The organism is Hymenobacter artigasi (assembly GCF_012275535.1).
Taxonomy (GTDB): domain Bacteria; phylum Bacteroidota; class Bacteroidia; order Cytophagales; family Hymenobacteraceae; genus Hymenobacter; species Hymenobacter artigasi.
This window is the reverse complement of sequence record NZ_JAAVTK010000005.1, coordinates 1-112,162: the sequence shown is the minus strand read 5'-3', so window position 1 is coordinate 112,162 and position 112,162 is coordinate 1. Positions and strand designations below refer to the sequence as shown.

105 protein-coding genes and 3 pseudogenes (1 of these 108 cut by a window edge) are annotated in these 112,162 nt (G+C 59.2%); 54 read left to right on the top strand and 54 right to left on the bottom strand.

Annotation, left to right across the window (positions count from 1 at the left end; translation table 11 throughout):
- Together HBN54_RS10335 and HBN54_RS10330 are read right to left on the bottom strand one after the other, a co-directional pair.
- Positions 1-1,214: the 5' portion of a Y-family DNA polymerase gene (locus HBN54_RS10335; RefSeq protein WP_168673121.1), read on the bottom strand. Its footprint begins 109 nt before the window's first position; the window shows 1,214 of its 1,323 coding nt (coding positions 1-1,214); the start codon lies at positions 1,212-1,214; its stop codon lies beyond the left edge, outside the window.
- Positions 1,215-1,373: 159 nt separating this feature from the next.
- Positions 1,374-1,850, bottom strand: a complete 477-nt coding sequence (locus tag HBN54_RS10330) for a LexA family protein (protein WP_168673120.1) — start codon at positions 1,848-1,850, stop codon at positions 1,374-1,376.
- Between the two features lie 227 nt (positions 1,851-2,077).
- Between HBN54_RS10330 and HBN54_RS10325 the strand changes: the two genes are divergently transcribed.
- Positions 2,078-2,371, top strand: a complete 294-nt coding sequence (locus HBN54_RS10325) for a hypothetical protein (protein WP_168673119.1) — start codon at positions 2,078-2,080, stop codon at positions 2,369-2,371.
- Between the two features lie 280 nt (positions 2,372-2,651).
- Here the strand turns inward: HBN54_RS10325 and HBN54_RS10320 are convergent, their stop codons facing one another.
- The gene (locus HBN54_RS10320; RefSeq protein ID WP_168673118.1) at positions 2,652-3,977 is read right to left on the bottom strand and encodes a lipase family protein; all 1,326 of its coding nucleotides are present in this window, start codon (positions 3,975-3,977) and stop codon (positions 2,652-2,654) included.
- 61 nt (positions 3,978-4,038) lie between these two features.
- Positions 4,039-5,352, bottom strand: a complete 1,314-nt coding sequence (locus tag HBN54_RS10315) for a hypothetical protein (RefSeq protein ID WP_168673117.1) — start codon at positions 5,350-5,352, stop codon at positions 4,039-4,041.
- Positions 5,353-5,594: 242 nt separating this feature from the next.
- Here HBN54_RS10315 and HBN54_RS10310 point away from each other — a divergent pair, with 242 nt between their 5' ends.
- The 3 genes from HBN54_RS10310 (at position 5,595) to HBN54_RS10300 (ending at position 12,316) form a co-directional block, all read left to right on the top strand.
- Entirely contained in the window at positions 5,595-7,739 is a 2,145-nt protein-coding gene (locus HBN54_RS10310; RefSeq protein WP_168673116.1) for a class I SAM-dependent DNA methyltransferase, read from the top strand.
- A complete protein-coding gene (locus HBN54_RS10305; RefSeq protein ID WP_168673115.1) occupies positions 7,739-8,881 on the top strand; it encodes a restriction endonuclease subunit S in 1,143 nt (380 codons plus the stop codon). The genes HBN54_RS10310 and HBN54_RS10305 overlap by 1 nt, the downstream gene beginning before the upstream one ends.
- 150 nt (positions 8,882-9,031) lie before the next feature.
- Complete coding sequence (locus HBN54_RS10300) at positions 9,032-12,316, top strand: type I restriction endonuclease subunit R (protein ID WP_168673114.1); 3,285 nt, start codon at positions 9,032-9,034, stop codon at positions 12,314-12,316.
- Between the two features lie 131 nt (positions 12,317-12,447).
- Here the strand turns inward: HBN54_RS10300 and HBN54_RS10295 are convergent, their stop codons facing one another.
- Positions 12,448-13,629, bottom strand: a complete 1,182-nt coding sequence (locus HBN54_RS10295; protein WP_168673113.1) for a hypothetical protein — start codon at positions 13,627-13,629, stop codon at positions 12,448-12,450.
- Positions 13,622-16,192 (bottom strand): N-6 DNA methylase, encoded by a 2,571-nt coding sequence (locus tag HBN54_RS10290; protein ID WP_168673112.1) that lies wholly within the window; start codon positions 16,190-16,192, stop codon positions 13,622-13,624. Before HBN54_RS10290 ends, HBN54_RS10295 begins: the two co-directional genes overlap by 8 nt.
- Positions 16,193-16,269: 77 nt before the next feature.
- On the opposite strand from HBN54_RS10290, the gene HBN54_RS10285 reads away from it, so the two are divergent.
- A complete protein-coding gene (locus tag HBN54_RS10285; protein WP_210428018.1) occupies positions 16,270-17,358 on the top strand; it encodes a helix-turn-helix transcriptional regulator in 1,089 nt (362 codons plus the stop codon).
- Here HBN54_RS10285 and HBN54_RS10280 read toward each other — a convergent pair.
- The 8 genes from HBN54_RS10280 to HBN54_RS10245 are packed head-to-tail and all read right to left on the bottom strand — an operon-like array spanning position 17,355 to position 21,776.
- The gene (locus HBN54_RS10280) at positions 17,355-17,747 is read right to left on the bottom strand and encodes a VRR-NUC domain-containing protein (RefSeq protein ID WP_168673110.1); all 393 of its coding nucleotides are present in this window, start codon (positions 17,745-17,747) and stop codon (positions 17,355-17,357) included. The two genes, HBN54_RS10285 and HBN54_RS10280, sit on opposite strands and share 4 nt — an antisense overlap.
- Positions 17,738-17,923 carry a hypothetical protein gene (locus HBN54_RS10275; protein ID WP_168673109.1) on the bottom strand — a complete coding sequence of 62 codons (186 nt, stop codon included), beginning with the start codon at positions 17,921-17,923 and terminating at the stop codon, positions 17,738-17,740. The genes HBN54_RS10280 and HBN54_RS10275 overlap by 10 nt, the downstream gene beginning before the upstream one ends.
- Positions 17,920-18,657: a hypothetical protein gene (locus HBN54_RS10270; RefSeq protein WP_168673108.1), complete on the bottom strand. Its 738-nt coding sequence runs from the start codon at positions 18,655-18,657 to the stop codon at positions 17,920-17,922. Before HBN54_RS10270 ends, HBN54_RS10275 begins: the two co-directional genes overlap by 4 nt.
- Positions 18,650-19,696: a hypothetical protein gene (locus tag HBN54_RS10265; RefSeq protein ID WP_168673107.1), complete on the bottom strand. Its 1,047-nt coding sequence runs from the start codon at positions 19,694-19,696 to the stop codon at positions 18,650-18,652. The genes HBN54_RS10270 and HBN54_RS10265 overlap by 8 nt, the downstream gene beginning before the upstream one ends.
- Positions 19,697-19,705: 9 nt before the next feature.
- Complete coding sequence (locus tag HBN54_RS10260) at positions 19,706-20,293, bottom strand: hypothetical protein (protein ID WP_168673106.1); 588 nt, start codon at positions 20,291-20,293, stop codon at positions 19,706-19,708.
- Positions 20,294-20,295: 2 nt separating this feature from the next.
- Entirely contained in the window at positions 20,296-21,207 is a 912-nt protein-coding gene (locus HBN54_RS10255; protein WP_168673105.1) for a DNA cytosine methyltransferase, read from the bottom strand.
- A gap of 4 nt (positions 21,208-21,211) precedes the next feature.
- On the bottom strand, positions 21,212-21,496 hold the full coding sequence (locus HBN54_RS10250) for a helix-turn-helix domain-containing protein (RefSeq protein WP_168673104.1): 285 nt from the start codon (positions 21,494-21,496) through the stop codon (positions 21,212-21,214).
- 4 nt (positions 21,497-21,500) lie between these two features.
- Positions 21,501-21,776 carry a hypothetical protein gene (locus HBN54_RS10245; RefSeq protein WP_168673103.1) on the bottom strand — a complete coding sequence of 92 codons (276 nt, stop codon included), beginning with the start codon at positions 21,774-21,776 and terminating at the stop codon, positions 21,501-21,503.
- Between the two features lie 218 nt (positions 21,777-21,994).
- Between HBN54_RS10245 and HBN54_RS10240 the strand changes: the two genes are divergently transcribed.
- A complete protein-coding gene (locus tag HBN54_RS10240; RefSeq protein WP_168673102.1) occupies positions 21,995-22,765 on the top strand; it encodes a S24 family peptidase in 771 nt (256 codons plus the stop codon).
- An 80-nt stretch (positions 22,766-22,845) separates the two neighbouring features.
- On the opposite strand, the gene HBN54_RS10235 is transcribed toward HBN54_RS10240, so the two are convergent.
- The 4 genes from HBN54_RS10235 to HBN54_RS10220 form a co-directional block, all read right to left on the bottom strand.
- Positions 22,846-23,181: a helix-turn-helix domain-containing protein gene (locus HBN54_RS10235; protein ID WP_168673101.1), complete on the bottom strand. Its 336-nt coding sequence runs from the start codon at positions 23,179-23,181 to the stop codon at positions 22,846-22,848.
- Positions 23,182-23,445: 264 nt separating this feature from the next.
- Entirely contained in the window at positions 23,446-24,690 is a 1,245-nt protein-coding gene (locus tag HBN54_RS10230) for a site-specific integrase (protein ID WP_168673100.1), read from the bottom strand.
- A gap of 216 nt (positions 24,691-24,906) precedes the next feature.
- Entirely contained in the window at positions 24,907-25,203 is a 297-nt protein-coding gene (locus HBN54_RS10225; RefSeq protein ID WP_168673099.1) for a recombinase family protein, read from the bottom strand.
- A 72-nt stretch (positions 25,204-25,275) separates the two neighbouring features.
- Positions 25,276-25,884, bottom strand: coding sequence for a hypothetical protein (locus HBN54_RS10220; protein WP_168673098.1), 609 nt, complete (start codon positions 25,882-25,884; stop codon positions 25,276-25,278).
- Positions 25,885-26,314: 430 nt separating this feature from the next.
- Here HBN54_RS10220 and HBN54_RS10215 point away from each other — a divergent pair, with 430 nt between their 5' ends.
- A complete protein-coding gene (locus HBN54_RS10215) occupies positions 26,315-27,175 on the top strand; it encodes a fumarylacetoacetate hydrolase family protein (RefSeq protein ID WP_168673097.1) in 861 nt (286 codons plus the stop codon).
- Positions 27,176-27,218: 43 nt separating this feature from the next.
- Here the strand turns inward: HBN54_RS10215 and kduD are convergent, their stop codons facing one another.
- Positions 27,219-27,989: a 2-dehydro-3-deoxy-D-gluconate 5-dehydrogenase KduD gene (kduD, locus tag HBN54_RS10210; protein WP_210428017.1), complete on the bottom strand. Its 771-nt coding sequence runs from the start codon at positions 27,987-27,989 to the stop codon at positions 27,219-27,221.
- Between the two features lie 265 nt (positions 27,990-28,254).
- Here kduD and HBN54_RS10205 point away from each other — a divergent pair, with 265 nt between their 5' ends.
- Positions 28,255-28,713: a VOC family protein gene (locus HBN54_RS10205; protein ID WP_210428016.1), complete on the top strand. Its 459-nt coding sequence runs from the start codon at positions 28,255-28,257 to the stop codon at positions 28,711-28,713.
- A gap of 126 nt (positions 28,714-28,839) precedes the next feature.
- Here the strand turns inward: HBN54_RS10205 and HBN54_RS10200 are convergent.
- Positions 28,840-30,301, bottom strand: a pseudogene (locus HBN54_RS10200) (Gfo/Idh/MocA family protein).
- Between the two features lie 324 nt (positions 30,302-30,625).
- Between HBN54_RS10200 and HBN54_RS10195 the strand changes: the two are divergent.
- The 8 genes from HBN54_RS10195 to HBN54_RS10160 all read left to right on the top strand — a co-directional run bounded on the left by HBN54_RS10195 (position 30,626) and on the right by HBN54_RS10160 (position 39,007).
- A complete protein-coding gene (locus HBN54_RS10195; RefSeq protein WP_168673096.1) occupies positions 30,626-32,302 on the top strand; it encodes a GMC oxidoreductase in 1,677 nt (558 codons plus the stop codon).
- A gap of 12 nt (positions 32,303-32,314) precedes the next feature.
- Positions 32,315-32,926, top strand: coding sequence for a gluconate 2-dehydrogenase subunit 3 family protein (locus tag HBN54_RS10190; protein ID WP_168673095.1), 612 nt, complete (start codon positions 32,315-32,317; stop codon positions 32,924-32,926).
- Positions 32,927-33,081: 155 nt separating this feature from the next.
- Positions 33,082-34,332, top strand: a complete 1,251-nt coding sequence (locus HBN54_RS10185) for a nucleoside permease (protein ID WP_168673094.1) — start codon at positions 33,082-33,084, stop codon at positions 34,330-34,332.
- A gap of 112 nt (positions 34,333-34,444) precedes the next feature.
- Positions 34,445-35,596 (top strand): Gfo/Idh/MocA family protein, encoded by a 1,152-nt coding sequence (locus HBN54_RS10180; protein WP_210428015.1) that lies wholly within the window; start codon positions 34,445-34,447, stop codon positions 35,594-35,596.
- 7 nt (positions 35,597-35,603) lie between these two features.
- Positions 35,604-36,656, top strand: a complete 1,053-nt coding sequence (locus tag HBN54_RS10175) for a sugar phosphate isomerase/epimerase family protein (protein WP_168673093.1) — start codon at positions 35,604-35,606, stop codon at positions 36,654-36,656.
- Between the two features lie 13 nt (positions 36,657-36,669).
- Positions 36,670-37,143 carry a c-type cytochrome gene (locus HBN54_RS10170; protein ID WP_168673092.1) on the top strand — a complete coding sequence of 158 codons (474 nt, stop codon included), beginning with the start codon at positions 36,670-36,672 and terminating at the stop codon, positions 37,141-37,143.
- Between the two features lie 147 nt (positions 37,144-37,290).
- Positions 37,291-38,178, top strand: coding sequence for a hydroxypyruvate isomerase family protein (locus tag HBN54_RS10165; RefSeq protein ID WP_168673091.1), 888 nt, complete (start codon positions 37,291-37,293; stop codon positions 38,176-38,178).
- 43 nt (positions 38,179-38,221) lie between these two features.
- Positions 38,222-39,007: a 3-keto-disaccharide hydrolase gene (locus HBN54_RS10160; protein WP_168673090.1), complete on the top strand. Its 786-nt coding sequence runs from the start codon at positions 38,222-38,224 to the stop codon at positions 39,005-39,007.
- A 235-nt stretch (positions 39,008-39,242) separates the two neighbouring features.
- On the opposite strand, the gene HBN54_RS10155 is transcribed toward HBN54_RS10160, so the two are convergent.
- Positions 39,243-39,686, bottom strand: a complete 444-nt coding sequence (locus HBN54_RS10155) for a hypothetical protein (protein WP_168673089.1) — start codon at positions 39,684-39,686, stop codon at positions 39,243-39,245.
- A gap of 486 nt (positions 39,687-40,172) precedes the next feature.
- Between HBN54_RS10155 and HBN54_RS10150 the strand changes: the two genes are divergently transcribed.
- Entirely contained in the window at positions 40,173-40,586 is a 414-nt protein-coding gene (locus HBN54_RS10150; protein WP_168673088.1) for a hypothetical protein, read from the top strand.
- Positions 40,587-40,742: 156 nt separating this feature from the next.
- Here HBN54_RS10150 and HBN54_RS10145 read toward each other — a convergent pair whose 3' ends face one another.
- Positions 40,743-41,636 (bottom strand): sugar phosphate isomerase/epimerase family protein, encoded by an 894-nt coding sequence (locus HBN54_RS10145; RefSeq protein WP_168673087.1) that lies wholly within the window; start codon positions 41,634-41,636, stop codon positions 40,743-40,745.
- A gap of 210 nt (positions 41,637-41,846) precedes the next feature.
- On the opposite strand from HBN54_RS10145, the gene HBN54_RS10140 reads away from it, so the two are divergent.
- Positions 41,847-42,734 (top strand): 3-keto-disaccharide hydrolase, encoded by an 888-nt coding sequence (locus HBN54_RS10140; RefSeq protein WP_168673086.1) that lies wholly within the window; start codon positions 41,847-41,849, stop codon positions 42,732-42,734.
- Positions 42,735-43,225: 491 nt separating this feature from the next.
- Here the strand turns inward: HBN54_RS10140 and HBN54_RS10135 are convergent, their stop codons facing one another.
- The 5 genes from HBN54_RS10135 to HBN54_RS10115 all read right to left on the bottom strand — a co-directional run bounded on the left by HBN54_RS10135 (position 43,226) and on the right by HBN54_RS10115 (position 51,490).
- Positions 43,226-44,551: a gluconate:H+ symporter gene (locus HBN54_RS10135; RefSeq protein WP_168673085.1), complete on the bottom strand. Its 1,326-nt coding sequence runs from the start codon at positions 44,549-44,551 to the stop codon at positions 43,226-43,228.
- A gap of 48 nt (positions 44,552-44,599) precedes the next feature.
- Positions 44,600-47,788, bottom strand: coding sequence for a cyclic nucleotide-binding domain-containing protein (locus tag HBN54_RS10130; protein ID WP_168673084.1), 3,189 nt, complete (start codon positions 47,786-47,788; stop codon positions 44,600-44,602).
- 59 nt (positions 47,789-47,847) lie between these two features.
- Positions 47,848-48,828, bottom strand: coding sequence for a YitT family protein (locus HBN54_RS10125; protein WP_235955475.1), 981 nt, complete (start codon positions 48,826-48,828; stop codon positions 47,848-47,850).
- A 181-nt stretch (positions 48,829-49,009) separates the two neighbouring features.
- Complete coding sequence (locus HBN54_RS10120; protein ID WP_168673083.1) at positions 49,010-51,184, bottom strand: ATP-binding protein; 2,175 nt, start codon at positions 51,182-51,184, stop codon at positions 49,010-49,012.
- 75 nt (positions 51,185-51,259) lie between these two features.
- The gene (locus HBN54_RS10115; RefSeq protein ID WP_168673082.1) at positions 51,260-51,490 is read right to left on the bottom strand and encodes a hypothetical protein; all 231 of its coding nucleotides are present in this window, start codon (positions 51,488-51,490) and stop codon (positions 51,260-51,262) included.
- 271 nt (positions 51,491-51,761) lie between these two features.
- Here HBN54_RS10115 and HBN54_RS10110 point away from each other — a divergent pair, with 271 nt between their 5' ends.
- Positions 51,762-52,241 carry a hypothetical protein gene (locus HBN54_RS10110; RefSeq protein ID WP_168673081.1) on the top strand — a complete coding sequence of 160 codons (480 nt, stop codon included), beginning with the start codon at positions 51,762-51,764 and terminating at the stop codon, positions 52,239-52,241.
- A 175-nt stretch (positions 52,242-52,416) separates the two neighbouring features.
- Here HBN54_RS10110 and HBN54_RS10105 read toward each other — a convergent pair whose 3' ends face one another.
- From HBN54_RS10105 to HBN54_RS10080, 6 genes are all read right to left on the bottom strand, one after another.
- Positions 52,417-52,977: a protein-tyrosine phosphatase family protein gene (locus HBN54_RS10105; protein ID WP_168673080.1), complete on the bottom strand. Its 561-nt coding sequence runs from the start codon at positions 52,975-52,977 to the stop codon at positions 52,417-52,419.
- 30 nt (positions 52,978-53,007) lie between these two features.
- Positions 53,008-53,988 carry an ADP-ribosylglycohydrolase family protein gene (locus HBN54_RS10100; RefSeq protein WP_210428014.1) on the bottom strand — a complete coding sequence of 327 codons (981 nt, stop codon included), beginning with the start codon at positions 53,986-53,988 and terminating at the stop codon, positions 53,008-53,010.
- A gap of 52 nt (positions 53,989-54,040) precedes the next feature.
- A complete protein-coding gene (locus HBN54_RS10095) occupies positions 54,041-54,574 on the bottom strand; it encodes a GbsR/MarR family transcriptional regulator (protein ID WP_235955474.1) in 534 nt (177 codons plus the stop codon).
- 12 nt (positions 54,575-54,586) lie between these two features.
- Positions 54,587-55,504, bottom strand: a complete 918-nt coding sequence (locus HBN54_RS10090; protein ID WP_168673079.1) for a TIGR01777 family oxidoreductase — start codon at positions 55,502-55,504, stop codon at positions 54,587-54,589.
- Between the two features lie 125 nt (positions 55,505-55,629).
- Positions 55,630-56,715, bottom strand: a complete 1,086-nt coding sequence (locus HBN54_RS10085; RefSeq protein ID WP_168673078.1) for a DNA polymerase beta superfamily protein — start codon at positions 56,713-56,715, stop codon at positions 55,630-55,632.
- A 127-nt stretch (positions 56,716-56,842) separates the two neighbouring features.
- Entirely contained in the window at positions 56,843-57,604 is a 762-nt protein-coding gene (locus HBN54_RS10080; protein ID WP_168673077.1) for a nucleotidyltransferase domain-containing protein, read from the bottom strand.
- Between the two features lie 127 nt (positions 57,605-57,731).
- On the opposite strand from HBN54_RS10080, the gene HBN54_RS10075 reads away from it, so the two are divergent.
- From HBN54_RS10075 to HBN54_RS10055, 4 genes are all read left to right on the top strand, one after another.
- Positions 57,732-58,319 carry a TMEM175 family protein gene (locus HBN54_RS10075; protein WP_168673076.1) on the top strand — a complete coding sequence of 196 codons (588 nt, stop codon included), beginning with the start codon at positions 57,732-57,734 and terminating at the stop codon, positions 58,317-58,319.
- 85 nt (positions 58,320-58,404) lie between these two features.
- The gene (locus tag HBN54_RS10070) at positions 58,405-58,857 is read left to right on the top strand and encodes a DUF6934 family protein (RefSeq protein WP_168673075.1); all 453 of its coding nucleotides are present in this window, start codon (positions 58,405-58,407) and stop codon (positions 58,855-58,857) included.
- Positions 58,858-58,864: 7 nt separating this feature from the next.
- The gene (locus tag HBN54_RS10065; RefSeq protein ID WP_168673074.1) at positions 58,865-59,023 is read left to right on the top strand and encodes a hypothetical protein; all 159 of its coding nucleotides are present in this window, start codon (positions 58,865-58,867) and stop codon (positions 59,021-59,023) included.
- Between the two features lie 345 nt (positions 59,024-59,368).
- Positions 59,369-60,304 carry a DUF6602 domain-containing protein gene (locus tag HBN54_RS10055; RefSeq protein WP_168673073.1) on the top strand — a complete coding sequence of 312 codons (936 nt, stop codon included), beginning with the start codon at positions 59,369-59,371 and terminating at the stop codon, positions 60,302-60,304.
- 3 nt (positions 60,305-60,307) lie between these two features.
- On the opposite strand, the gene HBN54_RS10050 is transcribed toward HBN54_RS10055, so the two are convergent.
- Entirely contained in the window at positions 60,308-63,124 is a 2,817-nt protein-coding gene (locus HBN54_RS10050) for a polynucleotide kinase-phosphatase (RefSeq protein ID WP_168673072.1), read from the bottom strand.
- Between the two features lie 69 nt (positions 63,125-63,193).
- Here HBN54_RS10050 and HBN54_RS10045 point away from each other — a divergent pair, with 69 nt between their 5' ends.
- Both HBN54_RS10045 and HBN54_RS10040 read left to right on the top strand, forming a co-directional pair.
- Positions 63,194-63,748 (top strand): hypothetical protein, encoded by a 555-nt coding sequence (locus HBN54_RS10045; protein WP_168673071.1) that lies wholly within the window; start codon positions 63,194-63,196, stop codon positions 63,746-63,748.
- 8 nt (positions 63,749-63,756) lie between these two features.
- Complete coding sequence (locus HBN54_RS10040) at positions 63,757-64,203, top strand: Fic/DOC family protein (protein ID WP_210428013.1); 447 nt, start codon at positions 63,757-63,759, stop codon at positions 64,201-64,203.
- A 112-nt stretch (positions 64,204-64,315) separates the two neighbouring features.
- Here the strand turns inward: HBN54_RS10040 and HBN54_RS10035 are convergent, their stop codons facing one another.
- Together HBN54_RS10035 and HBN54_RS10030 are read right to left on the bottom strand one after the other, a co-directional pair.
- Positions 64,316-64,477, bottom strand: coding sequence for a hypothetical protein (locus HBN54_RS10035; RefSeq protein ID WP_168673070.1), 162 nt, complete (start codon positions 64,475-64,477; stop codon positions 64,316-64,318).
- A gap of 11 nt (positions 64,478-64,488) precedes the next feature.
- Complete coding sequence (locus HBN54_RS10030; protein WP_168673069.1) at positions 64,489-64,680, bottom strand: AAA family ATPase; 192 nt, start codon at positions 64,678-64,680, stop codon at positions 64,489-64,491.
- A gap of 44 nt (positions 64,681-64,724) precedes the next feature.
- Here HBN54_RS10030 and HBN54_RS10025 point away from each other — a divergent pair, with 44 nt between their 5' ends.
- The 3 genes from HBN54_RS10025 to HBN54_RS10015 are packed head-to-tail and all read left to right on the top strand — an operon-like array spanning position 64,725 to position 65,830.
- The gene (locus HBN54_RS10025) at positions 64,725-65,078 is read left to right on the top strand and encodes a type II toxin-antitoxin system RelE/ParE family toxin (RefSeq protein WP_168673068.1); all 354 of its coding nucleotides are present in this window, start codon (positions 64,725-64,727) and stop codon (positions 65,076-65,078) included.
- A complete protein-coding gene (locus HBN54_RS10020) occupies positions 65,059-65,364 on the top strand; it encodes a helix-turn-helix domain-containing protein (RefSeq protein ID WP_168673067.1) in 306 nt (101 codons plus the stop codon). The genes HBN54_RS10025 and HBN54_RS10020 overlap by 20 nt, the downstream gene beginning before the upstream one ends.
- A gap of 10 nt (positions 65,365-65,374) precedes the next feature.
- Positions 65,375-65,830, top strand: coding sequence for a tetratricopeptide repeat protein (locus tag HBN54_RS10015; RefSeq protein ID WP_168673066.1), 456 nt, complete (start codon positions 65,375-65,377; stop codon positions 65,828-65,830).
- A gap of 214 nt (positions 65,831-66,044) precedes the next feature.
- On the opposite strand, the gene HBN54_RS10010 is transcribed toward HBN54_RS10015, so the two are convergent.
- Positions 66,045-67,544 (bottom strand): 3' terminal RNA ribose 2'-O-methyltransferase Hen1, encoded by a 1,500-nt coding sequence (locus HBN54_RS10010; protein WP_168673065.1) that lies wholly within the window; start codon positions 67,542-67,544, stop codon positions 66,045-66,047.
- A gap of 137 nt (positions 67,545-67,681) precedes the next feature.
- Between HBN54_RS10010 and HBN54_RS10005 the strand changes: the two genes are divergently transcribed.
- Positions 67,682-68,314, top strand: coding sequence for a hypothetical protein (locus HBN54_RS10005; protein ID WP_168673064.1), 633 nt, complete (start codon positions 67,682-67,684; stop codon positions 68,312-68,314).
- A gap of 37 nt (positions 68,315-68,351) precedes the next feature.
- Here HBN54_RS10005 and HBN54_RS10000 read toward each other — a convergent pair whose 3' ends face one another.
- The 4 genes from HBN54_RS10000 to HBN54_RS09985 all read right to left on the bottom strand — a co-directional run bounded on the left by HBN54_RS10000 (position 68,352) and on the right by HBN54_RS09985 (position 72,328).
- Positions 68,352-69,821, bottom strand: coding sequence for a GH1 family beta-glucosidase (locus HBN54_RS10000; RefSeq protein ID WP_168673264.1), 1,470 nt, complete (start codon positions 69,819-69,821; stop codon positions 68,352-68,354).
- Positions 69,822-69,978: 157 nt separating this feature from the next.
- Positions 69,979-71,007 carry a glycosyltransferase family protein gene (locus HBN54_RS09995; RefSeq protein ID WP_168673063.1) on the bottom strand — a complete coding sequence of 343 codons (1,029 nt, stop codon included), beginning with the start codon at positions 71,005-71,007 and terminating at the stop codon, positions 69,979-69,981.
- A gap of 164 nt (positions 71,008-71,171) precedes the next feature.
- Positions 71,172-72,050: a UDP-2,3-diacylglucosamine diphosphatase gene (locus HBN54_RS09990; protein ID WP_317170204.1), complete on the bottom strand. Its 879-nt coding sequence runs from the start codon at positions 72,048-72,050 to the stop codon at positions 71,172-71,174.
- A 50-nt stretch (positions 72,051-72,100) separates the two neighbouring features.
- The gene (locus tag HBN54_RS09985; RefSeq protein WP_168673062.1) at positions 72,101-72,328 is read right to left on the bottom strand and encodes a hypothetical protein; all 228 of its coding nucleotides are present in this window, start codon (positions 72,326-72,328) and stop codon (positions 72,101-72,103) included.
- A gap of 226 nt (positions 72,329-72,554) precedes the next feature.
- Between HBN54_RS09985 and HBN54_RS09980 the strand changes: the two genes are divergently transcribed.
- The 4 genes from HBN54_RS09980 (at position 72,555) to HBN54_RS09965 (ending at position 75,095) form a co-directional block, all read left to right on the top strand.
- A complete protein-coding gene (locus tag HBN54_RS09980) occupies positions 72,555-73,145 on the top strand; it encodes a hypothetical protein (RefSeq protein ID WP_168673061.1) in 591 nt (196 codons plus the stop codon).
- Between the two features lie 277 nt (positions 73,146-73,422).
- Entirely contained in the window at positions 73,423-73,707 is a 285-nt protein-coding gene (locus HBN54_RS09975) for a type II toxin-antitoxin system HigB family toxin (RefSeq protein WP_168673060.1), read from the top strand.
- A 30-nt stretch (positions 73,708-73,737) separates the two neighbouring features.
- Positions 73,738-74,094 carry a helix-turn-helix domain-containing protein gene (locus HBN54_RS09970; protein WP_168673059.1) on the top strand — a complete coding sequence of 119 codons (357 nt, stop codon included), beginning with the start codon at positions 73,738-73,740 and terminating at the stop codon, positions 74,092-74,094.
- A 290-nt stretch (positions 74,095-74,384) separates the two neighbouring features.
- Positions 74,385-75,095: a hypothetical protein gene (locus HBN54_RS09965; RefSeq protein ID WP_168673058.1), complete on the top strand. Its 711-nt coding sequence runs from the start codon at positions 74,385-74,387 to the stop codon at positions 75,093-75,095.
- A gap of 60 nt (positions 75,096-75,155) precedes the next feature.
- On the opposite strand, the gene HBN54_RS09960 is transcribed toward HBN54_RS09965, so the two are convergent.
- Together HBN54_RS09960 and HBN54_RS09955 are read right to left on the bottom strand one after the other, a co-directional pair.
- A complete protein-coding gene (locus HBN54_RS09960; RefSeq protein ID WP_168673057.1) occupies positions 75,156-75,668 on the bottom strand; it encodes an NUDIX domain-containing protein in 513 nt (170 codons plus the stop codon).
- A 77-nt stretch (positions 75,669-75,745) separates the two neighbouring features.
- A complete protein-coding gene (locus tag HBN54_RS09955; RefSeq protein WP_168673056.1) occupies positions 75,746-76,489 on the bottom strand; it encodes an HAD family hydrolase in 744 nt (247 codons plus the stop codon).
- Between the two features lie 516 nt (positions 76,490-77,005).
- On the opposite strand from HBN54_RS09955, the gene HBN54_RS09950 reads away from it, so the two are divergent.
- Positions 77,006-78,493, top strand: a complete 1,488-nt coding sequence (locus tag HBN54_RS09950; protein ID WP_168673055.1) for a DEAD/DEAH box helicase — start codon at positions 77,006-77,008, stop codon at positions 78,491-78,493.
- Positions 78,494-78,732: 239 nt separating this feature from the next.
- Positions 78,733-79,221, top strand: coding sequence for a hypothetical protein (locus HBN54_RS09945; RefSeq protein ID WP_168673054.1), 489 nt, complete (start codon positions 78,733-78,735; stop codon positions 79,219-79,221).
- A 114-nt stretch (positions 79,222-79,335) separates the two neighbouring features.
- On the opposite strand, the gene HBN54_RS09940 is transcribed toward HBN54_RS09945, so the two are convergent.
- The 4 genes and pseudogenes from HBN54_RS09940 to HBN54_RS09930 all read right to left on the bottom strand — a co-directional run bounded on the left by HBN54_RS09940 (position 79,336) and on the right by HBN54_RS09930 (position 83,484).
- Positions 79,336-79,521 carry a hypothetical protein gene (locus HBN54_RS09940; protein ID WP_168673053.1) on the bottom strand — a complete coding sequence of 62 codons (186 nt, stop codon included), beginning with the start codon at positions 79,519-79,521 and terminating at the stop codon, positions 79,336-79,338.
- A gap of 977 nt (positions 79,522-80,498) precedes the next feature.
- Positions 80,499-80,741, bottom strand: a complete 243-nt coding sequence (locus HBN54_RS23495) for a hypothetical protein (RefSeq protein ID WP_235955473.1) — start codon at positions 80,739-80,741, stop codon at positions 80,499-80,501.
- A gap of 444 nt (positions 80,742-81,185) precedes the next feature.
- Positions 81,186-81,281: pseudogene (locus tag HBN54_RS24120) on the bottom strand (hypothetical protein); the annotation flags it as partial.
- A gap of 448 nt (positions 81,282-81,729) precedes the next feature.
- Positions 81,730-83,484, bottom strand: coding sequence for a L,D-transpeptidase family protein (locus HBN54_RS09930; RefSeq protein WP_168673051.1), 1,755 nt, complete (start codon positions 83,482-83,484; stop codon positions 81,730-81,732).
- A 392-nt stretch (positions 83,485-83,876) separates the two neighbouring features.
- On the opposite strand from HBN54_RS09930, the gene HBN54_RS09925 reads away from it, so the two are divergent.
- The 3 genes from HBN54_RS09925 to HBN54_RS09915 all read left to right on the top strand — a co-directional run bounded on the left by HBN54_RS09925 (position 83,877) and on the right by HBN54_RS09915 (position 87,874).
- A complete protein-coding gene (locus HBN54_RS09925; RefSeq protein WP_168673050.1) occupies positions 83,877-85,715 on the top strand; it encodes a M1 family metallopeptidase in 1,839 nt (612 codons plus the stop codon).
- 96 nt (positions 85,716-85,811) lie between these two features.
- A complete protein-coding gene (locus HBN54_RS09920; RefSeq protein WP_168673049.1) occupies positions 85,812-86,732 on the top strand; it encodes a cyanophycinase in 921 nt (306 codons plus the stop codon).
- A 155-nt stretch (positions 86,733-86,887) separates the two neighbouring features.
- Positions 86,888-87,874: an aldo/keto reductase gene (locus HBN54_RS09915; protein ID WP_168673048.1), complete on the top strand. Its 987-nt coding sequence runs from the start codon at positions 86,888-86,890 to the stop codon at positions 87,872-87,874.
- 93 nt (positions 87,875-87,967) lie between these two features.
- On the opposite strand, the gene HBN54_RS09910 is transcribed toward HBN54_RS09915, so the two are convergent.
- Positions 87,968-88,891: an isoaspartyl peptidase/L-asparaginase family protein gene (locus tag HBN54_RS09910; RefSeq protein ID WP_168673047.1), complete on the bottom strand. Its 924-nt coding sequence runs from the start codon at positions 88,889-88,891 to the stop codon at positions 87,968-87,970.
- A 143-nt stretch (positions 88,892-89,034) separates the two neighbouring features.
- On the opposite strand from HBN54_RS09910, the gene HBN54_RS09905 reads away from it, so the two are divergent.
- On the top strand, positions 89,035-89,454 hold the full coding sequence (locus HBN54_RS09905; protein ID WP_168673046.1) for a DUF3127 domain-containing protein: 420 nt from the start codon (positions 89,035-89,037) through the stop codon (positions 89,452-89,454).
- 82 nt (positions 89,455-89,536) lie between these two features.
- Complete coding sequence (locus HBN54_RS09900) at positions 89,537-90,163, top strand: AlbA family DNA-binding domain-containing protein (protein WP_168673045.1); 627 nt, start codon at positions 89,537-89,539, stop codon at positions 90,161-90,163.
- A gap of 447 nt (positions 90,164-90,610) precedes the next feature.
- On the opposite strand, the gene HBN54_RS23490 is transcribed toward HBN54_RS09900, so the two are convergent.
- A complete protein-coding gene (locus tag HBN54_RS23490; protein WP_235955472.1) occupies positions 90,611-92,143 on the bottom strand; it encodes an alpha/beta hydrolase-fold protein in 1,533 nt (510 codons plus the stop codon).
- 164 nt (positions 92,144-92,307) lie between these two features.
- On the opposite strand from HBN54_RS23490, the gene HBN54_RS09885 reads away from it, so the two are divergent.
- The 8 genes and pseudogenes from HBN54_RS09885 to HBN54_RS09850 all read left to right on the top strand — a co-directional run bounded on the left by HBN54_RS09885 (position 92,308) and on the right by HBN54_RS09850 (position 99,628).
- Positions 92,308-93,015 carry an esterase family protein gene (locus HBN54_RS09885; RefSeq protein ID WP_168673044.1) on the top strand — a complete coding sequence of 236 codons (708 nt, stop codon included), beginning with the start codon at positions 92,308-92,310 and terminating at the stop codon, positions 93,013-93,015.
- 51 nt (positions 93,016-93,066) lie between these two features.
- Positions 93,067-94,263 (top strand): ATP-grasp domain-containing protein, encoded by a 1,197-nt coding sequence (locus HBN54_RS09880; protein WP_168673043.1) that lies wholly within the window; start codon positions 93,067-93,069, stop codon positions 94,261-94,263.
- A gap of 89 nt (positions 94,264-94,352) precedes the next feature.
- Positions 94,353-95,456 carry a carboxylate-amine ligase gene (locus HBN54_RS09875; protein WP_168673042.1) on the top strand — a complete coding sequence of 368 codons (1,104 nt, stop codon included), beginning with the start codon at positions 94,353-94,355 and terminating at the stop codon, positions 95,454-95,456.
- Between the two features lie 119 nt (positions 95,457-95,575).
- Positions 95,576-96,400: a type 1 glutamine amidotransferase gene (locus tag HBN54_RS09870; protein ID WP_168673041.1), complete on the top strand. Its 825-nt coding sequence runs from the start codon at positions 95,576-95,578 to the stop codon at positions 96,398-96,400.
- Between the two features lie 31 nt (positions 96,401-96,431).
- The gene (locus HBN54_RS09865; RefSeq protein WP_168673040.1) at positions 96,432-97,622 is read left to right on the top strand and encodes a hypothetical protein; all 1,191 of its coding nucleotides are present in this window, start codon (positions 96,432-96,434) and stop codon (positions 97,620-97,622) included.
- A gap of 323 nt (positions 97,623-97,945) precedes the next feature.
- A pseudogene (locus HBN54_RS23485) lies at positions 97,946-98,068 on the top strand (YkvA family protein); the annotation flags it as partial.
- A 331-nt stretch (positions 98,069-98,399) separates the two neighbouring features.
- Positions 98,400-98,699, top strand: coding sequence for a hypothetical protein (locus tag HBN54_RS09855; RefSeq protein ID WP_168673038.1), 300 nt, complete (start codon positions 98,400-98,402; stop codon positions 98,697-98,699).
- A gap of 56 nt (positions 98,700-98,755) precedes the next feature.
- Positions 98,756-99,628: a DUF1571 domain-containing protein gene (locus tag HBN54_RS09850; RefSeq protein ID WP_168673037.1), complete on the top strand. Its 873-nt coding sequence runs from the start codon at positions 98,756-98,758 to the stop codon at positions 99,626-99,628.
- Positions 99,629-99,821: 193 nt separating this feature from the next.
- Here HBN54_RS09850 and HBN54_RS09845 read toward each other — a convergent pair whose 3' ends face one another.
- The gene (locus tag HBN54_RS09845; RefSeq protein ID WP_168673036.1) at positions 99,822-100,694 is read right to left on the bottom strand and encodes an SDR family oxidoreductase; all 873 of its coding nucleotides are present in this window, start codon (positions 100,692-100,694) and stop codon (positions 99,822-99,824) included.
- Between the two features lie 186 nt (positions 100,695-100,880).
- On the opposite strand from HBN54_RS09845, the gene HBN54_RS09840 reads away from it, so the two are divergent.
- The 3 genes from HBN54_RS09840 (at position 100,881) to HBN54_RS09830 (ending at position 103,653) form a co-directional block, all read left to right on the top strand.
- The gene (locus HBN54_RS09840; protein ID WP_168673035.1) at positions 100,881-101,759 is read left to right on the top strand and encodes a Rossmann-fold NAD(P)-binding domain-containing protein; all 879 of its coding nucleotides are present in this window, start codon (positions 100,881-100,883) and stop codon (positions 101,757-101,759) included.
- 98 nt (positions 101,760-101,857) lie between these two features.
- Entirely contained in the window at positions 101,858-103,132 is a 1,275-nt protein-coding gene (locus HBN54_RS09835; RefSeq protein ID WP_317170203.1) for a BaiN/RdsA family NAD(P)/FAD-dependent oxidoreductase, read from the top strand.
- Between the two features lie 62 nt (positions 103,133-103,194).
- On the top strand, positions 103,195-103,653 hold the full coding sequence (locus tag HBN54_RS09830; RefSeq protein ID WP_168673034.1) for a PA2169 family four-helix-bundle protein: 459 nt from the start codon (positions 103,195-103,197) through the stop codon (positions 103,651-103,653).
- A gap of 277 nt (positions 103,654-103,930) precedes the next feature.
- Here HBN54_RS09830 and HBN54_RS09825 read toward each other — a convergent pair whose 3' ends face one another.
- From HBN54_RS09825 to HBN54_RS09815, 3 genes are all read right to left on the bottom strand, one after another.
- Positions 103,931-105,976 (bottom strand): DEAD/DEAH box helicase, encoded by a 2,046-nt coding sequence (locus tag HBN54_RS09825; protein WP_168673033.1) that lies wholly within the window; start codon positions 105,974-105,976, stop codon positions 103,931-103,933.
- A gap of 450 nt (positions 105,977-106,426) precedes the next feature.
- The gene (locus HBN54_RS23980; RefSeq protein WP_317170202.1) at positions 106,427-106,549 is read right to left on the bottom strand and encodes a GIY-YIG nuclease family protein; all 123 of its coding nucleotides are present in this window, start codon (positions 106,547-106,549) and stop codon (positions 106,427-106,429) included.
- Positions 106,550-106,760: 211 nt separating this feature from the next.
- The gene (locus HBN54_RS09815) at positions 106,761-106,955 is read right to left on the bottom strand and encodes a cold-shock protein (protein ID WP_168673032.1); all 195 of its coding nucleotides are present in this window, start codon (positions 106,953-106,955) and stop codon (positions 106,761-106,763) included.
- A gap of 158 nt (positions 106,956-107,113) precedes the next feature.
- On the opposite strand from HBN54_RS09815, the gene HBN54_RS09810 reads away from it, so the two are divergent.
- From HBN54_RS09810 to HBN54_RS09800, 3 genes are read left to right on the top strand one after another with little or no spacing between them, the layout of a single operon-like run.
- Entirely contained in the window at positions 107,114-107,524 is a 411-nt protein-coding gene (locus tag HBN54_RS09810; RefSeq protein ID WP_168673031.1) for an acyl-CoA thioesterase, read from the top strand.
- A gap of 56 nt (positions 107,525-107,580) precedes the next feature.
- Positions 107,581-107,979: a hypothetical protein gene (locus HBN54_RS09805; RefSeq protein WP_168673030.1), complete on the top strand. Its 399-nt coding sequence runs from the start codon at positions 107,581-107,583 to the stop codon at positions 107,977-107,979.
- 54 nt (positions 107,980-108,033) lie between these two features.
- A complete protein-coding gene (locus tag HBN54_RS09800; protein WP_168673029.1) occupies positions 108,034-111,558 on the top strand; it encodes a UvrD-helicase domain-containing protein in 3,525 nt (1,174 codons plus the stop codon).
- Positions 111,559-111,573: 15 nt separating this feature from the next.
- Here the strand turns inward: HBN54_RS09800 and HBN54_RS09795 are convergent, their stop codons facing one another.
- Positions 111,574-112,005: a hypothetical protein gene (locus HBN54_RS09795; RefSeq protein ID WP_168673028.1), complete on the bottom strand. Its 432-nt coding sequence runs from the start codon at positions 112,003-112,005 to the stop codon at positions 111,574-111,576.
- Between the last annotated feature and the right edge of the window lie 157 nt (positions 112,006-112,162).

The following is a 112,162-nucleotide window of genomic DNA, read 5'->3' as shown; positions in this document are numbered from 1 at the left end:
GGTTGGGATGGCAGGGCGGCGGCAACCTGGACAGCGGCGCGGCCGAAGCGGGCGTTGAGCTGGTCGAGGCGCTGCATGAGGGCGCTGGCCTGGGGGTGGGTGAGTTCGGGCGCTTTCTCGAACAAGCTAAGCTGGGGCTGGCCGGCGGCTTCGAAACCGTCGAGTATGACGCCGGCTTTGACGTAGGTCTGGCCGGGCTGCCAAATGCGGTTCAGGATGGCGGTGGCGTAGCTCACCAGGTCAAGGGTGCTGCTGGTGGCGGTGGGTAGGGTGAGCTGCGCGGAACGGGTGTGCGGCGGGGGTGCGGGACCGAAGCGGTTCTGGCTAATGAAGACGGTGAGGACGTGGGCCACGGAGCCCTGGCGGCGTAGCTTCTCAGCGGCGCGGGAAGCGAAGGCGGCCACGGCCCCGCAGATGTCGGCCAGCTCGTTGAGGGGGCGGCCAAAGGTGCGGGTACAGGCAATGCTTTGGCGGCTCAGGGCGCCATCTTCGCTGGGGGCTAAATTGTGGCAGGGGAAGCCCTGCAGCTCACGCACCAGCCTCGCTCCTACCACGCCGCCGAGGTGCTTGCGGGCGTAGGCATCGGAGCAGCGGGCCAGGTCGGCGGCGGTGGCGATGCCCTGGGCGTGTAGCTTAATGGCGTACTGGCGGCCGATGCCCCACACGTCTTGGACGGGCACTTTGGCTAAGGCCCATTGGCGGGCTTCGGGGGTTTCGAGGCTTAGAACACCGTCAAGTGTGGGGTCTTTCTTGGCGACGCGGTTGGCGAGCTTGGCCAAGGTTTTGGTGGGGGCGATGCCTACGCAGGTAGGTATGTGGGTACGCTGGCGGACTTCGGCGCGGATGCGGCGGGCGTAGGTTTCGAGCGAGCCGAGGTAGCGGGCCATGCCATGCAGGCCGAGGAAGGCTTCATCAGCGGAGTAGATTTCAACTTCGGGGGCTGCTTCGGTCAGGTAGTTCATGACGCGGCTGCTCATGTCGCCGTAGAGGGCGTAGTTGCTGCTAAACACCTTCACCCGATGCTGCTCGATGAGGGGGCGGACCTGGAAGAGGGGCTCCCCCATTTTGATACCGAGGGCCTTAGCTTCGGCGGAGCGGGAAACGATGCAGCCGTCATTATTACTTAGGACGACAACAGGCACACCGTTGAGGGCGGGCTGGAAAGCGCGCTCGCAGCTGACGTAAAAGTTGTTGCAGTCGACTAAGGCGAACATGGGGCGGGGAACCTCACCCCCGGCCCCTCTCCAAAAGCGAGGGGAGCCTGACGAGTGCGAGTGCGGCTAGTTTCTTGTGTTAATTTGATTACTTACGCGGTAGAGATGCTTCGGCTTCGCTCAGCCTGACGTTCTATTGTTGAGCGATTGGAAAAGGAGCTACTGTAAGCGGCGGGTGCGGACGTGCTCCTTGAGCTTGCCGTTGATGAATTCGGTGACGGCGTGGGTGACGACGCCCCATACTTCGAAGCTGTCGCCGAGCAGGCTGATGTCGATGGAATGGTGGGTGGGGTTGTCGGGAACCAGCCAGTAGGCGGAACCGCGCTTTTCGAGGCGCTTGACGGTGAACTGGCCTTCGACGGCGGCCACGACGATGTGGCCGGGCTCGGGCTTTATGGAGCAGTCGACGGTGATGAGGGCCCCGTCGGTGATGTGGGCGGGGGCCCCGTCCATGCTGGTGCCTTTAACGCGGGCCATATAGGTGCAGTCGGGATGGGGCAGCAGAATGGCGTTAAGGTCCACTTTGGTGCCCCGGTAGTCCTCGGCGGGGCTGGGAAAGCCGGCAGGAATGGGCGTTTCGCACTCAATTATCCAGATGGGTTCCCGAATAATCTGTAGAATTTCGACGGTCGTCATAAAAATAATTGGGTTTGGAATGAGGACTAGCAACGAAATAGTTACTAATATTGTTGGCAAATCTGTCACTAATTAAATTAGTTTGCAAGACGCGACTAATAATTAAGGGCTTTCGGGCTATCAACAATCAGATTATCAGTCAGGTAATTTTCTTGCTGATATTATCAGTGTTTCCTCTTTTCCATTTTCCCCTATCTATGGCCAGTCGCTTTTTTCCAGCCCATTTGATGGGCCCTCTCACTAAAATATCGGTGAAGCGCGGCGTGACGCGGCGCTTACACAACCGACGGGTCAGTATGGTCGTGACGCCCGAAGGAGCGTATCAGCTGCACATTGCCAAGGCCCTGGAGCCGGGAGAAGCGGCCGAGCTGCGGGAGCAGGGCCACCGGGACTCGCTGGAGGACTACATATTGCGGGACCGGGTGCGGTACTCGCTGGTCACGCTGACAGCGGAGGCGTTTGAGGCGGCGTTTTGGTGCTACGAGAAGCTGAAGGGCCGGCAGCAGCGCAAGCGGTCGTGAGACTAGCTGAGCTTTTGATATAAAGCAGTAGTGCCCGCCGACCAGGTTGTGAGACTGGTTGGCGGGCACCAATGGAGTTATTCGGATAGTAGTGATGCGGGCCTCAATGGCCTGTTGGCACTTTGGGGGATACAGCATCGATGCTATCGACGCTGTTGTAATATCTCAATTGATGGGCCGTAAGCGTTTGTTAGCGGTCCATTATGCTTAGTCGTTTTGGCCTAATTGTTTCCAACTATACGCTGTTGTCGGCTTTTCTCAGGGCTTTCTCCCTGACCATCTAACGCGGGCAGGGTGAGAGCACCTGCGGGGACGTATCGCCGAGCAGCGTTTCCAGAAAATACGGCATCTGTGCCGAGTTCGAGTAGCCAATCAGGCCGTGGTTAAATTTTCCTTTCTCGCGGCAGCCGTAAAACGGAATCTGGTAGCTGTGGCCATCGTGACTTCTGGTGTTCACGGCATCGGCGACGAAGCCGTAGGCGCTGTTGCTGCGGCCCAACTGGGTATAGCCCAAGTACCAGTTGAGGGGGGCGAGTAGCCAGAACTTGTTCAGCACCTTATCGGTGGGATTGTAGGTGATGACGACACGGCGGTAAATACTGCTCTTGGGGTCCGTCAGAAGAGGGGTGCGGTCAGTATAGTCGGTGTAGGTGGCACCGGGGGTGGCTGCCGCGATGCTGCCCAAGCGCAGGTCGGGGGTAGTGGGCGTGCGGTAGTTCGCGTTGTCGTGGCAGGCTTGCTGGTAAAAAAACCGGGATGTTTGTTTGCCGTTGCCGGCAGGCTCGGTAAGCATTTGCCAAAAACTAAGGTTGCTGTCCGCTGCGCTGACGACCTGTTTCCCTCCCATCGAAGTAGTTACGTTCCAAAGCGCGTTGCATCCTACTAAGGTACCAAGGCTGTGGGTAATTATTCGGACCGGGTATTGGGGAGCGAGTTGATTGAGTACCCCACGCAGGGCCAGGCCGGCGAACTGTGCGTTGGGTTGGGAATAGCGAAAAAAGTAGGGAGCGGCCCCCCGTCGCCCGTCCCAATACACCTCCAGCAGTTGATGGGGGCCGCGGGGGAGCCCCTCGCGCCGCATTCGAGCCGCCACGGCATCATAGGAAGCTTCGGCTTCGCCGGCGGTGTTGTTGAAGCCGTGAATAAGAACGACGAGCGTTGCTTGCGGACCCACGGCGGCCAGGCGGGCATTGATAGCGGCGGCGGCTTCGCGGCGCAGCGCGGCCTGGAAAGCAGGCCAGCCTTCGGCGGGGGCGCTGGTAATGGCGGCGGCCGTCGTATCGATGCCGTGCAGGGCGTAAAATTTACGGAGCGTGTGGGGGTGCCCCTTGGCCAAATTCTCCAGTAAGTAGCCCTCGTACTGGTCGCGCAGCTCTTCTTCGCTAATGAATACGTCGTCGGGAGGGTACAGGCTACCGTCGCGGTCGATGAATAGTCGCAAGGGTTTAGTGGGTGTAGTGTTCAGCGCGTAGCTGCGGGACATGCCCACTAAGGTGGTGGGCCGGCCCGTGAATACCCGGCACCCGCTCAACAAGCCGACGATAAGACCCACCTGCCCGCCGACGAGCAAGAAGCGTCGCAACACGCTCACAAAAGCATTTGTCATGACTGATGAATTTAACAGCATTGGAATCAGGACACCGCCTTTCGGCTCGAAGTCCCACGTATTACCGGAGTGCATTTAGCTCAGCACGGGCTTTCAGCTCATCTTTTTCTTTGGGGCGGTCGTCGGTGAGGATATAGATTAGCTTGAGGCCCACGCTTAGCACGGTGCGGGACACGAAATAGGTGTCGTCGCTGGGATTGAGGGAAGTGAGGAAGGTATTGGTTTTATAGTCCGGCACGGGCGCATTCATGAATTGCAGGTAATAATCCCGCACGAAGCGTTGGCTGGTGGCTTCAAGCAAGATGCCTAATTGGAAATGCTCATCGAACCGAATACCAAGGCCCATTCCTAAATCCAGCTTGCGGTTGAAACCGGAACCAGCGGCGGTAAAATCAACCAGATTTAATGCCAGCAGAACCGATAAGGGATAGGGGCTCGGCTCGGCTTCACCGACCGGATTACCATCATTATCAAAGTGTTTGTAATAATACACGGTCTTGTTGTAGGCTACGATGCCCGATACCACGCCGGAGTAGGGAGTTAGTCGCTCGCGGGTGAGGGCGTAGTTGCTAGCCGCGTTTGAGGAAGCCCCCAACGAGTAGCTATAGGTATGGTTCAGGTTGTAGCCGCCCCCAAAACCCACCCCAAACTTGATATTGCGGCTACCGATTAGCTTGCCATCCGTTGGGCTGTTGGTGGGGGTTTGGGGGCTGTCGGCAATGGTGGTGGCAGCTCCCGCCGCAGCCGTTGCCACCTTATTGACGGCCTGCCCGTCGGTTATTATTTTTTCGGATGCAGTGACCGCCAGTCCCATTTCTGTTTTCCGTTCGGTGGCATCGGTGGCCACGGCCACGGCTTCGAGGTGCTGCACTACTTGCTGGGCCTGGGCGACGATGTTGTCGCTTTGCAGCACTGCTTGCGCAGTTTTTAGCTGGGCTTGACTGGCGGCCTGCTGGCTGCTGGCGGCAATACGCTGGACGGCTTCCTGGCGGATTTTCTCGATGGGGTCGGTTGCGGTTGCGGGGCTGGCCACCGCGCCTTTCACTTTATCGTAGGCCTCGGCCGCCGCCCGGAAGGCGGCTACCGCCGCCACGTTGGCTTCGCGGGCGGCGGCCAGGGCAGTTTTGGCTTGGTCGGTCGCCTCCTTTAAGTCGTCCTTATCCTTATTTCTCAATAGGCCGTTCAGGGTAAGCGAATTAGGCAGGGCCTTTAGGGTTTTGCCGGCAGCTTGAACGGCTGCCAACGCTTTGGCGCTTTTGCCGGCGGCCTGCGTGGTGGCTTCGGCAGCAGCGGTCAGGGCCTCGCGGGTGGTCTGGGCCACTCCGAAGAGCGGTAGGGCGAGGGCTAGCAGGATGGTTAGAAGAGGTGTTTTCATGCGAGGCTCACGCTTTGATACTGGATAAAGGCAAATATATAGTTCAATAATTAAAACAATGTCTGTCTAGCTTAGCGTTTGGGGGTGGGGTGGCGGGTGCCTACTTTCGCGCAAGGGCGCGGCCCGCTGGTAAATGCTACCACCCGGCTGGTAGTTTATTACATTTACAGGCTTGCTTCCAGCCACTGTGTTTGTCTGAACGGAAAGCGCTGGATTGGCCCCATCTACTGGACTATTTGATTTTGAGCACACTACTATTTGACCGGGTGCCCCGGCCGCAGGTTTTTGAGGACAATTTGTGGGAGGCGGCCGACCGGCTGCGGGCGAAGAGCAACCTGAAGGCCAGTGAGTACGCAGCCCCGCTGCTGGGGCTGTTCTTTTTGCGGTATGCCACCAACCGGTTTGAGGCGCTGAAACCGGCGGCACAGGCGGCCTGGGAGGCGCAGAAAGACAGCCGCAACTCGGAGGAGCTGGCGGAAACCTACGTGCGGCTGATTGGCTTCGTGGTGCCGGCGGCGGCGCACTACGACCAGACCCTGCTGCTGCTGAGCGGGACGGATAATGCCCCGGAGGCAGTGATTGCGGCGATGGAAGCCTTTGAGGAGGCCAACAACGCGGGGGTGCCGGAGAAGTCGAAGATTGTGCTGCCGAAGGCGGACTACCGGAAGATACCGGATGACGTGCTGCGCGACATTCTGGCGAAGGTGGCGGACTTGCGGGTGGCGGAGGGCGACGTGTTCGGGAAGATTTATGAATACTTCCTGGGCAAGTTTGCGCTGAGCGAGGGGCAGAAGGGCGGCGAGTTCTACACGCCCACTTCCGTGGTGCGGCTGATTGTGGAAATAATGGAGCCGCACACGGGGCGCATTCTGGACCCGGCTTGTGGGACGGGGGGCATGTTTGTGCAGTCGGCTAAGTTTGTGCGGAGCCACGAGCAGGCGGGGCAGCTGTCGATATATGGGCAGGAACAGAAGGCGGAAACCACGATGCTGGCGCGGCTGAACCTGTTTGTGAACGGGTTGAAGAGCGACGTGCGGAACATCAACTCCTCGTTGGCGGCGGGGGCGTATGCCGACCCGGACTATGCCGACACGCTGGGCAAGTTTGATTTCGTGATGGCCAACCCGCCGTTCAACGTGGATGGGGTGAGCGCGGCCGACATCAGCCAGCACCCGCTGTTTACGACTTACGGGCCGACGCTGGCGGTGAAGGGCAAGGGCAAAACGGCGGAGACGTACGGCAATGCCAACTACCTGTGGATTTCGCTGTTTGCGACGGCGCTGAACGAGAAAGGGCGGGCGGGGTTTGTGATGGCCAACTCGGCGAGTGATGCGCGGGGAGCGGAGGCGGAAGCCCGCGCCAAGCTGGTGCAGGCGGGCATGGTGGACGTGATGGTGACCATTGCGTCGAACTTCTTTTACACGGTGACGCTGCCGGTGACGCTGTGGTTTCTGGACCGGGCCAAGACGGCGGCCGGCCACGAGCGCCACGACCAGGTGCTGTTCATTGATGCGCGGCGGGTGTATAACCAGGTGTCGCGTAAGCTGCGGGAGTTTACGCAGGCGCAGCAGCAGAACCTGACGGCCATCGTGTGGCTGTACCGGGGGGAAACGGCCAAGTTTGCGGCGCTGCGGGCAAGCTACCTAACGGCGCTGGCGACCTGGCGCGACACGGAAGTGACGGACCCGGACTACGTGCCGGTGCGGGCATACCGGGGGCTGGCGGCGCACCGCACAGCCTATGCGGCGGCGCTGGTGGCGCTGGCCGGGCGGGTGGTGGACTGGCGCGAGGGGGTGCGGCTGCTGCTGAGTACGGACGCGGAAGCGGCCCTGGCCGCGCACCCGAGCTGGGCCGATGACCTGGCGGCGCTGGCCGGGCTGACGGCCGACACGCTGCCCGCCGACAAGGCGGGGCTAATGGCGCTGAGCCAGCGGGCGGAGGGACTGGTGAACTTCGCGGATAAGACGCTGCGGCCGGCCAAGGATAAAAGCTGGAGCGGGGCCAACCTGCGCGGGGCACTGCGGCTGGTGGGCGACGAGCGCGACGGGCTGCTGTTCGTGCTGGAGCGGGTGGGCTACTTTGAAACGCAGCTGGCCTGGCTGGATGGGCACTTCCCCGATGGGACGTACCGCGACGTGGAGGGCTTGTGCTACCGGGCGAGCCGGGCAGACGTGGCGGCGCAGCAGTTTTCGCTGAACCCCGGCCGCTACGTGGGCGTGGCTCTGGACGATGACGGGCGCAGCCCGGAGGAGTTCCGGGAGTTTGTGGCCGCGCAGGCGGCCGAGCTGGCGCGGCTGCACACGGAGGCCGACGCGCTGCAAGGGGCTATTGCGCGGGACGTGGCGGTGTTGTTTATGGACGTGACGCGGGAGGAGGTGGTAGCGTAATGTGGGAAGAGACAGAGCTTGACAATCTGATAACGCGGCTGGTTGATTATCGGGGTAAAACACCGACTAAAACTGATTCTGGCGTTAAGTTGATAACTGCAAAAGTTATCAAGGGTGGACGTATAGTTGAAGATGCCGAACATGAGTACATTGACCCAATGGACTACGACGCAACGATGCGCCGAGGCATTCCGAAAATTGATGATATTATCATAACAACAGAAGCACCACTTGGCGAGGTAGCCCTCATCAAAACAAACGAGAGAATAGCAATTGCTCAGCGAGTTATTTTATTTTCACCCAATATTCAAAAAGTAGTCCCCCAATTCCTATACTACTCTTTTCTAACTCAACTTGTACAGGAAAGACTCTATGCAAAAGCCACTGGAACTACTGTTGTTGGGATTTCAAACCCTGGTCTGAAAAGTATAAAAATCCCCCTCCCTCCCCTACCCCTGCAACGGCAGATAGCGGCGGTGCTGGGGCGCTACGATGCGCTGCTGGAGAATTACCAGGGGCAGGTGGCGGCGCTGGAAGGGCTGGCGCTGGAGCTGTACCGGGAGTGGTTTGTGCGTGGGCGCTGCCCTGGGGCGGCCGTGGGGAGTGCGGGGGAGCTGCCGGCGGGGTGGGAAGTACGGCGCTTAGGCGATGTAATAGAGTTAAAGTATGGTAAGGCTCTAATTGCCGAAGACCGAGTACCTGGCGAATTTCCAGTTGTTGGCTCTAGCGGCATTGTCGATTTCCATGATGAGCCACTGATTAACCGTCCTGGAATTGTGGTTGGCAGAAAGGGCAACGTAGGTAGCGTAATCTGGCTTGACAAACCGTTTTATCCGATTGATACTGTGTTTTATGTCGAATCAGAGTTGAGTTCCTATTACCTCTTTTACGACTTGCAAATGCAAAACTTCATCAGTGGCGACGCGGCGGTTCCGGGCCTCAATAGAGAACAAGCGCTTGGCAATAAAGTAGTTGTGCCCGATGCAAATTCACTAGCTGAATTTGACCGGATTGTTGGGCCAATCTTCAAAAAACGTCTTAATCTTAACAACCAAATAGACTTGCTCCGCGCCACCCGCGACGCGCTGTTGCCGCGGCTGCTGAGTGGGCAACTCGTGCCGGCAGCGGCTCCGGTTGCTTAGTTTCTGTTTGGTCGTCGCGGCAACTAAGCGGTAGAGATGCTTAGCTCCGCTGACCTTCGGTTCGGCTGCGCTCAGCATGACATTCTTTCAATCTGATTTCCTGACGTTCTAAATTCACCTCCCCTCTTCACTTAACGCTTCTACCCGGCTATGGCCTTTATTTCGGAAAATGACATCGAGGAGGCCTGCGTGAAGGTGCTGCTCAACGAGCTGCACTACGACCAGCACATCAACCTGTGGAAACTGGAGGAGGCTGCGGCCAACGCCAAGTTTGGGCGGGCGGATACGCAGGGCGTGGTGATGCTGGGGCAACTGGCCAAGAGCCTGCGGAAGCTGAACCCGGCCGCGCCGCCGGCGGTGCTGGACGAGGCGCTGAAGGTGCTGACGCAGCGCCGGGGGCACCTGACGCTGTTTGAGGCCAACCGGGAGGTGACGCGGCTGCTGCAAAAGGGCCTGAACGTGTCGGGCATTGCCAAAAACGCGCAGGGCGTGGCGGTGGATGTGCGGGTGCGGTTCGTGGATTTCGTAGCGCCGGCCAACAACCACTTCGCGGTGGTGCAGCAGCTCACGATACGCGGCAAGGGCAACCGACGGCCCGACCTGCTGGTGTTCGTGAACGGACTACCGCTGGTGTTTGTGGAGCTGAAAAACGCCACCGAGGACACGCGGCAGGCGTACGACAAGAACCTGACCGACTACCGGCGCGACATCGCGCAGCTGTTCGACTACAACCTGGTGGTGGTGCTCAGCAACGGGCTGGTGACGAAGGTGGGCAGCCACACGGCCGACTGGGAGCAGTTTTTCAACTGGGAGAAGGTGGCCAGCGAGGACGAGAAGCCGGTGCCGGAGAAGTCCATTGACCTGGTGCGGGTGATGCAGGCCCTGTTTCGGAAGGAAACCCTGCTGGACCTGCTGGAAAACTTCGTGCTGTTTTATGCCGACCGGGCCAAGATTGTGGCCAAGAACCACCAGTTTTTGGGGGTGAACAACGCATTGGCCGCGTTTGAAAACCGGGAGGCGTTGGCGGGGAAGCTGGGGGTGTTCTGGCACACGCAGGGCTCGGGCAAGAGCTTTTCGATGGCATTTTTCGTGCAGAAGGTGCGCCACAAGGTGCGCGGCGGGGCCAGCCTGAAGTTTGTGCTGGTGACGGACCGCGAGGATTTGGAGGGGCAGCTGTGGAAGACGTTTACGCGCAGCGGGCTACTGGAGCCGAAGCCGTCGGCGCGGGCCAGGGACGGCAAGCAGCTGGCGGAGATGGTGCGGGCCGGCGCACCGGTGGTGTTCACGCTGATTCAGAAATTTAAGTCGCCGGGCGGCAAGGGCGGGGTATTTAAACCGCTGACCGAGCGGGGGCAGGACTATGTGGTGCTGGTGGACGAGGCGCACCGGAGCCAATACAACGACCTGGGCGAGAACCTGCGGCGGGCGTTTCCGGGGGCCAGCTACCTGGCCTTCACGGGCACGCCGCTGCTGGACACGGTGGAAACGACCAAGGAATGGTTTGGGGGCTACGTGAGCCGCTACGACTACCTGATGAGCGTAGCGGATGGCTCAACGGTGCCCATCTTCTACCACAACCGGGTGCCCAAGATGCAGCTGCAAAACGACGCGCTGAACGACGAGTACGCCGAGATAGTGGCCGACGAGGAGCTGAGCACGGAGCAGCAGGAGCGCCTGACGCGGGAGTACGCCAACATCACGACGGTGATAACCGACAACGACCGGCTCGATACGCTGGCGCAGGACATTGTGGCGCACTTTCCGGGTCGGGGCTACCTGGGCAAGGGCATGGTGATTAGCATTGATAAGGAAACGGCGGTGCGGATGCACGACAAGGTGCTGGCGCGCTGGGACCTGAAGATAAAGGAGCTGCAAGGGCAGCTAAACCCGCTGCCGGCGGGCAGCCCGGAGCGGCTGGCGCTGGAGCGAACGCGCAAGTGGATGCGGGAGACGGAGATGCTGGTGATTGTGAGCGAAGAGGCCGACGAAAACAGCAAGTTTGACAAGCTGGGGCTGAACCTGCGCCCGCACCGGGCGCGGATGAACAAGACCTACGGCGACGACCACGACACAATAGAGGACCGGTTCCGCAACCCGGCCGACAAGTTTCGGCTGGCGTTTGTGTGCGCCAAGTGGCTGACGGGGTTCGACGCGCAAACCGTCTCGACGCTGTACCTGGACAAGCCGATGCAGAACCACACGCTGATGCAGACCATTGCGCGGGCCAACCGGGTGGCGGTGGCGCTGGACGCGGCGGGGCAGGTGGCCACGGCCGATACGCTGCACCCGATTGGGAAAACGTCGGGGCTGGTGGTGGACTACCTGGGGGTGTTTACGCGGCTGGAAAAGGCGCTCGCGAAGTACGCGCAGCCCAAGGGCGGCGGGAAAACGACGTACCCGGCGGAGGTATTTGAAGACTTGCTCCGGTACCTGGAAGCGGCCATCGTGGAAGCGGTGGGCTTCCTGACGCGGCAGGGGCTGGACCTGGGCGAAGTGCTGAACAGCCCGGCCACGTTTGACAAGCTGACGCAGTTCGACGCCTTCGCCGATGCGCTGTCACGGACGGAGGAGCTGAAAAAGGAGTTTTCGGTGTACCAGACGGCGGTAACGTCGTTTTACGAAGCATGCAAGCCGGATATTCTGACGGAAGAGCTGCTGCCGGCGGGGCCGTACCGGGGGCGGTACCGGCGCACGAAGGACGCGCTGGAATACCTGCGGCGCATCATCGGGCGGCAGCAGGACGGCGAAGGGGGCGACTACGAGGAGGCGCGGGTGAAGGCCACCGCGCTGATTGACGAGGCCATCGTGGCGCAGGGCTACACGATTACGTCGCTGGCAGAAATTGACCTGACCAGCATCGACATGGACAAGCTACAGGAGCGGTTTAAGGCGGCCCCGTTTAAGCACCTGGCCATTTCGGACATGGTGAACTTCCTGCAGGAGCGGCTACAATCTTTGCTGGACCGTAACGTGACGCGGGTGGATTTGCGGGAGAAGCTCCAGACGATTATTCAGCAGTACAACAGCGTGAGTAGCGACGTGGAGGCCTTTTTTAAGGCCCTGAAAGAGTACGCGGAGAAGCTACAAACAGAAGAGAAGCGGGCGGCGGCCGAGGGGTTGAGCGAGGAGGAGCTGGAGCTGTTCGACCTGCTGTTTCAGGAGAAGCTGAGTGAGCCTCAGAAAGTGGAGGTGAAGAATGCCGCGAAGCATTTGTTGGAAACCCTGCAGGCGAACGAGACGCGCCGGACGCTGCTAACTCCAGACTGGCACAAGAACCCGCAGCTGCAACTACAGGTGCGGGACATGCTGGGCGCGGTGATGCTGGGGGATTTGTCGGAAGCGGCGTACCCAAAGGAGGTTTTCAAGGAGAAGCGGCAGGCAGTGTACCAGCACGTGTACGACCAGGCGGCGCGGGGGGCGCGGTACTGGGCGTGATAAAACTGGACAGAAGGCTACTGCCAATGATATGAGCAGTAGCCTTCTGTTTTCTTCCTGGTTAAGCCAGAAACTCTGCCTGGGTTAGCGCAATCCAAAATCGCCTTTTTAAACAGTTTCGTTAGTTAATATCAAACTAGTAACCGGACTGTTTTTACCTCCTTGCGGGTCGCGTCACGGTTATTAGCTTTTAGCACGGCCTCAATTTTCATACCCTCGTTTAGTCCGTGTGCATCAATCTGGGATTTATGAATGTGGGCTTGCTCATTGGTGTCTGTAGCCACAAATACAGCGGCAGTATGCCGCACATTCGTGACAGTACCATGCACATAGGTTTCTGGGGTAATGGTAGTGGGCAGGGTCCAGGCATTCCGATGAGTGGACAAAGCGTTTGGGTCAGATACAAAGTCCTTAAACCAAACCAATAAATCCATAACCTGGTAGGTTAAGGCCGCTAGTAGATATGGCGTTTTTACTCTCTGACGCAATTCAAGGAGGTTGGATGAAGTAGCAGGGCCATCCTCGTGTGAGCCGCTGCTGGTCAGGTCTAGAAAAACTCGAGTTGCTTGCCCTAATAGCTTAGGCATAAGAGCCGACCGAGGCACTGCATAGAGTTGGCTCGATACCTGAATTCTTTTTCCGCTGAGAAACTCGGTGCAGTTTGCCAGATTCACTTCACCGCGTGGGATGCACTCAGCTGGGAGGATGCCAAAGCGCTGGGCGGCATGAAACACTCCTTCCACAATTTTACGCAGGTTATTGAACTGTGTATCATCATCGTGGTTAGACTGAGGTTTTTCTACCACTGCAAGCACTTTCGCCAGCAGACGGCCAGCCTTTTCACTAACAAACTGGTCGGTACAGGCAGCAAAGGCGGGCTGGTAGCGGCTGCGTAACTGAGACTCGGGCTGCTCGTCTACGGCCGTCTTGATGGCAGCAAACAATGCTTCGGTTTCGGCCAGTGAGCCTTTCCTAAAGAAGGTGTACTGCTGACCAAAAGTCTCGTCATCCTGTAACCCTTTTTGACCGGTAAGCACGAAGTAGGGAAAGTATTTCTCGTACCTAAGCGCGTTGATTTGGTCGCGTGCTTCGCTTAGGGCCCGAATGCTTTCAGTACCAGATTGCTGGCCTTTTTTTTCGAAGGATTTTGCGTCCAGCAGAATAGCGTCGTAACGCGACAGGTTTTGCCGAAGGTGTTCAAAACCAGCCTCCACAGAGCTAAATCCGACAAGGGTAATGTCGTTGTCTATGGCATGGCCAACCAACTCGGTGAGTTTATCAAACTCGTCATCAATCCAGAGAACTCTATACATCTTCGACATCAGGGTCAGCGGTTTCGGCTGCCGAAAGTGGCAGCGTTATGGTGTAAACTACAGCAGAATCAGGGTACTTGGTCGAGCTAGACGCCTTGACCTCACCACCAAAGTAGCGGACAATTTCTTGAACTTCATAGCCCCCGATTCCGGTGTTACCGGTTTCGCCGGCAGGCTCCCCTTTGCGAAAAAGTTGGCTGGGGTCAAAGTTGAGAGGAAACGGCTCACCGTTGTTGCTCACTCTGATTTGAAGCTTGGGGCTCACTGTGTCGTCAAAATATGTATAAGCAGCGTGTATAGCGACTTTGTTGTCTGCATTACGGGTACCCTTGAAGCCATGCCGGTCGGCATTGTCCAAAATGTTACCAAAAAGCAAGTCAAGCAAATGTTCATTGGCTTGAACATATATCTCTGATTGCTTGGACTTATCAAAAACTTCAAGCAGTAAAAGTTCCTGCGAACCTTTGAAAGAAGTCGAGAAGCTGCGCGCCGTAGCATTGGTACGCATGACCAAGCGGCGCAAATAGCCAATCATTTCAACCGCATCTAGTGGGTAGTTCTCCAATACTAGCTCATGCTCGTTGCGGTTAAGAGTTCTGTAAATAAAGTCAACGGCTCGCTTGAGAGCGTCAATTGTATTTTGCACCGTAGTTGTTTCGGCAGCACTCATGGGGCTATCGAGCGTTAGCACAGTATTGGCGCTGCCGTAGCGACGGATAACGTGCTCAAGTCTTGCAACGCCTGATGCAAGGTTTTGCTGTGGTTGACCGAGCGAGTGCTTCAGAGCTGCGAACTGTTGAAAGGTTTCAGCTTTGCGGGTCCGCGAATCCCGCAGGGCGTCAACTTCCTTTTGCTTTTGCTTTATCATCTGTTCCCACAGACTCGATACAACAGCCTCTTGCTGGGCAAGACTTTTGGGCAGTCGGAGGCGCAAGCTTAGTAAATCCTTGCGTGAAAGGTTAGAAATCGTCGAGCCGATTTGGCGCGCTTTAACCTGCTTCATCACGTAATCAGAGTTCAATTCAGTGACCAAATATGCTACGTTGACCTTTGTGGCATCTAGGCGAAGCGCAGCTATTTCAGATGAAACAACGGCTTGGTCATCAGAATTATAAGTATACCAAGTTGGCTTAAGTGTATTTCCACGCAGGGCAACAAGTAACACATCTTCAGTGAGCAAAGTGACAGCCTTGTTGATGTACTCAACTGACTGGTCCACAATATCCAGTTGAAATTGCAGGTCGTCGTTTTTAAGGCTACGAATAGATACTAATCGTCCTGTCATCGGCGCGTTATTACGGCCATTTGTCCGAACAGGGGTAGCTATTTCACTCAATAGTGTATCGTCTGGGTGGGTCTCCTCAGGTGAGAGGTAGCGACGCGGGCTTAGATTGTAATCATTAGCAACCAGTGTTTCGCGGGTGACGCTAACGGCACTTTCACTGGGGTGGTAACCTTTAATTACGCCTAATAGCGCTTCAGCATCAAGAACCTTTTGACGGCCCTGGGCAGTAGTAAATGACCCCGCGTCAATAAACCGAGGCCGATTATCCTCGCGGTAGTTTTTACCCAATACCAATAAAGAAAAAATCACACCCGTAGATGTAAGAATTCCTGATGGAAACTCTACAACAGCTTGGAGCCATCCAGCCTCAACCAGATTTTTGCGCAGTTCATATGTTGCAGAGCTACCGCGAAACAAGAAGCCTGCTGCAACAGGCACTACAGCCCGTCCACCCGAATTTAAATTCTTTATAATGAGTTGAATAAGCGCCACATCACGTTGCAACAGCGCTGGGTATTCGCCTGAGGGCATCTCCACAGGGCGTGAGTCAAATACCAAATTAGACACTAGCACCAAATCCCAACTGATACCATTTGGCCAAATAACAATTGGGTCACCAATTTCAATACTACTGTGATGAAACCGGTGCGCCGCAAGGTGCAATGTCCCCAAAGCAGCTATAGTAGAATTTGGTTCTATCCCGAGAAGAGGAGTCTGCTTATCAATATAATTGACAAATTGAGCTACTCCAGCGTAAGGAATTAATATTCGCTCAGCTTGACTGGCAGGGAATATTTGTGTGATTACCTTAATTAATTCTTGCGGCAAAACCCACTCGTTGCTATAAGCACGATTGCTACGCGAAGGATACTCAATAGCAAAATCAAAAATCATTGCGTACTCCTCTTGTTCCATTGATGGCAAGCGAAGCGAAGCCAATAAGTCTAATAGGCGGTTTAAAATGGGTTGCTCCAACTTCAATGTTTCAGCTATGAGCATCTCATAAGCACGGTGCAACGTGCTTCCGTTAGACGGCATTTCTGTGGGCTTGCCAGAATATGACCAATTCGCCAGAGCAGAGGCCCACTGCGATGACGACACAGAGTGAGGGCTACTAGTAAATATTTCAAAAGGCAGGCCAGCACGCATGTGAGCTAGCATATAGCAGATGGCTATTTGACCAATGCTTTGCTGCTGGTACCCTCCAATGTGAATAATATTGAAGGCTTCCTCTATTACTAGCTGATGCCGACTGCTGATTTGACCGTTGTTTTGCATACTTATTGCTTGCCTTGTGATGAAATAGCCGGCTTGACTTCAGAATCCAGTGAAAAATCGCGGGGTGTTGCTGAGCGATGGAACAAAGCAACTACACTGGTGTGCAGCCAAACTGCACAGCCAGATTTTTTTTTAAAAAAAGCATGCCTACAAGTAAGAATGCGCTGTTGCGCTACGCAGTCATTGACGCTTGTCTCCGGCGCAAAGCGCACAGATGGACCTTTGAAAAGCTACGCCGCGAGGTGTCAACGGTGGTTGGCGAGCAATCAGGCGAAGGGGGGGACATCAGCATACGGACGCTTCGGGAAGATTTAAAGAACATGCGCAGTGGGGGCGCAACTGGGTACGATGCCCCTATAGCATGGGACGCTGAAAATGGCTATCATTACAGTGAAGAGGAGTACTCAATATTCAACAATCCGCTTACGATTGATGACTTGGTAGTATTGCAGCAGGCGTTAGGTGCTCTCGAACAACTGCAGGGACTAGGCATATCAGAGGAATTGCACGGTGTGGTACAACGCCTTGAAATGCGGCTCAGCTACCAAGACGGACTGAATGAGCGGGTAGTACTGCAGTTTGAGCAACCGGCAAATGTTCAGGGGCAGCAATGGCTCAGCCAATTGTACACGGCAATAAAGAATCAGCAAACACAGTGGCTAACCTATCAACCATTTCATGCTCCAGAAGCGCGACGCGAAGTCGTTCACTTACACCTATTGAAGCAATATAATGGGCGCTGGTTTGTGATAGGACAGCGGCATGGGCGGCTACCGGGAGCATCTGTCTTTGCCCTTGACCGAATACAGGGCGTCGCACCTAGCGAGGAGAGATATCAACAAAGTGAGGATGACCCTACCACCTTTTTTGCAAATCTTATCGGCATGTCAGTGCTTCCGCGGGCTGCACTACTGGACATCAAACTGCGTTTTTCAGCAAACCGCCTGCCCTACATCCTTACTAAGCCACTGCACTCATCTCAGCAGGTGGACATAGCTGAAGGTGAGGAGATTGTGCGATTAAAAGTGGTGCCAACGCGAGAATTAATAACACTGCTATTAGGGTATGGTGCTGATGTGGAGGTTATTGAGCCTGTGGAATTACGAAACCAGATACAAATGGAATTAGCGCGGGCTCTGGAAAACTACCAACTGACAACACGTTAAAACTCTTTCAGCAGAACTAACCCCCTAAGCACAAATGACCGTTGAAATCGGGCGAGGTCGTGAGCCACGAATGCCAGGCCACCAGCACCTTTCAACTCATCAAGAAACTGCTTTTGGTGGAGACGCAACTGGTCGCGGCCGGCTTTGACTTCGACGCCGATGAATAGGCCGTCGCGGTTGCGGAAGCCGATGATGTCGGGGACGCCTCGTATGCCCTGAGGGTTGACGCGCCAGCATTGGGCGTCGGGGTCGTATATGTAGGTGGTGTTTTGGCTCCAGACGGTGTAGCCTTGGGTGATGAGGTATTTTAAGATGGCCCCGGTGATTTCGCCGGCCGTCATGGTACCGAAATCAAGTGGGGTCTGCTGGTGCTCGGCGGCTATGGGCATAGGGCTGGAACGAAGTAACCGATGGCAACTAGGCGGGCTACCTCGTCAGGGTGAGTGGCGTACTCGGGACTGAAATTGGAGGCGTGGGTGCGGCGGCGGGCTTGCAGGGTGCGGACGCGGTAGAGGCTGCCGCAGCTAGCGCGGTAGTAAGCGGTATTGGAGTTATCGGGATTCATGAGCGGACGTAGTATTTGTCGGCCAGGGCCTGGTCTTCCTGGCGGTGGCGGGCGTTGATAGCAGCCTGGGCTTCGGGGCTAGCCTGCCAGGAGTTGCGGGGCTTGCGCTCGGTAGCCTGGCGAACCTCGGCGCGCTGCTGCTCGGCTTCCAGGGGGGTGATGAGGCCGCGGCGGGCTTTTTGGTTGGTGATGGTGAGCTTCTGGCGCAAGGCCTCGGCGTTGGGGTGGTCGGCGGGAATCTGCTGGGCCACATTTTCGAGCAGCTTGGGGGCCGCATCGCCGAGTAGCTTCACGTCGGCGGCTTGGGTACTAGCCCCGTTGGCTTTCTGGTCGAGGTGGCGGTTTTCGAGGTAGGCCGCCTTGCGGGTGAAATACTCGGCGATAAGCCGGTAGAGGGTGCTCACGTCGAGCGACTGGTAGAACTTGGTGCCATGGGTGCGGGCCTCTTTCAAAGCCAGAATGATGTCCTTCAGGCTGTCGTGGGTGTAGGTATGGGCCAGCGTGTCGGCCAGTTCCAGGATATCGGCCGCGTCGGGTTTGTCGGGCACGCGTAGCGAGTCCATAAAGGCCCGCAGCACGACTACCAGTAGCTTTACCAGCACGGTTTCGCCCAGGCGGTGGCGCAGTTGGAATAGCTTGGGCGCGGCGGCGGCCTGGGCTACGGTGAGGCCCACCGAAACCTCGGCCAGCAGGGCGCGGGCTTCGGGGTTGGGGGTGCTGGCCAACTCACGCATCGTACTTGGAGCGGTAGCCAGTTGAAGCAGGCCGTGTTCCGGGGTTGGGGCTGTGCTGGCCAGGCGGGTGCTGGTGGGTTCCGGGGGCGAGTTTAAGGCGGTTGTCAGCTGCATCATTGAGCATGAATTTTTTGGAGGTAGCGACCCAATCGCGGCGCAGGGGCGGCAGCCCGGTTTTTTTGTCGCGCCAGTTATCGATGAGCTGGTGGTAGTGGCGCAGGTCAGCCAGGGCGTAATCGGTGCCGGTGAAGGCCGCGGTAAAGGCCTCGAACTCGTAAAGCGCCGACTGTCGGAAAAGCACCTCGGGGAGCGGGGCACGCCGGAGCGGCTCGTTGGGGCCGGTGGAGGCTGCTGCGCGGATGGTGTCGACGCGTACCCCTTTTTTCTTTGGCGCAACTTTCTTTTTTGGGGCTGCGCCTGGGTCGTCGGCCGGTAAGTCGGGGTTGAAAACCTCCGCTTCTGAAAGCCCTTCGTCGGGGAGCGCCGCAGGCCCCTTCTTTTTTTTTGCAGTGGCGGCGTCGCCGTTTACTACTACACTGTTTAAGACTATTGTTTTACTTACTATAGTGTCTTGGGCCACTTCTGGCCCACATGGACCCTTCATCAGGACCACTTCTGACCTAAGTGCTTGGGCCACTTCTGGCTCCGATGCGGCAGTTTTATGTGGGCCAGAAGTGGCCTCGGTGCGGGGGGGCATCGGGGCTACTTCTGGCCCCGATGCAGCGGGGCTTGGTGGCACCATGTCGGGACCGGACAGGTCGCGCAGGAGGCAGCGGCTGTGGTCGTAGCGGGACTGGCTGGGGTGGTAGGAGAGCAGGTTCCAGGCGTCGAGGTCGCGCAGGGTAGCGCGGTAGGTGTGACGGCTGCCGATGCGGGCGGCCTGCATGGTGACGGCGTGGTCGAGGTCGAGGGCCGTGGGAAAGCGGGCGGCGTTCCACTGAAAAAACAGGGCCCAATACAGGCTGACGTGGTGCGGGGTGGCCCCAGCCTGGGCGCGTAGCCGCTCGTGAGCGGCGCGGGTGTGCTGCACATAATTCACGACGGCAGACTACTGGGGCCCACCTAGCTGCGCGGCGGCCGGCTGCTCGAACAAATCGAGCTGGCGGAAGTCGGTGCATTTACCGCGTAGGGCGGCTTCGACTTCGGTCAGGGCCTCCAGTAGCTCCGTCTCGAGCAGGGGCGCGTAGGGGTAGCTGCCCTGCTCGTCGTCGAAGCATTGGTAGGGCGTGGTGAGGTTGAGCACCCGGCCGCCGGTGAGCTCGCGCTGGCCGATGAGCGTGACGCCGCTTTGGTTGCGGCCCATCGAGAAGCCGGTGACGGTGAATTGCTCGAATAGGGCGGGCAGTTCTTCGGACTCGTCGGGCCAGTAGTCGGGGCCCTCGGTCAGCTGCTCGGTGAGCAGGCACAGGTGCGGGACCAGGCGGCTGAGGCGGTGGGGCAGGTCGGGGTGAACCTGCTCGGCACAGGTGAGTGCGAAGCTGCGCGGGGGGGCATCCTGGGTGCGCTGCTCGGTGAATTCGCACGTCAGGTGCTGGTCTTTGAGCTTGGCCTTCTGGATGCTGATGATGGACGTGGTGGCCTCGGGACTATCCGGGTCCGACCCGGCAGGGCCGACAATGGGAAGCAGCTGCGACATGGTTAGGGAAGAATTAGGCCGGCTTCGTGGTCGGCGATGAATTGAAAAAACAGGGCGGGAATCTGCGGAACTAGCGCGTTGCCGACGGCGCGGAGCGCGTGGCGGCGCCAGTGGCGCGGGTCAGGCGGCGGACCTGCTGCATCTCCGGTTCCGTCAGGTCGCACCAGGTGGGCGGGAAGCCCATCAGCTCGAGGACGAAGCGGGGGTTCAGATAGAGGCCAGCCGTTTCCGGGTTCTGCTGGGCCAGTGCTGCCGCCAGGCCCCGGAACTCGCTGGGGCGCTTCCGGCTCGTCCGTGATGGGTAGGCCTGGGGGTTGGCCGCGTCGTTGGCTATCGGGGTGGGCAGCAGCTTGAAATAGAGCGCCAGGGTCGGGCGCGGAGTGGCATTGGGGCTCGGACTGCGGTTGATGCGGCCGGTGCCGGCGTCGGTCGTCGTGGGCGTGGGCAATAATCCAGACCCGGTCGCGGCGGTGCGGGGCGTCGAGGGCGCAAGCCGGAATAACAACCGGCCAGACTTCGTAGCCTGCGGCTTCCAGGTCAGAAAGCACGCCGTCGAGGCCCATTGTGACGTGGCCAGCAACATTTTCACCAAGGAACCAGCCGGGCCGGCATTGGGCAACAAGGCGCAGCACTTCCGGCCAGAGCCAGCGGTCATCTGCCGCGCCTGCGCGGTGCCCGGCCAGGCTAACTGGCTGGCAAGGGTAGCCGGCGGAAATAATGTCGGGGCGGGGCGGGTGGTGGACATCGTAGATGGTGCCGTATTGATGGGCACTGGGGAAGTGGCGGCGGCTGACGGCGTTGCAAAACGGGTCCGTTTCGCAAGTCCAGATGGTGCGGATGCCGGCTTTGCGGGCAGCCAGCGCGAAGCCGCCGATGCCGTTGCAAAGGGCACCGTGGGTGAGGGCGTGAGACATTGGCTTACTGGCCCTGGCGGTGGTAGCGGCGAGGAAACTGCTCGATGACGGAGCGGTGGAAACCCCACTCCTTTTCGTTGCGGCGGATGCCTTTGAGGCGGCCCTCGCGGCGGGCGCGGCGGACAGCTTCGGGGGTAAGGCCGAGGGCTTCGGCGGCCTGGGGCACGGTCAGGATGTCGTCGGGCGCGGGCGCGGCAGCCAGGGCGGCGGCGTGCGCTTCCTCCAACTTGCTGACGGTGCTGAGCAAGGTGCGCCACTCGTTTTCGGGGACCAGAAGGGCTACCTGCATGGCGTTAGTCGGCGAGGGCTTTGGTACGGGCGACGATGTCAGCCCGGCGCTGCTTCTCGGCGGCTACCACCGTCAGGAAGGCTTCCGTAACTGCGGCGTGGCTGGAGCGGCCGTAGATGACGTTGAACACCGTGCTCACGGCCACGCTGACTCCTTCGGCGGCCAGTTGCGCTACCACGCGGCCGGCGATGCCGTTTCGAGGGCCCATGCGGTCGTAGAGGTCGCGCAAGGTGGGCTCCTTGTCAGAACTTATAGGGGATTTTGTCGTAAGGTCTTGCATACTCTTGGTAATTTGTTACATTTGTTTGTAAGAAGTGATGCTCTTCGTACAAACTAACGAATAAATCTTCCGAAAAGAGACAATAAATTACGAGAGGCATGGAAAATCCAACTGGCGTTAGTGACAGAATAAAGCAGATTCTGGCTCACTATCAATTGAATGCAAACCAAGCCAGCCAAAAACTGGGGCACACGAATGCCTCAAAAGTTTATAAGTTCTTGGCAGGTGACTTCAAGCCAGGGTATGATTCGCTGGTGGAATTGCTGGCAACCTTCCCCGAGATTTCCGGCGACTGGCTGCTGATGGGCCGCGGCCCGATGCTGCGGCCGGGCGTTGAGGCTCCTCACCTATCGGGAAACATCATGACGCCGAGGCCGACAATGCCCTACCGGGGCTTAACCAGCGGCCAAGTGCTGACTGTGACGGTAGACCGGACGGGTAAGGAAAACACGGTGTTTGTGCCCGTACAGGCACAGGCGGGCTATTCGCACTCCTTTAACCAGGAACAGTACGTGGGTGACCTGAAGCCTTTCCACATCCCGGGCTTCTCGGGCGCCCACCGGGCCTTTGAGGTAGCGGGCGACAGTATGTACCCGAGTTTCAAGCACCACGATATTGTAATTTGCTCTTTCGTGGACCGCTGGGACCAGCTGCGTCCTGATGAAAGTTACGTGCTGGTGACGGCCGAAAATGTGCTGCTGAAGCGGCTGGTAGCGCCTATCACGGACCGGCGGGGCACCATTGAACTTCACTCGGACAATACGGGGCAGTACCAGGTACACACCATGCCGGTAAGCGACTTGCTGGAGCTGTGGATGGTGCGGGGCATCGTCTGCACCAATGCACCTGGGCGGCCGGATAGTGCGCTGGTACGGCTTCGGGAAGCCATCGAGGAGATGGGCCACAACTACCTGGAAGTAATGCGTTTCCTGAACAACAGTGCGCGGGGCTCGGTGGAGCTGCGCGGGCCGATGTTGGAGGTTTCGTAGGAAGTGTTGGGTAGCAGAGTTGTAGTTTATGACAAAGGCTTGCTCCTACCCTACCTACAGGTGGAAATGTTGAAAGCAGCTTATGCAGCGGCTCGGAGCTTCGGTTTCGGGCCGCGCTTGTTACCGGGCACCGTGTAGCGGTTGGTAGGAATAAGGGCGGCAATGAGCTCGGTGCGCTTGTAGAGCACCCGCGAGCCCACCCGGTAGGCGACAAACTCGCCGCTCTGGGTGCGTTTGGCCAGCGTCTGGTAGCTGATGTGGAGCAGGTCGGCAGCCTCTTCGCGGCTAATTAGGCCATCGGGAGAGTCGCCGGTTCTACTGGCTGACGTTGCGGCTAGGCATTCGGAGACAGCATCGTGAATCAGCGTTTTTAATTCGCTCAGGGGGACCGGAAATAAAATATAGGGCTCGCTCATTTCGCTGGATTTTCAGGCGTTTTGAATAATTATATCCAAACTTAAGGCGTCGAAAATCATCAACAAAATCCTTGTTATCAGCTCTTTGTAATTACATGCACGCGGCTGGTAACGGCATATTATTAACGAAGCAGCTTGTGTAATTTAGACGAGTATAACACTATTCGTCAGTCAATTAGCGGAAGCAGAAAAAATAACGACTATTCACAAAAAAAGTGGTCCGTTGGAGCGGGCCACTTTCAGGGTATTATTGGTGGTATTTTATTATCCGGCCGGAGTATTTCGAAAAAAAGCGTGCGTCAGTAATTGCGTGGCGTTTTCTTCGGCGGTGATGCGGATGTACGACATGAAGGTTTGGGTTTTGGAATGGCCCGACAGCGCCATGATGGCCGGCAATGGGATATTAGCCAAGTAGGCATTGGTGCAAAAGGAGCGGCGGGCGGTATGCGTGGTGACCAGCTCCCACTTTTGCTTGACTGCTTTGCCGGTGGCAGTGCTTACTTCTACCGGGTCCGTAAAGCCGGCTTTCTGGGCCAGCTCCTTTAGCAGCCGGTTGGTGGCGGGGTTGCTGTAGGCTCTGGGCGGGTAGCCTTCGTTGCGGGAGAGGATGAGTTCGGCCAGCGGGTGCAGGGGGATGACGACAACCTTGTCGGTTTTCTGGGTGCGCACCTTCAGCACCTTCTGCCCTTCCTTGCCACTGACGGCGACTTTGGATAGCTGGGCCAGGTCGGAGAAACGCAGGCCGGTGAAGGCCCCAAATACGAAGATGTCGCGGACGTTGGCCAGGGAGGAGCCGACGGATAGTTCGAGGTGGGCCAGCGTGGTGAGTTCGGGGACGGTAAGGTAGATAGCTTCGGTTTCCTCCTTCTCAACCTTGAACCGCTTGCTCTTGTAATCGAGATTGGTGTGCAGCTTCCGTTCGACGGCTTCGGTCAGAAACGACTTGAGCGTCTTGATAATTTTGCCCACCGTGTTGGGGGTGTGGCCTTTCTTGGTGCTGAGGTAATCGGTGAATTTGTTGTAGAACTCCAGATTGATGGCCGTGAAATCGTAGCGCCGGCGGCTGTGCTTCTCAAAGTCGCGCAGGTGCTGGATGCTGGAGCGGTACACCTGCAGGGTGTTGGCGGCCCGGCTGCCGGCCAGTTCCTCGGTGAGGCGCTCGGCGAAATCGGCCAGCATAATAGGCCGGGCCGATAGACGCTCTGCTCCTAGCTCGATTTCCAGCTCGGCTTTCAGCGTCTCCGGGGTGATGGGCTCATCGAGGGTTTGCAAGCGGAGGAAGGCCTGGTTTACACCTGCGTGGATTTGGTTGAGTCGAAGGTTCAGGTCGGCGTTGTGGGGGTACTTCTTACCGGCGACGGCCCGCTGCTTCTCGGGCAGCCACTGCGCCGGCGGGATGCTTAGTTTGGTACTCATCTTCAACCGCTGCTGGTTGAAATTATAGAAGAGGTAGATGAGGGTGGACCCGGAAGCGCCGGGCTCTTTTAGTACAAATTTGGCTTCGGGCATTTTGTGAGGCGTTAAGAGTCCGGGGGACAGCAGAGGGGACAAATTTAACAAACCTTACGGTATTTCCCTAATTCTTATCATACCAAATAATGCCTTTTCAGCCCATTTAAGGCACTTTTTAAATGCAATGAGGTATGCTGAAATACCAGGATTTTAGTCCCGTCCAGACCGCCAGTTTGCTAGAAAGGCCATTTCCTCATCGGAAATGGCCTTTTTTTATTGCCCAAACATAAAAGGGTGGCATATGGCTGGGTACTTGAGCGTGGGCAGCGCCCCTTCGCGGCTAAAGCGGTCCAACCGCCAGAACACGACCCGGGCAAGCTTCTTCTGGTAGGCTTCGAGCTGCAGTTGCTTGAACTGGGCGCGGTCGAACTTACCACCCGACACCTCTTCGGTGAACACCTTATAAATGCTGCCGTGCTTCTCGGCAAACTCGCGTAACTGGTGAACCTGATTCCCCGGGTCCTGTCCCTTTTCTTTCGTCGATACACGGGCATAGATGGCTACTCTCATACCCAAAAATTACCCGTGCAACCTCGTAGATTTATTCTACCGTTAAATTGAACAAGTAACTGGCTTGCTGGGCTACGGAATGGTGGAATAGCCGCAAAACTTGTAGCCCTGCTTGGTTTTTACAAAAGCGAATGCTTTTTGCATTCCTTCCCCCTGTCCAGAAGGATAGGGCTCGATGTAGGTTAGGAGCACTTCGTCGACATGAGACGAGGCCGCTTGCGCGGGCAAAATCAAACAAGGTGCTACATACCCCGCTTTGTTGTGGTCGTTCGCTGCGAACCGCAGCTTGGCCGGATTCAGTAGACGCGACTTGGTTTTTGCGTCAAAAATCAGGGGACCGTCCTTGCGCCAGAAGGCATCGGCGGGGATAAAGCTAAAAGAATCGAACAGCTCGTCGTACCACGTATTGGGGTTTTGGTCCTTGTAGGTTTCGAAGGCCGTTTCTTCGGCTGCGGTATTCGTCACGCAATCGGTGCACTGAATGCACGCCGCCGACAATTGTCGCAGGGCGGGCAGGTCATTCGCTCGCACCGCTTGGGCAAATTGCGTCCACGCGCGGTGTAGTTCCGGGTTGAGTGTCGATTCGGCCGGTGGTCGCGTGCTCAACTTCTTGGGATGACCGGGGCCATTACCCAGCAGGACCATGACGACAGCGGGTAGTAAGTGGAGGGAGCGCAGCATCGAGCGAAAGTAGAACGGAGGGCTGTTAACGCCCCAATGCAAAAGCAATTGTTTTAAATGTATCCTCGGTTTCCTAAACTGCTACTTCGGCTCACTTGCGGAGAGGCTAAACTAGCCTAGCTGCCCAGTTGGAGTTTACGAAACTCAAATTAGAGATGAGTTTCGTAAACTCCGAGCCCTCCAATAAACGGTGCAAAAAAACGGCCCAGAAAACCTGCGTTTATGGCCGTTTATGCACTTGATAAGACCATCCAGAATGCGCCCGTCAGCTAAGGAGTTGGGGCTGTCGGCTTACGTAGCGTAGCGTGCCGCGCACAGTTGCAGCATCTCCACCGGGCGGGAAATTCGATTATTATTGAGTGTAAATGCTTCGATAACACTCAGCCTGACGTTCTTTTAGTATTCATTTCCAGACATACACTGCCCTACAATGAAATTAATCCGTTACGGCCAGCCTGGCTACGAGAAGCCGGGCGTCATCATCCAGGACCAGCAATTTGACGTTTCGGCCTTCGGCGAAGAGTATAATGAGGCATTTTTCGCCTCCAACGGCCTGCAGCGGCTCGCAGAATTCCTGCTGGCCAACGAAGGCCAACTAGCTCCCATCGCCACCGGCGAGCGCCTCGGGCCGCCGGTGGCTCGGCCCTCCAAAATCCTGTGCATCGGCCTGAACTACGCCGACCACGCCCGCGAAACCGGGGCCACGCCCCCACCCGAACCGGTGCTGTTCATGAAGTCGACCACGGCCTATGTGGGGCCGAACGACGACCTCATCATCCCCAAAAACTCGGTGAAAACCGACTGGGAAGTGGAGCTGGCCGTGGTTATCGGCAAGCGGGCTTCTTACGTGGAAGAGGCCGATGCGCACCAATATATCGCCGGCTACACGCTGCACAACGACGTGTCGGAGCGTGCGTTTCAGCTGGAGCGCAGCGGCACCTGGGACAAGGGCAAGGGCTGCGACACCTTTGCGCCCGTGGGCCCGTTTCTGGCTACGCCCGATGAAATCGGAGACGTAAACAACCTGCGCCTCTGGCTCTCGGTGAACGGCCGGATGATGCAGGACGGCACTACCGCCAACCTCATCTTCAAAATTCCTTTTCTGATTTCCTACCTCAGCCAGTTCATGACGCTTCTGCCCGGCGACATTATCTCGACCGGCACGCCCGCCGGCGTGGGCCTGGGCCTGAAGCCGCCCGTGTACCTCCAGCCCGGCGATGTAGTGGAGCTGGGCATCGACGGGTTGGGCACCTCCCGCCAGGAGGTGAAAGCCTATTCAGCAACCTCCTGAGCCACAACAAGCCTGGCTTATTGCGTTAAAATTGACCCTCCTGCTACCGCCCCATCCAGCCGCCGTCCACGGTGAGGATGGTGCCGTGCACGTAGTCGGAAGCAGCCGAGGCCAGAAATACGGTGGGGCCCTTGAAATCATCCGGGGTGCCCCAGCGGCCGGCCGGAATACGGCCCAGAATGGTCTGGCTACGCTCCTCGTCCTGGCGCAGGGCGGTGGTGTTGTCGGTGGCAATATAGCCGGGCGCGATGGCATTCACGTTCACCCCCCGGCCGGCCCACTCGTTGGCCAGCGCCTTCACCAGGCTGCCGATGGCGCCCTTGCTGGCCGCGTAGCCGGGCACGTTGATGCCGCCCTGGAAAGTGAGCAGGGAGGCCGTGAAGATGATTTTGCCACTCCCCTGCCGCAGCATCTGGCTGCCCACCGCGCGGGCCAGCCGGAACGGCACATCGAGGTTGATGGCCAGCACATCGTCCCAATCCTCGTCGGAATGCGCGGCGGCGGGGGCGCGGCGAATGGTGCCGGCATTGTTGATGAGAATGTCGATGCGCGGAAAATCCTGCTGCACCTGCGCGATGAAGGCATCGGTGGCGGCGCGCTGGCTGAAATCGGCTTGATAGGCGTGGAAATCGCGGCCCAGGGCTCGCACCAGGCGGCCAGTGTCGCCACCATCGGCCGCCAGCGTGGCCGATACGCCGATTATGTCGGCCCCGGCCTCGGCCAGCCCCAGGGCCATGGCCTGGCCAATGCCTTTGTTACAGCCGGTTACCAGCGCAATTTTACCGGTCAGGCGGAAGGCGGAATCGATGCTCATGCGGAGGAGAATGGGGGGCTGAAAAACGCGACTGCCCAAAAGTAACGCCGCTCGCCCGGGGCTCGCTTCCACACGCTACCGGGCATGGTCGGTGCTTATGCTACACGCATGAGCAGCGCGAACATATTCAGCCGCTCTAACAATGCGCTTTCAATAGCTCAATCTGCTGCAAATCAGAAAGCTGAAGCACTGCGACCCGAAAAATAATTGCACCTTGCCGCCGTTTTCACCGGTCGGTTCGCACGGCCAAGCCACTTCCTCAACCATGAAGAAAACGCTTTTTAAGGGTGCATTAGGCCTGCTGATGGCGCTGAGTAGCACGGCACCAGCTGCGGCCCAAAGCCAACCGGCGGTCAGCCACGTCGCGCTCTACGTCTTCGACCTGCAGAAAAGCGTGGATTTCTACGGCAAAGTGCTCGAATTGCAGCAGATTCCGGAGCCGTTCAAGGACGGCCGGCACGTCTGGTTTCGGATGGGGCCGCACAGCCAGCTGCACATCATTCAGGGCGCGGCCAAAGTGGAGCCGCACGATAAAAACATGCACCTGGCTTTCAGCGTGAAAGACCTGAAAAAATTCACCGCTCACCTCGACCAGCTCGCCACCACCTACGGCAGCTGGGCCGGGCTCGCCAAAGAATCGACGGCCCGGCCCGATGGGGTGAAGCAGGTGTATTTGCAGGACCCGGATAATTACTGGGTGGAGGTGAACGACGACCCGTTTTAGAATATAAATTGACCGTCATGCAGAGCGCGGCGAAGCATCTTTACCGCTCAACGCAATCAATTACTATTGCGGTAAAGATGCTTCGCTGCGCTCTGCATGACGGCTTTCCGCCCGCTTGCCCCGCTCCTACCAGCCCGGCCGGTAGGTGCGCTTCACAAACTGGTTGGCGTCCTCGAAGTTGGTGACGCGCAGCTGCTGCGGGTCCCATAGCAGCTCAATGCCGCGGCCGGGGTAGTCGAAGCCCGCGCCGGTGGTTTTTGGGCGCTGAATATCGTAGCCGCGAATGGCGAGGTTGGCCATGAGCAGGGCTTCGGTGAGCGGGCCGGCCAGCTCGAAGGGCGAGCTGACGGCCTTGTTGCCGTAGCCGGCCAGGCAGGCCTCCACCCACTGGGCGTAGTGGCCGTTGGCCCCGTCGGGCACGCGGGCCAGGGTGGGTTTTACGTGCACTTCGTTGGTGCGGGAGGTGGGCAAGGCGTGGGTCGGCGGCGTAGGTGCTGGCCATCATTTTGCCTTTTTTGCCAATGAACAGGATGCCGTTGCCGCCGTCGCCGAACTTCTCGTTGGGGCCTAATTCCTCGGGGCGCTCGGGCTGAATGCCGCCGTCCATCCAGTGCATCGTGACCTCGTGCTTGGTCTTATTGGTTTTGGGAAACGTGAGCGTGACGTGGCTGGAGGGCGGGCAGCTGTCGGGGAAATAGCCGCGCTTAAACTCATCCACATACACGCTGCCCACGCTGGCCTGCACCGCCGTGGCATAGCCCAGATTCAGCACCCGGAACGGCGCTTCCATCAGGTGGCAGCCCATGTCGCCGAGCGCGCCGGTGCCGTACTCCCACCACCCGCGCCAGTTGAAGGGCACCAGCTTATCGACGTAGGGCCGCTGGGGCGCGGTGCCCAGCCACAGGTCCCAGTCCAGCTCTTTGGGCACGCCGGACGCCGGCGCGGGCCAGGGAATGCCTTGCGGCCATACCGGCCGGTCGGTCCAGCAATACACGGTGTGCACCTCGCCGATGAGGCGGGCATCGTACCATTCCTGAAGCTGGCGCACGCCGTCGCCGGATGCGCCCTGGTTGCCCATCTGGGTCACCACTTTGTAGCGTTTGGCGGCCTCGGTGAGGGCGCGGGCTTCGTAGATATCGTGGGTGAGGGGCTTTTGCACGTAGACGTGCTTGCCCAGCTGCATGGCGGCCAGGGTAATCACGGCGTGGTTGTGGTCGGGCGTGGCCACCGATACGGCATCGAAATTCTTGCCCTCCTTATCGAGCAGCTGCCGCCAGTCCTTATAGTACCTGGCCTGCGGAAATGCCTGCACCGAGCGGGCGGCGCGGCGGTCGTCCACGTCGCATAGATAGCCGATGCGGACTTTGCCGGTTTTGGCGAAGGCGGCCAGGTCGCTTTCGCCCTTGCCGCCCACGCCCACGCCAGCCACCACCAGCTGGTCGCTGGGCGCGGTGTAGCCCCGGCCGCCCAGCACGAAGCGCGGCACAATCATGAACACGGCCGCAGCGGCGGCCCCCTGCTTCAGGAACTCGCGCCGCGATGGCGCTTCGGGCGGGTTGCTCAGCGGCAATTCAGGAAGTTTGCTCATGGGTAGTTAGTGGAATTGTTGAGCCAGGAAAGAAAGTCAAAAGTCAACCGGCGAAACGGCATAAACATTTGACAATAAATTATTTGCGATATCCAAAACCCTTATTAGTCAGCAGGCAGCGCAGCAGGTTGATTAGCAAGGTAAGTGCGTGCACACTCATCAGTAACAATATTATGTAAATTATTGGCCACGTTGTGGTTGGGCGGCAACAAATTATTTTATATTTGCTTGCAACGCGTGGCCCATACTGCTTGCCAGCCCATGCCCTGCCCTGACGGCTCAATTGATTCCTTTCTCAAATTCCACATCACTTGTTAGCGTAACATGGAAAAAAATACATATGACGCCATCGTCATCGGGTCGGGTATCTCGGGGGGCTGGGCGGCGAAGGAATTGACCGAGAAAGGCCTCAAAACCATTATGTTGGAGCGGGGCCGCAACGTGGAGCACATCAAGGACTACGTGAACGCCAACAAGGCCCCGTGGGAATACGAGCATCGCGGCGGCAAAACCCAGGAGATGATTGCCAACTACCCGGTGCTGAAGCGCGACTACACCCTAAACGAAACCAACCTGAGCTACTGGGCCAGCGACAAGGACAGCCCCTACGTGGAAATTAAGCCCTTCGACTGGTTCCGGGGCTACCAGGTGGGCGGCCGCTCGCTGATGTGGGGCCGGCAGTCGTACCGCCTGAGCGACTTCGACTTTGAGGCCAACGCCAAGGACGGCATTGCCGTGGACTGGCCCGTGCGCTACAAGGAAATGGCTCCGTGGTACAGCTACGTGGAGAAATTTGCCGGCATCAGCGGCTCCAAAGAGGGGCTGCCGCAGCTGCCCGACGGCGAGTTTATGCCGCCCATGGAGATGAACGTGGTGGAAAAGGACGTGGCCGCCCGCATCAAGAAGAACTACGCGCACCGGCGCATGGTCATCGGCCGCACGGCCAACATCACGATGCCGCACCACAACCGCGTGAACTGCCAGTACCGCAACAAATGCTGGCTGGGCTGCCCGTTCGGGTCGTATTTCAGCACGCAGTCGGCCACGCTGCCGGCGGCCGTGGCCACCGGCAACCTCACGCTGCGCCCGTTTTCCATCGTCACCCGCATTCTCTACGACAAGGACACCAAGCGGGCCAAGGGCGTGGAAGTGCTTGATGCCGAAACCAACCAGACCATCGAATATTTTGCTAAGGTCATCTTCCTCAATGCGTCCACGCTCAATTCAACCTGGATACTGATGAACTCGGCCACCGACGTGTGGCCCGGCGGCCTGGGCAGCAGCAGCGGCGAGCTGGGCCACAACCTGATGGACCACCACTTCCGGGCCGGCGCGCACGGCGACGTAGAGGGTTTCGAGGACAAATACGTGTATGGCCGCCGCGCCAACGGCATTTACATCCCGCGCTTCCGCAACCTCTTCGGCGATAAGCGCGACTACATTCGCGGCTTTGGCTACCAGGGCAGTGCCGGGCGCGAGGGCTGGAGCCGCGACATCCCGGAAATGAGCATCGGCGGCGACTTCAAGGACGCCCTCACCGAGCCCGGCAAGTGGACGATGGGCATCACCGGCTTCGGCGAAACCCTGCCCTACCACGACAACCAGGTAACCATCGACAAAACCAAAAAGGATAAGTGGGGCCTGCCCGTGCTGGCCTTCGATGCCAGCATTCGCGACAACGAGCAGAAAATGCGCATCGACATGATGCAGGACGGGCTGGAAATGCTGGAAAAAGCGGGCCTGAAGAACGTAAGGACTTATAATAACGGCTACACGCTGGGCGGCGGCATCCACGAGATGGGCACTGCCCGCATGGGCCGCGACCCCAAAACATCGGTGCTCAATGGCCACAACCAAGTGTGGGACGCCCCCAACGTGTACGTGACCGATGGCGCGGCCATGACCTCGGCCGCCTGCCAGAACCCCTCGCTCACCTACATGGCCCTCACGGCCCGCGCCGTAGACCACGCCGTGAGCGAGCTCAAAAAGCAAAACATCTAACCGCCCCCCATCATGAACAGAAGAGACGCCCTCGCCCGCGTGGCCATCATCATGGGTGGCACCGTTATCGGCGCTGACTTTTTCCTGACCAGCTGCTCCTCGCCCGCTAAAAAGGACGAGAAAACCGCCGCTGGCGATACGCCGGTGGCCAAAGAAGCGAAGCCGTTTCTGGATGCCAACCAAGTGGGCCTGCTCGATGAAGTGGGCGAAACCATTCTGCCCGCCACCCAGACGCCGGGGGCCAAAGCCGCCCAGGTGGGCAGCTTTATGAGCGTGATGGTGCGCGACTGCTACACGCCCGCCGACCAGAAAACCTTCCTCAACGGCCTCACCAAAATCGACCAGGACTGCAAGGCGAAGACCGGCAAAGGCTTCCTCGCCTGCGACCCCGCCCAGCGCACCACCTTCCTCACTTCGCTCGATGCCGAGCAGAAAGCCTTCACCCAAAACAAGCAGAAAGACGACCCCGCCCACTACTTCCGCATGATGAAGGAGCTTACGCTGCTGGGCTTCTTCACCTCGGAAGTAGGCGCGACGAAGGCCCTGCGCTACCTACCCATCCCCGGCCGCTACGACGGCAACGTGCCCTATAAAAAGGGCGACCGGGCCTGGGCCACTACCTGAGACGACCCGCTCGCGGGGAAACCTCGCCCCTGCCGGGGCCGTGCCCGGCAGGGGCGAGGTTTTGGCGTCAGGCGAAGCGCTAAAGATGCTTCGCTGCGCTCTGCATGACGTTCTATTTCTCATTCGAATTCCTTTCTCACGCAACCTTCCTGCCCATGACGCCTGCCATCCGCTTTAAGCTGTCCCTGATGATGTTCCTGGAGTTCTTCATCTGGGGGGCCTGGTTTGTGACGTTGGGCACCTACCTGCTGCAGAACCTGCACACCACGGGCACGCAGGTGGGCAGCGCGTTTCTCACGCAGTCGGTGGGGGCCATCGTGGCCCCGTTCATCATCGGGCTGATTGCCGACCGGTACTTTTCGGCCCAGAAAATCCTGGGCGTGCTGCACCTGACGGGCGCGGTGCTGCTGTGGCTGGCATCGCGGGCGGGCGACTTTTCAGCCTTCTACCCCTACGTGCTCATGTACATGATTGTGTACATGCCCACGCTGGCGCTGGTGAACTCCATCTCATTCAGGCAGATGCAGAATCCGCAGAAGGAATTTGCCAACATCCGGGTGCTGGGCACGCTGGGCTGGATTATCGCCGGCATCACCATCGGCTGGCTGAACTGGGAGCAGCGCGGCAACCTCGGCCTTACGTTTCAGATGGCAGCTGGGGCCTCGGCCCTGCTGGGGGTGTTCAGCTTCACGCTGCCGCCCACGCCGCCCATCAAAAAGGCCGGCCCCGCCACCATGGGCGAGATAATGGGCCTGGAAGCCATCGGGCTGCTGAAGAACCGCTCGTACCTGATTTTCTTCCTGTCGTCGGTGGCCATCTGCATTCCACTATCGTTTTACTACGGCTTCACCAACCCGTTTCTGAATGAAACGGGCATGAAATCGGCCGCCGGGGTTCAGAGCCTCGGGCAGGTTTCGGAAGTGCTGTTTATGCTGCTGATTCCGGTGTTTTTTGTGCGACTGGGCGTAAAGAAGATGCTGGCCATCGGCATGTTGGCCTGGGTGGTGCGGTACATCTTTTTTGCCTACGGCAACGGCGATTCGGCCTACTGGATGCTGATTGCGGGCATTGTGCTGCACGGCATCTGCTACGACTTCTTCTTCGTAACGGGCCAGATTTACACCGACAATCTCGCTGGCGAGCAGTCGAAAAGCGCGGCGCAGGGCTTCATCACTCTGGCCACCTACGGGGTGGGCATGCTCATCGGCTCCCTGCTGTCGGGGCAGATTGTGGACGCCCACAAAACCACCGGCGACCTGCACGACTGGCACACCATCTGGCTGATTCCGGCCGGCATTGCGGCCGTGGTGCTGGCCGTGTTTGTGCTGCTTTTTAAAGACCAGAATGCGCCCGTGCCAGCGGAGGTAATTGACTACGCCGAGGCCAATGCGCGGCTGGAGGTGTAGAGACGCATCTTTGCGTCTCGTCTTTGAACGGCTTGCGGCAGCGCTGTTCAACGGTTCCGTTCAACGATGAGACGCAAAAATGCGTCTCTACTTCTCGCACTACACTTTTCCCATGAAACTACGACTGGGCATGATTGGCGGCGGACAGGGCGCATTCATCGGCGGCATCCACCGCATGGCCGCCGCCCTCGATGGCCTGTATGAGCTCACGGCTGGCGCGTTCAGCAGCGACGCGGAGAAGTCGCGGGCCACGGGCGTACTCCTGAACCTGGCCCCCGGCCGCGTGTATGCCTCCTTTGAGGAAATGATTACGCAGGAAAAACTGCGGCCCGAAGCCGAGCGGGTGCAGGTTATATCTATCGTTACGCCCAACCACCTACATTTTGCGCCGGCCAAAATGGCGCTGCAAAACGGCTTCCACGTCATCCTCGATAAGCCGATGACTTTCTCGCTGGCCGAGGCGAAACAGCTAAAGGAAATTGCCACCGCCAGCGGCCGTAAACTCTGCCTCACCCACACCTACACCGGCTACCCGATGGTGAAGGAAGCCCGCCAGCTCATTGCTAATAATATCTTTGGCCCCATCCGCAAGGCCTACGTGGAGTATCCGCAGGGCTGGCTCAGCGCCTTCGAGGAAGGCACCGATAACAAGCAGGCAGCCTGGCGCACCGACCCCGCCCGCAGCGGCATTGCCGGGGCCATGGGCGACATCGGCACCCACGCGTTCAACCTGTTGGAATACGTGACCGGCCTTCAGGTCGAGAGGCTTTGCGCCGACATCAACACTGTGGTGCCGGGCCGGCGGCTCGATGATGACGGCGCGGTGCTGCTCCGGCTGACGGGTGGCGCAAGCGGCGTGCTGGTGGCCACGCAGGTGGCGGCCGGCGAAGAAAACAACGTCCGCATTCGGGCCTACGGCGACAAGGGCGGGCTGGAATGGCAGCAGGCCGACGCTAACACGCTGCAAGTGAAGTGGCTGGACAAACCCACGGAAATACACCGCGCCGGCACGGGCTACGTTAGCTCTTTTGCGCAGCACAACAGCCGCACCCCCGCCGGCCACCCCGAGGGCTACCTCGAAGCCTTCGCCAACATCTACCGCAATTTTGCCCTGACTTTGCAAGCGGAAATGGCTGGCCAAACGGCCTCGTCCGAAGCCCTGGACTTTCCAGGGTTGGAAGAAGGCATCCGGGGCATGGCCTTTATTGAAAACGTTATTGCCTCGGGCCAGGCCGATACCAAATGGACCGAATTTACCGTGTGACCTACCCATGACGACCATCCAGGGACCCGCTATTTTTCTGGCCCAATTTATTGGCAATGAAGCCCCGTTCAACAGCTTGGTCGGCATTTGCGCCTGGGCCAAGGGCCTGGGCTACCAGGGCGTGCAGCTGCCCACCAGCGACCCGCGCTTCATCGACCTGCAAAAAGCTGCCGAAAGCCAGACCTACGCCGACGAAATTCGGGGCATCGTGAACGCCGCTGGACTGGAAATCACCGAATTATCGACCCACCTGCAGGGCCAGCTGGTGGCCGTGAACCCGGCCTACGACCAGTTATTCGACGGCTTTGCACCGGAAGCCTATCGCAACAACCCCCAGGCCCGCCAGCAATGGGCCGTGCAGCAGTTGAAATACGCCGCCAAAGCCTCCCAAAATCTGGGTTTGAAGGCCCACGCCACCTTCAGCGGGGCGCTGCTCTGGCCCATGGTGTACCCCTGGCCGCAGCGCCCGGCCGGGCTGGTGGAGGACGGCTTTGCCGAGCTGGGCCGCCGCTGGCTGCCTATTCTGAACGTGTTTGATGCTTGCGGCGTGGACTTGTGCTACGAAATCCACCCCGGCGAGGACTTGCACGACGGCATCAGCTACGAGCGGTTTTTGACGGAGGTGAACGACCACCCGCGCGCCTGCCTGCTCTACGACCCCTCGCATTTCGTGCTGCAATGCCTTGATTATCTGGCCTACATCGATATCTACCACGAGCGCATTAAGATGTTCCACGTCAAGGATGCCGAGTTTAACCCCACGGGGCGGCAGGGCGTGTACGGCGGCTACCAGAGTTGGGTAGACCGGGCCGGCCGCTTCCGTTCGCCGGGCGATGGGCAGGTCGATTTTAAAGCCATTTTCAGCAAGCTGGCGCAGTACGACTTTCCCGGCTGGGCCGTGCTGGAGTGGGAATGCGCCCTGAAAAGTGCTGAGGACGGCGCCCGCGAAGGGGCCGCTTTCATCCGCGACCACATCATCCGCGTTACCGATAAGGCCTTCGACGACTTCGCCGCCACGGCCCCCAACCCGACCCTCAACCATTCCCTGCTCGGAATCTAACCGCCTCCTTCCCATGAAAAAAACTGCCTTGTTCCTCAGCCTCTGCGCCCTGCTGGCCGCCTGCGATTCCGGCTACAAAAAAGACGGCCCCGATGAAGTGAGCCGGCAAGCGGCTTCATCGGCGGAGCTGAACAGCGACAGCACGACCGGCCGGAACGTGGCCGCCGTGGCCGAGCAGCCCCAGGTGGATACCAGCATCTCGAAGATTGGCACCGGCCACAGCGGCGGCCTGCTGGCCAACGGGGCCAAGCTGATTGCCGCCTCCGACTGCTCCAGCTGCCACAAGGAAAAGGAGAAAGTCATCGGCCCGGCCTACGCCGATGTGGCCCAGAAATATCCATCCAATGAGGCAAATATCAGCATGTTGGCCACTAAAATTATCCAGGGTGGCTCGGGCAACTGGGGGGCCGTGCCCATGACGCCGCACCCCGGCGTGACGGAAGCCGACGCCCGCGAAATGGTGAAGTATATTCTGACCTTGAAATAACTCAGCTTAGGGATTTTGTCATGCTGAGCTTGTCGGAGCATCTCTACCGCTTCGTTGCAACGGCATTGATTACTAATACGGTAGAGATGCTTCGGCTGCGCTCAGCATGACTCGCCTGGTCAAAACCCACCCTGTTCCTCACGCTCCATGGCCTCGCCCCCTTCCCGCCGCACGGCGCTCAAAAACATACTGGCGGGCACGGCCGCTGTTGGGGCCGCAGGTGCCCTTGGGGCTTGCGCGCCCGCCGAAAACGCCCGGGACCCGCTCGCCCTGAAAAACAACATCAGCCATTCGGTGTGCCGCTGGTGCTACAATAATTTGACGCTCGACCAGCTGTGCGCGGCGGCCAAAAGCATTGGTATTAAAGGCATTGACCTGGTGGGGCCTAAGGACTGGCCGACGCTGAAGAAGTACGGCCTGGATTCGCCGATGTGCAACGGGGCTGAAATCAACCTCACCGACGGCTTCAACGACCCCAAGTTTCACGCCACGCTGCAAAAAAGCTACGCCGAGATGATTCCGAAAGTGGCGGCGGCGGGCTACAAGAACCTGATTTGCTTTAGCGGGAGCCGGCGCGGCCAGGACGACGCCACCGGCTGGGCCAACTGCGTGCAGGGCCTGACGCCCCTGCTGGCGCTGGCCGCCCGGCACAACGTGGTGCTGGTAATGGAGCTGCTGAACAGCAAAATTGACCACCAGGACTACCAGTGCGACCACACGGCCTGGGGCGTGGCGCTGGCCAAAAAACTGGGTTCTGAGCATTTCAAGATACTTTTCGATATCTACCACATGCAGATTGACGAGGGCGATGTGATTCGTACCCTCACGGATAACCACGCCTATATTGCGCACTACCACACCGGCGGCGTGCCCGGCCGGCACGAAATCGACGAAACGCAGGAGCTGTACTACCCGGCCATCATGCGGGCCATTGTGGCCACTGGTTTCAAGGGCTACGTGGCGCAGGAATTCATTCCGAAGCAGCCCGATAAAGTTGCTTCGCTGCGCAAAGCCGTGCAGCTATGTGACGTCTGAAAAGCACCTAATCCATTCCATTTCCCACCCAAGCCCTGGTTCTATGAAAACCCGCCTGCTATTCACCGCCCTGCTGGCCAGCGGCCTGGGTGCCGCCCACGCCCAGCAAACCGCCAAGCCCGAGGATACGGAAGTGTATGAGCCCGTGCCCACCGTGGTGATGCCCGGCCGGGCTCCCGGCGACGCGCCTTCGGATGCGCTGGTGCTGTTCGATGGCAAAAACCTCGACCAGTGGGTGCTCACCAGCGACCATAAAGCGCCGGCCAGCTGGACGGTAGCGGGCGGCATCATGACGGTAAAAAAAGACGTGGGCAACATCGAAACCAAGCGCAGCTTTGGCAGCTACCAGTTGCACCTGGAATGGCGCATTCCGGCCAACATCAGTGGCACGGGGCAGGCCCGGGGCAATAGCGGCGTGTTTCTGGCCTCGACGGGCAGCGGCGACCTGGGCTACGAGCTACAAATAGTGGACGCGTACCAGAACAAAACCTACGTGAACGGCATGGCCGGCAGTCTCTACAAGCAGGCCATCCCGCTGGCCAACCCCGCCCGCAAGCCCGGCGAGTGGCAGACCTACGACGTGGTGTGGACGGCCCCGGTGTTCGGTGCGGGCGGCGCGCTGGTTTCACCGGCCTACGCCACGGTATTTTTCAACGGCGTGCTGGTGCAAAACCACACCGCCCTCACCGGTCCCACGCAGTACATCGGTAAGGCCTCGTACCAGGCCGCGCACGGCCCGCTGCCCATCAAGCTGCAGGCCCACGGCGACAAAAGCGAGCCGCTGAGCTACCGCAACATCTGGATTCGGGAGCTGCCGGCGGCGCGCTGAGCTTCATCAACAACCAATCAAACGGTTATGCTGGGGTCTTCCCATAAAACGGGAAATATTGCACGTTGAGCGAATTCGATTAACCGGATGAAACAGGATTTATGAAGTAGCGCGGGGAGCGTATTCTTGCTTATTGCCAAAAAAATTTCTTGGCATGTACATTCTTGTTAGGACCAATAGCGGGCCCTTGTCGGCCCCTATCCGAAAGACGGGGGCTGTTTAAATCACCGTTTGGCTAAACTCCACTTTGCTTACTCTCATTGCTATCGTGTGGTCTCACCCGTACGCCCTTCTCATATAAGGCGTGCTGCTCGTCGACTCTTTCACGCACGACCAACGCAAATCCTTGGAAATGGCGACTGAGTCCGAGCGCTACTAGTTCAGCAATGGGCAAGAAATTCTGGTAGAACAGGGAGTCGAAGGCACAATCTATCGTGACGATAGTGGTCAAATCGTAGGTGTCGACGTAGGCGTCGTACTTGCCCACTTCCTGCAGCTTGTGCTCCTTCATAAACGTCCGCGTGTAGTCTAACTCGTCGCTGCAATCGAGGACATTAAGGATGATTCCGGCAAAGTGGATGTTTTCCGATTGGGCTGAAGCACCCATCAGTTTTTCGCGCAAAAATGCTGCGACCTCTTGCACTGCGTATCCTGGCAAGGAAATGATTACACCATGCATAGCCTAAGGTCGGAATTATACTTTAAAGGCTTAAGTAACGCTCCTTTCGGTGAACTCCTCGCAACTGCCCGGCACCAGTTACCATTGAGTTCCTACAGGACAACACGAGTTTAAGAAACCCGTCTACGAATCAAAGTTTACGAAACGTGCTGAGGGGATGAGTTTCGCAAACTCGAACCGGGTGCTTTCCCGGGCTTGGGCAAACAGGATTTTGGGACAATGGGGAAGTGCAAATATTCCCTCCCTCGTCTGGGATTTGTCTCTCAACATTATGCAAGTTATATCCCCACTCTTGGAATCGGCGTGGATTTTGGCCCCCGTCCGGGGCGCGACCGACGTGGTATTTTTCCGGTGTGGCCGCCTGAAAAAGCAGCTTTTTAGTTTATTATTAGCGCCGGTGCAACGATTTAAGTTAGATAACCATCATCTCATTGGCTATCAATCCGTTTTGTAACCACCAACCCTTTTCATCACTTCGTGCCTATTATGAAAGCTATTTCGCTACTCGCTCTGGCCGCTGTGAGCTTGCTGACCATCAGCAGCAGTTGCCAAAAAGAGCCCGCCGTATCCCCTACCGGCTTGATAACCGGGCGTATCCTGCGGCTAGACCAAACGTTTGACCAACAACTACACCATCCCCGCCCGCGCTGGGTAGTGGACCTGGCCCCCCTGTCCTTGCCTGGTCAAGCCGACCGACCGTATTCGGAAGCCAAGGTATTCGCGCTGGGCGATACAGCGGTATACCGGGTGGGGCAGACCGTGCAGTTTCACTACCAGTTGGTGCCCTATGCCCAACAAACGCCATGGAAGACGTATTATGAGTACTTTAACATGGCAGCCACAGTTCCCTGGACCGAGCCCCGGCCAGAAATCACGGTGACGGATGCGCAGGTCAATTAGCCACTGTAGGGATGCTATGAACTGGCCCTTTTTACAAATTGTAAACGACCGTTCACAACACACAAAACCACGGTCTTAAAATCCTCTTTTCGAACCTTAAAGTTGGATACGTTCCCTTTTCCGGCTCCCCCGTTGCCGAATATTCCGCGCATCCCGCTACACCAGATTCTTCTTGATATAAGCCAGGCTTTTACTGGCGCTATCGAAGGGCGAGCCGGGCGTGATGTCCTGCTCCACGAAGAAATATTGCAGGCCGGCCTCGTTGGCGTGGGCGAATATCTTTTTGAAGTCGATACTGCCGTTGCCCACTTCCGTGAAGGAGTGCGGGGCGGCTTTATCCATGTCCTTGACGTGCCAGAGGGGGAAGCGGCCGGGGTGCTGCTTGAACAGCGTGAGCGGGTCGTGGCCGGCTTTGGTGGCCCAGTACAGATCGAGCTCCATCTTCACCAGCTTGGGGTGGGTGGCTAGGAGCAGGTCGTAGGGCAGCTTGCCGTTCTGGGCCACGAACTCGAAGTCGTGGTTGTGGTAGCAGAGCTGGATGCCCGCTTTCTGACAGCGCTCGCCGGCTTTGTTGAGCTGCTCGGCGATGTATTTGTAGTGGTCGAGGTTGCCGCGCTCGGCTTCCGAGAGGTAGGCGCACACCATGTATTTCACGCCGGCCGCCGCCGCGTCGTCCACGGCGCGGTCCCACTCGTGCAGCATGGTGCCCAGGGCGGGCGCGCCGTTCATCGGCTCCTCGCCGAGGCGGTAGTGGCTGCTGGGCATTATCAGGCTATTTTGCTTGAGCAGGGCGGCGAAGGCCTGGGGCGTCATGCCGTAGAACTTCTGGCTGCCGGTGTAGGTGGCGCCTTCCAGCGAGTTGTAGCCCATTCTGGCCAACTGGGCCAGGGTGCCGGCGGGGTCCTTGGCCATGGCATCGCGCACGGTGTAGAGCTGCAGGCCGATGTACTTCTTGTTGTAGCCCTTGGCGCGGGCCAGCAGGGCCGGCGATACGAGCAAGCCGGCCGATAGCAGCGCGGCCGAAGCGAGGAAGTCTCTGCGAGTAGTCATAGGGCAGCGAAGTTTGGGTGGGATTATTGGACTGGACGCCGAAGCGCTGAACGGAAAGATAAAGCAAGATAGCAATCCCGCGCATTTTGGGTTGTTTGCTGCGCTAAAAAGGCAGAAATCAACCCCTTGCAAGGAGCCTGCCACACGCGGCGCAACCAGTTGCAATGAGTAGATTTGGTGCCGAAACCTGCCCATTTTTTGCCGCGTCTCATGAGAAATACCTTTCCCCTGCTGGCCGCCGCCGCGCTACTACTGAGTGCCGCCGCCTTCCGAACCGCCCCACCCAAAGGCTGGGAGCCGCTGCTCGACCCCACTCTGAGCAAATGGCAAACGTACCTGAGCCACCGGCATGTGCCCGGCGACAAAGGCCAGCCGCCCACCGATGCGCAGGGCCAGCCGCTGCCGCCCATCGGCTACGACAAGAACGAGGCGAACGTGTTTTCGGTGGCCCTGCAGGGCGGCGAGCCGGTGCTGCGCATCAGCGGGGAGATTTACGGCTGCGTGTTCACCAAGCAGGATTACACGAATTACGACCTCAAGCTGAAGGTGAAATGGGGCCAGAAAAAATGGCTGCCGCGCCTCAACGAGCCCCGCGACAGCGGCATCCTCTACAACAGCCAGGGCGAGTGTGGCGCCGACTACTGGCACAGCTGGATGCTGAGCCAGGAATTCCAGGTTTCCGAATACCAGAAGGGCAACGCCATGGGCGACTACTGGTGCATCGCCAATTCTGCCGCCGACATCGCCGCCCGCCGCGGGCAGGACACCCTGCGATACGACCCCGCCGCGCCCTCGGTGCAGCTGGGCGGTGCCAACAATGCCCATTTCTGCTACGCCGCCAGCATCGAGCACCCCAAAGGTGAGTGGACGGAGCTGGAGCTAATCAACGTGAACGGCCAGAGCCTCCACCTGGTGAATGGCCAGGTGGTGATGGCCGTGAACCATTCCAGCTACCTGAAAGATGGCCAGCGTCAGCCCCTCACGCACGGCAAAATCCAGCTGCAAAGCGAGGCTGCCGAGGTCTTTTACAAGGGCATTACGATAAAGCCGCTGGCGGCCATGCCGGCGCAGTACGCGAAGTATTTCGCGGGGAAGTAGGCGGCCTGCATTCGCTTGATTATTAACCAACGGTCATGCTGAGCGCAGTCGAAGCATCTCTACTGTAGTAGTAATGCAATCGAAAGGGTTAGTTACGCGGTAGAAATGCTTCGACTGCGCTCAGCATGACGGGCTTTTAGCACCGCCTCTTCCGTTCACACCCGCCTAAACGGGTCGTCGTTCATTTCCAGCCAGAAATTATCCGGGTCCTGCAGGTACACCTGCTTAATGCCGTCGGAGCGCAGGGTGGTTTATTTTTCCTCGTCTTGTCAGGTGCCGTAGTGCACCTGGAAAGGCGAGGTGGGCAATGAAGGCGGGCAGGTTGTTGACGCTGAATGCCAGGTGCGAGTTGATGTCCTGCGGCTTCACCCTGGCCGCGCCCTAGATGGTGTGCAGGCGGAAATGCTGCGCATAAGGGCGGGATTGGAAAGGTGTAGAGCAGGCCAACAAGTTACTGAAAATGCGTAGCGTTTGGGCTAGTACCATACGCATCAGCGCGCCAGCAACAGCACCCAATTCAGGAGCAACACCCCTAGCAGCCCCATCACCGAAACAATGGTTTCCATGGCCGACCACGAGCGCAGCGTGTCGCGAATCGAGAGGTCGAAATATTGCTTGAACAGCCAGAACCCGCTGTCGTTGACGTGCGAAAACAGCAGGCTGCCCGCCCCGATGGCCAGCACCATCAGGTTGGGGTTGACGGCCGAGTGGGCCATGGTGGGCAGCATCACGCCCGCCGCCGTTAGGCCCGCCACCGTGGCCGAGCCCAGGCACACCCGGATGAGGCCGGCCAGCAGCCAGCCCAGCACCAGCGGCGGCAGGCCGGTGCCGCCCAGGCCGGCCGCAATGGCCAGCCCGGCCCCGCTTTCCACCAGCACCTCCTTCAGCGCCCCCGCCCCACCGATGATGAGCAGCAGCAGCGCCACGTCGCGCAGGGCCTCGCCGTAGGTTTCCATCACGGCGGCCATGGGTTTGCCCTGGCGGCGGCCCAGGCTGAACGTGGCCACGCCCACCGACAGCAGCATGACGATGCCAGGGTCGGCCAGGAAAGCCAGGGCTGGGGCGAGCGGCCCGCCGGGCGGCAGCACCGCCTGCAGGCCCAGCACGGCCGCCAGCACCAGCACCGGCAGCAGCGACGACAAAAAGCTGTTGAGCGTGCCCGGCAGGTCGCTTTCATCCCGCGCCGCGCCCGCGAACCCCACCAATGGCGTTGATACGATGCCCCGCAGCGTGCGCGCATACAGCGGCCCGGCCACCACCACGGCCGGCACCGCCACCAGCAGCCCGTAGCCAAAGGTGAGGCCCACGTTGGCATGAAACAGCGCCACCAGCGCCGTGGGGGCCGGGTGCGGCGGCAAAAAGCCGTGCAGCACCGAGAGCGAGGCCAGCATGGGCAGGCCCACGTACACGGCCGGCAGCCGGTACTGGTACACCACCGAAAATATCAGCGGAATAACCAGCAAAAAGCCCACGTTGTAGAACAGCGGAATGCCGATGATGAAGCCTGTGACCATCATCGTCCACTGAATATTCTTCGGGCCGAAGGCGGCCATGAGCACGGCGGCAATGCGCTGGGCCGCGCCGCTTTCGGCCACCAGCTTGCCCAGCATGGCCCCCAGCACCACCACCAGCGCCACCGAGCCCAGCGTCTCGCCCAGGCCCTTCTGCACGGCGGCCAGCACCTGCGCCGGAGCCAGCCCCAGGGCCAGCCCCGCCGGAATGGTGACCAGCAAAAACGCCAGAAACGCATTGACTTTGCCCCAGGTGCTGAGGATGATAAGCGCCAGCACGGCCAGCCCGATGATGAGAAGCGTCATGCCGCAAGGTAGCCCGCCGGGTGGCAAAAACCACCCCCGAACCGGCCCCTACCCCGGCACCGGCTGCAAGGGCAGCATCCGCTCATTCTGGCGGCGCAGGCGCTGGCAAAGCACTTTCAGGATGTTGCGGGTCACTTCGGCGCAGTCCTCCATCACGTCGTAGAAATCTTCCTGGTCGATGCGGAACGCCGTGGCCGGCCCCAGCGCCACGGCCGAGGCCGAGCGGGCTTCGGCATCGAGCAGGGCCAGCTCGCCAAAAAAGTCGCCGCTGCGAAAGGTCGTGAGCTGGCGCGGACCGTCGAAAATGCCCACCTCGCCTGTACTCACAATGAACAGCGAGGTGCCCAGGCTGCCTTTGCTGAAGATTTCCTGTCCCGCTTCAAACGCCACTTCCCGCATAATGGGCTCGATGTTGCCGAGGATATTTTCGGGCGTATTGGCAAACAGCGCGGTGCCTTTGAGGATGAGGACCCGGTCGCGGGCCGAGGTGCGGGGGGTAGTGAGCGGTGGATTCATAGCGAGGAAGGCAACGGCAGGATGCGTGAGGAGGAGCTGGTCGTAGGCGGCGGGGCGCAGCACGGGCAATTGCTGAAGCACGGCCAGGGCGCTTTCCTGCACCAGCAGGCTGGTGGCCTCCAAATGGGGCACCAGGTAGGCCACGGTGGCGGGCTGCGGGCGCCACTGCCGCAGAGTCACGCTTATCGTCCAGGCGGTGAAGGCCTCTGCCCCCCGGCGCACAATGGTCGTGGGCATGGTTTCGGCGGTGGTGATGGGGCCGAGCAGGGCGTCCATCACCTCGGCGCGCTGGCTCAGGCGACCCGTTTCCAGCATGGCCTGCAAGCCGGCAAACAGCGGAAGCGGAATCATATTTTCCAGGATTTCGAGGGCGCTGGCCTGGGTTTCGCTGGCCGCGTGCATGGCGCCGTGCTGCGCCTGGAGCAGGGGCGGGCGCTCGTATATCTGCCGCAGCAGGCCAAACAGGCGCTGCGTGCACTGGCGCAACTCCTGGCGCAGGGCGGCTCGCAACTCGGTATTGGCCGCGTGCATGCCGTGCAGAAAGTGTTGCGCCAGGCGCATCTCCTCTTCGATGAGCTGCTGAAAGAGCGGCGCATCGCCGGGCATGGAGGCAAAGCTGTCGAGCGCCCGCAGCGCCGCCGCCCGCGCCTGCAGGTTGGGGCTGCCGGCTATTTCCAGCAGCACCTGGCGGGCGGCGGGCGTGGCCATGCGGGCGCATACCTGGGCCAGGGCCTGGGCGCGGCGCGGGTCGGTTTCCTGGGCCAGCGCGGGCTTTAGCAGCAGCAGCACGGGCATCCCAATTCGTACCAGGCCGGCCAGGGCAGGCTTCTGCACTTTCTTCACGCACAGAAAGCTCAGCATCAGGCTTATCATATCGGAGCCCGGCACCGCCGCCGCCGCCCGCACGGCGGCCTGCACCAGGCTGGGCTCGGCGCTGTGCAGGCAGGTGGTAACGACCTGCTGCTGCTGCGGTGGCGTGAGCAGGCCAATGAGCATTAGGGCGGCGTGGCGGGCACTGGTTTCGGCCGATGCCGCCAGGGCAGCCAGGCTGGCCAGGGCAGCGCCATCGGTGGGGTGCGCGGCCAGCCGGCCCCGGATAGCGCCCTGACGCACTGCCCAGTCGGGGTGCCGCAGCAGGTCGTCGGCGGCCGGGTGGGGGCCGGCCAGGCAGCTGGCTATTTCGCGCAGGGCGGGGTCGGGGTCTTCCAGGGCCAGCCGCCGCAGCCGCCGCAGCTCCACCTGAGTTCCCAACAACCGCAGCGCCCGGTGGCGAATGCGCTTGTTGGGATGCGTGAGCAGGTGTTCGGCCTGCCCGGTAAGGGCAGCTGCTTCAATCTGGTGCAAGTGCCCAATGGCCTGCAACACCGTTTCCACGCCGGAATCAGGCTCGGCCAAACGCGTATCCGCCTCATCAGCCCCATTCTTTACAACGCTCTCACTGCCTGGCACATCGTGCAGGTACAAGCTCGTTTTCAGGGCCTCCAGATGTTGCCAAAGCATGTACCGCAGCAGAAATACCACGCCGATTACCAGGGCGGCCATCCACACCAGAGGTAGCCAGGGGCTCAGCGCCGCAAACGGCCGGGCCGCCAGCAGCAGCAAGCCGCCCAGCCCCACGCCCAGCGGCTCATAAATCCCCTTAACGACGCTACGCCCCGCCAGGTGCCCGGGCGGCAAGCGGTGGAAAAGCATCATAAAAACCGGCTCAAACAACGCGCGGCGGCATATTTCCAGCCCCAGGAAAAGCCCGCTGAAGTACACCAGCTGGCCCGCCGGCCCTACAGAAAACGCCCGCAACACCCAGAACAACAGCATGCTGCCCAGCACCATCATCGGCAGCAGCAGCAGCGTGCGGCGCACGCCCACCCACGCCAGGCCGCGCCGCGCAAACAGTAGCCGGCCTGCCGCCGCCAGCAGGTAAGCCAGGGCCAGCACCCCGGCCAGGTACTGCATGATATCCATCGGCCCGGGCAAAAAATCCCGGACGTGCAGCAGGAAAACATACTCGACCCCCACGGCTACCGTGGCCACCGCCAGCACGCTCAGGCCCATGGCCCGCACCAGCGCCCCCGGCCCCAGCAGCTGCTGGCTGAGCGGCAGGGCGGCCCCGGCCAGCGGGGGCAAGCCCGGTCTGCGCCGAAAAGCTGCCCGCTGCACCAGCACCGCCAGCAGGTACGCACCCAATGCGGTGATTATTAGTATCGGAACCGAATGGGCAGCGGGCACAAAAATGGCCAGCGTTGCCCCCACCGCCTTGGCCGGCAGTTCGCCGGAGCTCACCACGCCGAATAGCCGCCGCCCCTGCCGCGCGTTGAACAATGCCGCCGACATGCTCCAGGCCTCCAGGCCGGTGAGCAGGTACAGCAGGCGGTAGCCCGCCATGAGGGCCACGGCCGTGGCCACCGACGGCACGGGCCGCCAGGCCAGCGCCAGCACCAGGGCAATGGCCACCACCGCCAGCAATGCCCGCCCGGCCAGCTTCGGCCCCGGCCAGCGCCGCTCCAGCCAGGCATACAGGCTGCCGGCCAGCCCCATAGCCAGGGCGCCCGCGCAGTAGGCCACGGGCAGGGCAGTGGCCGGATGCCGGGTCAGCAGCAGCCCCGTGGCCGCCAGGTACACCAGCACAGTGCCAAAGCTGAGCAGCGAATTGTGGGCAAAGAGCAGCCACACCGACGTGGTTTCGTGCGGCCGAACTCCCAGAAACCGGTACCACCTTTCCATGATATTCCTGCTGATTGACCCAGCCGCCCGGCGGCCGGCTCCTCCTCCTCCGCAACGGGCTAGTGCAAGGCCCGTTTTTTTATCAGGCCGCCCTTCATATCGCTCACGCTCTGTGACACGACGAAGGCATTGGGGTCGATTTTATGAATCGCATCTGTCAGGCCCACCACCTCCAGGCGGGTCACGACCGTGAAAATGGCCTCCACTTTCAGATGCTGGTGCCCGTGGGTGCCAAAGCCCTGCGTGCATTCGTACACGGTGGCCCCACGGTGGAGCTTATCGGTTATCATGCGCCGGATTTCGGTGCTGTGAAACGAGATGATGGTCAGGCCGGTGTATTCTTCGATGCCCACCAGCACAAAATCCACGGTGCGGGCCGCCGCCAGGTAGGCCAGAATGGAGTACAGCGCCGTTTCTATCGAAAGCAGCCAGGCCGCTACCGAGAAGATAATAATATTGATAATCAACACAATATCACCAATGGATGCCGGCAGCCGGCGCGTGAGGTAGAGGGCCAGGATTTCGGTACCGTCGAGCACGCCGCCGCCGCGCATGGCCAGTCCCATGCCGGCCCCCAGAAAGAAGCCGCCGAACACGGCAATCAGCAGCTTATCCTGCGTGAGGGGCGGAAACGACACCACCAGCAACGCCCCCGACAGCGCCAAAATGGTGAGCAGGGTTTTGAGGGCGAACTTGCGCCCCACCTGGTAATACCCCAGCACGATAAACGGAATGTTAATCAGCACGATGAGGGCCGATAGCGAAACGCCCGTCAGCTGGCTCACCAGCAGCGAAATCCCCGTTACGCCCCCGTCAATAAAGCCATTGGGAAGCAGAAAGCCTTTCAGCCCCAGGGCGGCCGAAAAAACCCCGCCAATCAGCAGCACGCCTTGCAGCAGGATGGCCCCTACCTGGTGCCGCGTCAGAAACTGCCGCCAGCCCGGGCCCGCCACCGCCATCACCTTCGGAGGCGGGGGCGCCGGCTGGCGGGCAAGTTTCCGGAAGCGGAAACGAGAAGGCGGCAAATGTTCCAGCAACATATTAATTAGCAAAAACTTACATCCAGGTCGCACTTATTTTCCGGGGCCCTCCCCCGCCGCTGCCTCACTCCTGAAGCCAACCATACGCCCCCGGCGGCAGCCATAAGGACCAAACGGTTCGGCTAATACTCAATCCCAAACAAGCAATTACATAAATATATTCAATAATTATTATATAAAATCAAGCAACTATCTCTTCCAGTACGCTTTCAACACCAACTGGCAGGCTAATAGTGAATTGACAATACTCGCCTTCCTGGCTTTCCATGCTTAAGGCGCCGCCGTGGCCTTTGGTAATCACGTCATAGCTCAGCGACAGGCCCAGGCCGGTGCCTTCGCCGGTGGGCTTGGTGGTGAAAAAGGGCTGGAAGATTTTTTCCCGCGCCGCCAGCGGAATGCCGGCCCCGTTGTCGCGCACCCGAATCTCGACGGCGTGGTCGGTTTGGCGGGTTTGCACCTGCACTTCCGGGCGATAGGTGGCATCGGCGTGCTTGCTTTTTTCGGTCACGGCATAAAAGGCGTTGGTTAGCAGGTTCATCAGTACGCGGCTCAGGTCCTGGGCCACGGCCGGCACAGGCCGGAGCCGGGGGTCGAAATCGGTGGTGAGCGTGGCGCTGAATCCCTCGTTGCGGGCGCACCAGCCGTGGTAGGCCAAGTGCAGGCTTTCGCCGGCCAGGGCATTGAGGTCGGTGGCCTGGCGGGCCCCGCCGCTCGTGCGCGAATGCTCCAGCATGCGCTTCACAATGCGGTCGGCGCGGGCGCCGTGCTCCTGAATCTTGGTTTGGTTCAGGGTCAGGTCCTCCAGCAGCTGCCGAATAGCGGGCCGGGCACTGGCCGGCTCCTGGGCCAGCTCATCTTGCAGCTCGGCCAGCAGCTCCACGTTCAGGTCCGAGAAGTTGGTTACGAAATTGAGCGGGTTCTGAATTTCGTGGGCCACTCCGGCCGTCATTTCGCCCAGCGAGGCCATTTTCTCGCGCTGCACCAGCTGGGCCTGGGTGGCCTGCAGCTCAGTTAGGGTGCGGTTGAGCTGGTCGCGGTGGGCCGCAATCTGGGTATTCTTCTCGTTGAGATGGCGGTTGGCGCGCTGCTTGAGGAATATGTTGCGCCACAGCAGCCCGGCCACCAGCAGCACGCCGGCCAGGCCAGCCAGCAACGCCCGGAGCTGCAGGCGCTGCCGGGCCGTTTTCTGGGCCTGCAGCTGCCGGGTTTTGGTGAGCAGGTTTATCTGAGCCTGCTTGCCGGTTAGCTCGTAATCGTAGCGCAGGCGGCTGGTGCGGCGGCGCGTGTCCTCGCCCGAGAGCGTATCGTTGTAGGCCAAGTGCAGGTTGCGGAAATAGTAGGCCTGGGCAAAATCCTGGCGCTGGGCATAGGCCTGGGCCAGAATGTCGCTGGCGTTGCGGATGTTCTCATTGCTACGCGCCTGCTGGCTGAGGTGCAGGCCGTGCCGGGCCAGGGCCAGCGCGCTATCGGGCTGGTGGGCCAGCAGGTAGGCGCGGGCCAGCATCAGCTCCACGGCGGGCAGGTTGTAGTCGTCGTGGGTGGCGCGCACCAGCTGCTGGGCGCGCAGCCCGTGGGCCAGCGCCTCGGCCTGGTTGCCCTGCAGGCCATACACTTCGGCCAGGCTGGTTTCGCTGCCGGTTTCGCCAATGGCATCGCCCAGCTGCCGGCTCAGGGCCAGGGCCTGCTGGTAATAGGACAGCGCCTGGGGCCATTTTTTCAGCATCTGAAACGAGTTGCCCAGGCCGTTGAGCGCCAGCAGGGTTACTTGCTCGTCGCCGGTGCGCTGGCCGCCGTCCAGGGCTATTTGCAGCACGTGCAGCGCGTCGTCGTAGCTGCCCAACTTATAGTAGATGTCGCCGAGGGTGGCTTGCAGGCGGAATTTCGTTTGGGAGTCGCCCGCCTGCCCGGCCAGGCGCAGGCCTTTGAGGGCCGAGGCCAGGGCGGGCACGGGGTTGCCCTGAAGCATGTCAATCAGGCTGAGCTGGAGCCAGGCGCGGCCCTGCCCCTGGCGGTCGCGCCGCCGCACAAACAGCGCCTGCGCCTGCCGGGCCAGGCGGCGGGCCAGCACAAAATCGTTGTGGCGGCGATGCAGGGTGCTCAGGCGCAGCAGGGCCAGTCCCTCGCCCACCGAGTCGCGGAGCTGCCGGGCCAGCCCCAGCGCCTGCTGGCTCAGCCGGATGGCGCGCGGAATGTCGGCCGTGCTCCATTGCTGGGCAGCTTGCAGCAGCCGGCGCACGCGGGCGGTATCGGGCCGGGCCGGGGCCGGGCGCGGGGTTGGCGCATGGGGCACCTGCCCAGCCACCGGTAGAGTGTACACTGTCAGGCTCATGCACAGCAGAATCGCAAAGAGCTTCATGCCGATGAGCGCAAAAAAGAATCGGGTTGTTGCCGGGTGCAGCCGCGTGTTCGGCGGCCAGCCAGGCAACCAGCCTCAGATGTTCGGGTTGTGAATTACGCCCGCAATCACCTCGCCGCTGTCGCGAAGCTCGCCGGTTTCGATAAGGCGCAGCTCGTAGTTTTGGTCGACGGGCCGGAAAATGACTACCGGCGGGTACTGGGAATAGTCGGGGGGCGTGCCCAGGCGCTGAGTATGTGCCTCAACGGCCTCGTTCCAGCTATTCTGGGAAACAACTTTTTCTTCGATGGTGGGATGGGGTTTCATGGCCGCAGGGATTAGCGATGAAGAATATATTTAATATGATATTATAAATATAATAAATAATAAATCAACTATTTTGATATTGTGATTACCGCATCATCTTATCTCATCACTCCGGCTCCAGACACTTCCGGGAAAAGCCAACAGAAGCGCCCGGCGCCGGAGCCAGGATATGGCGGTAAGCCAGGCCCCTTACCCCGAAAACTCCTCGTTCGGATTCAGCCAAGAATGAGCCGCTTACGTAGCAGTCCTGTTCACTTTACCTTTTTTGCTGATGCGCTATGTATCCCTCCTGCCCCTGGCCCTGCTGCTGAGCTGCGCCAGCACCGACCGCCCCGTGGTCGAAACGCCGGCCGTAACCACCGTCCCCGCCGTGCAGCGGGCGTTCGACGTGCCCGCCCTGCTGGGCATGAACGCCGACCAGATTGCCCGGCCCCTGATTAGCCAATCCATCCGCCCCGACCACGACCGCACCCCGCGCGAGTCATCGGCAGGCGTCACCGAGGCCCTGTACACCTACTGGCGCGACACCACCGCGCTGGAAGTGAGCTACGACCCCGCCACACTGCACGTAAACAGCTACTTCATCAAAACCAAAAGTGGCCTGACTTCCGACTACACCACCTTGCTCAAGCTGGCCAACGTGAGCAAGTATGACAAGCGCATGAGCATCGAGCCCATCGCCTCGGTGAGCAATCCGCAGCTTTATACCGGCGTGAAGCTGGTGCCTGCCGAGACCACGCCCGTGAACTAAGAACCTATCCAAATAGGGTATTCGAATAGCCCGTCATGCAGAGCGTAGCGAAGCATCTCTACCGCAATAGTAATCCAAATAACAGGATTAGTGATTGCGGTAAAGATGCTTCGCTCCGCTCTGCATGACGGGCTTTTTATCGTTCACAACCAGTCAACTACCTTATAGCCCCCGCCTATTCGGCTGTTGCGGGTACGGGCTCAAAAGCGCGCACGAAGGCAGCCTGCTCGGCGGTTTCGGGCGAGCGGGGCACGCGGTGGTTTTTCTCCATGCCTTTCCATTCTTCGGCAATGCGGGCCAGGGCTTCGTCGCCGCTCAGGCCGAAATGCTGGCGCAGGTGGCAGCCCACCACCGTGCCCGTGCGGCCCACACCGCCCCAGCAATGCACTACGGCCGGGCGGCCGGCGGCCGCACTGTCCTCAATGGCGGCCAGTACCTCGGCCAGGCGCTTGGGCGAGGGCACGCTTACATCGCGGATAGGGAAACGCCGGAAGCGCACGCTCTCGGCCGCCAGGCCCAGGTGGGCGGCGCGGGCGCGCAGCAGGTCCTCGTAGGGCGCGAGCGGCTCAGTGGCCTCGGTGAGGTCATAGAAGTCGCGGATGCCGGCCGCCAATAGCAGGTCGAGACGGTGCGCGGCTTCGGCTTCCAGCTTGGCACCGGGGTACTCGGAGGCCAGCAGTAAAGGGGTGGCCCAATACGAGTTGGGCAGCGGACGGGGGGTGGGAGTAGTATTCATGGTAGAAGGTAAGAAAATTTGCGAGAGATGCTACTCGTTCGCCAGCCGCCGGGCCAAATCTTCAATATCGGCCCGGCGGGCCAGCACGGCCAGCCACTCGGCCGGGATGGCGGCCTCGCCGTAGGCCAGGCCCGCGAGGCCGCCGGCCACGGCTCCGGTGGTATCGGTGTCGTCGCCCAGGTTCACGGCGGCCAGCACGGTGGCGGCGTAGGTGTCGTGCTCCAGCAGGCACCACAGCGCCGCTTCGAGGGTGTCGACGACGTAGCCGGAGGAGGAGATGGCGCTTTCCGGTTGGTCAGGCAATGTTCCGGAAAGCACCCACTGTCGATAATACTTGGCCTCAACAACCGCCGGAATGCTGCCCCCTTCCAACCACGGATTCGCTAGTTGGCGCATCTGCAAAAAAGCAGCTGCGGGCGAGCTGCCTATCAGCAGGCTCCGCGCCACCAGCAGGTACAGAAAACAGCCCAGGGTGGAGCGCGGGTGCCCATGCGTGACGCTGGCAACGGCTTCCGTGAGCGCCCAGGCAGCGTTCAAATCCAGGTTTTCAGCTCGCCAGGTATCGTGAAACGCCAGCGGCAGAATACGCATAAGCGCGCCGTTGCCGTTGTCGGACTCTGAGCTTGGACCGGCGGCAGTGGGAGTAATTCCGCGTTGCAGGCGGCCGATGGCCGTGCTGGTGGCATTGCCCACGTCAAAGGTTTCGCCCGTCGCGGTCCAGTAAGCGTTATACCGCCAGTTGATGCTGCGCTGGGCGAAGTCGGCCAAATCTGGCGCGGCCGTGCGGCCAGTGGGGCGGGCCAGGGTTTCGGCCAGGCAGAAGGTGAGGGAAGAATCGTCGGACCAGGTGCCGGCGGGCTGGCGGTGGGTGCCATAGGCGCGCATATCGGTCACGGGGTCCTGGCGGCGGGCAGCGCGGGACAAAAACTCCACGGGCACCCCGAGGGCGTCGCCCACGGCCAGACCCAGCAGGGCGGCGCGGGCCTGTTCGGTGAGAGTAGCGGTTATCATCAGCAAAGGAATAAGGAATTGTGGAGAACGGAGGGCGAAACTAGCCCAAAAGCTACATAAACAGCTTGAGAAACTTGTCCCAAAACCAGCTTTTTTCGGCCTGCATGAGGCGCGTGAGGAGCTTATCCGATACGGTGGCCAGCTGCTGAATATCGGTCAGGGCCGCGTGGAAGGCGCGGTAGTCGGCATCGGCGGGGTCGCCGGGCAGGGCGGCCAGCTGGTCGAGGGTGCGCTTCATCTGGTCGAGCTCACGGCGCTTGCGGGCCCGGATGATGCAGCGCGTGACTTGCAGCATGTCCTTTTCGGCCACGAAGTATTCGCGGCGCTCGCCGGGGCGCAGCTCCTTGTATATCAGGCCCCAGTCGAGCAGTTCGCGCACCGTCATGCTGGCGTTGCCGCGTGAGATGGTGAGCTGCTCCATGAGGTCCTCCGTGCTGAGGGCGGCCGGGCTCACCAGCAGCAGGGCGTGCACCTGGGCCAGGGTTTTGCTCACCCCCCAGCTGGTTCCCGATACGCCCCAGAGGTGAACAAATTGGGCTTTGGCTTCCGCCAGTGAGGTGGTGGCAGGGTTATCGTTCGGATTCATGGGGCGGGTACGTTAGGCGCGCAGCAGGTCGCGCACGGCCATTTCGCAGGTGGGAAATCCGAAGGTGAACCCCGACTCCAGCATGCGCTGCGGATACACTTTGCGGCTTTTAAAAATCAGCTCGGTTTCGGTGCGCAGCACAAATGCGCCCACTTCCAGCAGCCATTCCGGCTGGGGCAGCTGTAGCCAGGGCCGCAGCTCCTGGCGGAGCAGGGCCATGAAATCGCGGTTGGGCAAGGGCTGCGGAGCGCACAGGTTGAAGGCGCCGGCCGCCGTGGGCTCGTTGAGCAGAAATTGCACGGCCCGGCAAAAATCGGTGATGTGCAGCCAGCTCATCCACTGCCGGCCATTGCCCTGCGGCGAGCCCAGCCCCCACCGTGCCAGCCGCGCCATTACCGGAAAAGCGCCGCCATCGCGCCCCAGCACAATGGCCGTGCGCAGCGCCACCTTGCGCGTGGCCGGGGCCGGGCAGGCCGCAAAAGCCTCCTCCCAGGCCCGCGCCACCTCCACCGAAAACCCCTCCCCGATGATGCCGGCCGCCTCCGTGTTGGCGGGCAGCTCGCCTGGCGTATCGGCGTAAATGGTGGCAGTGGAGGAGTTGAGCCAGACCCGGGGCGGCACGGCGCAGGCCGCCACGGCCGCGCCCAGCACGCGGGTGCTTTCGGTGCGGCTGGCGATGATTGCGCGCTTATTGGCCGCCGTATAGCGGCAATCGACGGTACGGCCCGCGAGATTCACCAGCGCGGCAGCTCCTTCCAGTTCGGCCACCCAGGGGCCGAGGGTGCGGCCATCCCAGCGCGCATAATCGGGCCCGGCACCGGCGCCCCGGGCCAGCACAACTACCCGGAAGCCCAGCGGCTCGAAATAACGGGCCAGGTGCTGGCCCAAAAACCCATTTCCCCCGGCAATCACCAGTTTCGGCTGTGGCATGTGCGATGGCCCGGCAGGTGACACGGTACCGGGACGCTCCGGCCGCGCTTCTGTTGGGCAGGGCAAATGTATCACAAGTTTCAATAATTACTGAAACTTGTAATACATTATTTTCAAACGACCATTCAGGCTTGGTTTTCAGCCATTTGGTAAAAGTCATGGCGTACCTGCCGCAACAGCAGCTCAGCGGCGGCTCTGTCTGGTGCGGCTGGCAAAGCAGAATCCGCGAAAGCCGCTTCTACCCGCGTCACCAGCTGCTCTGCTTCGGCTACTAATGCTTCGTATTCGAATTCGCCGCGCCGAATTTGCAGCAGGAATTCCCGGTTGGGCCGGTACACGTTTAATTGCCGGGTTTCGGCAATTTCCTCTGCCATTTGCAATAGCCGAAATACGTGCAGCATATTTTTTGCGTCGTAATTCTTGCCGTGCTGCACGGTATTTTGATAACGTTCCGCATTACGTTTCTCTACCCATTCCCAATATTCCCGAAACGCGCGGCAATACACGCTGTAGCCGTTGCGGTTGAAGGACAAATAGGCCACCGGTTCCTCCCTTTTCGGCACGGCGGAAAGCAGGACGTCCTGCGACGTTTCGGTGTCGCGCACCAGGCCCCGGTAGCCACAGGCAGCCTCCGGCGCGGCATCAACAAACAGCGCGTATAAATCCGTGAGGTGCGGCACGTTGGCCAGGCCGCACTGCGCGGCGGTGTAGCCCTGGCGGGCCAGCCAGGCGGCTACGGGCTGCGCCCCCGCGCCCACCGTCACGTAGCAGAAATCCAGCACCGACTTACGGGCCGGCGGCTCGGGATGGTTAATTTTCTTGTTCAGGCCCCGGGCTTTGCGAATTTGCGCCACCGCGTATTCGGCGAAACTCTGACGGCATAATTTCGAGAGAAAGTCCGCCGCTTTAAACTGCGCGAAAAGTGGATGTTTATAAATAACGCAATTATCGGGCGTGCCCAACAACTCCAATACGGTGGGATTATTTTTCAGCAATAATTCCACGAAGCGACGTAATTCATAGAATACTTCATCGTTGGTTTCATTGGCAATCTGCGGAATGTATTCCAGGCCAAAGAACTGGTCTTCGGGCAGGATAAATACGCCTTTGAGGTCGGTATCGGAGTGCGGCAGGTTGGTGCCGTAGGCGCGGCTGCCGCTGATGGCTTCGAAGAGAATTAAATGCTGGCGGCGCAGGTCGGCGATGGTCATGCACGAAAGTAGCGCGGACTTTTAGTCCGCGGGTTGGAATCCGACTGCAAGCGTCAAACAACTTTTAGCGGTGGGCTACAATGAAATGTTGCCCGGTTGAAGAAAACGCGCGGACCAAAAGCCCGCGCTACGCCTCGCTTAGCAGCGCCTGAAACAAGGTATCCAGCTCGGTCGTCGCGCCACTCGTTCGCACCACCGGCAGCCCCTCCCGGGCCGCCTGCCCGGCTGCGAATTCCAGCTCCAGGAATGCCACCAATTCGGCGGGGCGGGGCACGGTCGTTTTCTCATTCGCCGAGGCCTTAGCGGCCAGCAGCGCCGAAACCACCGGTTCCAGGGCGGCGGGCAGCAGCGCCCGGAGCGGCGCAAATTCCATGGGCGGCAGCGTGTGGTGCTCCCGAATCCAGCGGGCGGCCAGGGCCGAGCGCAGGGCGTAGAACAAGCGTTTCAGGCGCACTTCGTCGCCAACCAGGTCTTCTTCTACGCCGCGCCGGAGCTGGCCCAGGTAGTGGTGCAGGCCGGCTTTCAGGTTGAACGCGGCCGGCAGCAACGGGGCCAGCCGGGCGCGGAAATCCAGCGCCTCGTGGTACACGACCGGCGATTGCAGCCACTCAAACACCGAGGCATTGGAGCCCCGCAGCAGGCGTAAGGCCTTGCGCAGCTCCCAGCCCGCCAGGTCCAGCTCATCATCCACGGGAAAGTTTAGGGTGTCGGGGCCTTCATCCAGGGCCAGGTACCAGGTGGGCGGGTGGCAGTAGATGAAGCGCACGTCGTAGTCGGAATCGGGCGAGGGAAAGCCCCAGGCGCGGCTGCCCGACTCGCAGGCGTAGAGAATGCGGATGCCGTGGGTGGCTTCGAGCTGGGCGAGGGCCGTTTGGATGCGGGGGAGCATGGGTCTATTTTTTTAACTGATAATAGGCGGCTGGTAGCGCGAATTACAAAGTTCGTGCTACCAGCCGCCTCACCGCCTACTTTAGCCGGCTCATCTCCGGCTACGGCCGCCAGCCGCCCCAACCCTCATGCACAAAGGACGACTCGAAGCTTTCAGCGATGGCGTGCTGGCCATCATCATCACCATCATGGTGCTGGAGATAAAGGTGCCGCACGGGGCCGATTTCGCGGCCCTGAAACCCCTGCTGCCCGTGGTGCTCAGCTACGTGCTGAGCTTCATTTACGTGGGCATTTACTGGAACAACCACCACCACATGCTCAGCAGCACCAAAAGCGTGAGCGGCGGCATTCTGTGGGCCAATCTGCACCTGCTGTTCTGGCTGTCGCTGGTGCCGGTAGTCACGGGCTGGATGGGCGAAAACCACTTCGCGCCCGCCACGCTGGCCGGTTACGGGTTCGTGCTGCTCATGGCCGCCGTGGCCTTCTCGCTGCTGCAAGCCCGCATTGTGGCGCACGACGGGCCGGGCTCGGTGCTGGCCCACGCCATTGGCCGCGACTGGAAGGGCAAGGTGTCGCCCCTGCTCTACGGGGCGGGCATCGCGGCCAGCTTCTGGCAGCCGTGGGTGGCGGGGGCCATCTACGTGGCGGTGGCCCTGATGTGGCTGGTGCCGGACAGCCGCATTGAGCGCACGCTGGGGCAGAAAGAGGCCGGGTAGCGGTGCTGCTGAATGAGCATTGGTTGGCTAACTTTACCCTGGCGGCTGGCTAGTTGGCGCAGCTTCATTTAATTCTTACTCTACGGTGAAATTACCGCGCTACAACACCAAGGCCGACGAATTACAGACAACCTTTGAGTTCATCAGTGAAGGACCTAAAGGAAGGATTCCCAAACTGGTGCAGTTCGGCGAAACAAACCTGAAGGATTTTTACAACCTGGCTTTTGGTGATAAAAACCTGCTTACCGGCGAGCTTGATGACTTGGCTGTTTCCAATAACGGCGACAGCGACAAGGTACTCGCCACGGTGGTTGATACGGTTTACGCCTTTTGCTACCGCTACCCCGAGGCGTGGGTGTTCGCGGCGGGCAGCACACCGGCCCGTACCCGGCTATACCGCATGGGCCTGAACAGATTCTACGACGAAGCCGTTGATACTTTTATCGTTTACGGTCTGTTGAACGACGAATGGGAAGAATTCCGCCGGCAGGTCGATTACACCGGTTTTGCAGTTCGTTTAATCCACCCACTCACTTAATTTCATCATGGATATCAAGCAACTGAATTCCAGCAAAGTGCCGATTGTACGCATTGACCCGGCCCTGAATAAGTACGCCAAAAAAGTCCTTTTCCCCGATAAAGTGGCGAAGGCAAACGAGGTGCTGAAAAAGGTAGGACTGCCCAAGCCGAAACCCACGACTTAGCGGCCAAACGCAGGCGATGCGTTCCGCCTCAACCTGCTCGGCCAAGCCACCGAAGCAGCCCGCCTTCAACGCAACCTGACCCAGCAGCAGCAGCTTGGGGAACTGGTGGGCTACGGGCATCATTTACGTGGCCATGGCGCTGATGTGGCTCGTCCCCGACCGGCGCATCGAGCGCACGCTGGTGGATAAAGGCGAAGGGAAGCACGTTGGTCGGCGGCGGCAGCTTCGTGGACTTAATGGGAGATGCTGGAGTAGCTTAGGGCGCTGGGGCGGCTTAAAACAAACAATAACCTGACTCAATTTCTTCAAAAATTTCATATGCCATCGCACGACCTAATTGATTTCATGAAATCTGCCACTAGACAGATGGCAGAAGAATACGACCGGATTCAAAAGCGTGCAGCAGAAGACCCCGGTACTGCTGGTGACCAAGGCGAGGAGAATTGGGCAACCTTATTGAGAAATTGGCTACCTCACACATTCCATATAGTAACAAAAGGCAGAATACTTAGCTACAAAGGAATAGCTGGTCCGCAAATTGACATCCTTATTCTCCAACCGGAATATCCGACGCATTTGCTTGACAAGAAACTTTATTTAGCTGGAGGTGTAGTCGCAGCGTTTGAGTGTAAAGTCACTCTAAAGGCTCATCATATAACAGAGTTTACAAAGCATTCAAAAGAAATAAAAGAACATATTTTTGAAGAAACAGGCACACCTTACAAAGAATTGCAAGGCAAAATAATATACGGGCTATTAGCGCATTCACATAGCTGGAAAGGTATTAAATCTAACCCCGTAGATAATATCACAAATCAGATTTACAACACCAACTTGACCTATATAAATCATCCTAAACAGATGCCTGATTTAATATGCGTTGCTGACCTTGCTTTTTGGAATGGCTTTAAGTCCGTCGACTACATGTCCAAAGCTGTTGCAACTAGTCCCGGATACTTCACAATTAATCAACATGATTATCATGCTTCTACTGGCTATTTCTGTTTTGCGTCATCTACCTTGGAAAATCAAAAATTCAAGGAATTTATTACTCCAATCGGCATGCTGATATCTGCTTTATTCGGAAAGATATCATGGCAGTATCCATCCTTAAAAAATTTAGCAGAATACTTCCTCCAATCGCTTAATAAAGGTATTGGAAATGGCATGGCAAGAAAATGGGAAGCATCAATCTATTCGGACAATCTCAAACGAAAATTGGAATCCGGTCAATATTTAAGCAATGACACATGGGATGAATGGTCAAAGTTTATTATCTAACACTTACAACCGCGGGTCCACCGCTTCGCTTTCCAGCGCCAGCACCCCAAACACGCACTGATGCACGCGGCGCAGGGGCTGGCCGGCCACGAAGCGTTCGAGGCTCTCGACGCCGAGGGCGAACTCGCGCAGGGCGAGGTTGCGCTTGGCTTTCACGTTGCGCTGGCGGAGGCGGTCGAGGTGGCCGGGGAGCAGGTAATCGGGGCCGTAGATGATGCGCAGGTACTCGCGGCCCCTGCATTTGAGGGCGGGCTGGAGCAGGCCGCCTTTGCCCTGGGGGATGAAGTCGTAGGGCTTCACCACCATGCCTTCGCCCCCGGCGGCGGTGAGGTCGGTCCACCACTGGATGGCGGCGTCGGTTTCGGCGGCATCGGCGAGGGGCACCACGCGGTAGGGCGTGGCGCGGAGCAGGCCAGAGTCCGCTAATGAGAGGGTGCGCAGGGTTTCCATGTGCCAGGCGTGGTCGCGGTCGAAGTAGGTGCGGCCTTCGGTGGCGAGCAGGTGGAAGGGGGCCAGCTTAAGGTCGTCGAGGGAGTGGACGGGCCAGCAGTAGCGGCGGTAGGCGTCGGCGTAGTGGGCGGCGGCTTCGCGGCGGGTGGTGGTGCGGGCCAGCAGGGCTTCGGCGCCGTCGAGGTCGCGGGCGGCGGCTTCGGCGAGGGCGGCTTCGACCTGGGGCAGGGCGGCGCTGGCGGCGGCGGCCACGGCGGCGTACTGGGTTTTCACCAGCTCCTGGGCTTTGGCCGACCAGGGCAGCAGCTCGGCATCGAGACAAACCCAGTCGGTGTCGAATTTCTCCCAGAAACCGGCCGTGGTGAAGGCGTCGCGCAGGCGGGCGAGGAAGGCCGTTTCGAGGGCGGCATCGGTGAAAAAGTTGCGGCCGGTGCGGGTGTAGCACTTGCCGATGCCCTCGCCCACAAGGCCCAAGCGGCGCTGGATGGCGGCTTCGTTGCGGCCCAATACCAGCACCACGCGGCTGCCCATGTGCTTTTCTTCGCACACCACGCGCTCCACGCCGAGGCGCTTGTAGTAGTCGAAGGCTTCAGCGGGGTGTTCGAGCAGGTCGGGCAGGGCCGAGGTTTCGGTGGGCGACATGGTGGGCGGCAGGTACAGCAGCCACTTGGGATGCAGGGCGAAGCGGCTCATCACCTCCAGGGCAGCCACGGCATTTTCCTCGCGGATGGTGACGCCCTTCATTAAGCGCGTTTCGATGAACTGCTTGCCGGTGACGTCGCGGATATCTAATTCAGCTTCAAGCTGCCAGCTGCTAGCTACAAGCTTTTCGTTCTGGTCTTCGGCTGAGGAAGCTTGCAGCTTGGAGCTTGCCGCTTGAAGCTCCTTGTAATTGAGCGGCCTAGCCGGTTCGCAATAGACCTGCGCGGCGGGCACGGCCACGAGCTCGCGCTCGGGGTAGCGCAGGGCGGTGAGGCGGCCGCCGAACACGCAGCCGGTATCGAGGTCGATGGTATTGTTGAGCCATTCGGCATCGGGCACGGGCGTGTGGCCGAAGGCAACCATGGCCCGGCCCCGGTACTCGCGGGCCCACTCGTAGCGCACGGGCAGGCCGAATTCGTCAATCTCGCCGGTGCTTTCGCCAAACAGCGCGAAGGCCCGCACGGCCCCCGAGCCGCGCCCCTGCATTTCCTCGGTGAGGCCGGCGTGGGCCACGACCAGCTTGCCGCCATCGAGCACGTAGTGGCTCACCAGTCCGTCGAGAAAGCGCCGCACTTCACTTTTGAAGGCTTCGGGTTCGGCTTCGAGCTGGGCCAGGGTTTCGGCCAGGCCGTGGTTGACGGTGACTTTCTTGCCGTTGAGGTGGCGCAGAAGCTTAATGTCGTGGTTGCCGGGCACGCAGAGGGCGGTGCCGTCGCGCACCATGCTCATCACGAGGCGCAGGACCTGTGGGCAGGCGGGACCACGGTCCACGAGGTCGCCGAGGAAGATGGCGCGGCGGCGCGGCCCCGTCACCTCACCCCCTAGCCCCCTCTCCCGCGGAGAGGGGGGACTAGTTTCTAGTTTTTCTACTTCTAGATTAGGTGATTGGCCGTATTCCTCAGTTCCTGATTTTAGGCTATCGCTAGATACTAGTTCCCCCTCTCCGCGGGAGAGGGGGCTAGGGGGTGAGGTGACGACGACCGGCGCCACCACCCGCACGCCCAAATCCCGCACGTCCAAAATCGGCTCCTCCGTCACCTGGTACCCCAGCTGCCCCAGCAGCGCGCGCAACTCTTCGTAGCAGCCGTGCACGTCGCCGATGATGTCGAAGGGACCGGTTTCTTCCTTGCGGTTATTGTAGAGCTGCTCGCGGGTGAGGTGCTGCACGGCGTCGATTTCGGCTACGCTGCGCAGGTGGTGAATGTGCCGGAAGCCCTCCTCCTTCAGCGTGCGCAAGCTGCGGCGCAGCTGCTGGCGGTGGCCGGCAATGACATGCCGGCCCAGGTGGCGGCGGTCGGGGCGCTGGGCATTGCGTTGCTGGGCGACAGATTCGGGCACGTCGAGCACGATGGCCACGGGCAGCACATGGAACTGGCGGGCCAGGGCCACCAGGGGCTTGCGGCCTTCGGGCTGCACGTTGGTGGCATCGACCACAGTGAGCAGTCCGCGCTTCAGGCGCTTGGCCACCAGGTAGTGTAGCAACTCAAAGGCATCTTTGCTGGCCGACTGGTCGTTTTCATCGTCGGCCACCAAGCCCCGGCAGGCATCCGACGACACGATTTCTGTGGGCTTGAACAAGCGCCGCGCAAACGTGGACTTGCCCGCGCCCGTGCTGCCAATGAGGATGATAAGGGAAAGTTCGGGGACCTTGAGGGTATCTTGGGGCATTGGAAAGGGCTGGGAGTAGAATTGCCGAATACAAGATTAGGCACAACCACCCACTATTGACGCAGGATTATGAAAGTCGGCAAGCAATTCAATACGCTCACCTACGGGGAGTATCTGCACCTGATTGAGAACCACAAGAAGTTCACGGATTTCAATACACTGGGGCTATTTCGCTCCATTGTGGAAACCACGAAGCTCAGCCTTGAAGAGAAACTGGAGCTGCGGGAAGTGGCGGTGACAGCGTTTGGGAAGACGTTTGAATTTCTGCAATTGAAAGACCCGGTGACCTATTTCGGAGTAAATGCGCTAGGTAAAACATTAACCAAAGCTGATGAAAGTCAGGCTTGGGACGATATCCGGCAAAACCAGCAGCGAATATTAGAAAGCAAAAAGCTGAGACACCGCAATTTTGGCACGTACTCAAAGCACGAATGTGGCCAAGATACTTGCTATATGCAGGGACTTATGACTAAACAGGGCTCTATCTTAGCATATTATGGTAGTGGGGGAATGGGTTTCGGTTCTGATAGTTGCAGTTGGTCTAAAGAATTAAAAGCGGAGCGGCACAAACGAGATAGAAAATCAGAGCAGCGAATTATTTCTCACCGAATCATGGAGGAATAATTCCCCGCATGGATAAGTACCGCGCCTCCGCTCATGAAAGCGAAATCCTGCCAAATCTGCTGGACCTGACCGATGTCACCGCCATTGGCTTGGCCGAGTTTGAAGGATTTCTCCGTGCCGATATCGTTCTGACGGAATCCCTCACGCCCACCACTAAATTCACCCTACGCTACCTGCTGGAAATGCACCGGCTGGCGCTGGGCCACCTTTACGCCTTCGCAGGTCGCTACCGCGAGGTAAATATTTCCAAAGGCGGCTTTGCCTTTCCAGCCGCCCGGTTTCTACCCGCTTCGATGCAGCAGTTTGAGCAGGAATGGCTGCGCGAGTCTTTATCCGCCGACCGTGGTGCCCTGCTGGACCGGGTGGGTGCCATACACGGCAAGTTGCTGTTCATTCACCCGTTCCGGGAGGGCAACGGGCGCACCGCCCGCCTGCTGGCCAACCTGATACTGTAGCAGCAAGGCCACGAGCGGCTGCGCTGGGAACTGATTGACAAGGTGGCCTTTCCGCGCTACGTGGCGGCGGTGCAACAAAGCGGCTTGGGCAACTACGCGCCCATGCAGGCGCTTATGCGGATGCTTTTCCCAGGCTAGCTTCTACCTTGCGCAAGGCAGCCTGCGCCTGCTCGGCCGAAACCTGGATGCCCTCGATGCGGAACAAGGCGCGCATGGCTTCGGCAATCTGCTGGCGCTTGGCGGCCTGCCGCGGGGCGGTTAGGGTAGGTTTCATGGACGAACGATTTATGATAGCAAGTTAGGAACAAGGAACCAACCGTGCCCGGTTCCGGCGGCCACTAGGCCCCAGCAGGCATCTGACGACACGATTTCCGTGGGCCGGAACAAGCGCCGCGCAAACGTGGACTTGCCCGCGCCCGTGCTGCCAATGAGGATGATAAGGGGACGTTCGGGGACCTTGAGGGTATCTTGGGGCATTGTTTCTGCTTGGAGAATGTTAGCTAATTCGCTAACTTTGCCGTATGGCCGATGAGTTTGTTCGCAACGTATTCTACTACCGCCGCTTCTACCTCGATTTCTTCGCCACGCTGAAGCCGGAGGTGCAAAAGAAATTCAACTGGACCTTGAAGCTGCTATCCACCGTGGAGCGGGTGCCCGAAAAATACTTCAAACACCTCACCGGCAGCTCCGGCCTGTACGAAATCCGGGTCGAAGTCGGCTCCGATATCTACCGCGTCTTCAGCTTCTTCGATAAGGGCCAGCTCATTATCCTCGTCAACGGCTTCCAGAAAAAGACCCCTAAAACGCCCAAAGGCGAGCTGGAATTAGCCGAAAAAATCAAGAAACAATACTTCGATGAAAAACCAACCCGCTAACCACCTCACCTCTTTCGCCGACCACCTCACCGCGCAATACGGCGAGCCCGGCACGCCAGCCCGCGAAGAGTTTGAAGAAGGCTTCGAATCCTTCAAGCTTGGAGCCATGCTGCAAGAGTTGCGCAAGGAAAAAGGCCTGACGCAGGCGCAGCTAGCGGAGAAATGCGGCACGACGAAAACATACATCTCGCGCATTGAAAACGATGCTTCGGATATCCGGCTTTCCACGCTTATGCGGATAATTCGGGAAGGCTTGGGCGGGCATTTGAAGTTGAGCGTGGAGTAACACCAACTACATGAAATTAAAGAATTTATTTATCGCCGCTGCTATGCTCTTTGGCTTGTTTGGTTGCAAACCCAGTAAGAAGAACGAAGCCTTCAAAGCATTTAATGAGGGAGTTGCTTTTTCGCTAACTGCAATCGACTTATTTGAGCAGAAGGCATACGAACAATCTGATTCACTCAATAAGAAAGCCATTAACAAATTTCAAGAGACACTCCTCATTGACTCTACACACAGTGGGACAAGGAGTGCATTAGGACACAGCTATTACCTCGTACGCCAGTTCAAAGAATCCATCAACTGGTTTGAGAAAGCAAATAAAATTGATGGTGAGTCTGCTATCAACTTTCGTGAGCTTGGGCTTAGTCGAATTAATTTAGGTCGGGTGCCAGAAGGGCATCAAGACTTGCAAATGGCATTCGAGCTGGATAAATCGCAAGAAATTCGCAGTATTACTACTGACGATTGATATGACATAGGCAAATTAGCTTTCGAGTACGGTGACGGCTACCTAGCGCAGGGTGAAGCTGAAAAAGGCAAGGATTACAAGTTATTTTCTATCGACGTGTTGAGACTAGCATATAACATCGATAAAAACCGAAAGGATATAGCACGAACTATTGCGGAACTATCTGAAAAAGTTGGAGACAAGGCAACAGCGGAAACCTATCGCAAAAAATAGCCTACGCTAACCCAAACACCGCCATCTGCGAGGGCGCGCCGACGCCTTCCACCTCCTCCCCCATGCCCACGAGGCGCACCTGATACCCGTGCCGCTCCGCCACGCCGACAGCCCAGGCGGCGAACTCGGCGCGGGACCATTCGAAGCGGTGGTCGGTGTGGCGGAATTCGCCGGCGTTGAGCTTTTCGAAGAGCTGGTTGTAATCGGCGTTGGGGGTGGTGACGAAGACGTGCGCCGGGCGGGCCTGGCCAAACACCACGGCTTCAAGGGCGGCGAGGCGGTTTTCGTCGAGGTGCTCGATGACTTCGACCAGGGCCGCCGCGTCGAAGCCGGCGAGGCGCTCGTCGCGGTAGAGCAGCGAGCCCTGGATGAGGTCGAGGCGGGCGCGTTGGCGCGGGGGCATCTCGTCGAGGTGCAGGCGGATGGCGGCGCGGGTCAGGGCCTGGTGCGATACGTCCATGCCGAGGATGTACTCGATTTTGGGCTGGGGCAGGAGCAGACGCAGCAGCTTGCCTTCGCCGCAGCCCAGGTCGAGCACGCGCCTGGGGGCGAGGTCGTAGATTTCGTGGGCGACTTGCTGGAGGCGCTGGTCGTGGAGTCTCAGGCGTTGGTCGCCCGTCACCTCACCCCCTGGCCCCCTCTCCTTGGGGAGAGGGGGAGCCAGACGATTTTCCTCGTCAGCAACAACGGCAGGGGCAAGACCGGTGTCCCCTCTCCCCAAGGAGAGGGGGTCAGGGGGTGAGGTTTCCGTCAAAACGACCTCATCCCCTTCCATCAGCCGCTCCAGCGTGGGGTTCACATACGCCGCCAAATACCGCAAATACCGCCGCGTGATAAACCCGCGCTCCGGGTGCTGGGGCAGCCAGTCGCCGCCACGGTGCAGCAGCTTCTCGGCCTCGTTTTCGCCGATGTAGTAGTGCTTGTCGTTGTCGAGCACCGGGAGCAGGACGTAGAGGTGCGTGAGCACATCCTGCAGGCGCAGGCCGGCGTGGCGCAGGTGCAGGATGTAGTAGCGGCTGTCGCCCCATTCGGGCTGGGTGGGGTCGAGCGGGGTGGTTTCGATGTTCACCTCGTAGCCCAGCGGCTCGAAGAGGCGGCGGGGCCAGTCGGGACCGGGCGCGGACACGACGGCCACTTTAATGGCCAGCGGCATCGCTTCGTTGGGCAGGTCAGGCCGGTCTTTGCAGGTGCCGTTCATAGCCGTGCCGAAGGCTTTGCTCAGGGCCGCGCTCAGGAAGGACGAGGCCACGTAGGGCCGGTCGTTCACGTACTGCTCCAAGGCAAAGCCTTCGCCGCTGCCGCCGCTCCGGCCGCGCACCAGGCCGATGGGGTCGAGGTCGAGGAGCAGGGCGGCGGTGCAGCGCTCGGCGGTGGCTTCGGGGTAGAAAACGTGGGCCTGGCCGCCGGCTACTTCAATGCTTTGCAGGCGCGCCGGGTTCTTGTGGAGCAGGTAGCCGAGGTCGGTGGCGGGCTGGTAGGTGGTGGAGATGGTGAGGAGCATGGGCGACAGGCAGAAATTCAGGAGCCCGAATGTAGCACGAGGTTGGCCAGCGAAGGGCGAGGTTACAAGTTGAGAAGTAGGTTTGCGGACTGCTAAGCCGTTTATTGGCCCCATTTCTCCCGTTACCGCTGCTTCCCGTGCCCGACTCCCCTCCTGCTTCCGCCCCCATCGGCCCGTCCCTTACCGATTTCGCCAGCTTCTACCTCTACGGCCTCACCAACCAGCCCTACCAGCAATCGGCTGATTTGGGGAAGTTTGGCGAGCTGTACCAGCAGGTTATCGGGGCACATGGCGGCCTGGGCATCGCCAGCTCCTTCCACCCTTACCAGCTGGTCAATCAGGCCGGTATTACGGTGTGGTACGCGGCCTACGCGCAGCTCTACTCCCAGCCCAACCGGCTCGAGCTATTTGCCGAAATGACCGTCGAAAAGGCTTCTTTCGTGGTGGAGCCCCCGGCCTCGTTTGCCGAGTTTCACGTCTGGCCCGACACCCGCCTCACCACCGACGAAAACCCGATTTTCGGCCGGTTCGTCCCCTTCGTCATTCCCTTCCTGGTGCGCAAAGACCCGGAATTACTGCGCTGGGATGCCGAATTTGTCGCCGCCGAGGGCAACCAGGCCCGCATCAATGCCTATCTGGAAACGGTGAATGCCGCCATCAAATTTGTGCAGCCCGCGCCGGCCTTCGTGCTGGGCTTTGGGGAGTTTGATGAGCAGCAACCGGAGCTGTTAATTGAGAAGTTTCTGAGCTGCCGCAATATGCTGCTGTAGCGTGGACTTTTAGTCTGCTTAGTGCGCGAGCGGCCGCTTACCGGCCCAGGTTGCGCGAGCTACGGACTACAAAGTCCACGTTACTTTCTACCGCCTGCCCGCCCAGAAACGCCTGGTACCAGCGCCCCGAGTCCTTCACAATGCGCTCCTGCGTTTCGTAATCGACGTGAACCAACCCGAAGCGGGGGCCGTAGCCCTCGGCCCACTCGAAGTTATCGGTGAGGCTCCAGGCAAAATAGCCGCTCACGTCCACGCCTTCGCGCCGGGCCCGCAGCACCTGCCCGATGGCCGCCTGCAGGTACGCCCGGCGGGCGGCATCAGCCACCCGGCCGTCCATTGCCACGTCCGGAAACGCTGAGCCACTTTCAGTTATCATCAACGTTGGTGCATTTGGATAAGCGGCAAACTGTTTCAACATTTGGTAAACCGACTCGGGGTACACCTCCCAACCCATGTCGGTATAAGGCACGCCGCGCTGCTTGGCAGATACCAGCGCCGCCCATTGCAGCGGCAGCCAGGGCGAAAATTTCACCACTTCCCGGGTATAGTTCTGGATGCCCCAGAAGTCGAAATCGAACTGCATGCGCTGCTCGTCGCCGGGTTTCTGGTAGCGCTCCAGCAGCCAGCGCAGGGCGGGCAGCTCGGCCACGGGGTAGCCCAGGCCCAGGGTGGGTTCCACAAAAAAGCGGTTCAGCAAGGCATCGGCGCGGCGGGTGGCGGCTTCGTCGGAGCGGTTACCGGGGCGGTGCGGCGTGAGGTGCGAGCACGAAAACGTGGTACCAATCCGGGCCGAGTCCGGTAGCATGGCACGCAGGGCCCGGCCGCCCTCGGCCTGGGCCAGCGTGGCATGGTGGGCCGCCGCCAGGAAGGCCCCGAGGTGCCGCCGGCCGGGCGCGTGCACCCCCAGCAGGTGGCCCGCGCCCACAAACACCATCGGCTCATTCAGCACGGCCCACTGCGGCACCCGGTCGCCGAGGCGGCGGGCCATGATTTGGGCATAATCGGCAAACCAGTTTACAATGTCGCGGGTGGCCCAGCCGCCCCGGGCCTGCAGGGCGCTGGGCAGGTCCCAGTGGTAGAGCGTGAGCAGGGGCCGCAGGTCGCGCTCCAGGCAGGCATCCACCAGCCGGTCGTAGTAGTCGAGGCCGCGGCGGTTCACGGCCCCGGTGCCCTCGGGCAGCACCCGCGCCCACGCGGCCGAGAACCGGAAATCGGTCAGGCCCATGCCACTGGCCAGGTCCAGGTCGGTTTCGTAGCGGTTGTAGAAATCGGCGGCCACGCGCCCGTGCTCGTTGCGCCGGATGGCCCCCTTGCGGCGCGTAAAATCGTCCCAGATGCTGGGGCCTTTGCCCTGGTGCTGCCACGCGCCCTCCGTCTGGTAAGCGGCGGCCGAGGCGCCCCATTGGAAATCAGGCCCAAAATCGGCCCGGGAAAAGGGAAGCGGAGCGGAGGCCGGGTAGAAAGCGGCAGGCAGCGGCTCGGAGTAGTTGGGCGGTAGTTTAAGCATGCGCGGGGCGCGGAGGTATTTATTAATAGTGAACGTCATGCAGATTGGACGTCATGCAGAGCGCAGCGAAGCATCTTTACCGACGTAGTAATTCAATCGAGCCAACGAAGCGGTAAAGGTGCTTCGCTGCGCTCCGCATGACGTTCTTTTACACTTTTTACTGGCCTGCAACCGCCCCAACACCATTTCCATACAATTGCTCCCGCAGCAGCTTATCAATCACGGCGGCCGTTTGGTCGGGGTAATCCACGGGGATGGTTTCGTCGCGGTTCAGCCACTGGTCCACCTTGTCCAGGTTCTTGTCTTTGAAGTTTTTGATGACGGGCACGCCCATCTGGGCCAGCGCGGCAGCGTTGCACTGCTGCTCGTACTGCTGCTTCATGGGCATCACCAACAGCTTTTTGCCCAGGTACAGCGCCTCGGCGGGGGTTTCGAAACCGGCCCCGCAGAGCACGCCGGCCGAGCGGGCCAGGCTGTCGAGAAAGGCCGGGCCGCTCACGGGCCACACCTGCACGTTGCCGTAGGTGGCGGGCGTCTGGCTGTGCTTGCTGAACACCTCCCAGCGCACGCGGCGGCTCAGGTGCTGCAGGCGCTCCACCAGTATTTCCTCCTCGTAGGCCGGCAGGTACACGGTGTAGTGGCCTTCGTTGGCGGGGCTCAGCTCGCGCACCTGCTGGCGGATGACCGGCGTGGAAATTTCCGGCGCATACGACTGAAAATGAAAGCCGTACTGCGCCGTACTCGGGGCGTAGTGCTTCAGCACGGCGCGGCCGGCGGGGTCTTCGGCATCGGGGCGCGGCGCGGCCGGATGGAGCACGGCGCTCTGGTGGCTGAGGGCCACGCAGGGCACTTGCCGCAGCTTGCAGGCCCAGCTGCTCACCGGCTCAAAATCACTGATAACCAAATCATACGCCTCCACCGGCAGGTGCCGGACTTCGTGCAGAAATTTCGCCGAGTTGAACTGCAAAAACGTCTTCACGAAATTGATGCCGCCCTTTTTGCCAAACACAAACCCCATGCCCTGCGCCTTGTACTTCACCTCAAAGGGCAGGGGCAAATCGGCGGGCGGGCCGCTCACCAGCAGGTCGAGCTGCTGGCAGCGGCTTTGCAGCAGCGGCACCACGTCGAGGGCGCGGCTGAGGTGGCCGTTGCCGGTGCCCTGGATGGCGTAGAGGATTCGGGACATTTAATTGTTTCAGACTGAATAGTAGCGCAATAAACTGAACGTCATGCTGAGCGTAGTCGAAGCATCTCTACCGCTTCGTTGTGGGAGCAATTAATTACTCTTGCAGTCGAGATGCTTCGGCTGCGCTCAGCATGACGTGTCTTATTGCTGTTTAACACCATCTTTTACGCCTTAATCTTAAACTCGGCCAACAACACTTCCAGCAGCTGCGCCGGGTTGGCATCGGCGAGCTCCTCGGCGGCGTCGGCCGCTTCGGCTTCGGCGGCCTGCTGCATGCGGGGGTCGTCGTTGTAATAATAGAGCTGCCAGCCGGCTTCGGCGGTGTATTCCAGGGCGGTCAGGTTTTCTACCCAATCGCCGGAATTCAGGTAAATCACCTCCCCTTTTTCGGTGGGCAGGGGCTTGATTTCGGGCTGGTGGATGTGCCCGCAGGCCACGTAGCGGTAGCCTTCATCGGCGGCAATGGCGGCGGCCGTTTCCTCGAAGTTGCTCACGGCCGAAATCGCCGATTTCACCCGTTCCTTCACCAGCTTGCTCAGCGCCACCCGGGGCCGGCCGAGCTTCGCCAGCAGGTAATTCACGAAGCGGTTTATCAGAATCAGCAGGTCGTAGCCGTGGCCGCCGAGCTTGGCCAGCCAGCGCGAGTGCCGCATGGTCACGTCAAACACGTCGCCGTGAAACAGCCAGGTGCGGCCGTGGGGCAGGTCGAGCACCAGCTTATTATCGAGGCGGAAATTGCCCAGCTTCAGGCCGGCGAATTTGCGCAGCAGCTCGTCGTGGTTGCCGGTCAGGTAATGGATTTTGACGCCCTTGGCGGCCAGGCCGGCCAGGTAGCGCACCACCCGCATGTGGGCCGGCGGCCAGTAGTTTTTGCTGAACTGCCAGATGTCCACGATGTCGCCGTTGAGCACCAGCACCTGCGGCCGGATGCTCTTGAGATAGCGCAGCAGCTCGGTGGCGTGGCAGCCATACGTACCCAGGTGCACGTCGCTGATGACGGCCACCTGCACGCGGCGCTTGCGGCGGGCTTTGGGCCTGGGCACAATCACCGGGGGCATTTCCCCGATTCCGGACGAAGGCGCGGGGGCCATCCTCATGCGGCCGCCGGTTGAATGAACCGCCCACCCCGCGCCGGCCCCGCCTGCCGACGCGGCCGGATGGCCGGGCCCATCGGCCGGCGGCCAAACTCGCCCCCCAGGGCCGAGCGCAGGCTACCCAGCGTGTGCAGCGCATACGCACACCACAGGGCCAGCCGAAACAACTCGTACACGAGCCAGCGCCCCAGGCGGCGCAGCCCCGAAATCAAAGCCGGAAAGTACATAGCAGGAAGGTTTATAACCGGTGAAAATCCTGCTTTCAAAGTTCGCCCGTACCTGTGAAGCCTGCATTACGACCGGATTACGCTTAAATCAACAAGTGCCCGGCGGGGCCAGTCCAATTTTCCAGGGGGTGATGCGGGGGATTCCGGCGGGGCCTTCGTTTCTTTGTAGCCCCAGTTATCCATCGTCCGAATCCGTCTTCTTAAACTCCTTATTTTAATCGCCCCGATGCAGTTTTTACCCCATTTGCGCCGCCATTTTCTTACCGTTGCCCTGCTGTGCCTGTGCGCCGGGGCCGCCCTGGCCCAGCCCACCGGCAAGGCCGCCAAAGGCCGCAGCCGCTACACCTTCTCCCAGCGAGATACGGAGTCGCCTTACGTGAAAAACCTGACCAAAAACACCGACGACGAGCAGGACATCGACGGCTCCTTCACCCGCCTCGGCTACCGCTCCTACACCGACATCCTCACGGAAATCACCCACCTCAAAAAGCTGCACGACTGGGCCGATACCACCTACCAGCGCCGCGTGGCTGCCATTCCGGCCGGCGGCACGCTGGTGGTCATCGTGCACCGCCAGGGCCCCAAAGGTGTGGAAATGGCCAACCTCACCCTCACCGCCACCGACAAAGCCGGCAAGGAAGTTTTCGCCCAAACCCTGGCCCCCGCCACCGGCCGCTTCTTCGGCCGCGACCTTTACCAGGGCAAAGCCGTCATCCCCTTCCCCAAAATGGACCCGCAGGAACTCAACGTGAGCATCCGCGACGCCAAACTGTACCAAACGTTTGACTACACGCTGGAACTGCCGGCGGCGCAGTAGCCGCAATAGTTTCTTTTCGCTTCAATGGGGCGACATTCGCGGCGGCGGGTGTCGCCCCTTTTTATTGAAATTAGTGACTGGCGCAACAAGTGCAGCACCCAACGCCTTCACCAAGACCTTCGCAACAGCTTCATTCGTGAAGGTGATGCCGTGATGAACTTTATTTGACTGAATTGTGTAAATAAATTTACCAAATTCAGAAATAATACATATCTTCACTCCGAAGCTTATGCATCTGTTACCCACCGTAATGTTGCCGGCACCTTAGGCGCTATTCATGCAGATTCTCACGAAGAAGGTCATTCGGGATTACGGCAACAACCAGCATCCCGATGTGGCCGAAGCATTACTGGAATGGTTTGAAATGGCTGAAGCGGCTGAATGGCAAACTGCTGCCGACGTACCGGCCCGCTACGTGGGCAATAACCGCTACGTTTTCAACATCATGGGCAACCGCTTTCGCCTCATCGTTCGCATTTTCTTTCCGGCTTACCAAGTGTACGTCCGTTTTCTGGGCACCCACGCCGAGTACGACCGCATACCCGACATCACCACCGTTTAGCCTCATCCCGCCCCCTCACCCATTCGCACCATGACCCACGTCCTGCATACGGAAAAGGAATACCAGGCCACTATGAAGCGGCTTGAGCACCTCATCGACCACGAACCCAGCAACCTGGATGAAATTAAAGCCCTCGGTCACGCCGCCAACGAATACGAGAACAGTCACGGCCATCGCCCCGTCGCGCCCACCTCCCTCATCGGCATTCTGGAACGTGAAATGGTAGCCCGCCGTCTAAAAAAACAAGACCTGGCTGCCCTGCTTGGCATTGCCAATAGCCGCCTAAGCGAAGTGCTGAACGGCAAACGCGCCATCAATCTGGACCTAGCCAAGCGGCTATATCAGAAGCTGGGCATTTCGGCGGAGCTGATTTTGGAATTCGCTTGAGAGCGCTACTCCGGCAATAGATTAATTATCAATAAACTACCTCAAACCTCGGCACTTACAGATTCTTCGGCCGCGACCTCTACCAGGGCAAAGCCGTCATCCCCTTTCCCAAAATGGACCCGCAGGAGCTCAACGTGAGCATCCGAGATGCCAAGAGTTGTACCAAACGTTTGACTACACGCTGGAGCTGCCGGCGGCGCAGTAGCGCTGCCGTAAGGCCGTTGCTTTCGACTGGCCTACTTTCAAGGGATGCATGTAAGTCTGAATCTAAGCACCCAATTTAAACGCAAATGCTCTACTGCAGCTTTACAACAGATTCTGAGCCCAAAGTTATTGGTGTGCGTGATGGCATGGCGCAGGTAAACGTCAAGTTTGACCGCTTCACCGACCAGACAACTCAAGCGGAAATGGAGCGTTTTTTCGACTTTCGCACCTACTGGCAGCACGACAACCACATTCCTCCCCGACCTTTCCGCGTCGAGTACGCCGAACTCCGCTCCCGGGCAAAGCTCACCGATTTCCTGGAATCTGACTTGTACTACATGGGGTGTCCATTTATGCTCAGCAGGCGAGCCCGTGAGGTATTCGAACTCCATGAACTTGGGCCCAGCTACTGGTTCGATGTAATTATCTACGACAAGGCAGGCCTGCTGGTCAGCAACGACTATTCTCTCTTTTATTGCCCCTACCTAGGCTACGAGGCCATCGACTTTGCCCGTTCGCGCTTCCGGCTCAATCTTTCCTTACCTGCTTCACCGCGGTGGGAGTACATTAAGCTGCCCAGCTTGCAAACCTTCGAAGCCTTTTGTAATACAAAGCATAAAATCCCCAATATCGAATCGTTGGTTATGAGTGAGCAGTTCGACCGCAGTCTAGATTATTTCAAGTGCCGTATTGGTCCCATTTTTATGTCAGAGCGTCTGCAAAATGCGGTAAAAGAAGCAGGCCTCACAAATGCAGTTTTTCCACTTAAGACCGGCTCCGTGGCATTTGCTGACTGATTTATGAGTTTTACTCTAACGGTTAAAGTAGTCCAGTCAAAAGAGAAATCCAATTGAAGTTTACCGCCGCACCTGCACCCACTGCACGGCAATCACTGTCTTCGCATCCCTTAACGGCTCCGCTACCAGCACCTCCCAGCGCAGCTCCACCATTTCGATGTGCTCGTTTTCCTCGGCCAGCCCGCCGCCCGCGCCGGTTTTGCGGCTCACCTCGGCATAGTACACCGTGATTTCTTCGGAACTGGTGCCCGGCGAGGGCCAGATGCACACTATCTCTTCCAGCTTGTCCACCTCGTAGCCCAGTTCCTCGTGAATCTCGCGGCGCACAGCCGTTTCGGGGGCTTCTCCCTGGTCAATCATGCCGGCCGCAATTTCCAGAATCTCGGCTTCCGGGCCGATGCGGAACTGGCGGGTGAGCACGTACACCTGCTGGGCCGTGTCGTAGACCAGCGCGGCCACGGCCTTGCCGGGCGCAAACTGCTCGCGCTTGAGCTGCGCGTCGCCGTCCTGCACAATTAGCTGGTTGACTTTGTAGTGGCCGTTGAAAACGCGGGTACGCTCGATAATCTGCATGATGGCGGAAGGGGAAAGGTGAATATTGGTGCGCCCAAAGAACGGGCAGCGGAACAGGAAATCAGCCCTGGCACTCCCTAACTAGGGGCAACAATAATGCGCAGGGCATCGGCCAGGGGCTCGAAGCTGGTGATTTCGGCTACGTGGGGCAGGGGCCGGCCAGTTCCCAACCGGTTTAGCCACACCGGCCGGATGCCCACGGCCAGCGCACCCAGCACATCGGCCTGCCAGTTGTCGCCCACCAGCACGGTTTCGGCGGGCCGGGTGCTCAGACGCTGCAAGGCCACCTCAAAAATGCGGGGGTTGGGCTTGGGCACGCCCACGTCTTCGGAGGTGATGAGGGCATCCACCAGGCCCGTCATGCCCAGAAAATGGAGCTTTTCTTCCTGTTCCACCGTGCGGTTGTTGGTTATTATCCCAATGCGGTAGTGCGGTTTCAGGGCCTGCAGCAGGGCCAGCGCGCCGGCAATGGGCTGACGCAGCCGGGGATAATGCAGCTGGTTGGCCTGCACAAAATGGTCGATTTCGGCGGCCGTGGCGGTGGGCCAATACGGGGCCAGCAGCCGCTCAAACCGCAGCCGCCGCGCTTCCTCGTAGGAGTAGCGGCCGGCCATCAGCAGGGCGTGGTATTCTTCCAGCAGCTCACTATAGAGCTGGTAGAATTCTTCGAAATCAATGGCTTGAAAGAAGGCCAAGGGGCCGGCACTGGCCCGCAGCGACGCCCGCGCCGTGGCAATATGGTCGAATAAGGTGTCGTCTAAATCGAAGAGAACGGTGGTCAGGTGGGTAGGTAGCGCGGGTTTTTCGGAGTGCAGAAACATGAATGCGGGTATGGGTATTGGCCGGCCAGAAGTTAAGGGACGGGCTGTGGAGCGATGAAAATCGGCTGCCCGGCGCGTTGCCCGGAGGAGTCGGCAGGCACTTCTTGGGCTCAGCCGCCGGGCCAACAATGGCTCAGACGGGCATTCGGGCATCTGTGTTGTACCTTTGTGCCCATCAGGGCCGCCGTCGGAGCAGCCCGCTGCCCGGCCGCGTCGGGCAAAGCCCCGCGCCACGGCTGCCTCCGCAAGTAAGCGCACCTCACCCCAACTTCTCTTCTAGACAGGGAATCTGACGGCCTCCGACGAGCCGCCAACCCCGCCCACGCCTGGCCTCGTCCGGCGTGGCCATGCCCGCCTGTGCTACGGCGCAGGCTCAACCACTCATTTTGTGGACAGCTGTCCACCAACAACTTCTCAGGGTCAAAGACGAATTAGTAAGAACGTCATGCGGCGCTAGCTCAGCATGACGGCCTGAATAACGGCTGCCTTGTCCCGAAATTTACATATCCCCTCAACATGACGTTTGACGAGTTAAATTTAATTGACCCCATCCTCAAAGCCCTCAAAGAAGAAGGCTACACCACCCCTACTCCTATCCAGGAGCAGGCCATTCCCCACGTGCTCGAAGGCAAAGACCTGCTCGGCGTGGCCCAGACCGGCACCGGCAAAACGGCGGCCTTCACCGTGCCCATCCTGCAGGTGCTGCACCGCACGGCCCAGGTGGCCAGCCAGGCGCGGGGTGCCATCCGCTGCCTCGTGCTCACGCCGACGCGCGAGTTGGCCATCCAGATTAACGAAAGCTTCGGCGCCTACGGCCGCCACCTGAGCCAGATTCGCCACACCGTTATTTTCGGTGGCGTGAGCCAGGGCTCGCAGGTTGCGCAGCTCAAGCGCGGCGTGGAGGTGCTCATCGCCACCCCCGGCCGCCTGCTCGACCTCATGAACCAGGGCTTCGTGGACCTGCGCCAGGTAGAGGTGTTTGTGCTTGATGAAGCCGACCGCATGCTCGACATGGGCTTTATCAACGACATCAAGCGCATCCTGCCCAAGCTGCCCACCAAGCGCCAGACCCTGTTCTTCTCGGCCACCATGCCCGGTCAGATTCAGGAGCTGGCCAGCACCATCCTGCGCCCCAACCCGGTGCGTGTAGCCGTAACGCCCGTCAGCAGCACCGCCGACACCGTGACCCAATCGGTGTACCTGGTAGAGAACAACGACAAGCCCGCCCTGCTCCGCCACATTCTGGAGGACAAAGGCATCAAGCGCGTGCTCGTATTCACCCGCACCAAGCACGGCGCCGATAAGGTCGTGAAAGCCCTCGCTGCCAACCAGATTCAGGCCGAAGCCATCCACGGCAACAAAAGCCAGAACCACCGCCAGCGCGCCCTGTCGAACTTCAAAGCCGGCAGCACCCGCGTGCTGGTGGCTACCGACATCGCCGCCCGCGGCATCGACGTGGACGAGCTGACGCACGTTATCAACTACGAAATCCCCAACGAGCCCGAAACCTACGTGCACCGCATTGGCCGCACCGGCCGGGCCGGGGCGTTCGGCACCGCTTTTTCGTTCGTTGAAGAAGAGGAGCGCGCTTACCTGCAAGACATTCAGAAGCTTATCAGCCGCCAGATTGACGTGGAGGCCGAGCATCCGTTCATATCGGGCCGCATAAAGCCCGTGATGCTGCACGGCAACGAGCGCATCATCCGGCCCAAGGGCCCGGCTGGTCGTCCGGCCCGTGGTCCCCGCGAGGGTGGCCAGGGTGGCGGCGGTCGTTCGGGCGGTGGCCAGGGTGGCGGGCGTCCCAGCGGCGAGCGCAGCGGCGGTGGCCGGCCCAGCGGCGAGCGTAGCCGTCCAGCCGCGCCAGCCGGCGGTGGCCAGTCCGATACCGCGCGTCGTTTCGGCAGCGGCGGGGCCCGCGTAAACGTGGGCGGTAGCCGCGAAGGCGGTGACCAGGGCGGCCGTCGTCGCGGCGATGCCGGCGGCACCCGTCGCGGCTCGTTCTAAGCAAGGCGTTAAAAGAACGTCATGCTGAGCCTGCCGAAGCATCTCGCGTGTGGTAGTAATCCAATCGTGAGAAAAGGATTAGTGGCTACACGCGAGATGCTTCGGCAGGCTCAGCATGTCGTTCTTTTATTAAGAGTCGATTTATCAAAAAGCAGCAGGCCCCGGAAAACTTTTTCCGGGGCCTGCTGCTTTTTAGGGCTGATTACTTGCTGCTTCGCAACTAACTTTTCTGCTTCCTTATGGCTCAGCCTACGCTTCCCGTCATTCAGGCCCTGCGCGACACGGCCCAGCGCCTCGCTACCCAGGCCCCCTACCAGTGGGGCCACATGGGCAGCTGCAACTGCGGCCACCTCGCCCAAACCATTACCCAGCTCACCAAAGCCGAAATCCACGCCCGCGCCATGCAGCGCTACGGCGACTGGGAGCGTCAGATTATCGACTACTGCCCCACCAGCGGCCTGCCCATCGACCAGACCATTGACGAGATGCTGGCCCTCGGCTTCACCCGCTCCGACCTCACGCACCTCGAACGCATCTCGGATGCCACCATCCGGGCCGCCATTCCCTTCGAGCGCCGCGACACCCTGCGCCACAACCAGCGCGACGACGTAGTGCTCTATCTGCGCACCTGGGCCGACCTGCTGGAGCGCGACCTGCTGGCCGGCATCACCCTGCCGAACTTCGACGCCGCCCCGGTACCCACACCGGTCCTGGTTGCCGCTTACTAAGCCGGCCGGCCCCAAGTAGCCAAAACTCACGACACAGAAAAAGCCCCCGCCAAAAATCTGGCGGGGGCTTTTTCTGTGTTTTATCGGGCGCGGCTGCTAAGCCAGCCGCTGGCCTTAGTTGCGGGTCACGTTGGAGCGTTGGGCTTCGCGGTAGCCCTCGGCGCGGTGGGCACGCTTGTAGGCGGCATCAGCCGAAGGGTCTTTCTCAGCCTCAGCGGCGTCGGGGGCCTGGGCGCAAGAGGCCGTCAGGAGCATTGCCGCGGCGGCGGCCAACCAAAGATTCGTGCGGGTCAGTTTCATGCCACGAAGGTAGCCCACGGCCGCCAAACGAACAACCCGACCACACAAGCAAGCGCGCAACCATCGCAGCGCCGAAGCCATCATCGCGCCGCAAAAAGGTCACGCCTGCAAAGTCGCACACGCTTATTTACGGTCATTTACAATTGACAATACAAGCATTTTTTAGCTCTGATGCCTAGCGAGATTCCCCCGTTGCATCGGGCCTGGCCCCAAGCCTTTAAATGACCATGAATCGACTGACGTGTTGGCCTGAGATGACAAGCCAATGGTCTCAAAACCGGGCTCATTATGTTAGTAGCTCTTGTGCTGTCACAAAAATACCCATAGCACTTAACAACGTTGCTTATGCTGCCTGACATGTCAAATTTGTTAGCAGCAGCCGGCTAATACTAGTGTAACACCCAATATTTTACTACTCAAATCACTGGGATTATCAAGCGTATCAACTACAAGCCAAAGCCGTGGCAACCTCATACAACAAGCCAAACTAACACTTTCGTTAGCTTGACGCAAATTATTGAAAAAAAGCATTTTATGAGTTTAAATAACTTCCATATAGATAAGACTAAGTGAGCCCACAAAAATTAGTATTTGGTGCAATAAAATATCGTTATATTAATGAGACATCACAACAGTGGAACGATGCCACGGGAAGCTGCTAAAAGCCTCGCCAAAAGACCTGACAAGTTGAATATTTTTTATACAGGCAGCAGTATTACAGCTCTATAGAGGGAAGCCTGAAATCAGGATGCAGCCGGAGCTTTGGTAGTAGCGCCAGGTTGGGAAGCATAAGCTAAATCCCGGAATCTGTACCGTTACGCAGCATGCATAAAGCGGCTATACCAGCATACATTCCCTATGATATACGCCAGACTGAGCCTGGCAGATTGCCGCTTCATACCAGTTCATATTCGGGCAACAGCCACCTGCCAGCACAGTGGCGTAGCAGCAAATATCCCGGCCGCTCAACCCGCAAATTACTCGGGTTGATAATCGGCAAAGGAGCCGTCGCGGTAGAAAATCACAATCCGGCGGATGGGCTTGTCGCCGCCCGCAAACAGCGCCGAAGCCAGAGCATCGCCCGGCGTACCAGGGGCCGGCAGCGACTGGAGTGGAGCAGCCGTAGCCGGTACCTCTACCACATGCGTGGGCGGGGAGGCGGAAGGGCCAGTGATAGCCTCCTGCATCGGCATCATCGGCGGCGGCAAATCTGCTTCCAAAGTAGGGGGCGGAGTTGGGGACTGACTGGCATCCGAAGCCGTTGGCGATGCATCCAAGGGGGCTGCATTAGCGATAAAACGCTTAGGTGCAACCCGGCTACGGGCCGGAACCGGTATACTGGCACGTAGCGGGGCAACTGGAGAAGCGGCAGCATTCAACTCCTCATTATCAGGCATTTTAGCACTTGATACAGAAGCTTGGGGCACCTCAACAGTAGCCGATACAGGGGCTTGCGCGCGCTCATCGTCCACTACGGACGCTGGGCTGGGGGTAGGTGGGGCAGCCGCCACACTGGCGGCCTCTGGCGGCATCGCAGGCATGGCGGCCGCTGGGGCCAGCATGGGTCCGGCACCGTTCAGCAACCATGGCATAGCCAAATCGGGCATAGCGGCCAGAATGCGTTGGACGACTTCCAGACTAGGCTTGTTGCGGCCCGAGAGAATGTGGCTGACAATAGGCCGGGCCACGCCAATAACGTCTGCAAACTGCGTGGGCGTGAGCTGTCGGCTTTCTATTATTTCTCTGATGCGCTCAACCATAGTTGGTAATTTGGTTACAAATGTAGCGCTTAGAATCAAGAGGGCGGAGATTATTAGTTATACCGTACTGATTACAATTGTACCGCAGAAGTCACCCCTTACTCGTTTACATCTGTTAACAATATAAATCGTATGCTCCCTTACTACATTTTTAAACAAATGTAATCAGCCCGAAAGCACTCCTTTTCCCTGTTTTTGGCGCGGCCAGACACGCGTAATTTTGCTTCCCGTCCGGGTCTCGTTACTCAGCAAATCTTCTCTTTTGCCAGAGTTCAGCCGGTACCAATACCAAGCGGTAGCGCATCGTTTTCAGCCCGAATCAAGCCCTGACCTCCGTATGGCCTACCCGAATACAGGCACGAAAAAAGGCCCGGCAACCTTTCGGTTGTCGGGCCTTTTCAGTAGTCTTTGCCGCTGCCCGGGAGCAGGGGCACGGATAAGATTGGGTCTAGTCGAAGTACTCGCGGGCGAGCTTTTTGTCCAGCCCGTAGATGTCGTCGCGGAAGTGTGGGTGGCCGGCGGCATCAGCCCAGGCCGTGAAATAGACCAGGTAAACGGGCAGCTTTTTCTTCAGCGTAATATACTTTTCGCGGTGCGTGGCAATGGTATCCAGGATGGTGGCCTGGTCCCATTCGGGCCGGTTGCGAAGCAGGTAGGTGGCCAGTTTAATGGGCTCGGAAACCCGCACGCAGCCGTGGCTGAAGCTGCGGTTGCTCTGCGAGAACAGCTCGTCGTGGGGCGTGTCGTGCAGGTAAATATCGTTCGAGTTGGGGAAGATAAACTTCACATCACCCAGGTCATTCTTGGGACCAGGACGGCGGCGCAACGTGTATTTGAATGTCGACTGCGTTACGTTGGCCCAGTCCACGGAGGCCGGGTCGACGGCGGTGGCCTTGCGGCCGTAGCCCTTCACCACCTCCATATCGAGGCGGTCGAGGTAGTTGGGGTTGGCCACCAACTTGCTGCGCAGCTCATTTGCGATGATGCTAAACGGCACGTTCCAGTAAGGAGCCAGCACCACGTATTCCATTTTGTCGCTGAACACCGGCGTTTCGTGCAGCACCTTCCCCACAATAACACGCATGTTGAAGACCTCCTTGTCGGCTTCGATTACGTGCAGCGTGTACTCCGGAATGTTCACGAGCAGGTAGTCCGGCTCGAACTTTTTGGGCAGCCAGCGCCAGCGCTCCATGTTCAAAATGAGTTGGTCGATGCGTGAGCCAATGGGCACGTTGAGCTGCTTCAGCGTCTCACCGCTGACAATGCCGGTTGGCTTCAGGCCGGCATCCTGCTGAAATAATTTAACGGCCTGCACCAGTTCGGGGTCGTAAACTTGGGCAGTAGGAGCCGCGGCAGCCGGGGTTCCGGGCTTGGCAGCAGCGGGCGCTGGCGTGCTGGCGGCGGAACCGCCAGCGCTATCGAGCAGGCGCTTGCGCAGGGCAGCTACCGCCGGCGAGGCGGCTCCGGGCTTCAGGTTGAGGGTGCCGGGCAGGGTGGGCCAGCCGCCGGCCCGCTCCTGGGCGCGGTAAGTGGCAAGGGCCTGTTTCAGCTGGTCGTACTCGGGGTGCAGGGGGGCAAACTCGTAGTAGTTGTAGCGGCTTTTGCGCTCGCCCAGGAAGGTGAGCAGCGCCTTGTTGAGCTTGATTTTATTGGGTTTCACCATCCACGAAATATCCTTCTTATCGTGTGGATTGGCGATGCCCCGATAGTAGTCGTTGGCCCATTTCATGTACGTGCCGGTCAGGGCAATATCTGCCTGACGCTCCAGCGCATTGCGGCGCACGGAGTCCCCCTGGACCTTTTCCAGTTCAGCCAGCATCTGGGATATGTCCTTAACTTGGTAGTCTTTAGGATTAAGACCCTCATTACCAGCTTTAGCAATGATGTCCTGCAAGGTCTTCACCCGCTCAACGGGTTTGTGGTCCTTAAACCAGCCTAGCTTGAAGCCCCGCTCCCGGTAAAAGCGGCGCGCCGGAAGCAGCTGCGCCTTGAATTTGGGCTCGGCCTGGAAGGCCTTGATGAAGGCCACGCTGTCGAGCAGCGGCTGGGGGCCGGCCACGGTGGTAACCTCCGACGAGTCGGTCGCCGTTTGGCCGGCGGTCTGGGTCTGCGAATCGGAGCCGCAGGAAGCAAGGGTAGTGCTGCCGAGGGCTGCCAACAGGAGCAGCCACAGCAGGGAAGTAGTTCGGAGAATAAAATTCATTGAAGGGAATAAAGCGGGCGGAAAATAGCCCCGGCCGAAACCGGGGACTGTGCGTTGTACTGCCAAGCTGCTGGCGGGGTTGCACCGGGCCGCCCGCAGGCAGTCCGGTTGCAAAGTACGCCATTGCGGGCCACAGCGTGTTGCTACAGGGCCGGAATCGTGCCAAATCCAACGCAAAAAATATCGTTCCCATTATCGGCCCGGCTCAAACAGCCGTATTTGACTGGGTATTGTCGGCTTCCGGCGCTCGCTGGCGGGCACACACCATTCCCTAAGCCGGGGCCAAACCGCCGGGCTGGCTGTTACTTCGGGCCGGCACTTTAATACGGGCCGGCGCGGCGCAACCCGCTGGGCCCACCTACGCATTTTCGGTAACCTCTTCGCTTCCCTATATGACTCCTTCTGTTTTCGACCCCACCGCCGCCACCCTGCCCGCCGACCCGCACAGCTACGCCGGCGGCAGCCCGGTGCGGGTGCGTCACCTCGCCCTGGCCCTGGCCGTCGACTTCGACCAGCATACGCTAGCTGGCACCGTCACCTGGCACCTCGCCAATCCCGGGGCGGCAACCGAGCTGGTGCTCGACACCCGCGACCTGACCATCGAAGCCGTGGAAACCCTCGATGCCACCGGCCGGGCCACGCCCACCACATTCACGCTGGGCCCGCCCGATGCTATACTGGGCCAGGCCCTGCGCGTGGCGCTGCCGCCCACCGCCACGGCTGTGCACATTCGCTACCGCACGGCCCCGCACGCGGCAGCCTTGCAGTGGCTGGCCCCGGAGCAAACGGCCGGCACCGAGCCGTTCCTCTTCACGCAGTCGCAGGCCATTCTGGCGCGCACCTGGCTGCCGTGCCAGGACTCGCCGGGCATCCGCTTCACCTACGAGGCCACGGTGCGCGTGCCCGCGCATCTGCTGGCCCTGATGAGCGCCAAGAACCCACAGGCGCTGGACCCGAGCGGCGAGTACCACTTCCGCATGGCCCAGCCCATTCCGGCCTACCTCATGGCGCTGGCCGTGGGCGACCTGGCTTTTGCCCCACTCAGCAACCGCACGGGCATCTACGCCGAGCCGGCCACGCTGCCGGCGGCAACCCACGAATTTGCCGACCTGGAAAACATGGTGGCCGCCGCCGAGCAACTGTACGGCCCCTACCGCTGGGAGCGCTACGACTTGCTGGTGCTGCCTCCCTCCTTCCCCTTCGGCGGCATGGAAAACCCTCGGTTAACATTTGTAACACCAACTATTCTGGCCGGCGACCGCAGCCTGACCAGCCTGGTGGCGCACGAGCTGGCCCACTCCTGGTCGGGCAACCTGGTTACAAATGGAACTTGGAATGATTTCTGGCTGAATGAAGGGTTTACGGTGTATTTCGAGCGCCGCATCATGGAACATTTGTATGGGCGCGAATATGCCGACATGCTCCAGGTGCTGGGCCGCACCGCGCTGCATCATACGATTGAAGAAATTGGTGCGGCCAGCCCCGACACCCATTTGCACCTGGACCTGGCCGGCCGCGACCCCGACGAAGGCCTCACTGAGATTGCCTACGAGAAAGGCTGCGCCCTGCTCCTGACGTTGGAGGCACTCATCGGCCGGCCCCGGCTCGATGCCTTTATCAAGGAGTACTTCGCCCACTTCAGTTTTCAGGCCATGGACACGGCCACCTTCCTGCACTACCTCCGCGCCGAGCTGCTCGATAAGGAGCCCGGCCTCGAAGCCCGCCTGAACTTGGCGGCCTGGGTCGATGGTCCCGGCCTCCCACCCAACGCGCCGAACAAAACATCAGACCGGTTTGCGGCCGTGGACCAGACACTGGGCCGCCTGGATTTAGGCACCGACCCGGCCGACCTCCGCCCAGCTACTACCGAGTGGAGCAGCCACGAGTGGGTCCATTTTCTGCACGGCCTCTCCCCGACTCTAACGGCGGAGATATTAGCGCATCTGGACGAAGCTTTCCACTTCACCACTTCCGGCAATGCCGAAATTCTGGCCGCCTGGTTTCCGCACACCATCCGGGACGGCTACGCGGCGGCCGATGGAGCCGTGAAAAAATTTCTACTTCACGTGGGCCGTCGCAAATTTGTGGTGCCGCTCTACCAGGCCCTGCTGGCTACGCCCGACGGCTTGGCGCGGGCCCGCGCCATCTACGCCGAAGCACGGCCGAACTACCATTCCGTAACTACCGGCACGCTTGATTCCTTACTCGCCGCCCGGCCCGCGCGTGATTAATTCCCATCCGGCCCGAACTTTGCCCCGGGTTCAGCCCCGGCCCGGCTGCCGCCAGGCTTTTTCGTTTTTGCATCACTCCGTAATATCCCCCATCCGTTGAAAACCATCATCCCGCTAGGCAAACTCATCGCCGTGGGCGGCAACGAGGACAAGGGCACGTACCCCAACCCCCGAACCCGCCGCAAGTATTACCTCAACTTTTTCGAGTTGGGCATCCTGAAGCGCATTGTGCTCGAAAGCGGCAAAACCGACCCGCGCATCGAAGTCATCACCACCGCCTCCATGATTCCGGAGGAAGTAGGCCCGATTTATATCGGCTCCTTCGCCATGCTCAACTGCCTGAACGTGGGCATCATGGACATTCGCACACCCGAAGATGCCCGCCAGCCCGAGTTTCTGGAGCGCCTGATGGCCGCCGATGTGGTCATGTTTTCGGGCGGCAACCAGTCACGCCTGCGGGAAATGTTCGGCGAAAGCGACTTTCTCGACCGCATGACGCAGCGCTACTACGCCGAGCCGAATTTCGTGATTGCCGGCACCAGCGCGGGGGCCGTAGCCATGTCGCATTCCATGATTCGGGGCGGCTCGGTGCCCGATGCCCTGCTGAAAGGGGCCGTGAAAATGGGCGTTGGCCTGAGCCTGCTGCCCGCCGCCATCATCGACTCGCACTTTGTGAAGCGCGGCCGTTTCGGCCGGCTCATCGAGGCGGTGGCGCTGCACCCCAAGCTCATCGGCATTGGGCTGGGCGAGGATACCGGCGTGCTCATCACCCAAGGCAATCTGGTCGAAACCATTGGCTCTAACCTGGTTATCATCCTCGACGGTCACAATATCCAGCACAACAACGCTGCCGCCGCCAAAAAAGGCACGGTGCTTTCCATCGAAAATGTGACCATGCACATCCTGGCCAAGGGCAACGTGTATGACATGCGGGAGCGGAAATTCTATCCCAGCAAAGACGTATTGGCCCCTGTCATAACCCCAAGCGTGGTCATTGATGTTTCGCCCGGCAAATAAAACCTGACGGTATTTTACAAAAGGAAGCCCGCTCATTATGTAAATGAGCGGGCTTTTTTGTTCCCGTTGCAGCACTTTTGCCGTACGCAGGTTTAGCTATTATCACTTCGCGGAGCCGAATACAATGCTTCCTCTCAACCCAACACCAACCGCATATGAACTACCGCAAGCTTGGTAAAACCGAATTTTCCGTTTCTGAAATCAGCCTGGGCACCTGGCAAGTGGGCGGCAAGTGGGGCGACCCGTTCAGCCACGCCAATGCCGATAACATCCTGAATGCCGCCGTCGATGCCGGCATCAACTTCATCGACACGGCCGATGTGTACGGCGAAGGCGAAAGCGAAAAAGCCGTGGGCCGGCTGGTCCGCTCCCGCTCCGAGCGCATTTTTGTGGCCACAAAGTGCGGCCGGCGCCTGCAGCCCCACACGGCCGAGGCCTACCAGCCCGCCGCGCTCCGCCAGTTTGTGGAAGACAGCCTGCGCAACATGCAGCTGGAAACCATCGACTTAATCCAATTACATTGCCCGCCCACCGAGGTGTACTACCGCCCCGAAATTTTTGGGGAGTTTGACCGCATGCGTGAGGAAGGCAAAATCCGACACCTCGGCGTGAGCATTGAGAAAGTGGAGGAAGGCCTGAAAGCCATCGAATTCCCCAACGTGGCCACGGTGCAGCTGATTTTCAACATGTTCCGCCAGCGCCCCCCCGAATTGCTGTTCAAAGAAGCCGCTCGGCGCAACATTGGTCTGATTGTGCGGGTGCCCCTGGCCAGCGGCCTGCTCACCGGTAAGTTTTCCCCGCAAACCCATTTCGCGGCCGACGACCACCGCAATTTCAACCGCCACGGCGAAGCCTTCGACAAAGGCGAAACCTTCTCCGGCGTGGATTACGAAACCGGCCTGGCTGCCGTGGAGGAATTGAAACGTGTTTTCGGCCCTCAAACGCCCCTCGCCGCCCAGGCCCTGCGCTGGATTCTGATGTTCGAGGAAGTGAGTTGCGTTATCCCCGGCGCTTCCCACCCCGAACAAATACTCTCAAACCTGCGAGCCGCTGAGTTGCCCGCGCTATCGCTGGAGCAGATGCAGGCCGTACGGGACATTTACAACGAGCGGATTCGGCCGCTGGTGCATTACAGTTGGTAGAGTGCAGTAGCGCGAACTTTGTAGTTCGCGTCCCCGCGTCGTTGGAATGGCACAAACGGCGCGGGGACGCGAACTACAAAGTTCGCGCTACTGCTACTCCTTATAGATAGCCACCTGTGCCGCACCGCCCTCCACGCGGCTGGCGCGGTACATGCCTTCCGAATTGAAAGGCAGGGTGATATTCCCGGCCGCGTCTACCGCAATCAGGCCACCTTCACCGCCCACGGGGGCCAGCTTGTCCTGCACCACGATACGGGCCGCCTCTTCCAGCGATAACCCCTTGTATTCCATCAAACAAGCTATATCGTAAGCCGCCACGGCCCGGATAAAATACTCCCCATTGCCGGTGCAGCTGATGGCGCAACGGGCATCGGCCCAGGTACCGGCCCCGATGAGCGGCGTGTCGCCGATGCGGGAGTAGCGCTTATTGGTCATGCCGCCGGTGCTGGTGGCGGCGGCCAGGTGGCCGTGCTGGTCACGGGCTACGGCTCCTACGGTGCCTTTTTTCCAGTTTGGGTCGGCGGCGTGGTCGAGTTGCATTTTACCCGAAGCAATGGCATCCTGAAGCTGGTCGAAGCGCTTTTGGGTGAAGAAATACTCCACCGGTTGCAGTGGCAGGCCGTGCTCGCGGGCCAGCTCGTCGGCGCCGGGGTAGCTTAGCAGTACGTGCTCGGTGTGCTCCATCACGAGGCGGGCGGCCCGGATGGGGTTTTGCACCTGGCGCACGCCGGCCACGGCTCCGGCCAGCTTGTTGTGGCCGCTCATGAGGGCGGCGTCCATTTCGTGGTGGCCGTCGTGGGTGAATACGGCCCCGCGTCCGGCGTTGAACAGGGGGCAGTCTTCGAGGCTGCGCACGGCGGCTTCTACGGCATCGAGGGCAGCAGCCCCATCGAGGAGCAGCTCATAGCCGGTGCTGAGGGCCGCTTCGAGGGCTGCGCGGTAGAGCTGTTCATCGGCGGGAGAAAGCGAGGCGCGGGCAATGGTACCGGCACCGCCGTGGATGGCGAGGGCGAACATATATATAAGGAGTAAAAAAGCCCGAAAGAAATCAGGAGAAAAGCGTCCGCAAAGGTAGCCGGAGGGAACGGTGAAGGGGCCGCTTGCGTTTTTTTTCGTAGGTTTGATGTTCAAGTCTACAAATCAAAAAACACCCCATTTTTATGGCATACGACGTAACCGGCCGGCTGCACGAAATATTTGACGAACAGCAGGTAAGCGAAAAGTTTCGCAAGCGCGAGTTCGTGCTGGAAGTCCAGGACGGCCAGTATCCCGAGCATATTAAGTTTCAGATGGTTCAGGACAAAACCAGCCTCATCGACCCTTTCAAAATGGGCGACGAAGTGAAGGTGACCTTCAACCTGCGCGGCCGTGGCTTCAACAAAAACGGCCAGATGCTGTACTTCACCAACCTGGAGGCCTGGAAAATTGAGCCCGCCGGCGCTGCCAACTACGGTGGTGGTGGTGGCCAGCAGCAAGCGGCTCCCCGCCCCGCTGCTGCTCAAAACCAGAACCCCACGCTGCGCGCCCAGCCCTCGGCCGCGCCCATCGCCAGCGACGACGACAACGACCTGCCCTTCTAGTTAGCTGTTAGCTGAAGAAAAATGCCGCTCCTGATAGTCAGGGGCGGCATTTTTTGTGTCTGTTTCTTCGTATGATTAGGCTATGGATATACACGAGCTGATAGCGCAGGGCGAGGGCGAGGAATTGGAATTCAAGCAGAAAACCACGCATCCGCACCGCATTTCGCGCACGTTGGTTTCGCTGGCCAACACACGGGGCGGGCAGGTGCTGGTAGGCGTCGATGATGCAGGCCGCATTCTGGGCGTGCGCGATGCCGAGGAAGAATTATTTGTGCTGCGTGAAGCGGCGGAGCACTATGTCGAGCCGCCGCTGACCATGCTTCGCTACCAGGAAATTGAGGAAGACGGCCGCACGGTGCTCATCGTGACCGTGCCCGAGAGTGCTCAAAAACCCCACCGCGCCCAGGTAGCCCCCAACGACTGGCGCGGCTTTGTGCGCGTGCGCGATGCCAGCGTGCAAACCAGCGGCCTCACCGAAAAGGTGCTGGAACGCCAGCAGCCCGAATCCCGCTTCGAGCAAATCCCGCTCAACAAGCAGGAGCTGGCCGTTATCGACTATCTGAAAACTCACCCGCGCATCACCCTGGCCCAGTTCATGAGACTGGTGAATTTTGGCAAGCGCCGCGCCTATCAAACCCTGATAAAGCTGGTGCTCCACGGCTATATCCGTCACCACGACAAGGAGAGGGAACCGTATTACACTGTATGAACCACGGATTGGCTACGCCGAACTTACAGTGGTTTTCAGGTTGGTGTATGGTAGCTGGTAGTAGCGCGAACTTTGTAGTTCGCGCTACTACCAGCTACCATACACCAACCTGAATATTGCGCTAGTTTCACTCAGATTTTGTGGGTGCGTGAATTTCGTGGCCGCCAAGGCTAGCGGCTTTAAACCAGAACGGCCTGCTCGATGAGCAGGCCGTTCTGGTTTAAAATTATTCCTGCTTGCGGGCGCGGGCTACTTTCTTCTCGTCTTTTTCCGCCTTTTTTTCTTTGGTGGTTTTTACTGGTTCTTTCTTTTTCTCTTTGCGGGCATCTTGCGCTTTGGCCATTATTGAAAAGAAGTTTAGGTGAGGGATTAGGTTTCGATGGTTTCAACGCACGGCCGGGCCGCTGTGTTGTAAGGGGCGAAGGTAGAAACTTTACCGAAAAGCCGCTACAAAATGGGCAAATACCGCTCGCGGATGATGTTGAGATGGTGCCGCTCGTGGCCGGGCACAATGTAGAGCAACGCCCGCACCGTGTTGGGGCCGCCGTTGGCCGTACCCCGCCGGTCGAGTTGCTCCTCTGTGAACGTATCGAACAAAGCTACCGTAGCGGCGCGGGTAGCATCGTACTCGGCCAGCAGGCTGGCAATGGAGCGGGCATTGGCCCCGCTGTGCGCCACATAGTCGTCCTGCTCGAAGCCGGGCAGGTCCTGGCCATCGCCCCGGCCGAAGCGCATGGCGCGGTAGGCGAATACTCGCTCAGAATCAATCTGATGCAGCAGCATTTCCTTCAGGCTCCACTTGCCGGGAGCGTAGGCTTTTTCGGCCTGCTCTTCGCTCAGGCCCGCAAATACAGCGCGGATTTCGGCGGGTTGGGCGCGCAGCACTTCGCGCGGGTCGGCGTCGGCCGGCACCAGGTTAATGTAGCCGGCGGCGTACGGCAGAAAGTCGCCATCGATAGGACGTGTCAGGGACATGGGATTAAAAATCAGGTGATTATCAATAAACAACGCAGCCGGATGGGGTTGCCCGGCGACATTTTCAGCATCCGGCAGCAGCAGCGGCGCGGCAACCGGCGCGACCGGCAAAGCCGACGGCAGCAGAATGGCCGGGGCTAGGTGCGGGTCGAGCTGCAGGCGCACTATCGGCAGTGGGGCGGGCAATGCGACGGAGCCTTCCGCCGCCCCAAATGCCCAAATCAGGAAATCAGGCATCACCCGGCCCCAGGTATCGGGGTGGTGGTGGCCGCCTTCCACCTGCACGTAGCGCAGGGCATTTTGCACATCTAAGCCACCGGCAACCAGCTCCTCCACCAAGTCGAGGCAATCCTCAATCGAGTCGATAACGCCGTTTTCGTTGCGGTCGCCGCGCTCGTCGAGCGTGCCCACCTGCAGCCAGAAACGGTGGTTGGGATGCAGGCTGCCGGCCCGCACCAGGCCGTGCATAATGCGGTCGGCGGGCGTGTAGCCGGCCCCCACGGCCCGCTGCCGCCACCAGAACGAGCCCGAAAATGCCCCGACCCGCGCAAACGCCTCCGGATGGTGCCACACCAAATCGAACGCCGACAGTCCACCAAGCGAAAACCCCGCCATTACCGCCTCATCCGGGTTGGCCGAAGCCTGGTAATGTGCTTGGGCAAAGGGCAATAGCTCTTCCAGCACAAACCGGGCATACGCGCCAGCCAGACTGCCCCGGCCGTTGAAATCGGGATGGCCGGCCGTGCCGTACTCCTGCACCCGCAGCTCGTTGGCGTGCACGCCTACTACGATGAACGGCCGCACCGCCCCCCGGGCATACAGCGCGTCGAGCGTGGCTTGCAGGTGTAGCCGTTCAAAATCCTGCCCATCGTTGAGGTACAGCACCGGGTAACGAGCCGACGCGGCCAGGCCCGCCGGGGGCAACAGAATACTCAGCTCAACCTCACGTGCCAGAAAGCTGGACGCCAGCACTTCCCGGCAAAGGCGGGTGCCAACGGATGACATGACGGGGCTGGTTGGGTCTGCAAGCATCAAACAAAGTAACGCCGCCCGGCTGAAATGCGCTTCGGAATCAAATTAAAACCGGATAAATGCAGCCGGTCCATGATTTCTTCACTAGTTTGCCGCACCGCTCCACAACTAATTCTCCGCCCCCTTCCCCCCACCCCGTGCAGGAACAACATCGCCGCTTTTATTCGCACCACCTCGGCCAAGACATCGATATGCTGGTTTTCGGCACCTGGGGCTACCCGGTAGTCATCTTCCCAACCTCCGGCGGCCGCGAGTATGAGGCCCGCGACTTCAAGCTAATCGAAGCCGTACGCCCGCTGATAGATGCCGGCCGGGTTAAGCTGTTCTGCGTCAACAGCATCGACCAGCACTCCTGGTATGCCAAGCACCTGGAGCCCCGCATCCGGATTCAGAACCACGTTTTCTACGACCAGTTCCTGAGCGAGGAGCTCGTGCCCATGCTCCAGCAGGAGTGCAACGTTGACAAAATTGCCGTGGCAGGCTGCAGCTTCGGCGGCTTCCACGCGCTCAATTTTGCCTTCCGCCATCCCGACCAGGTGGCCCACTTATTCACGATGGGCGCGGCCTTCGACATCAGCCAGTTTATGGACGGCTATCACGACGACAACGTATACTACAACAACCCGCCCGAGTACCTGCCCGGGGCCTACAACGAGCATTTCCAGTGGATGAATATCATTCTGGGCACTGCCGAGCATGACTTCTGCAAGGAATCCAACTTCCAGATGGCCCGCCTGCTCAGCGAAAAAGGCATTCATTATACCTTGGACGTGAAGCCATTCGGCACCCACGATTGGCCCGTGTGGCGCGAAATGTTCCCCCAATACCTCGCCACCATCGGCTAAGCCGCTTCCTAATCCGTACCCCCTATCACTGCCCCACAAACACCTCGTTTTATGAAAAAAATTGGCATCCTCTTCGGACAAGAAAATACATTCCCCCAGGCCTTCGTCGACCGCGTGAACGAGAAAGCCGTGGACGGCATCACGGCCGAGTTTGTGAACATTGAGCAAGTGGAGCAGGCCGTGCCCTGCGGCTACGACGTTATCATCGACCGGATTTCGCAGGACGTTCCGTTTTACCGCGCCTACCTGAAAAACGCGGCCCTTACCGGCACGGCCGTTATCAACAACGCCTTTTGGTGGAGCGCCGACGAAAAGTTCTTCAACAATGCCCTGGCTGTGCAGCTGGGCGTGCCGGTGCCCAAAACCCTGTTGCTGCCCAGCAAGGCGCGCCCCGACGATACCTCCGAAAACTCGTTCCGCAACCTGGCCATGTTCAACTGGGAGCGGGCGTTCGAGCGCATTGGCTTCCCGGCTTTTATGAAGCCTCACTCCGGTGGCGGCTGGAAAAGCGTGTATAAAGTAGACAACCCCGAGGAAGCCTGGCGCGCCTACGACGAAACCGGCCAGCTGGTAATGCTCTACCAGGAAGCCATCGAGTTTGATGACTACTTCCGGTGCTACTGTCTGGGCGGCGAGCATGTGCTCATTATGCCCTACGAGCCGCGCAACGCGCCCCACCAGCGCTACCAAACCACGATGAAAACCCAGGGCAAAGCCGGCCAGCAGCTGCTCGATACCATTAAGGACTACACCCTGCGGCTGTGCAAGGGCCTGGGCTACGACTTCAACACGGTAGAATTTGCCGTGCGCGACGGGGTGCCCATCGCCATCGACTTCGGCAACCCCGCCCCCGATGCCGACGTGAACTCCGTTGGCCCGGAGAACTTTGAGTGGGTGGTAGAGCACGCGGCCCAGCTGGCCATTGAGCGCGCCCAGGCCAACCAGGCCGGCAAAACCAACCTTACCTGGGGCAGCTTTGTGCACGATTCGGTGGGCACTTTCCCAAGGAAATCCGCCGGCAAAGCCGACATGCAGGTAGGCAGCGCCGTGAATGAAACCAACGACCTGGGTGCCACCGGCGCCCCCAAGCCCGCCGCCAAAAAAGCCGCACCGAAAAAAGCAGCCAGCGCTCCCAAGCCCGAGCCGCCCACCGGCGAAGTACCCGTAGCCAAAGCCCCGGCCGCTAAGAAAGCCGCCGCGCCCAAAGCGCCGGCCGCCAAAAAAGCTGCACCCACGAAGGCCAAATAGCCTTTTAAAGCATCGCCGTACTCATCTGCGTCATCCCGACGTGATGGGTACGGCGGCGCTTATCCTTTCCGATTTTATTCGTCTCGTCCATGCCAACTCCCGTGTTTACCCTCGGCATCGAGGAAGAATTTCAGACCATCGACCCGGAAACCCGGGAGCTTCGCTCACACCTCTCGCAAATCGTTGAAAACGGCAAAATCACGCTCCATGAGCAAGTGAAGGCCGAAATGCACGAGTCTGTGGTGGAAGTGGGTACCAATATCTGCCAGAACATCGGCGAGGCGCGCACCGAGGTGCTGCATCTGCGCCGCCAGGTAATTGAGCTAGCCGACCGGCAGGGCCTGAAAATCGGGGCGGCCGGCACGCACCCATTTTCGCGCTGGCAAGACCAGCCCATCACGCCCGATGTGCGCTACGACAAAATTGTGGAGGAATTGCAGGAAGCTGCGCGCTCCAATCTCGTTTTTGGCATGCACGTTCACGTCGGCATCGAAAACCGGGAAATGGGCGTGTACATGATGAATACGCTGCGGTATTTCCTGCCGCACCTGTTTGCGCTCAGCACCAACTCTCCTTTCTGGGAAGGCCGCGAAACCGGCTATAAGTCATTCAGAACCAAAGTTTTCGAACGATTTCCGCGCACGGGCATCCCGGGCTTTTTCCACAGCGCCAGCGACTACGACGAGTTTATCGCGCTGCTGATAAAAACCGGCTGCATCGACAACGGCAAAAAAATCTGGTGGGACGTTCGCCTCCACCCCTTCTTCGACACCATCGAGTACCGCATCTGCGATATGATGATGCGCGCCGATGAAACCATTGCCGTGGCAGCCGTCATGCAGGCGCTGGTGGCCAAAATCTATAAGCTCAAAACCCAGAACCTTAATTTCCGCGTCTACCGCAGCGCCCTTATCAAGGAGAATAAGTGGCGCGCCGCCCGATACGGCCTCGATGGCAACATGATTGATTTCGGCATTCAGGAGGAGGTGCCTACCCGCAAGCTCATTTTGGAGCTGCTCGATTTCATCGACGATGTGGTGGACGACCTCGGGAGCCGCCACGAAGTAGAATACGTACTGAAAATGATGGAAATGGGCACCGGCGCCGACCGCCAGCTCAAGGTTTTCCGCGAAACCGGCGACCTGACCAAGGTAGTCGACTATATTCTGGCCGAAACCACGTTCGGCCTGTAGCGGAATTATCTTTGCCTTCGCAACGCCAGCCTCCCGGTTGGCGTTGTTTGTTTTACGCCTGCCTCCGGCTTGGCTTTTTTCTATTTTTTGGCTATAACAGCCTATTCACCAAGTAATATATGAAAGCTATTCGCATTGCTATTTTAGATATGTATGACAACGCGCGCAACGAAGGCATGCGCTGCATCCGGCAGCTACTGGCCCGTAGCGCGGAAGAAAACGGGGCCCGGTTTCGCGTCGACACCTTTAATGTGCGGGCCGAAAACGAGCTACCCGGCCTGGATTATGACATTTACGTTTCGAGCGGTGGCCCCGGCAGTCCACTCCCATCCGGTGAGCTGTGGGAACCCCGCTATTTTCGATTAATTGACGCATTACTTGCTCACAATAAAACCAGTGAGCAGAAGAAACACTTGCTACTAATTTGCCACTCGTTTCAGCTGGTAAGCCGCCACCTGGGCGTGGGCACCATTAGCCGGCGCAAATCCACCTCGTTTGGCGTGCTGCCGGTGCATTTCACCCCAGCCGGCAAAGCAGAGCCCACCCTGCGCGGACTAGCCGACCCATTTTACGTGGTCGATTCGCGCGATTATCAATTGGCAGACCTTAATACGCAGCGTATCGAGGAATTAGGAGCCAAAATTTTGTGCTTAGAAAAAGAGCGTCCCCACGTGCCGCTGGCCCGCGCCGTAATGGCCATTCGCTTCACGCCGGAAGTGCTAGGCACCCAGTTCCATCCCGAAGCCGATGGCGAGGGCATGCTGCGCTACATGCTCACTGATGAACGCAAACATCAGGTAATCAACGCATACGGCGAAGCCAAATACCACGAAATGGTACGCCTGCTGGCCGACCCGGACACGATTGAATACACCGAATCCATCATCCTGCCTACTTTTTTACGGCGCGCGTTAGCGCAGCTGGGCCAACTCACCGCCGCTTAACTTCTGCCTGTATTCAGCCGCTCCCTGCCTTATGATTCCTGAGTACCGCCATCGCTACAACGCCGCTTTCACGCCCGCGAAATACCAGGAAATGCTGGCCGATATCGACCAGCAATTTCCCGGGCAATTAGAATTTCGGGTGGCCGAAACGCCGGTATTTATTCCGGCTGATTTGCGTGATAAATTGATTGCGGCCGGCAGCTCAATTATTGATGTTATTCAGCAGAATAATTTCAAGGAATTAACTGAAGCGGCTATCCCAGCACACCAGCGCGTGCCCGGCAACGAAGGCCGGCCGGATTTTTTAACGTTTGATTTTGCCGTGTGCCGAAATGCCAACGGCGAGCTGGAACCCCAGCTTATCGAGATGCAGGGTTTTCCTTCTCTCTATGCCTTTCAGTCGTGGTTACCAGGCATTTTTGAGCGGCACTTCCCTATTCCCAGCTCCGTTTCGGCTTTTATAAATTCTCCGAATGCAGCAGATTATCGGGAAGAGATGCGGTGCTTTTTACTGGGTGATGAAGCGCCGGAACACGTCATTCTACTGGAAATATATCCGGACAAACAAAAAACTCGAATTGATTTCGTTTTAACCAAAGAATTTTGGGGAATTAATACGGTTTGCCTCACCAAAATTCGCAAAAATGGCCGGCAATTGTTCTATGAAAAAGATGGCAGACAAATTCCAATTAAGCGTATTTACAACCGCGTTATTTTTGATGAATTAGCGCGGTACCCGGATTTACCCGGCGAGTTTCACCTCACCGATGAGGTGGACGTAACCTGGGTAGGCCATCCCAACTGGTTTTTCCGCGTGAGCAAATACACGCTGCCGCTTCTCAGCGGGCCATTTGTGCCGCCCAGCTATTACCTGCACGAATTAGCTACTTATCCGGAAGACCTGGAAAACTACGTGCTCAAGCCCCTCTTTTCTTTTGCGGGGGCCGGCGTGCGGCTGCACGTCACGGCCGCCGACCTGGATGCCATCACGGACAAGGAAAACTATTTATTGCAGCGCAAAGTGCAATACGAGCCCGCAGTACAATCACCTGACGGCCTAGTGAAAAGCGAAATTCGCCTGCTTTATATTTGGCACCCCGACCTGGCCCGGCCGACGCTGCTTTGTGGCCTGAGCCGCCTGAGCCGGGGTGAGATGATTGGCGTCGATTTTAATAAGAACAAGGATTGGGTGGGCGGCACTACGCCCCTGTTTGAGCGCTAGGACCGCAGGTGTGGGGGAAAGCCCGCGAAAACAACGCGGGGCCGTTGCGCGTAAAGCCCGCCCAAAACCCCTTCACCCGCATTACTATGCCCATGTCTCCGTTGGCCGAAAAAGGCCTCAAAATTTCTAAAAACGCACTTTTCAACGTCTTCATTGGTCGTGCGACCAAGCTCCTGGGCAAGCCGTTCAAGGTAGTCACCATCCTGAATGAAACGGCTGACAAGCTGGCCAGCAAGGATAACAAGGACAACAAGTTCAAGCAGCTGTTCGACGTGGCCCTGACGCTGGTGCGGCTGGTGCGCGCCTTCATCAGCGGGGAGTACCGGGACATTTCTACCAGCACCGTTATTTCGGGCCTGGCCGTGCTGCTCTACGTGCTGTCGCCCATCGACTTAATTCCCGATTTCATTCCGGTTATCGGCTTTCTTGATGATTTGAGCCTGATAAGCTGGTTTTTAGGTAAGTTTCAGGGCGAAATCACCCGTTTCCGCGAGTGGGAGCAAACCGGGCCCCGCGCCGCCGTTGCCACCACTGGCCCCGATGAAGCCGCCGAGCCCGCCCGGGGCGACCAGACCCAGGCCAGCGTAGCCGAGCTCGGGCATTCGTAAATTACGCGTTGCTATTGGAGCCTCAGCTTCGGCTGGGGCTTTTTTTGTTACCCCGCTCACCAAGCCGACTGTTTTTGCTGCTGCCCACCCCAGCCAGATTCCGGCCGCCCGCTTCTCTTTATTTTTGGTGAGACTCGCCCTCCGCCACTGTGTCGTTTCGCTTGTTTGTATGCCAACTTTCGTTGTTTCCCTCCGCCTGCCCGATGTTTTTAACGAGGAGTTTATCGCCATTATTCCGCGCCACCGTGATTTCATCAACCGGCTGCTGAACGAGAAAATTGTGGAATCCTACGCCATTAGCAGCGACCGAAGCCGGGGCTGGGTCACCATGAACGGAGTTGATGCCGCCGCTGTTCAGGCCCTTGTCGAACAGTTTCCACTCTACCGTTTTCTGCATGGCGTGGAAATTGATGAGCTGTTTATCTTCGACAGCGCGGCCTCGCGCTTTCCCCATATCAATCTCAATTAATTCCCGGCTTTTGCTCCGCAATTCTGGAGCAGCCGGCCGCTAACGCTAACCTTTTTATGCCTGCTTTTTCCATCACTGCTTCTACTGCGCTGCGCTTTGCTATTCCGGGAGGCCTGTTGGCTTTAATGGCCGCCACCACTCCCACCGCCGCGCCCGCCATCACTACGGAGCAGCTTACTATGCGCATGAGCTCGGCCATCGAAAGCCTGAAATACCTGCGCTGCACCGTGAAGGCGCAGGAGCGCATCGACGGCAGCATCCACCAGGCGCGCAGCATCATGAAGCTGACTTACAATCCCTTGCGCATTTACATTAAAAATCAAAAGGGTGTCGAAGTGCTTTGGCTGGCGGGCCAGAACGGGGGCGATGCCTGGGTAAACCCGGCATCTTTCCCCTACGTCACCCTCAGCCTGGACCCCAATGGCAAGCTGATGCGCGGTGCCCAGCACCACACGGCCCTCCAAGCCGGTTTCGGCACTATTTCGGACTTGCTGCGCTCCACCGCCCTGCGCCAGGATAATTCCTACAGCCGCTCGTTCCGCTACGTGGGCGACACTACGCTGCAGGGCCGTACCAACCACGTGCTTCGTTCCGACTACCCGCAATACCGTTACGTGAGCTACAAAGCCGGCAAGAACGAAACCATTGGCACTGTCGCCGAGCGGTTTGGCTGCGGCGAGTTCCGCGTCATCGAGCGCAACGGCCTGAGTATCGGCGATAAAATCCCCGAAGGCAAAGTGCTGCAGGTGCCCAATTCCTACGGCCGCCGCACCACGCTCTGCGTCGACCCCAAAACATTCCTCCCCACCATGGTGCAGGTGAATGACGAAAAAGGCCTGTTTGAGAAATTTGAATTCTCCGATGTAATCCCCAACCAGCCCATTCCGCTGGAGGAATTCAGCAAGGATTACAAAGGCTACAAACTATAGACCACGGATGAGCACGAATTTTAGCGGATTTCACGGATTTTGTGGACGGCGCTGGTTCTTAAGTAAATGGAAAAAGGCTTGCCTAATGGCAAGCCTTTTTCCATTTATGCCAGCCAATTATGCCAGCCTGTAACTAACTATGAGTACGTCCACAAAATCCATGAAATCCGCTAAAATCCGCGTAATCAGTGATTTAGCGGCGCATGGTTTTTTCGATGGTATCCCACATATCGGGGGTAAGCATTTCGAGCTTATTGAACTCCCCCGCTCCGTTCAGCCACTCGCCGCCGTCGATGGTCACAACTTCACCATTCACATAGGCCGAGAAATCTGACACTAAATAGGCGGCCAGGTTGGCCAGTTCCTGGTACTGGCCCACGCGCTTCAGTGGCACGCTGGCGGCGGGGTCCAGCTTACTGGCCAGCGGCTCGGGGAAAAGACGGCTCCAGGCGCCCTCCGTCGGGAATGGGCCGGGCGCGATGGCGTTGGAGCGAATGCCGTATTTGGCCCATTCGACTGCTAATGAGCGCGTCATGGCCAATACGCCGGCCTTGGCCGTGGCCGAGGGCACCACAAAAGCCGAACCCACCGAGGCATAGGTAGTCACGATGTTGAGGATGGTGCCGGGCTTCTTGTCGGCAATCCAGCGCTTGCCCACGGCCAGCGTGCAGTTGTAGGAGCCGCGCAGTACAATGTCCACAATCACATCGAACGCCTTGTGGCTCAGGCGCTCGGTGGGGCTGATGAAATTGCCGGCCGCGTTGTTCAGCAGCACATCTACACCGCCAAATTCCTGGATGGTACGCGCCAGCATAGCTTCCACTTCGTCGTACTTGCGCACGTCGCAGGCAATGGCCAGCACCTTGCCCCCGGTTTGCTGCCGAAGCTCGTCGGCCGTTTTTTCCAGCACGTCCAGCTTGCGGCTGGTGATGGTGACGTTGGCCCCCAGCTGGAGGAAATAGGTGGTCATGGCCCGGCCCAGGCCAGTGCCGCCGCCAGTTACGATAATGGTTTTGCCAGCCAGGGCGTTATCGCGCAGCATGGGCTGGGTGTAGGGTGCGTCCATTCGAGTAAAAGTCAATAAGGGTGGGAAAGCGGGTCGGTCCGCCGCCCGAAGGTACTAAGCTGCTGGTGCGAATGTTAGCAAGGCTCGGCTCAGGAGCCAGAATATTTATTTTCATTGCCGAATATAGTGTTTCGCATTTTTTTCTCACCTTCGCAGCTTGAAGGCATTAAAAGGTACTGACACTGCATGACTAGTTCCAATTCCGGGGGCTCCACTAGCCCGGCTTCGGGAGCGGGGCTCCCTACCGTATTAGTGCTGGGCTGCGGCTGGCTGGGCATGGCCCTGGCCCGGCAGCTGGCGGCCTCGGGCCACCCCGTGCTGGGCACCACCACCACCCCCGACACCCTGCCGCTGATGGCTGCCGCTGGCATTGAGGGCCATTTGCTGCGGCTTGGGGCTGATTTTGGCGCGCCCACCGAAGCCCTCCTGCACCGCCTGCTCAGCGCCGCCGATGTGCTGGTGCTGAACGTACCGCCCCGCGCCGCCGCCGCCGGGGCCTACCCCACCCTGCTGCGGCCCATTCACCGAGCCGTGGCCGCCGCCGGCACGCCGCACGTATTATTTGTAAGCTCGACGGGCGTATATCCCAACGAGCCCCGCCTCATGCGCGAAGCCGATGCCATCAGCACCCGCGACGCGGCTTCGGATGTGCTGCGGGCCGAAGGTCATTTCGTGCCGCGCTACGGCCAGTGGAAAAGCACCGTGGTGCGCCTGGGTGGCCTTATTGGCCCGGAGCGCGCCCCCGGCCGCTTCCTGGCGGGCCGCCAAGACCTCGAACAAGGTAATGCACCCGTCAACCTCGTGCACCTGACTGATGTGGTAGGCGTGCTGTCCTGCATCATCGAGCGTGGGGCCTGGGGCCACACCTTCAACGTGTGCGCCGACCAACACCCGCGCCGGCGCGACTTCTACCCCGCTGCCGCCCAGTTTCTTAACCTGGCCGCACCAACCTTTAAGGACGAGCAAGGCGTGAGCGGCAAAACCATTGACAGCAGTCTGGTGCGCAGCATCGTGCCCTACCAGTTCAAGCACGATGATGTGCTGGCGGCGCTGGCGTACTGCTAGATTTGGTATAGCATAAGCATTAGCTTGTGCGGCGGCAGGCGTTCCGGCGTGTAGCACAATCTAATGCTTATGCTACACGCCGGCCGTACCTTTGTCCCGTGAAAAAAGATGCTGCCCAACCCCTCGTGGCCGTACTCGGCGGCGGGGCGGCCGGCTTTTTTGGTGCCATTGCCTGCGCCGAAGCCAACCCTGACATAGCTGTCATTTTATTGGAAAAAACGGGGAAGCTCCTCGCCAAAGTGCGTGTTTCGGGCGGTGGCCGCTGCAACGTGACCCACGCCTGCGACACGCCCGCGCAGCTGGTGGCGCACTACCCGCGCGGTAGCAGGCAGCTAAAGGCTGCCTTCCAGCAGTTTGGCGTAGCCGAAACCATCGCCTGGTTTGCCAAACGCGGCGTGGCGCTGAAAACGGAAGCCGACGGCCGCATGTTCCCCACCACCGATTCGAGCGAAACCATTGCCCGCGCCTTGGAGGAGGCCGCCCGCCAGGCCGGCGTCCGCATCGTGACCAATGCCAGCGTCGATGAAATCCAGCCCCTGGCGCAGGGTGGTTTCAATTTGAAAATCAGCGGTTCGGGCAGTGCGCAGCTGGGCGCATCGTTGCAGGTTTCGCAGCTGCTCATCGCCACCGGGGGCAACCCCAAATCGGCTAACTACGACTGGCTGCGCGCCCTCGGCCATCACATTGCCGCGCCGGTACCCTCGCTGTTCACCTTCAACGTGCCCAATTCGCCCCTGAGCGAGCTCATGGGCGTGAGCGTGCCCCAGGCCCGTGTGGTACTGGCCGGCGAAAAGCTCCAGTACGAAGGCCCGCTGCTGGTCACGCACTGGGGCGTGAGCGGTCCGGCGGTGCTCAAGCTCTCGGCCTGGGGTGCCCGCCGCCTCAGCGAGCTGGGCTACGTGGGCACCGCCCTTATCAACTGGATACCCGCTTTTACCGAAGAGACCCTGCGCCCCTGGCTGCAACAGTTCCGGCAGGACAATGGCCGCAAAACAGTAGCAAGCAACCCACAATTCGGCCTGCCGCAGCGCCTGTGGCGCAACCTGACCGAGCAAGCCGGCATCACCGCCGAAATTCGCTGGAGCGACCTGCCCGCCAAAGCCCAGAACCGTCTGCTCGAATTATTGCTCCGAATGCCGCTGGCCGTGCGCGGAAAAACCACTTATAAAGAGGAATTCGTGACCTGCGGCGGCATCGTGCTCGATGAAGTCGACCTCAAAACCATGCAGAGCCGCCGCGTACCCGGCCTGTATTTTGCCGGCGAGGTGCTCGATATTGATGGCATTACCGGCGGCTTCAACTTTCAGGCGGCCTGGACCACTGGCTTTCTGGCCGGACGAGCTATGGCCGAACCGTTGGCCGTGGCAGTGTAACCTTACGGGCGGGCAGGCAGTAAAGAGATTCATAATCTTTCACCTCAAATTTACCTTTCCTCATGGAAGCCAAAGCCACCCAAGCCCTGCTCAACGAATTGGTTGAAACCCTCAAAGACGGCCAGAAAGGCTATGCCGAAGCCATGGTCGATGTGCAAGACGCCGACCTGAAGGACACATTCAAGCATTTTGCCGCCCAGCGCTCAAGCTACCTCAATGAGATTGAGGACCAGATGTTTAAGTTGGACCTCAAGCCCGACACCAACGAAGGTGCCCAGGGCTCCATCGTCGGTGCAATACACCGCACTTGGATTGACCTGAAATCGGCCGTAACCGGCAAAGACCGTCACAGTATCCTCGCCGAGTGCGAGCGCGGCGAGGATTACGCCAAGAAAGCCTACCAAACCGCGCTGAAGGCCGATGGCCTACCCGCTACCCTAAAATCGGTAATCGAAAAGCAGTACCAGGGTGTGGTTGAAGGCCACGACAAAATCAAAGCCCTGCGTGATGCGTCGAAATAACGACCGCAGATTTTAACGGATTGGACGGATAAGAACTGATTCGAATTGTTCGCTTCAAAATGTTCTTATAGTTGTTCCGGATAAATGAAAAAAGGCCCCTCGAATAATCGAGGGGCCTTTTTTATAGCACTAACGTTAACAATACAGGTATCCTAACTATCACCAACAAACAATAAATATATAACGAACAACTACCTAAACTGGTGGATATCGGCCGGGTTGCAATAACCCGACCGAATCCGTATTTATCCGACTAATTCTTTAGAATCAGCAGTCTTTATTCGTCAAAGCTCTCGTTGCGGGGAGTACGGGGTGCCGCCGGACGGGTGTCGTACTCGCGGGGCGTACCGTAGCTCGGCTTGTTGCCATAGCTGGGCTTGTCGCCGTAGCTGCCTTTGTTACCGTAGGCCGGCTTGTTGCCGTAGCTGCTGCCGCCTTCGCGACGCTCGCCACCGCCGTAGCTGGGCTTGTTGCCGTAGCCGCTGCCACCGTCGCGGTTGCCTTTGTAGCCGCCGCCGTAGCCGCTGCCACCTTCGCGGCGCTCGCCACCACCGTAGCTGCTGCCACCGCGGTTACCGCCTTTGTAGCCGCCGCCGTAGCCGCTGCCACCCTCACGACGCTCGCCGCCGTTGAAGGGACGACGCTCACGGTCGCCGCCGAAGCCGCCGGGACCACCCGTGCCACCCGTGCGGTTGAAGCCTTCCTCTTTAGCGGCACCTTCCTGCACGGGAGTAGCAATGCTGAAGCTAACCGGAGTGCCCTGGATGCTGGTGCGGCCCAGTTTACCCACAATCTCATCGGCGTATTCCGACGGTACTTCCACGAAGCTGAACTTGTCGTAGAGGGCGATGTCGCCTACTTTGGCACCGGTCAGGTTGCTCGATTCCGAAATCAGGTCCACGATGTCGCGGGGGTGAATCCGGTCCTTCTTGCCCATGGTTACGAACAAGCGAGTGTAGCCGGGGCGCGCCTGGCCGGCGGCCTTGCTGGCATCGAGGCTCTGCTGAGCGCTCTTATCCTCCTTCATGGTCATTTTCAGCAGCGCGGCAGCGATGTCGAGCGAGGTAATTTCCTCGCTTTGGTCGAGCAGGCGCTGCACGCGGCCCACGTATTTCTCCAGGTTGCCCTTCTCCACGAGCTCCTTAATCTGATTCAGGAACAACGTGGTTTTCACTTCCGAAACATCGGCAAACGACGGCACCTGCTCCAGTTTAATCTGGGCCTTGGTGAAGCGCATGATGTCGCGCAGCTTATAGATGTCGCGGCCGCTCACAAACGTGAAGGCTTTGCCCGACTTGCCAGCGCGGCCCGTGCGGCCGATGCGGTGCACGTAGTATTCTTCGTCGGCGGGCAGGTCGTAGTTGAATACGGCCTCCACGTTGTCCACGTCGATGCCTCGGGCAGCTACGTCGGTAGCCACCAGTACTTCGATGGTCGACTTGCGGAATTTATCCAGCGTGTTCTGACGCTGCTGCTGGCCCATGTCGCCGTGCAGGCCTTCGGCGAAATAGCCTTTGGCTTGCAAATCAGCTACGATTTCGTCCACCATGCGCTTCGTGTTAGCGAAAACGATGGTCGACTTCAGGTTGTACATGTCGAGGATGCGGGTCAGGACGTCCTTTTTCTGGGGACCACGCACTTCAAAGTAGCTCTGCTCGATGTTGGTCACCGTCATCGTCTGGTGGTTCACCTTTACTACCTGCGGGTCGCGCTGGTACTTCTTGGTGAGCTCCATGATGGGCTTGCTCATCGTGGCCGAGAAAAACACCGTCTGGCGCTCCTTCGGCATCTTGCTCAGAATGAACTCGATGTCGTCGCGGAAGCCCATGTCGAGCATTTCGTCGGCTTCGTCGAGAATGATTTTGGTGGTGTTTTCCAGCTTCAGGGTACCACGCTCAATGTGGTCCATGATGCGACCGGGGGTACCGATGACAATCTGCACACCACGCTCCAGGGCGCGCAGCTGACGGTCATAAGGGCTGCCGCCGTAGATGGGAACCACCATCAGCCCACGCTTATACTTGCCCAGCTTCTGGATTTCGCCCGAAACCTGCACCGCGAGCTCGCGGGTGGGGCAGAGCACCAATACCTGCACGTCTTTGCTCTCGGTATCGATGTTATCGATGGCGGGAATGGAGAAGGCAGCAGTTTTGCCGGTACCCGTCTGGGCCTGGCCGATAACGTCTTTGCCGGCGAGCAGCACGGGAATAGCAGCGGCCTGAATGGCCGAGGCTTCCTCGTAGCCCATCTCGGTGATGGCGCGTTGTACTTCCTCGGAGAGGTTCAGTTCGTCAAAGCGAACTACAATTTTTTCAGCTTCCATGATTGGAGTTGATAAGGGGGAAAAAGAGACTCAGCTCTGAAAACAGCCGTACTCAGCGACGTTTCCCCTCCTTCTACCTTGTCACAATCAGGCGGGAAAAAACAACCAAAAAACTACGCGGCCAATGCGTTAGCGCCTCTCTCGGGCTTGCGCGGACTTGGGCCGTCCTCAAATGCGGGTGCAAAGGTAGGATTTATTTCTTGAAAAAGCTAATGTAAGGGGGTTAATAATTTAAAAGGCCGTCATGAAGAGCGCAGCCAAGCATCTTTACCTCAATAGCAATCAACCCTCCCACGTTTCCAAATCAATCGCCTTCCAATCCGGATTGAACGCAGCAATAAGCGCGTCCTTCTTGGCTCGTGACCATCCTTTCAGCACTTTCTCGCGGGCAATGGCTTGAGTAGCATCAGGTAATTGCTCAAAGTAGACCAGCAAATCAGCTTGGTAGCGTCAGGTGAATTTGCTGGCATCGCCCCGGCCGGTGCTATGTTCGTAGAGGCGGCGGGTGAGGTCGTTGGTTACGCCTATGTAGAGAACGGTACGGCCGGTGTTGGTGAGGACGTAGACGTACATATTATGAATTGAGCGGTTTTTTGGACGGTCATGCAGAGCGTAGCGAAACATATTTACCGCGCAACGCAATCAAAACGATTGATTTACTATTGCGGTAAAGATGCTTCGCTGCGCTCTGCATGACATACGGGCACGTTATAGTGGCCCCAACGGGCATAAAAAAAGCCCGCCAGAGGCGGGCTTTCTTATCAAGAACAAAGCTAGGACAGGACTAAACCAGCGTCACTTTCACAGCGTTCGGGCCTTTTTTGCCCTGAGCCACTTCGAATTGAACTTTGTCATTTTCGCGAATCGAGCTTACTTGCAAGTCGCTGATGTGTACGAAAATGTCATCGCCAGTTTCGTCGTTTTTGATGAAACCAAAGCCTTTGGTCTCATTAAAGAATTTTACCGTTCCGGTGGGCATGGTGGTTGTGTTGTGGGTTTCCCTAAGCTTTTGGGCCACCGTGGCTTGGTTTCTTAGGTTGCATCAAAGATAGGCAGAAATTCCAAATCACCAAGTCGATAGGTATTTTTTTCGATGAATGTCGACCTTTGCGCGCTCTCCTCCTATCTATATAGAGTATGCCCGACGCGCCGGCCCACGCTTTTTCCCATGAATTTCAGGTTCCGGCCAGTGCCATTGATGCGCTGGGCCACGCCAATAATGTCGAATACGTGCGCTGGGTGCAGGATGTGGCCGGCGCACACTGGCTGAGCATTTGCCCCACCGAGCTGCACGACCAGATTATTTGGGTAGTGCGCGAACATCGCATCCGCTACCTGCAATCGGCCTTCGCGGGCGAGACGCTGCGGGCCAGCACCTGGGTGGGAGAAACCAGCGGGGCTACGTCGCTGCGCTACACCCGCCTCACCCGTGCGGCCGATGGCGTGCTGCTGTGCGAGGCGGAAACGACCTGGGTGCTGCTCGACCCCAAGAGCGGCCGGCCGGTGCGGGTGACGGCGGAGATGGTGAGTTGGCTGACGAACGAATAGTCTTAGCAAAAGCAAGTTAATTCCTGTCCCTATTGAAACTGATAAACGAGGAAATCATGCCCAACAATTCTCGTCAAAACAAGTGCTTACAGATTGACATTTCTAACGGCTATAAACTGGGATTTAGCTACGCTGTTTGGCTAGAATCTAGAGGCCCTGAAATGTCATTCAAACTTTTTGAGAGTATCGTTTCTGATAAATCATTTATGAGTCAGTACAATGATGAATATGAAGCGGAAGTCAATACAGAGTTGAATCGAAACCAATCTAATATAGAAGCCACTGAAAAACGCAAGAAACCCCACAAAAAGAATGAGCCGACTAATACCATAGAAGAAATACCGATTACAAATAAGACTGTAACAAAGAATAGACCTGCATCGAAAATAATATCATCTGGAGCAAGATTCTGCAACGAGTGTGGAAGACATCATCAAGGCAATGTTTGCTATTGACAGGAATATCACTGCTCAAATTATTTTTCAGTTAGCAAATCAAACAAAATATACATGCCTCCCTCCTTCCGCATCTACTCCTCTTCGGCCGGCTCCGGCAAGACGTACCAATTAACGAAAGAATACCTGCTGCTGGCGCTGGGGGCCGATGACCCGGCGTATTTCAAGCGGGTGCTAGCCATTACGTTTACCAACGATGCGGCGGGGGAAATGAAGCACCGCATAGTGGATGCGCTGCGAGATTTTGCCTACCCCAGAGAGGGCAAAACCGATACGCTGCTAGCCGACATTGCGGCCGAGCTGAAGCTGTCGGCGGCGGAGGTGAAGCGGCGGGCGGCGGCCACGTTTCGGCTGGTGCTGTACCATTACGCCGATTTTGGGGTGAGCACGATTGACTCGTTTGTGCAGCGGATTGTGACGGCGTTTACCCGGGAGCTGGGCTTGCCGGCCACGTTTGAGGTGGAGCTGGATACGGACAGCGTGCTGCAAAGCGCGGTGGCCGCGCTGCTGGACAAGGTGAACCGCGACCCGAACAGCAAGCTACTGTCGCAGACGCTGGCGGAATATGCGCTGGGGCAGGCCGAGGAGGGCAAAAGCTGGAGCCGGTTGCCCGAGGAACTGGCGGGGTTTGGCCGGGTGCTATTTAATGAGACGGTGCAGGAGGCGGTGGCGCAGCTGGACAAGCTGAGCCTAGCCGATTTCCGGCGGCTGGACAAGGAAATCCGGACGCGGCGGGGGGAGATTGAGGCGGCATTTGCGCAGACGCAGGAGGTGGGCGCGGCCATTCTGGAGCAGGCCGATGTGAGCGTGGACGACCTGTATTATGGCAAAAGCGGCATCGGCCAGTACGTGCAGAAGGGCGTGGCGCTGCTGCAGGCCGATGCCGGGCCGAACAGCTACGTGCGCAAAACGCTGGCCGAGGATAAATGGCACGGCGGGAAAATTAAATCGCCCGCCGATAAAGCGCGCGTAGATGCGGTGCGCGAGCCGCTGACGGCACTGATGGCGACGCTGGATAAAATGCGGGCTGAATATCTGCCGAATTACACATTGCTGGCGGCCATGCAGCCGTATCTATTTCACGCTTCGCTGCTGAGTGAATTAAATAAAATAGTAGAGCAAATCAGCCGCGAGCGAAACGTGGTGTTGATTTCGGAATTTAACCGGCGAATTGCCAGCATTGTGCTCACCGAGCCAGTGCCTTTTTTGTACGAGCGGCTGGGCGAGAAATACGAGCATATTCTGATTGACGAGTTTCAGGACACCTCCGTACTGCAGTGGAACAACCTGCTGCCGTTGGTGGAAAATACACTGGCGAATGGGCACAGCAGCCTGGCGGTGGGCGATGCCAAGCAGGCCATCTACCGGTGGCGTGGGGGCGAGATGGAGCAGATTCTCAGGCTGCACCAAGGCAACACGGAAGCGCTGGCGGCGCGGGCCCGGGAACCGGAGATGCGCGAGCTGCTGCGGGGGCGGTATGCGTCTTTTGCGGGCAAGCTGGAGGCGAAGGCCTTGCAGGTGAATTACCGGTCGGCGCGGGAGATTATTGATTTTAATAACTCGTTTTTTGAGGCGGTGAGTGTGCGACACGAGGCGCTGGGGCTGGTGACGGGGATTTATGATGCGCATTTTGGGCAGGAGGCGCCCGGAGCCGCGCCCACGTCAACCTCACCCCCTGACCCCCTCTCCAAAAAAGAGGGGGTACCGGCTCGTGAGGACGATTCCGCTGGAAGCATTTCCGGTGCCCCCTCTCTTTTGGAGAGGGGGTCAGGGGGTGAAGTTCCGGCGGGGGGCGTGAGCGGGCATGTGGAATTATTATTCACTCAAAAAGATGCCCCGGCCCTCATCTACGACCCGGCCACCGGCACCTACACCGCCGAGCCCCTCCCCGGCCACGCCCCGGAGGCGCTGCTGGGCTACGACGAAAGCACCTGTTACCTCACCCTGCAACTGGTGGAACAGGCTCTGCGCGACGGGTATGAGCTCCAGGATATATCGGTGCTATGCCGCACGCGCTACGCCAGTAAAATCATTGCCAAGTTCCTGAAAGAGCGGGGCTACGCTATTATTTCGGCCGATTCGCTGGCGCTGGAATTTGCCGAGGTCGTGAACCTGCTGGTGAGCATTTTGCGGGTGCTGCACCAGCCTGCCGATACGCTGGCGCGGGCCGAGGCGCTGTTGCTCGTGGACAAAGTAGTGCGCGGCCTGGCCCCTACGCCGGCCCGCGCCCGGCACATTGCCACGGTGGCCAATGCGGCAGGTGGCACGTCGTTTTTTGATGAGCTGCGCGAACTGGGTTATGATGTGAACGAGACAGAAACCGGCAACCTGGGCCTATATGAGCTAGCCGAGCGGCTGCTGAATCTGTTCGGGCTGCTGGGGCGCAATGGGGAGAGCGAGTATTTGTTTCGCTTTCTGGATTTGACGCTGGAATACAGCCTGAAATTTGGTAACAACCTGGGCAATTTTCTCACGCACTGGGAGGAGCGCAAGGGGCGCATCAGCATCAACGCGCCGGGCGGGCGGGCGGCCATTAATATTACGACGGTGCACAAGGCCAAGGGCCTGGCGTATGGGGTGGTGATTGTGCCCTTTGCCGACTGGAGCCTGGAGCCGCACCGGGGCACGCTACTATGGGGCCACCTGGAGCCGGGCCAGAAGCCCATTGAGCTGATGCCCGACGTGGCCGTGGTGAGCCTGAGCAAAGGCATTCAGCAGACCGTGCTTGGGGCACAATACGACGAGGAGCGCGAGAAAACCTTCCTCGAAGGGCTGAATACGCTGTACGTGGCCTTCACCCGGCCGCGTCACCGCCTCTACGTCATCAGCAAGCGGCCGGAGGACAAGAAAACCACCAAAGCCGACGAGCTGGAGGCATCCGCGCCTACTGCCGCCGCCCGCACCGTGGCTGATTTGCTGCACGGCTACCTGCTGGGGCGTGGCGAGTGGCAGGAGGAACAAGTGTCTTTCGTCGTATCAAAAGGAACACCCGCCAAACCAAGCACTAGGCACCAGGCACCAAGTACCACCTACGAGTTGACCAACCTGGCCGCCGCGCCTTGGGAGGAGCGCCTGAAACTGCGCCGCCACGCCACCGCGCTCTTCGATTTTGACGAGCAAAAGGCCCAGGGCGAGTGGGACCGCAAGCTGCATTTCGCCCTGCGCCGCCTGCTTACGGCGGCCGATTTGGACCGGGTGGCCGGCCAGCTCGTGGCCGAAGGCATCCTGAGCGCCAAAGAGCGGCCCGCGCTGGTGGCTAGTCTGGAACGGCTGGTGACTGACCCACGCCTGGCCCCCTACTTCGCCCCGCACCTGAGCGTGGAAACGGAGCGCGAAATCCTGGTGGGCGGCGTGAAGCTGCGCGACTACAAGCCCGACCGCGTGGTGCTCGAACCCTCCCTCGAAGCCCACCACCGCCTCGGCGGCCGGGTCACGCTGCTCGATTTCCGCCTGCCCCCGCCGCAGGAGAAACACAAGCGGCTGCTGCGGAATTATGCCACGCTATTTGAGCAGCTGGGGTACGCGGAGGTGCGCGGGGTTATCTATTATTTCGGGACGGGGGAAGTGGTGGAGGTGTGAGGGGTTAATTCAATTCTAATTACCTAATCGATTTCGAGTACTTGTGATGAATTCTTTTGCTGGTGCCTTTACTTCTGGCCTGAATTTTTCTGTTGTTTCAAGCAGATTAAGCAGAAATCGAATTGAGTTATTCCGTCCATATGTCCCGTAGCTCCTTTGCTTACAAGATTCCGCTATTAACACACCGAAAGACTGTATATCAGCAGTAGCTTTTGTATCAGATGCAACATTATTAAATTTTTCAATTGTTTTACCAATTATCTCAAATTCATTTCTACTGACAATTACAGTCCTTCGATAATCAAACGCGCTTGCAACATGTAGGCTTTTAGAATTTGATTCCTGCATAGTAAATACCAGTGGAGAAATTGGTTTGTCGGTAGGCCCTTGATAGTTGACAACAATTTCTGTAGGACAGAATGTTGGTTTTGCTACTTGACAAGACATAATGGCAAATATGGAGATGACCAGATACTTCACAGTAGTTGAGAATTAGCAAATGAGATGATTAGACTTGTTGTACTGAATTATCAATGAGTTAAGCAGAAGTTCCACAGTCCGGCGCATACCTCCAGTGCCGTATCAAACTGTTCCAGATTATGCA

What these genes read in the sequence shown, in the direction of transcription:
- HBN54_RS10330 (WP_168673120.1), bottom strand. Translation starts at nt 1,850, where the DNA reads ATGACGACCGTCGAAATTCTACAGATTATTCGGGAACCCATCTGGATA.
- HBN54_RS10325 (WP_168673119.1), top strand. Translation starts at nt 2,078, where the DNA reads ATGGGCCCTCTCACTAAAATATCGGTGAAGCGCGGCGTGACGCGGCGC.
- HBN54_RS10320 (WP_168673118.1), bottom strand. Translation starts at nt 3,977, where the DNA reads ATGACAAATGCTTTTGTGAGCGTGTTGCGACGCTTCTTGCTCGTCGGC.
- HBN54_RS10315 (WP_168673117.1), bottom strand. Translation starts at nt 5,352, where the DNA reads ATGAAAACACCTCTTCTAACCATCCTGCTAGCCCTCGCCCTACCGCTC.
- HBN54_RS10305 (WP_168673115.1), top strand. Translation starts at nt 7,739, where the DNA reads ATGTGGGAAGAGACAGAGCTTGACAATCTGATAACGCGGCTGGTTGAT.
- HBN54_RS10300 (WP_168673114.1), top strand. Translation starts at nt 9,032, where the DNA reads ATGGCCTTTATTTCGGAAAATGACATCGAGGAGGCCTGCGTGAAGGTG.
- HBN54_RS10295 (WP_168673113.1), bottom strand. Translation starts at nt 13,629, where the DNA reads ATGTATAGAGTTCTCTGGATTGATGACGAGTTTGATAAACTCACCGAG.
- HBN54_RS10290 (WP_168673112.1), bottom strand. Translation starts at nt 16,192, where the DNA reads ATGCAAAACAACGGTCAAATCAGCAGTCGGCATCAGCTAGTAATAGAG.
- HBN54_RS10285 (WP_210428018.1), top strand. Translation starts at nt 16,270, where the DNA reads ATGGAACAAAGCAACTACACTGGTGTGCAGCCAAACTGCACAGCCAGA.
- HBN54_RS10280 (WP_168673110.1), bottom strand. Translation starts at nt 17,747, where the DNA reads ATGCCCATAGCCGCCGAGCACCAGCAGACCCCACTTGATTTCGGTACC.
- HBN54_RS10275 (WP_168673109.1), bottom strand. Translation starts at nt 17,923, where the DNA reads ATGAATCCCGATAACTCCAATACCGCTTACTACCGCGCTAGCTGCGGC.
- HBN54_RS10270 (WP_168673108.1), bottom strand. Translation starts at nt 18,657, where the DNA reads ATGCGTGAGTTGGCCAGCACCCCCAACCCCGAAGCCCGCGCCCTGCTG.
- HBN54_RS10260 (WP_168673106.1), bottom strand. Translation starts at nt 20,293, where the DNA reads ATGTCGCAGCTGCTTCCCATTGTCGGCCCTGCCGGGTCGGACCCGGAT.
- HBN54_RS10255 (WP_168673105.1), bottom strand. Translation starts at nt 21,207, where the DNA reads ATGTCTCACGCCCTCACCCACGGTGCCCTTTGCAACGGCATCGGCGGC.
- HBN54_RS10250 (WP_168673104.1), bottom strand. Translation starts at nt 21,496, where the DNA reads ATGCAGGTAGCCCTTCTGGTCCCCGAAAACGAGTGGCGCACCTTGCTC.
- HBN54_RS10245 (WP_168673103.1), bottom strand. Translation starts at nt 21,776, where the DNA reads ATGCAAGACCTTACGACAAAATCCCCTATAAGTTCTGACAAGGAGCCC.
- HBN54_RS10235 (WP_168673101.1), bottom strand. Translation starts at nt 23,181, where the DNA reads ATGAGCGAGCCCTATATTTTATTTCCGGTCCCCCTGAGCGAATTAAAA.
- HBN54_RS10230 (WP_168673100.1), bottom strand. Translation starts at nt 24,690, where the DNA reads ATGCCCGAAGCCAAATTTGTACTAAAAGAGCCCGGCGCTTCCGGGTCC.
- HBN54_RS10225 (WP_168673099.1), bottom strand. Translation starts at nt 25,203, where the DNA reads ATGAGAGTAGCCATCTATGCCCGTGTATCGACGAAAGAAAAGGGACAG.
- HBN54_RS10220 (WP_168673098.1), bottom strand. Translation starts at nt 25,884, where the DNA reads ATGCTGCGCTCCCTCCACTTACTACCCGCTGTCGTCATGGTCCTGCTG.
- HBN54_RS10215 (WP_168673097.1), top strand. Translation starts at nt 26,315, where the DNA reads ATGAAATTAATCCGTTACGGCCAGCCTGGCTACGAGAAGCCGGGCGTC.
- kduD (WP_210428017.1), bottom strand. Translation starts at nt 27,989, where the DNA reads ATGAGCATCGATTCCGCCTTCCGCCTGACCGGTAAAATTGCGCTGGTA.
- HBN54_RS10205 (WP_210428016.1), top strand. Translation starts at nt 28,255, where the DNA reads ATGAAGAAAACGCTTTTTAAGGGTGCATTAGGCCTGCTGATGGCGCTG.
- HBN54_RS10195 (WP_168673096.1), top strand. Translation starts at nt 30,626, where the DNA reads ATGGAAAAAAATACATATGACGCCATCGTCATCGGGTCGGGTATCTCG.
- HBN54_RS10190 (WP_168673095.1), top strand. Translation starts at nt 32,315, where the DNA reads ATGAACAGAAGAGACGCCCTCGCCCGCGTGGCCATCATCATGGGTGGC.
- HBN54_RS10185 (WP_168673094.1), top strand. Translation starts at nt 33,082, where the DNA reads ATGACGCCTGCCATCCGCTTTAAGCTGTCCCTGATGATGTTCCTGGAG.
- HBN54_RS10180 (WP_210428015.1), top strand. Translation starts at nt 34,445, where the DNA reads ATGAAACTACGACTGGGCATGATTGGCGGCGGACAGGGCGCATTCATC.
- HBN54_RS10175 (WP_168673093.1), top strand. Translation starts at nt 35,604, where the DNA reads ATGACGACCATCCAGGGACCCGCTATTTTTCTGGCCCAATTTATTGGC.
- HBN54_RS10170 (WP_168673092.1), top strand. Translation starts at nt 36,670, where the DNA reads ATGAAAAAAACTGCCTTGTTCCTCAGCCTCTGCGCCCTGCTGGCCGCC.
- HBN54_RS10165 (WP_168673091.1), top strand. Translation starts at nt 37,291, where the DNA reads ATGGCCTCGCCCCCTTCCCGCCGCACGGCGCTCAAAAACATACTGGCG.
- HBN54_RS10160 (WP_168673090.1), top strand. Translation starts at nt 38,222, where the DNA reads ATGAAAACCCGCCTGCTATTCACCGCCCTGCTGGCCAGCGGCCTGGGT.
- HBN54_RS10155 (WP_168673089.1), bottom strand. Translation starts at nt 39,686, where the DNA reads ATGCATGGTGTAATCATTTCCTTGCCAGGATACGCAGTGCAAGAGGTC.
- HBN54_RS10150 (WP_168673088.1), top strand. Translation starts at nt 40,173, where the DNA reads ATGAAAGCTATTTCGCTACTCGCTCTGGCCGCTGTGAGCTTGCTGACC.
- HBN54_RS10145 (WP_168673087.1), bottom strand. Translation starts at nt 41,636, where the DNA reads ATGACTACTCGCAGAGACTTCCTCGCTTCGGCCGCGCTGCTATCGGCC.
- HBN54_RS10140 (WP_168673086.1), top strand. Translation starts at nt 41,847, where the DNA reads ATGAGAAATACCTTTCCCCTGCTGGCCGCCGCCGCGCTACTACTGAGT.
- HBN54_RS10135 (WP_168673085.1), bottom strand. Translation starts at nt 44,551, where the DNA reads ATGACGCTTCTCATCATCGGGCTGGCCGTGCTGGCGCTTATCATCCTC.
- HBN54_RS10130 (WP_168673084.1), bottom strand. Translation starts at nt 47,788, where the DNA reads ATGGAAAGGTGGTACCGGTTTCTGGGAGTTCGGCCGCACGAAACCACG.
- HBN54_RS10125 (WP_235955475.1), bottom strand. Translation starts at nt 48,828, where the DNA reads ATGTTGCTGGAACATTTGCCGCCTTCTCGTTTCCGCTTCCGGAAACTT.
- HBN54_RS10120 (WP_168673083.1), bottom strand. Translation starts at nt 51,184, where the DNA reads ATGAAGCTCTTTGCGATTCTGCTGTGCATGAGCCTGACAGTGTACACT.
- HBN54_RS10115 (WP_168673082.1), bottom strand. Translation starts at nt 51,490, where the DNA reads ATGAAACCCCATCCCACCATCGAAGAAAAAGTTGTTTCCCAGAATAGC.
- HBN54_RS10110 (WP_168673081.1), top strand. Translation starts at nt 51,762, where the DNA reads ATGCGCTATGTATCCCTCCTGCCCCTGGCCCTGCTGCTGAGCTGCGCC.
- HBN54_RS10105 (WP_168673080.1), bottom strand. Translation starts at nt 52,977, where the DNA reads ATGAATACTACTCCCACCCCCCGTCCGCTGCCCAACTCGTATTGGGCC.
- HBN54_RS10100 (WP_210428014.1), bottom strand. Translation starts at nt 53,988, where the DNA reads ATGATAACCGCTACTCTCACCGAACAGGCCCGCGCCGCCCTGCTGGGT.
- HBN54_RS10095 (WP_235955474.1), bottom strand. Translation starts at nt 54,574, where the DNA reads ATGAATCCGAACGATAACCCTGCCACCACCTCACTGGCGGAAGCCAAA.
- HBN54_RS10090 (WP_168673079.1), bottom strand. Translation starts at nt 55,504, where the DNA reads ATGCCACAGCCGAAACTGGTGATTGCCGGGGGAAATGGGTTTTTGGGC.
- HBN54_RS10085 (WP_168673078.1), bottom strand. Translation starts at nt 56,715, where the DNA reads ATGACCATCGCCGACCTGCGCCGCCAGCATTTAATTCTCTTCGAAGCC.
- HBN54_RS10080 (WP_168673077.1), bottom strand. Translation starts at nt 57,604, where the DNA reads ATGCTCCCCCGCATCCAAACGGCCCTCGCCCAGCTCGAAGCCACCCAC.
- HBN54_RS10075 (WP_168673076.1), top strand. Translation starts at nt 57,732, where the DNA reads ATGCACAAAGGACGACTCGAAGCTTTCAGCGATGGCGTGCTGGCCATC.
- HBN54_RS10065 (WP_168673074.1), top strand. Translation starts at nt 58,865, where the DNA reads ATGGATATCAAGCAACTGAATTCCAGCAAAGTGCCGATTGTACGCATT.
- HBN54_RS10055 (WP_168673073.1), top strand. Translation starts at nt 59,369, where the DNA reads ATGAAATCTGCCACTAGACAGATGGCAGAAGAATACGACCGGATTCAA.
- HBN54_RS10050 (WP_168673072.1), bottom strand. Translation starts at nt 63,124, where the DNA reads ATGCCCCAAGATACCCTCAAGGTCCCCGAACTTTCCCTTATCATCCTC.
- HBN54_RS10045 (WP_168673071.1), top strand. Translation starts at nt 63,194, where the DNA reads ATGAAAGTCGGCAAGCAATTCAATACGCTCACCTACGGGGAGTATCTG.
- HBN54_RS10040 (WP_210428013.1), top strand. Translation starts at nt 63,757, where the DNA reads ATGGATAAGTACCGCGCCTCCGCTCATGAAAGCGAAATCCTGCCAAAT.
- HBN54_RS10035 (WP_168673070.1), bottom strand. Translation starts at nt 64,477, where the DNA reads ATGAAACCTACCCTAACCGCCCCGCGGCAGGCCGCCAAGCGCCAGCAG.
- HBN54_RS10030 (WP_168673069.1), bottom strand. Translation starts at nt 64,680, where the DNA reads ATGCCCCAAGATACCCTCAAGGTCCCCGAACGTCCCCTTATCATCCTC.
- HBN54_RS10025 (WP_168673068.1), top strand. Translation starts at nt 64,725, where the DNA reads ATGGCCGATGAGTTTGTTCGCAACGTATTCTACTACCGCCGCTTCTAC.
- HBN54_RS10020 (WP_168673067.1), top strand. Translation starts at nt 65,059, where the DNA reads ATGAAAAACCAACCCGCTAACCACCTCACCTCTTTCGCCGACCACCTC.
- HBN54_RS10015 (WP_168673066.1), top strand. Translation starts at nt 65,375, where the DNA reads ATGAAATTAAAGAATTTATTTATCGCCGCTGCTATGCTCTTTGGCTTG.
- HBN54_RS10010 (WP_168673065.1), bottom strand. Translation starts at nt 67,544, where the DNA reads ATGCTCCTCACCATCTCCACCACCTACCAGCCCGCCACCGACCTCGGC.
- HBN54_RS10000 (WP_168673264.1), bottom strand. Translation starts at nt 69,821, where the DNA reads ATGCTTAAACTACCGCCCAACTACTCCGAGCCGCTGCCTGCCGCTTTC.
- HBN54_RS09995 (WP_168673063.1), bottom strand. Translation starts at nt 71,007, where the DNA reads ATGTCCCGAATCCTCTACGCCATCCAGGGCACCGGCAACGGCCACCTC.
- HBN54_RS09985 (WP_168673062.1), bottom strand. Translation starts at nt 72,328, where the DNA reads ATGTACTTTCCGGCTTTGATTTCGGGGCTGCGCCGCCTGGGGCGCTGG.
- HBN54_RS09980 (WP_168673061.1), top strand. Translation starts at nt 72,555, where the DNA reads ATGCAGTTTTTACCCCATTTGCGCCGCCATTTTCTTACCGTTGCCCTG.
- HBN54_RS09975 (WP_168673060.1), top strand. Translation starts at nt 73,423, where the DNA reads ATGCAGATTCTCACGAAGAAGGTCATTCGGGATTACGGCAACAACCAG.
- HBN54_RS09970 (WP_168673059.1), top strand. Translation starts at nt 73,738, where the DNA reads ATGACCCACGTCCTGCATACGGAAAAGGAATACCAGGCCACTATGAAG.
- HBN54_RS09965 (WP_168673058.1), top strand. Translation starts at nt 74,385, where the DNA reads ATGCTCTACTGCAGCTTTACAACAGATTCTGAGCCCAAAGTTATTGGT.
- HBN54_RS09960 (WP_168673057.1), bottom strand. Translation starts at nt 75,668, where the DNA reads ATGCAGATTATCGAGCGTACCCGCGTTTTCAACGGCCACTACAAAGTC.
- HBN54_RS09955 (WP_168673056.1), bottom strand. Translation starts at nt 76,489, where the DNA reads ATGTTTCTGCACTCCGAAAAACCCGCGCTACCTACCCACCTGACCACC.
- HBN54_RS09950 (WP_168673055.1), top strand. Translation starts at nt 77,006, where the DNA reads ATGACGTTTGACGAGTTAAATTTAATTGACCCCATCCTCAAAGCCCTC.
- HBN54_RS09945 (WP_168673054.1), top strand. Translation starts at nt 78,733, where the DNA reads ATGGCTCAGCCTACGCTTCCCGTCATTCAGGCCCTGCGCGACACGGCC.
- HBN54_RS09940 (WP_168673053.1), bottom strand. Translation starts at nt 79,521, where the DNA reads ATGAAACTGACCCGCACGAATCTTTGGTTGGCCGCCGCCGCGGCAATG.
- HBN54_RS09930 (WP_168673051.1), bottom strand. Translation starts at nt 83,484, where the DNA reads ATGAATTTTATTCTCCGAACTACTTCCCTGCTGTGGCTGCTCCTGTTG.
- HBN54_RS09925 (WP_168673050.1), top strand. Translation starts at nt 83,877, where the DNA reads ATGACTCCTTCTGTTTTCGACCCCACCGCCGCCACCCTGCCCGCCGAC.
- HBN54_RS09915 (WP_168673048.1), top strand. Translation starts at nt 86,888, where the DNA reads ATGAACTACCGCAAGCTTGGTAAAACCGAATTTTCCGTTTCTGAAATC.
- HBN54_RS09910 (WP_168673047.1), bottom strand. Translation starts at nt 88,891, where the DNA reads ATGTTCGCCCTCGCCATCCACGGCGGTGCCGGTACCATTGCCCGCGCC.
- HBN54_RS09905 (WP_168673046.1), top strand. Translation starts at nt 89,035, where the DNA reads ATGGCATACGACGTAACCGGCCGGCTGCACGAAATATTTGACGAACAG.
- HBN54_RS09900 (WP_168673045.1), top strand. Translation starts at nt 89,537, where the DNA reads ATGGATATACACGAGCTGATAGCGCAGGGCGAGGGCGAGGAATTGGAA.
- HBN54_RS23490 (WP_235955472.1), bottom strand. Translation starts at nt 92,143, where the DNA reads ATGTCATCCGTTGGCACCCGCCTTTGCCGGGAAGTGCTGGCGTCCAGC.
- HBN54_RS09880 (WP_168673043.1), top strand. Translation starts at nt 93,067, where the DNA reads ATGAAAAAAATTGGCATCCTCTTCGGACAAGAAAATACATTCCCCCAG.
- HBN54_RS09875 (WP_168673042.1), top strand. Translation starts at nt 94,353, where the DNA reads ATGCCAACTCCCGTGTTTACCCTCGGCATCGAGGAAGAATTTCAGACC.
- HBN54_RS09870 (WP_168673041.1), top strand. Translation starts at nt 95,576, where the DNA reads ATGAAAGCTATTCGCATTGCTATTTTAGATATGTATGACAACGCGCGC.
- HBN54_RS09865 (WP_168673040.1), top strand. Translation starts at nt 96,432, where the DNA reads ATGATTCCTGAGTACCGCCATCGCTACAACGCCGCTTTCACGCCCGCG.
- HBN54_RS09855 (WP_168673038.1), top strand. Translation starts at nt 98,400, where the DNA reads ATGCCAACTTTCGTTGTTTCCCTCCGCCTGCCCGATGTTTTTAACGAG.
- HBN54_RS09850 (WP_168673037.1), top strand. Translation starts at nt 98,756, where the DNA reads ATGCCTGCTTTTTCCATCACTGCTTCTACTGCGCTGCGCTTTGCTATT.
- HBN54_RS09845 (WP_168673036.1), bottom strand. Translation starts at nt 100,694, where the DNA reads ATGGACGCACCCTACACCCAGCCCATGCTGCGCGATAACGCCCTGGCT.
- HBN54_RS09840 (WP_168673035.1), top strand. Translation starts at nt 100,881, where the DNA reads ATGACTAGTTCCAATTCCGGGGGCTCCACTAGCCCGGCTTCGGGAGCG.
- HBN54_RS09830 (WP_168673034.1), top strand. Translation starts at nt 103,195, where the DNA reads ATGGAAGCCAAAGCCACCCAAGCCCTGCTCAACGAATTGGTTGAAACC.
- HBN54_RS09825 (WP_168673033.1), bottom strand. Translation starts at nt 105,976, where the DNA reads ATGGAAGCTGAAAAAATTGTAGTTCGCTTTGACGAACTGAACCTCTCC.
- HBN54_RS23980 (WP_317170202.1), bottom strand. Translation starts at nt 106,549, where the DNA reads ATGTACGTCTACGTCCTCACCAACACCGGCCGTACCGTTCTCTACATA.
- HBN54_RS09815 (WP_168673032.1), bottom strand. Translation starts at nt 106,955, where the DNA reads ATGCCCACCGGAACGGTAAAATTCTTTAATGAGACCAAAGGCTTTGGT.
- HBN54_RS09810 (WP_168673031.1), top strand. Translation starts at nt 107,114, where the DNA reads ATGCCCGACGCGCCGGCCCACGCTTTTTCCCATGAATTTCAGGTTCCG.
- HBN54_RS09805 (WP_168673030.1), top strand. Translation starts at nt 107,581, where the DNA reads ATGCCCAACAATTCTCGTCAAAACAAGTGCTTACAGATTGACATTTCT.
- HBN54_RS09800 (WP_168673029.1), top strand. Translation starts at nt 108,034, where the DNA reads ATGCCTCCCTCCTTCCGCATCTACTCCTCTTCGGCCGGCTCCGGCAAG.
- HBN54_RS09795 (WP_168673028.1), bottom strand. Translation starts at nt 112,005, where the DNA reads ATGTCTTGTCAAGTAGCAAAACCAACATTCTGTCCTACAGAAATTGTT.